At 64.3% G+C, this 115,343-nt stretch carries 94 protein-coding genes and 16 pseudogenes (2 of these 110 cut by a window edge); 50 read left to right on the top strand and 60 right to left on the bottom strand.

The window, feature by feature from the left end:
* From istA (ACQPYM_RS09310) to ACQPYM_RS09295, 4 genes and pseudogenes are all read right to left on the bottom strand, one after another.
* A pseudogene (gene istA, locus ACQPYM_RS09310) lies at positions 1 to 1,393 on the bottom strand (IS21 family transposase); it reaches 136 nt to the left of the window's first position.
* A 165-nt stretch (positions 1,394 to 1,558) separates the two neighbouring features.
* Entirely contained in the window at positions 1,559 to 1,768 is a 210-nt protein-coding gene (locus ACQPYM_RS09305) for a hypothetical protein (protein WP_433017890.1), read from the bottom strand.
* A 487-nt stretch (positions 1,769 to 2,255) separates the two neighbouring features.
* Positions 2,256 to 2,642, bottom strand: coding sequence for a hypothetical protein (locus ACQPYM_RS09300; protein ID WP_433017887.1), 387 nt, complete (start codon positions 2,640 to 2,642; stop codon positions 2,256 to 2,258).
* Positions 2,643 to 3,662: 1,020 nt separating this feature from the next.
* Positions 3,663 to 3,863, bottom strand: a complete 201-nt coding sequence (locus tag ACQPYM_RS09295) for a hypothetical protein (RefSeq protein WP_433017884.1) — start codon at positions 3,861 to 3,863, stop codon at positions 3,663 to 3,665.
* A gap of 217 nt (positions 3,864 to 4,080) precedes the next feature.
* Here ACQPYM_RS09295 and ACQPYM_RS09290 point away from each other — a divergent pair, with 217 nt between their 5' ends.
* The 8 genes and pseudogenes from ACQPYM_RS09290 to ACQPYM_RS09255 all read left to right on the top strand — a co-directional run bounded on the left by ACQPYM_RS09290 (position 4,081) and on the right by ACQPYM_RS09255 (position 13,835).
* Positions 4,081 to 5,010 (top strand): GNAT family N-acetyltransferase, encoded by a 930-nt coding sequence (locus ACQPYM_RS09290; RefSeq protein ID WP_433017881.1) that lies wholly within the window; start codon positions 4,081 to 4,083, stop codon positions 5,008 to 5,010.
* 349 nt (positions 5,011 to 5,359) lie between these two features.
* Positions 5,360 to 5,710: a hypothetical protein gene (locus ACQPYM_RS09285; RefSeq protein ID WP_433017878.1), complete on the top strand. Its 351-nt coding sequence runs from the start codon at positions 5,360 to 5,362 to the stop codon at positions 5,708 to 5,710.
* A 75-nt stretch (positions 5,711 to 5,785) separates the two neighbouring features.
* A pseudogene (gene istB / locus ACQPYM_RS09280) lies at positions 5,786 to 6,486 on the top strand (IS21-like element helper ATPase IstB).
* Positions 6,487 to 6,758: 272 nt separating this feature from the next.
* On the top strand, positions 6,759 to 9,422 hold the full coding sequence (locus tag ACQPYM_RS09275; RefSeq protein WP_433017875.1) for a LuxR C-terminal-related transcriptional regulator: 2,664 nt from the start codon (positions 6,759 to 6,761) through the stop codon (positions 9,420 to 9,422).
* 106 nt (positions 9,423 to 9,528) lie between these two features.
* Positions 9,529 to 10,583: pseudogene (locus ACQPYM_RS09270) on the top strand (IS630 family transposase).
* A 103-nt stretch (positions 10,584 to 10,686) separates the two neighbouring features.
* Positions 10,687 to 11,553 (top strand): hypothetical protein, encoded by an 867-nt coding sequence (locus ACQPYM_RS09265; protein WP_433017872.1) that lies wholly within the window; start codon positions 10,687 to 10,689, stop codon positions 11,551 to 11,553.
* Between the two features lie 4 nt (positions 11,554 to 11,557).
* Complete coding sequence (locus ACQPYM_RS09260) at positions 11,558 to 13,168, top strand: GH3 family domain-containing protein (protein WP_433017869.1); 1,611 nt, start codon at positions 11,558 to 11,560, stop codon at positions 13,166 to 13,168.
* Positions 13,169 to 13,274: 106 nt separating this feature from the next.
* On the top strand, positions 13,275 to 13,835 hold the full coding sequence (locus ACQPYM_RS09255; RefSeq protein WP_433017866.1) for an RNA polymerase sigma factor: 561 nt from the start codon (positions 13,275 to 13,277) through the stop codon (positions 13,833 to 13,835).
* A 240-nt stretch (positions 13,836 to 14,075) separates the two neighbouring features.
* On the opposite strand, the gene istB (ACQPYM_RS09250) is transcribed toward ACQPYM_RS09255, so the two are convergent.
* The 6 genes from istB (ACQPYM_RS09250) to ACQPYM_RS09225 form a co-directional block, all read right to left on the bottom strand.
* Complete coding sequence (istB, locus tag ACQPYM_RS09250; protein WP_433017863.1) at positions 14,076 to 14,876, bottom strand: IS21-like element helper ATPase IstB; 801 nt, start codon at positions 14,874 to 14,876, stop codon at positions 14,076 to 14,078.
* The gene (gene istA, locus ACQPYM_RS09245) at positions 14,876 to 16,111 is read right to left on the bottom strand and encodes an IS21 family transposase (RefSeq protein ID WP_433017860.1); all 1,236 of its coding nucleotides are present in this window, start codon (positions 16,109 to 16,111) and stop codon (positions 14,876 to 14,878) included. The genes istB (ACQPYM_RS09250) and istA (ACQPYM_RS09245) overlap by 1 nt, the downstream gene beginning before the upstream one ends.
* A 220-nt stretch (positions 16,112 to 16,331) precedes the next feature.
* The gene (locus ACQPYM_RS09240) at positions 16,332 to 16,478 is read right to left on the bottom strand and encodes a type II toxin-antitoxin system RelE/ParE family toxin (RefSeq protein WP_433023223.1); all 147 of its coding nucleotides are present in this window, start codon (positions 16,476 to 16,478) and stop codon (positions 16,332 to 16,334) included.
* A 121-nt stretch (positions 16,479 to 16,599) separates the two neighbouring features.
* Positions 16,600 to 16,881 carry a hypothetical protein gene (locus tag ACQPYM_RS09235; RefSeq protein ID WP_433017857.1) on the bottom strand — a complete coding sequence of 94 codons (282 nt, stop codon included), beginning with the start codon at positions 16,879 to 16,881 and terminating at the stop codon, positions 16,600 to 16,602.
* A gap of 263 nt (positions 16,882 to 17,144) precedes the next feature.
* Positions 17,145 to 17,783 carry an FMN-binding negative transcriptional regulator gene (locus tag ACQPYM_RS09230; RefSeq protein ID WP_433017854.1) on the bottom strand — a complete coding sequence of 213 codons (639 nt, stop codon included), beginning with the start codon at positions 17,781 to 17,783 and terminating at the stop codon, positions 17,145 to 17,147.
* Positions 17,784 to 17,793: 10 nt separating this feature from the next.
* Complete coding sequence (locus ACQPYM_RS09225) at positions 17,794 to 18,324, bottom strand: hypothetical protein (RefSeq protein WP_433017851.1); 531 nt, start codon at positions 18,322 to 18,324, stop codon at positions 17,794 to 17,796.
* 165 nt (positions 18,325 to 18,489) lie between these two features.
* Here ACQPYM_RS09225 and ACQPYM_RS09220 point away from each other — a divergent pair, with 165 nt between their 5' ends.
* Positions 18,490 to 19,041, top strand: coding sequence for an RICIN domain-containing protein (locus ACQPYM_RS09220; RefSeq protein ID WP_433017848.1), 552 nt, complete (start codon positions 18,490 to 18,492; stop codon positions 19,039 to 19,041).
* 2,270 nt (positions 19,042 to 21,311) lie between these two features.
* On the opposite strand, the gene ACQPYM_RS09215 is transcribed toward ACQPYM_RS09220, so the two are convergent.
* The gene (locus ACQPYM_RS09215) at positions 21,312 to 21,977 is read right to left on the bottom strand and encodes a helix-turn-helix domain-containing protein (protein WP_433017845.1); all 666 of its coding nucleotides are present in this window, start codon (positions 21,975 to 21,977) and stop codon (positions 21,312 to 21,314) included.
* 60 nt (positions 21,978 to 22,037) lie between these two features.
* Here ACQPYM_RS09215 and ACQPYM_RS09210 point away from each other — a divergent pair, with 60 nt between their 5' ends.
* On the top strand, positions 22,038 to 22,457 hold the full coding sequence (locus ACQPYM_RS09210; protein ID WP_433017842.1) for an aminotransferase class I/II-fold pyridoxal phosphate-dependent enzyme: 420 nt from the start codon (positions 22,038 to 22,040) through the stop codon (positions 22,455 to 22,457).
* Entirely contained in the window at positions 22,457 to 23,710 is a 1,254-nt protein-coding gene (locus tag ACQPYM_RS09205; protein ID WP_433023221.1) for an aminotransferase class I/II-fold pyridoxal phosphate-dependent enzyme, read from the top strand. The genes ACQPYM_RS09210 and ACQPYM_RS09205 overlap by 1 nt, the downstream gene beginning before the upstream one ends.
* A 224-nt stretch (positions 23,711 to 23,934) precedes the next feature.
* On the opposite strand, the gene ACQPYM_RS09200 is transcribed toward ACQPYM_RS09205, so the two are convergent.
* Both ACQPYM_RS09200 and ACQPYM_RS09195 read right to left on the bottom strand, forming a co-directional pair.
* Positions 23,935 to 24,573, bottom strand: a complete 639-nt coding sequence (locus tag ACQPYM_RS09200; protein WP_433017839.1) for a response regulator — start codon at positions 24,571 to 24,573, stop codon at positions 23,935 to 23,937.
* Positions 24,570 to 26,651, bottom strand: coding sequence for a histidine kinase (locus ACQPYM_RS09195; protein WP_433017836.1), 2,082 nt, complete (start codon positions 26,649 to 26,651; stop codon positions 24,570 to 24,572). Before ACQPYM_RS09195 ends, ACQPYM_RS09200 begins: the two co-directional genes overlap by 4 nt.
* A 157-nt stretch (positions 26,652 to 26,808) precedes the next feature.
* Between ACQPYM_RS09195 and ACQPYM_RS09190 the strand changes: the two genes are divergently transcribed.
* Positions 26,809 to 27,513 (top strand): hypothetical protein, encoded by a 705-nt coding sequence (locus ACQPYM_RS09190; RefSeq protein ID WP_433017833.1) that lies wholly within the window; start codon positions 26,809 to 26,811, stop codon positions 27,511 to 27,513.
* A 329-nt stretch (positions 27,514 to 27,842) separates the two neighbouring features.
* Here ACQPYM_RS09190 and ACQPYM_RS09185 read toward each other — a convergent pair.
* The 3 genes and pseudogenes from ACQPYM_RS09185 to ACQPYM_RS09175 form a co-directional block, all read right to left on the bottom strand.
* Positions 27,843 to 28,583, bottom strand: a pseudogene (locus ACQPYM_RS09185) (IS3 family transposase); the annotation flags it as partial.
* Positions 28,584 to 28,606: 23 nt separating this feature from the next.
* Positions 28,607 to 28,917, bottom strand: a pseudogene (locus ACQPYM_RS09180) (transposase); the annotation flags it as partial.
* A gap of 529 nt (positions 28,918 to 29,446) precedes the next feature.
* Entirely contained in the window at positions 29,447 to 29,968 is a 522-nt protein-coding gene (locus tag ACQPYM_RS09175; RefSeq protein ID WP_433017830.1) for a hypothetical protein, read from the bottom strand.
* A 1,617-nt stretch (positions 29,969 to 31,585) separates the two neighbouring features.
* Between ACQPYM_RS09175 and ACQPYM_RS09170 the strand changes: the two genes are divergently transcribed.
* Genes ACQPYM_RS09170 through ACQPYM_RS09145 form a run of 6 tightly spaced genes read left to right on the top strand, consistent with a single transcriptional unit; the run spans position 31,586 to position 37,390 of the window.
* Entirely contained in the window at positions 31,586 to 32,461 is an 876-nt protein-coding gene (locus ACQPYM_RS09170) for an SDR family oxidoreductase (protein ID WP_433017827.1), read from the top strand.
* Between the two features lies 1 nt (position 32,462).
* Entirely contained in the window at positions 32,463 to 33,395 is a 933-nt protein-coding gene (locus ACQPYM_RS09165) for an NAD(P)-dependent oxidoreductase (RefSeq protein ID WP_433017824.1), read from the top strand.
* A 12-nt stretch (positions 33,396 to 33,407) separates the two neighbouring features.
* Entirely contained in the window at positions 33,408 to 34,427 is a 1,020-nt protein-coding gene (locus ACQPYM_RS09160) for a Rieske 2Fe-2S domain-containing protein (RefSeq protein WP_433017821.1), read from the top strand.
* A complete protein-coding gene (locus tag ACQPYM_RS09155) occupies positions 34,424 to 35,566 on the top strand; it encodes an LLM class flavin-dependent oxidoreductase (protein WP_433017818.1) in 1,143 nt (380 codons plus the stop codon). The genes ACQPYM_RS09160 and ACQPYM_RS09155 overlap by 4 nt, the downstream gene beginning before the upstream one ends.
* A gap of 1 nt (position 35,567) precedes the next feature.
* Positions 35,568 to 36,353 carry a VOC family protein gene (locus ACQPYM_RS09150; protein ID WP_433017815.1) on the top strand — a complete coding sequence of 262 codons (786 nt, stop codon included), beginning with the start codon at positions 35,568 to 35,570 and terminating at the stop codon, positions 36,351 to 36,353.
* Positions 36,354 to 36,373: 20 nt separating this feature from the next.
* Complete coding sequence (locus tag ACQPYM_RS09145; protein WP_433017812.1) at positions 36,374 to 37,390, top strand: methyltransferase; 1,017 nt, start codon at positions 36,374 to 36,376, stop codon at positions 37,388 to 37,390.
* 583 nt (positions 37,391 to 37,973) lie between these two features.
* Here ACQPYM_RS09145 and ACQPYM_RS09140 read toward each other — a convergent pair.
* The 5 genes and pseudogenes from ACQPYM_RS09140 to ACQPYM_RS09120 all read right to left on the bottom strand — a co-directional run bounded on the left by ACQPYM_RS09140 (position 37,974) and on the right by ACQPYM_RS09120 (position 48,553).
* Positions 37,974 to 38,654: an AMP-binding protein gene (locus ACQPYM_RS09140; RefSeq protein WP_433023219.1), complete on the bottom strand. Its 681-nt coding sequence runs from the start codon at positions 38,652 to 38,654 to the stop codon at positions 37,974 to 37,976.
* Positions 38,578 to 38,796 (bottom strand): MbtH family NRPS accessory protein, encoded by a 219-nt coding sequence (locus ACQPYM_RS09135; RefSeq protein WP_433017809.1) that lies wholly within the window; start codon positions 38,794 to 38,796, stop codon positions 38,578 to 38,580. Before ACQPYM_RS09135 ends, ACQPYM_RS09140 begins: the two co-directional genes overlap by 77 nt.
* A gap of 1,602 nt (positions 38,797 to 40,398) precedes the next feature.
* Complete coding sequence (locus ACQPYM_RS09130; RefSeq protein ID WP_433023217.1) at positions 40,399 to 46,386, bottom strand: FG-GAP-like repeat-containing protein; 5,988 nt, start codon at positions 46,384 to 46,386, stop codon at positions 40,399 to 40,401.
* A 405-nt stretch (positions 46,387 to 46,791) separates the two neighbouring features.
* Positions 46,792 to 47,139: pseudogene (locus ACQPYM_RS09125) on the bottom strand (hypothetical protein); the annotation flags it as partial.
* Positions 47,140 to 47,274: 135 nt separating this feature from the next.
* A pseudogene (locus ACQPYM_RS09120) lies at positions 47,275 to 48,553 on the bottom strand (IS256 family transposase).
* 1,215 nt (positions 48,554 to 49,768) lie between these two features.
* Between ACQPYM_RS09120 and ACQPYM_RS09115 the strand changes: the two are divergent.
* Positions 49,769 to 49,991, top strand: a pseudogene (locus tag ACQPYM_RS09115) (IS1380 family transposase); the annotation flags it as partial.
* 515 nt (positions 49,992 to 50,506) lie between these two features.
* A complete protein-coding gene (locus tag ACQPYM_RS09110; protein WP_433017806.1) occupies positions 50,507 to 51,694 on the top strand; it encodes a macrolide family glycosyltransferase in 1,188 nt (395 codons plus the stop codon).
* An 812-nt stretch (positions 51,695 to 52,506) separates the two neighbouring features.
* On the opposite strand, the gene ACQPYM_RS09105 is transcribed toward ACQPYM_RS09110, so the two are convergent.
* The 9 genes and pseudogenes from ACQPYM_RS09105 to ACQPYM_RS09065 form a co-directional block, all read right to left on the bottom strand.
* Positions 52,507 to 52,860: a phosphotransferase gene (locus ACQPYM_RS09105; RefSeq protein ID WP_433017803.1), complete on the bottom strand. Its 354-nt coding sequence runs from the start codon at positions 52,858 to 52,860 to the stop codon at positions 52,507 to 52,509.
* Positions 52,835 to 53,242 (bottom strand): IS3 family transposase, encoded by a 408-nt coding sequence (locus ACQPYM_RS09100; protein ID WP_433017800.1) that lies wholly within the window; start codon positions 53,240 to 53,242, stop codon positions 52,835 to 52,837. The genes ACQPYM_RS09105 and ACQPYM_RS09100 overlap by 26 nt, the downstream gene beginning before the upstream one ends.
* Before the next feature lie 2 nt (positions 53,243 to 53,244).
* Entirely contained in the window at positions 53,245 to 53,463 is a 219-nt protein-coding gene (locus ACQPYM_RS09095) for a hypothetical protein (protein ID WP_433017797.1), read from the bottom strand.
* A 200-nt stretch (positions 53,464 to 53,663) separates the two neighbouring features.
* Positions 53,664 to 54,437, bottom strand: coding sequence for a hypothetical protein (locus tag ACQPYM_RS09090; protein WP_433017794.1), 774 nt, complete (start codon positions 54,435 to 54,437; stop codon positions 53,664 to 53,666).
* 522 nt (positions 54,438 to 54,959) lie between these two features.
* On the bottom strand, positions 54,960 to 55,109 hold the full coding sequence (locus ACQPYM_RS09085; RefSeq protein ID WP_433023215.1) for a helix-turn-helix domain-containing protein: 150 nt from the start codon (positions 55,107 to 55,109) through the stop codon (positions 54,960 to 54,962).
* A 377-nt stretch (positions 55,110 to 55,486) separates the two neighbouring features.
* The gene (locus tag ACQPYM_RS09080; RefSeq protein WP_433017792.1) at positions 55,487 to 56,233 is read right to left on the bottom strand and encodes a hypothetical protein; all 747 of its coding nucleotides are present in this window, start codon (positions 56,231 to 56,233) and stop codon (positions 55,487 to 55,489) included.
* Between the two features lie 434 nt (positions 56,234 to 56,667).
* Positions 56,668 to 57,468 (bottom strand): tetratricopeptide repeat protein, encoded by an 801-nt coding sequence (locus ACQPYM_RS09075; protein ID WP_433017789.1) that lies wholly within the window; start codon positions 57,466 to 57,468, stop codon positions 56,668 to 56,670.
* Between the two features lie 5 nt (positions 57,469 to 57,473).
* Positions 57,474 to 57,686, bottom strand: coding sequence for a hypothetical protein (locus ACQPYM_RS09070; protein WP_433017786.1), 213 nt, complete (start codon positions 57,684 to 57,686; stop codon positions 57,474 to 57,476).
* 671 nt (positions 57,687 to 58,357) lie between these two features.
* Positions 58,358 to 59,678: pseudogene (locus ACQPYM_RS09065) on the bottom strand (transposase).
* Between the two features lie 677 nt (positions 59,679 to 60,355).
* Between ACQPYM_RS09065 and ACQPYM_RS09060 the strand changes: the two are divergent.
* The 3 genes and pseudogenes from ACQPYM_RS09060 (at position 60,356) to ACQPYM_RS09050 (ending at position 63,525) form a co-directional block, all read left to right on the top strand.
* On the top strand, positions 60,356 to 60,769 hold the full coding sequence (locus tag ACQPYM_RS09060) for a phosphotransferase (protein ID WP_433017783.1): 414 nt from the start codon (positions 60,356 to 60,358) through the stop codon (positions 60,767 to 60,769).
* 1,975 nt (positions 60,770 to 62,744) lie between these two features.
* Positions 62,745 to 63,362: pseudogene (locus tag ACQPYM_RS09055) on the top strand (ISL3 family transposase); the annotation flags it as partial.
* 34 nt (positions 63,363 to 63,396) lie between these two features.
* Positions 63,397 to 63,525 (top strand): DUF6529 family protein, encoded by a 129-nt coding sequence (locus tag ACQPYM_RS09050; RefSeq protein ID WP_433017780.1) that lies wholly within the window; start codon positions 63,397 to 63,399, stop codon positions 63,523 to 63,525.
* Between the two features lie 289 nt (positions 63,526 to 63,814).
* On the opposite strand, the pseudogene ACQPYM_RS09045 reads toward ACQPYM_RS09050, so the two are convergent.
* A pseudogene (locus ACQPYM_RS09045) lies at positions 63,815 to 64,066 on the bottom strand (transposase); the annotation flags it as partial.
* A gap of 346 nt (positions 64,067 to 64,412) precedes the next feature.
* Here ACQPYM_RS09045 and ACQPYM_RS09040 point away from each other — a divergent pair.
* The 4 genes from ACQPYM_RS09040 to ACQPYM_RS09025 all read left to right on the top strand — a co-directional run bounded on the left by ACQPYM_RS09040 (position 64,413) and on the right by ACQPYM_RS09025 (position 66,645).
* Positions 64,413 to 64,703 (top strand): transposase, encoded by a 291-nt coding sequence (locus tag ACQPYM_RS09040; protein WP_433017777.1) that lies wholly within the window; start codon positions 64,413 to 64,415, stop codon positions 64,701 to 64,703.
* A gap of 498 nt (positions 64,704 to 65,201) precedes the next feature.
* Positions 65,202 to 65,384, top strand: coding sequence for a hypothetical protein (locus tag ACQPYM_RS09035; RefSeq protein WP_433017774.1), 183 nt, complete (start codon positions 65,202 to 65,204; stop codon positions 65,382 to 65,384).
* A gap of 302 nt (positions 65,385 to 65,686) precedes the next feature.
* Positions 65,687 to 66,154 carry a hypothetical protein gene (locus tag ACQPYM_RS09030; protein ID WP_433017771.1) on the top strand — a complete coding sequence of 156 codons (468 nt, stop codon included), beginning with the start codon at positions 65,687 to 65,689 and terminating at the stop codon, positions 66,152 to 66,154.
* Positions 66,112 to 66,645 (top strand): phosphotransferase family protein, encoded by a 534-nt coding sequence (locus tag ACQPYM_RS09025; RefSeq protein ID WP_433017768.1) that lies wholly within the window; start codon positions 66,112 to 66,114, stop codon positions 66,643 to 66,645. Before ACQPYM_RS09030 ends, ACQPYM_RS09025 begins: the two co-directional genes overlap by 43 nt.
* Positions 66,646 to 67,280: 635 nt before the next feature.
* Here the strand turns inward: ACQPYM_RS09025 and ACQPYM_RS09020 are convergent.
* From ACQPYM_RS09020 to ACQPYM_RS09000, 5 genes are all read right to left on the bottom strand, one after another.
* Positions 67,281 to 67,901, bottom strand: coding sequence for an ATP-binding protein (locus ACQPYM_RS09020; RefSeq protein ID WP_433023213.1), 621 nt, complete (start codon positions 67,899 to 67,901; stop codon positions 67,281 to 67,283).
* Positions 67,902 to 68,233: 332 nt separating this feature from the next.
* Entirely contained in the window at positions 68,234 to 68,446 is a 213-nt protein-coding gene (locus ACQPYM_RS09015; RefSeq protein WP_433017765.1) for a hypothetical protein, read from the bottom strand.
* Positions 68,443 to 68,919 carry a hypothetical protein gene (locus tag ACQPYM_RS09010; protein WP_433017762.1) on the bottom strand — a complete coding sequence of 159 codons (477 nt, stop codon included), beginning with the start codon at positions 68,917 to 68,919 and terminating at the stop codon, positions 68,443 to 68,445. The genes ACQPYM_RS09015 and ACQPYM_RS09010 overlap by 4 nt, the downstream gene beginning before the upstream one ends.
* 1,353 nt (positions 68,920 to 70,272) lie before the next feature.
* A complete protein-coding gene (locus ACQPYM_RS09005; RefSeq protein WP_433017759.1) occupies positions 70,273 to 70,494 on the bottom strand; it encodes a hypothetical protein in 222 nt (73 codons plus the stop codon).
* A 181-nt stretch (positions 70,495 to 70,675) separates the two neighbouring features.
* Positions 70,676 to 71,638: an ABC transporter substrate-binding protein gene (locus ACQPYM_RS09000; protein ID WP_433017756.1), complete on the bottom strand. Its 963-nt coding sequence runs from the start codon at positions 71,636 to 71,638 to the stop codon at positions 70,676 to 70,678.
* Between the two features lie 300 nt (positions 71,639 to 71,938).
* Between ACQPYM_RS09000 and ACQPYM_RS08995 the strand changes: the two genes are divergently transcribed.
* Positions 71,939 to 72,793, top strand: a complete 855-nt coding sequence (locus ACQPYM_RS08995) for an IucA/IucC family C-terminal-domain containing protein (protein WP_433017753.1) — start codon at positions 71,939 to 71,941, stop codon at positions 72,791 to 72,793.
* A gap of 464 nt (positions 72,794 to 73,257) precedes the next feature.
* The gene (locus ACQPYM_RS08990; RefSeq protein WP_433017750.1) at positions 73,258 to 73,410 is read left to right on the top strand and encodes a hypothetical protein; all 153 of its coding nucleotides are present in this window, start codon (positions 73,258 to 73,260) and stop codon (positions 73,408 to 73,410) included.
* On the opposite strand, the pseudogene ACQPYM_RS08985 reads toward ACQPYM_RS08990, so the two are convergent.
* Positions 73,407 to 74,043, bottom strand: a pseudogene (locus ACQPYM_RS08985) (IS1634 family transposase); the annotation flags it as partial. The gene ACQPYM_RS08990 and the pseudogene ACQPYM_RS08985 sit on opposite strands and share 4 nt — an antisense overlap.
* Positions 74,044 to 74,243: 200 nt before the next feature.
* Here ACQPYM_RS08985 and ACQPYM_RS08980 point away from each other — a divergent pair.
* Positions 74,244 to 74,639 carry a Mu transposase domain-containing protein gene (locus ACQPYM_RS08980; protein ID WP_433017747.1) on the top strand — a complete coding sequence of 132 codons (396 nt, stop codon included), beginning with the start codon at positions 74,244 to 74,246 and terminating at the stop codon, positions 74,637 to 74,639.
* Positions 74,640 to 74,994: 355 nt separating this feature from the next.
* The gene (locus ACQPYM_RS08975) at positions 74,995 to 75,240 is read left to right on the top strand and encodes an ATP-binding protein (protein ID WP_433023211.1); all 246 of its coding nucleotides are present in this window, start codon (positions 74,995 to 74,997) and stop codon (positions 75,238 to 75,240) included.
* A 423-nt stretch (positions 75,241 to 75,663) separates the two neighbouring features.
* Here the strand turns inward: ACQPYM_RS08975 and ACQPYM_RS08970 are convergent, their stop codons facing one another.
* From ACQPYM_RS08970 to ACQPYM_RS08945, 6 genes are all read right to left on the bottom strand, one after another.
* A complete protein-coding gene (locus tag ACQPYM_RS08970) occupies positions 75,664 to 77,022 on the bottom strand; it encodes a cytochrome P450 (RefSeq protein WP_433017744.1) in 1,359 nt (452 codons plus the stop codon).
* A gap of 377 nt (positions 77,023 to 77,399) precedes the next feature.
* The gene (locus tag ACQPYM_RS08965; protein WP_433017741.1) at positions 77,400 to 77,696 is read right to left on the bottom strand and encodes a hypothetical protein; all 297 of its coding nucleotides are present in this window, start codon (positions 77,694 to 77,696) and stop codon (positions 77,400 to 77,402) included.
* 271 nt (positions 77,697 to 77,967) lie between these two features.
* Positions 77,968 to 78,264, bottom strand: a complete 297-nt coding sequence (locus ACQPYM_RS08960) for a hypothetical protein (RefSeq protein ID WP_433017739.1) — start codon at positions 78,262 to 78,264, stop codon at positions 77,968 to 77,970.
* A 6-nt stretch (positions 78,265 to 78,270) separates the two neighbouring features.
* Positions 78,271 to 78,516, bottom strand: coding sequence for a hypothetical protein (locus tag ACQPYM_RS08955; RefSeq protein WP_433017736.1), 246 nt, complete (start codon positions 78,514 to 78,516; stop codon positions 78,271 to 78,273).
* Positions 78,517 to 79,008: 492 nt separating this feature from the next.
* On the bottom strand, positions 79,009 to 79,218 hold the full coding sequence (locus ACQPYM_RS08950) for a hypothetical protein (protein ID WP_433017733.1): 210 nt from the start codon (positions 79,216 to 79,218) through the stop codon (positions 79,009 to 79,011).
* Between the two features lie 238 nt (positions 79,219 to 79,456).
* Positions 79,457 to 80,023: an RNA polymerase sigma factor gene (locus ACQPYM_RS08945; RefSeq protein WP_433017730.1), complete on the bottom strand. Its 567-nt coding sequence runs from the start codon at positions 80,021 to 80,023 to the stop codon at positions 79,457 to 79,459.
* A 993-nt stretch (positions 80,024 to 81,016) separates the two neighbouring features.
* On the opposite strand from ACQPYM_RS08945, the gene ACQPYM_RS08940 reads away from it, so the two are divergent.
* On the top strand, positions 81,017 to 81,661 hold the full coding sequence (locus ACQPYM_RS08940; RefSeq protein WP_433017727.1) for an anti-sigma factor: 645 nt from the start codon (positions 81,017 to 81,019) through the stop codon (positions 81,659 to 81,661).
* A 264-nt stretch (positions 81,662 to 81,925) separates the two neighbouring features.
* Positions 81,926 to 82,540, top strand: coding sequence for an aspartyl/asparaginyl beta-hydroxylase domain-containing protein (locus tag ACQPYM_RS08935; protein WP_433017724.1), 615 nt, complete (start codon positions 81,926 to 81,928; stop codon positions 82,538 to 82,540).
* 76 nt (positions 82,541 to 82,616) lie between these two features.
* Here ACQPYM_RS08935 and ACQPYM_RS08930 read toward each other — a convergent pair whose 3' ends face one another.
* The 5 genes from ACQPYM_RS08930 to ACQPYM_RS08910 form a co-directional block, all read right to left on the bottom strand.
* Positions 82,617 to 82,787, bottom strand: a complete 171-nt coding sequence (locus ACQPYM_RS08930; RefSeq protein ID WP_433017722.1) for a hypothetical protein — start codon at positions 82,785 to 82,787, stop codon at positions 82,617 to 82,619.
* Positions 82,788 to 82,864: 77 nt separating this feature from the next.
* Positions 82,865 to 83,197, bottom strand: a complete 333-nt coding sequence (locus ACQPYM_RS08925; protein ID WP_433017719.1) for a hypothetical protein — start codon at positions 83,195 to 83,197, stop codon at positions 82,865 to 82,867.
* 1,037 nt (positions 83,198 to 84,234) lie between these two features.
* On the bottom strand, positions 84,235 to 84,726 hold the full coding sequence (locus ACQPYM_RS08920; protein WP_433017716.1) for an RNA polymerase sigma factor: 492 nt from the start codon (positions 84,724 to 84,726) through the stop codon (positions 84,235 to 84,237).
* 608 nt (positions 84,727 to 85,334) lie between these two features.
* Complete coding sequence (locus ACQPYM_RS08915; protein WP_433023209.1) at positions 85,335 to 85,991, bottom strand: IS630 family transposase; 657 nt, start codon at positions 85,989 to 85,991, stop codon at positions 85,335 to 85,337.
* Entirely contained in the window at positions 85,918 to 86,475 is a 558-nt protein-coding gene (locus ACQPYM_RS08910; protein ID WP_433017713.1) for a helix-turn-helix domain-containing protein, read from the bottom strand. The genes ACQPYM_RS08915 and ACQPYM_RS08910 overlap by 74 nt, the downstream gene beginning before the upstream one ends.
* 448 nt (positions 86,476 to 86,923) lie before the next feature.
* Between ACQPYM_RS08910 and ACQPYM_RS08905 the strand changes: the two genes are divergently transcribed.
* From ACQPYM_RS08905 to ACQPYM_RS08895, 3 genes are read left to right on the top strand one after another with little or no spacing between them, the layout of a single operon-like run.
* Entirely contained in the window at positions 86,924 to 88,123 is a 1,200-nt protein-coding gene (locus ACQPYM_RS08905) for a JmjC domain-containing protein (protein WP_433017711.1), read from the top strand.
* 17 nt (positions 88,124 to 88,140) lie between these two features.
* Positions 88,141 to 89,373, top strand: a complete 1,233-nt coding sequence (locus tag ACQPYM_RS08900; protein ID WP_433017708.1) for a YcaO-like family protein — start codon at positions 88,141 to 88,143, stop codon at positions 89,371 to 89,373.
* Complete coding sequence (locus ACQPYM_RS08895; RefSeq protein WP_433017705.1) at positions 89,370 to 90,683, top strand: TfuA-like protein; 1,314 nt, start codon at positions 89,370 to 89,372, stop codon at positions 90,681 to 90,683. The genes ACQPYM_RS08900 and ACQPYM_RS08895 overlap by 4 nt, the downstream gene beginning before the upstream one ends.
* Positions 90,684 to 90,852: 169 nt before the next feature.
* Here the strand turns inward: ACQPYM_RS08895 and ACQPYM_RS08890 are convergent.
* Positions 90,853 to 92,150 (bottom strand): annotated as a pseudogene (locus tag ACQPYM_RS08890) (IS701 family transposase).
* A 281-nt stretch (positions 92,151 to 92,431) separates the two neighbouring features.
* Positions 92,432 to 93,037: a TetR/AcrR family transcriptional regulator gene (locus ACQPYM_RS08885; protein ID WP_433017702.1), complete on the bottom strand. Its 606-nt coding sequence runs from the start codon at positions 93,035 to 93,037 to the stop codon at positions 92,432 to 92,434.
* 75 nt (positions 93,038 to 93,112) lie between these two features.
* On the opposite strand from ACQPYM_RS08885, the gene ACQPYM_RS08880 reads away from it, so the two are divergent.
* A complete protein-coding gene (locus ACQPYM_RS08880) occupies positions 93,113 to 93,634 on the top strand; it encodes a cupin domain-containing protein (protein ID WP_433017699.1) in 522 nt (173 codons plus the stop codon).
* Positions 93,635 to 94,722: 1,088 nt separating this feature from the next.
* Here the strand turns inward: ACQPYM_RS08880 and ACQPYM_RS08875 are convergent.
* Both ACQPYM_RS08875 and ACQPYM_RS08870 read right to left on the bottom strand, forming a co-directional pair.
* Entirely contained in the window at positions 94,723 to 95,376 is a 654-nt protein-coding gene (locus tag ACQPYM_RS08875) for a GNAT family N-acetyltransferase (protein ID WP_433017696.1), read from the bottom strand.
* 65 nt (positions 95,377 to 95,441) lie between these two features.
* A complete protein-coding gene (locus ACQPYM_RS08870; RefSeq protein WP_433017693.1) occupies positions 95,442 to 97,016 on the bottom strand; it encodes a pyridoxal phosphate-dependent decarboxylase family protein in 1,575 nt (524 codons plus the stop codon).
* A 580-nt stretch (positions 97,017 to 97,596) separates the two neighbouring features.
* On the opposite strand from ACQPYM_RS08870, the pseudogene ACQPYM_RS08865 reads away from it, so the two are divergent.
* Positions 97,597 to 98,666: pseudogene (locus ACQPYM_RS08865) on the top strand (IS630 family transposase).
* Positions 98,667 to 98,767: 101 nt separating this feature from the next.
* Here ACQPYM_RS08865 and ACQPYM_RS08860 read toward each other — a convergent pair.
* Both ACQPYM_RS08860 and ACQPYM_RS08855 read right to left on the bottom strand, forming a co-directional pair.
* Entirely contained in the window at positions 98,768 to 99,271 is a 504-nt protein-coding gene (locus ACQPYM_RS08860; protein ID WP_433017690.1) for a hypothetical protein, read from the bottom strand.
* 969 nt (positions 99,272 to 100,240) lie between these two features.
* Positions 100,241 to 100,786 carry an RICIN domain-containing protein gene (locus ACQPYM_RS08855; protein WP_433017683.1) on the bottom strand — a complete coding sequence of 182 codons (546 nt, stop codon included), beginning with the start codon at positions 100,784 to 100,786 and terminating at the stop codon, positions 100,241 to 100,243.
* Positions 100,787 to 101,386: 600 nt separating this feature from the next.
* On the opposite strand from ACQPYM_RS08855, the pseudogene ACQPYM_RS08850 reads away from it, so the two are divergent.
* From ACQPYM_RS08850 to ACQPYM_RS08805, 10 genes and pseudogenes are all read left to right on the top strand, one after another.
* Positions 101,387 to 101,524, top strand: a pseudogene (locus ACQPYM_RS08850) (hypothetical protein); the annotation flags it as partial.
* A gap of 157 nt (positions 101,525 to 101,681) precedes the next feature.
* Positions 101,682 to 102,650 (top strand): integrase core domain-containing protein, encoded by a 969-nt coding sequence (locus tag ACQPYM_RS08845; protein ID WP_433017680.1) that lies wholly within the window; start codon positions 101,682 to 101,684, stop codon positions 102,648 to 102,650.
* A gap of 982 nt (positions 102,651 to 103,632) precedes the next feature.
* A complete protein-coding gene (locus ACQPYM_RS08840) occupies positions 103,633 to 103,779 on the top strand; it encodes a hypothetical protein (protein ID WP_433017677.1) in 147 nt (48 codons plus the stop codon).
* Positions 103,758 to 103,871 (top strand): annotated as a pseudogene (locus ACQPYM_RS08835) (IS3 family transposase); the annotation flags it as partial. The gene ACQPYM_RS08840 and the pseudogene ACQPYM_RS08835, both read left to right, overlap by 22 nt.
* Before the next feature lie 343 nt (positions 103,872 to 104,214).
* Positions 104,215 to 104,580 carry an IS3 family transposase gene (locus tag ACQPYM_RS08830; RefSeq protein ID WP_433017674.1) on the top strand — a complete coding sequence of 122 codons (366 nt, stop codon included), beginning with the start codon at positions 104,215 to 104,217 and terminating at the stop codon, positions 104,578 to 104,580.
* Positions 104,581 to 104,673: 93 nt separating this feature from the next.
* Complete coding sequence (locus tag ACQPYM_RS08825; RefSeq protein ID WP_433017671.1) at positions 104,674 to 106,005, top strand: tyrosine-type recombinase/integrase; 1,332 nt, start codon at positions 104,674 to 104,676, stop codon at positions 106,003 to 106,005.
* Positions 106,006 to 106,078: 73 nt separating this feature from the next.
* Positions 106,079 to 106,222 (top strand): hypothetical protein, encoded by a 144-nt coding sequence (locus ACQPYM_RS08820; RefSeq protein ID WP_433017668.1) that lies wholly within the window; start codon positions 106,079 to 106,081, stop codon positions 106,220 to 106,222.
* A 168-nt stretch (positions 106,223 to 106,390) separates the two neighbouring features.
* Complete coding sequence (locus tag ACQPYM_RS08815; RefSeq protein WP_433017665.1) at positions 106,391 to 106,543, top strand: hypothetical protein; 153 nt, start codon at positions 106,391 to 106,393, stop codon at positions 106,541 to 106,543.
* 153 nt (positions 106,544 to 106,696) lie between these two features.
* Entirely contained in the window at positions 106,697 to 107,161 is a 465-nt protein-coding gene (locus ACQPYM_RS08810; protein WP_433017662.1) for a hypothetical protein, read from the top strand.
* A gap of 206 nt (positions 107,162 to 107,367) precedes the next feature.
* A complete protein-coding gene (locus ACQPYM_RS08805; protein ID WP_433017659.1) occupies positions 107,368 to 108,078 on the top strand; it encodes a GAF and ANTAR domain-containing protein in 711 nt (236 codons plus the stop codon).
* Between the two features lie 31 nt (positions 108,079 to 108,109).
* Here ACQPYM_RS08805 and ACQPYM_RS08800 read toward each other — a convergent pair whose 3' ends face one another.
* The 3 genes from ACQPYM_RS08800 to ACQPYM_RS08790 all read right to left on the bottom strand — a co-directional run bounded on the left by ACQPYM_RS08800 (position 108,110) and on the right by ACQPYM_RS08790 (position 110,875).
* Positions 108,110 to 108,826 carry a TSUP family transporter gene (locus tag ACQPYM_RS08800; protein WP_433017656.1) on the bottom strand — a complete coding sequence of 239 codons (717 nt, stop codon included), beginning with the start codon at positions 108,824 to 108,826 and terminating at the stop codon, positions 108,110 to 108,112.
* The gene (locus ACQPYM_RS08795; protein WP_433017653.1) at positions 108,826 to 109,548 is read right to left on the bottom strand and encodes a class I SAM-dependent methyltransferase; all 723 of its coding nucleotides are present in this window, start codon (positions 109,546 to 109,548) and stop codon (positions 108,826 to 108,828) included. The genes ACQPYM_RS08800 and ACQPYM_RS08795 overlap by 1 nt, the downstream gene beginning before the upstream one ends.
* 181 nt (positions 109,549 to 109,729) lie before the next feature.
* Positions 109,730 to 110,875, bottom strand: coding sequence for an alpha-amylase family glycosyl hydrolase (locus tag ACQPYM_RS08790; protein WP_433017650.1), 1,146 nt, complete (start codon positions 110,873 to 110,875; stop codon positions 109,730 to 109,732).
* 248 nt (positions 110,876 to 111,123) lie between these two features.
* Here ACQPYM_RS08790 and ACQPYM_RS08785 point away from each other — a divergent pair, with 248 nt between their 5' ends.
* Positions 111,124 to 111,750, top strand: coding sequence for an FMN-binding negative transcriptional regulator (locus tag ACQPYM_RS08785; RefSeq protein ID WP_433017647.1), 627 nt, complete (start codon positions 111,124 to 111,126; stop codon positions 111,748 to 111,750).
* Between the two features lie 177 nt (positions 111,751 to 111,927).
* Positions 111,928 to 112,575: a LuxR C-terminal-related transcriptional regulator gene (locus ACQPYM_RS08780; protein ID WP_433017644.1), complete on the top strand. Its 648-nt coding sequence runs from the start codon at positions 111,928 to 111,930 to the stop codon at positions 112,573 to 112,575.
* 17 nt (positions 112,576 to 112,592) lie between these two features.
* Here ACQPYM_RS08780 and ACQPYM_RS08775 read toward each other — a convergent pair whose 3' ends face one another.
* From ACQPYM_RS08775 to ACQPYM_RS08765, 3 genes are all read right to left on the bottom strand, one after another.
* A complete protein-coding gene (locus ACQPYM_RS08775; RefSeq protein WP_433017640.1) occupies positions 112,593 to 113,294 on the bottom strand; it encodes an FHA domain-containing protein in 702 nt (233 codons plus the stop codon).
* Positions 113,295 to 113,410: 116 nt separating this feature from the next.
* Positions 113,411 to 115,210 (bottom strand): serine/threonine-protein kinase, encoded by a 1,800-nt coding sequence (locus tag ACQPYM_RS08770; RefSeq protein ID WP_433017638.1) that lies wholly within the window; start codon positions 115,208 to 115,210, stop codon positions 113,411 to 113,413.
* Positions 115,211 to 115,297: 87 nt separating this feature from the next.
* Positions 115,298 to 115,343: the final stretch of a transglutaminase-like domain-containing protein gene (locus tag ACQPYM_RS08765; RefSeq protein ID WP_433017635.1), read on the bottom strand. Its footprint extends 755 nt past the window's final position; 46 of the gene's 801 nt are visible here — the last part of the coding sequence; its start codon lies beyond the right edge, outside the window — the gene reads right to left on this strand; the stop codon is at positions 115,298 to 115,300.

The raw sequence follows: 115,343 nt of genomic DNA, 5'->3' as shown, positions 1-115,343 counted from the left end.
CCGAGCCGTCGGCGTCGGCGATCAGCCGGGCTTCCAGCGCGACAGCATCGGCGGTTAACACGCCGACTTCCAGGGCGGCTGCTAAGCCGGCGACGACGTGGTCGTGGTGCATGTGGCGGTGCAGCAGCAAGACCTCGATCAGATCCCGGGTGCCGGCGGCGCCACCGTGAGCCTTGCGGGCCTTGACCCACCAAGCGTCGTGGATCGGGGTGAACTTGCCCGCGGCGCGGGCTTGCTCGAGCGTGGTCGCACCGGGTAGGGCGCCGGGTTTGCGGATCAGTGCCTCGAGCTCGAGGCGGGTTCCGGACTTGGCGATCAGCCGTTCGTGCCAGGCGATCTCGGTGCGGCCGTCGAATACGACCAGTCGGAGGCGTTCAGCAGCACCCGGACCTGGCGGCCGATGAACCTGGTCGGGACCGAGTAGTGGTTGGTGCGGACGGTGATCTGGGAGTAGCGGTCGACCCGCTGGGTGAACCAGCGGCCGGTCTCGAAGCGCTCGAACGGCAGCGGCGCCAGCGGCGGCTGCTCGACCGCGAAGTACTCACCGATCGTGCGCGGCCGCGACCGGATCCGCCGCGCGTCATCGTCGACGTCCCAGACATCGATGCGCCGGTTCAGTTCCGCCAGCGAGTTCACCTGCGGGACAGGGACAAGATGGTTGCGGCGGAACCAGCCGATCTGTCCTTCGACACCGCCCTTGTCGTGGGCGCCGGTCAGACCGGGCTGGCAGTAGAACGCGTCCAGTCCGTAGTGGGAACGGAACGCGATCCACCGGTAGGTCTCGACCCTGGCGCGGCTGAAACCGATCACTCGCGCCACCGCGGCCTTCAAATTGTCATACCGAACCTTGCCCGTCGGGACACCACCCAACACGCTGAGCGTGCAGGTGACCTTCAAGAAACGCCTCAAACTACACGAAGCGAACACCCGATGCACGGCCTTGCCCGAGTACGACAGCCGCAACGAAAACAGGTAACAGATGACCTGCTCACCGGCCAGGTCGATCGTCACGTAACCGAAATCAACCTCAGCCTCCGCGCCCGGCTGATGGCTCTGCGATGAAGGCACCGAGGACACCACGGCCGGCATCGAGGCGGATCTCATCACGGCGAGCACCGACATAGGTCTGCTCCATCTGATACGAGACCCCGGCCGCTGCCGCGTCTTGTTCGTCCAGCAACCGGTCGAAGATCCGCTTCGCGGTGTGACGCTGCTTGCGCGGCGCGCTCAGATCATCGCGCAACCACCCATCGATGATCAGCTTGAACTCGGGGTCCAGCCGACTCCCGCGTGGAGCTGGCCTCTTACGCGGCTCGGGCCAGGCAGACTCCAGCACCGCGACCACCGTCCGGAACCCCACCCGGTACTTACGCTGCAACGCCCGCTTAGCCATCCCGGCCCGGGCATCACGACGGATCGCGGCATACAGCTCAACATCCGACACCGGCGACACACTGGCCTCCACCAACACAGGCCACGCAGCCTGCCACCAAACCAGCGCTCTCGGGACTCATCATCATCGCTTTCGTCAAACCAGCGCCGCTGCCGACTCTAACCATCAGACGCTGTCGCATCCGACCATCAGAGCCACGCCGGCGTCACCGAGGGATCGTTGATAGAACTTGACGTGGGTGTAGACATAGAAGAGCCGGTAGAGTGAGGCAGAGTGGCGACTCTGGAACTGCTGGCCGGTCAGTACGTCGTGGTGACGTTCGCCGACGCCCATGAGGCCTTCACCGATGACGAACCCGCCATGTTCGAAGCCCATCCTGTGGACACCGCTGGTGGAACGGCGGGATCAGCTCGATCACGTCGACTGACCGATTCTCGATCTCGACGGGTCGTGCCAGCACGATCTTGGACATCGGACAGCCATTCCAGAAGTTCTCGACGTTGGCGACCGCGAACGACTCGATCCGGTTCCCGGACCCGAGCCCGTATATGCTCGCGCCACGTCGGCACGCGGATCGCGACATGGCTCAAGGCAAGGCCGGCGACGTCGATACCGAGTGTCGAACAGCGCTCGGACTGCCGGCGGGACGAATTCGACCGCTCCATCACGCACGCATGCCGCTCCCAGGTTCGGATCGCAGCTCATGATTCCCCTCGTCGTCAGAGGTTACCGGCAGCGCGATGAGTCCGTATGTCATCTAATTGTCCTTGAAATCAAGATGCTCAGGCGACCGGGCCAACGTCAGGTGGGCACCCGGAGGAAGACGCGCGAAGACCTCCTGCAGGAGTATCCGTGCAAGATGTTATCCAAGGCACCGATGGCGACCGGCTCCGGACCCGAGATGGGTCGCAATCTGCCGGGTCACGTCGATCCGATCGGGATCGGGGGAACACCCGCCTGTCCCGGTTCGCGGCCGGCATCGCCGCGACCACATACTCTCCTGTCCCGTTACCTGACGCCTGTCGGCGACGTCGCCGACGACATGGCGGAAGAGACCGAACTGCAGGATCGCCACCGAGCCTGCTCCATGCTCCAGGTCCACGTTCGGGATCACGTGCGCCGACGGCGCGGACCGCGAACTCAGCCGCGGATCGCTCAGGCTGCGGCGTAGTTCGTCGTACCGGCTGAACACCCACAAGTGGATCCTGGCCGGGGTCTTCATCCGCACCGGTGCGACCACGACGTACATCGGACGGACGGTCCACGGTCGGTAGCTCTTGCGCCGAGCCGATCGCAGCTGCTGGCCCAGCGTTTGACGTCGTCGAGACTGGCAACGCCGCGGCCATGAGGGCGTGCCGAACTGCCCACTTTGGTCCACGATCCGGGCCGGTAGCCGGAACGGTGGCGCCACTGCCCGGAAAATCTTGACATCCAGCCCCCGCAGAGTGGAGCAGGCCGCCGAGCCTTCCCGCGGTCCGCAGGTCGTTGCCGCGAGCCACTTGATAACCACGGTAGAGCTCGCCGAGCTCGGCAAGATCCGGTTCGGGCTCGGAACTGCACGTCACTGGCACGTCTGCATCGCCGCCGCCATCATCCGACAGCGCTCACGCTCCGCAACACCGACCTTCAACGCGTAAGTCATGATCGACACCGCCCCATCACGTCCGACTGCCGTTCACTCCGCAGCGCCGCCCCGGATCGGATCTCACCAAGGTCACTTCGTACAGGCGGGACCTTGTCGTATCCGGCGGACGGCGTGAATCCGAGCAGCTGGTAACAATGACCGCGGCGGCGTTGCCGGCGGCGATGTCGAGAGAGATGTGAGCAGTGCTTGGGAGCTCGTCGCAGAGGGCGAGCAGGTAGCCACCACACGCCGTGTTGCCGAAGGATCGCCTCGATCTCCGCCCGCTCGCCCATCTTGACGGCGCATCACAGTTCCCCAAGCTGTACCGCCGGCAGGCGCGTCGCGGCCCTGTCGCCCCTGTACGCCGAGCTCGAAACCCAATACACCGTCAAGAACCGATCGCTTGGCGCCCGACGTACTGGTGAATGACGCGGCGCTCCCCAAGCCGCTTCCGAGCGCGCTGCCCCGGATCCGGGACCTCCCATCTCCCGACCGGGGCAGCGCCACGTTCATCCCAGATCTGACCTCCGACAGGGGTTTGAGGGCCTGACTGGGGGATCCCCACCCTTACGGCGCGGCCGTAAGCCCGGCGACGATCCCCTCGCAGTCCGGCTGGCCTGCCCAGAGCCCCTGCGGCCTGGTGATTCAGGAGGAATTCCAATGGATACCGACAACGTTCCGCTGCGGGCGGGAGTAGAAGAACTCGGTCGCGATCGCCTCGAACGAGTCGTTCACCGGCTGGGGCAAGACCTTCACCGACCCAAGGCTCTGCACCGCGATCGTCGACCGGCTCACGTTCGGCGGCAACGTGATCGAACCGGCACCGACTCCTACCACCTGACCCACACTCCAATCTGACGCTGTGAGAAGTCACGACGGTGAGGCCGAGGGCGGCTGGCGGCGGGATACCGAGAGCTCCATGTGATTGGGATCCTGCAACGGTCCAATCGGATCAGATGTGGCGTAATGATGAAGGGCCGGGACGCGCTCTGAAGCGCTACACGGCCATCAGGCAGTTCGCTCTGGCCGGTCTAATCCGAGGAGTGCTGAGATGGTGACCAGGGTGTCGACTCGTCAAGTGGTAACGGACGCGGACTACGAGGCTTGGCGTCAAGTGCGGATTGCCGCGCTGCCGCATGAGCGGTGCCCGAGCGTTGCGGAGCTGCGAGAGCAGGATCGGCCGGGCCGCTTGCTGCTGCTCGCCGAGTTGGGCGGCAAGATCGTCGGCAGCGGCCTGTCGGACCGCTCGGACGAGGCCGGACGAGCGTTCCTTGCTCCACGGGTCCGACCCGAGCACCGGCGTCAGGGCGTCGGCATGGAGTTACTGTTCGCTTTGGCACGTCACGCGGTCGACCAAGGCTACGAGCGGGCAGGGTCCGGGGTGGAAGACGACGGGTCACTGGCCTTCGCGCAACGGTTCGGGTTCGTCGAGACAGATCGCCAGGTAGAACAGGTTCGCCGGATCGGGGCCGAGCCCTGGCCTGCTGCGACGACGGAGTACGACGTCGTCACCGTGGCGCAGCGCCCCGAACTGTGGGCGCGAGCCTACGAACAGGTCGCGTTGCCGACCTTTCCGGACATGGATGTGCCCAGCCTGCTCAACGTCACCGCAGACGACTGGGCCATCGAGTGGATCAACGACCCCGCCGCGATGTTCCTGGCCGTCGCCGACGATGAGGTCATCGGCGTCGCCGGGCTGATGCTAGACCCAGACAAGCCCGAACGTGCCGAAGTGGCCTACACCGCGGTCCGACGGGAGTGGCGCGGCAAATCGGTCGCCGCCACGTTGAAACGGATGAGCATGGCCTGGGCAGCCGAGCACGGCATCACCGAGATCTACACCTGGACTCAGCGCGGCAACGACAACATGCGTCGCCTCAACGAGCACCTCGGATTCACCTACGGCCAAATCAGCATCAGCGTCCGCGCCCCCCTACCCCTCTCAGCACACAGATCCACCGAGCCACTCCCAGGTCAGACGCGAAACCGATGAGGGATGGGCCGGGGACTGACATCACTATTCGCGGAGATTGCGACCCACGCTACAACCTCAACTGATACCCATCCTCACGGTGAAACGACACCGGAATTCGCCGTCAGGATCAGGATGCGGGAGTTGTTCGAGCAGACCCCGGACATGCCGGCCACGGTGCTGGCCGAGCGGGTGGGCTGGGAGCGGTCGATCCGGTGGTTCCGTGACAATGTGAGTCGGTTGCCTCCAGAGCACCGGCGGATCGATCCGGCAGATCGGATCGTGTGGGCGCCAGGTGATGCTGCCCAATGCGATTTGCGGTCCCCGCCGCGAAAGATCACGTCGAGGATGGCGTCGCCAAGCTGTTCCGGTGCTGGTGGTGACGGCTGCGCATTCGCGGTTCGTGACCGGGCGGATGATCCCGACTCGCCAGACCGAGGACTTGCTGTTGGGGACCTTGGAGTTGATCAAGGTGTTCGGGCGGGTTCCGCGGAGGTTGATCTGGGACAACGAGCCCGGCATCGGCCGTGGCCATCGCCGGGCCGAGGGTGTCGCGTCGTTCATGGGCACCTTGGCGACCACGCCGGTGCTGTTTCCACCGAACGACCCTGAGTCCAAGGGTGTGGTAGTGGAGCGCCGCGACGGCTGGTTCGAGACGTCGTTCATGCCTGGTCGCAGGTTCGACTCGCCGACCGACTTCAATGACCAGTTCACCGACTGACTGTCGCGGGCGAACGCGCGGGTCCGCACAATCAAGGCCGCACCTGTCGACCTGGTTGATGCTGATCGGGCGGCGATGCTGGCGTTGCCGCCGGTTCCGTTGCACTCGGGCTGGCGCAACAAGATCCGGTTGGGCCGTGACTGCTACGTCCGACTCAACACCAACGACTACTCCGTCGACCGTGCCGCTGGGTTCAGCGCCGTCAAAAACGCTGGAGAACCTCGACGTCGACGCCCACGCGCAGCACGCCACCAGATCTCCGCACTCGCATCCGGCGGGTTCCTCACCGAGGCCCGCAACGTCGTACTCCTCGGACCACCCAGCACCGGCAAAACCCACCTGGCCACCGCCTTGGGAGTCGCGGCCGCACGACACGGACACCGCGTCCTGTTCGCCACCGCGACCGACTGGGTCACCCGCCTCACCGACGCCCACCGCGCCGCCAGACTCCCCAACCAACTGGCCCGGCTACGCCGCTACGGACTGATCATCGTCGACGAGGTCGGCTACCTCCTGTTCGAACAAGACGCCGCGAACCTGTTCTTCCAGCTCGTGTCATCCCGCTACGAACACGCCTCACTCATCCTCACCAACAACCTGCCCTTCTCCGGCTGGGTGGCGTGTTCGGAGACCGAACCGTCGCCGCCGCGATGATCGACCGCATCGTCCACCACGCCGACGTCCTCACCCTCGAAGGCGCAAGCTACCGACTCCGCGGACGCGGCATCGACAGCCTCCCCAGCATCCGCAGCACCACAGACCAACCCCAGCCCTAGACTGCCACCAACCGCCCACTTTTCAACCGCCGAAACCGACCAGCTTTGGAGCGCAGTCGACAGGCAGAGCGTTCGATGTGATCTTGCAGCGAGCCGGCGCGCGGCAGCATCGGTGGCCGCTACCTATTCATTCCGGACGGACCGGTGAGCCGACCACCCAGTTGCGCATGACCACCGCTCTGGAGAAACGTGATCCACATGGTCCTGTACGTCGCGCCGTCGCGGATTGGTTCGCCGCGATCCGGCCGACGTGAGTGGGCCGTATTTCTGGCATGGCCTTAGTCGACCAAGCACTCACCCTTCCGGCCGATTGCCTCGACTCGGCTGTGTCGGGACTGCGAGCGTTATCGGTGACCGGTGCCCCCGGTTCCGGCAAGACCCATCTGTTACAGAACTTGCAGAGCGAGGCCGTGCGCAGGGGCTGGCGGACGGTGTTCGTCACCGCCGGCGCCCCTGATTTGGTGGAACGCGTCCAGCGAGCGCTGAACGCATCTGTGCCCACCGGCGATCCGGATCGCGGCCTATTGCTTCTGGTCGACGATCTGCAAACGATGGAGCAGCCCGTTCTTGCGCTGATACGACGCCTCTTGTCCGAACCCATGGACCGTCGAGTGCTGATAGCTGTGGCATATCGCCCTCTGCAGATGCTCGGCCCTGACCTGTGCGCTGTCGTCGATGCTCTGAGTCCCAGTTCGCATATCGCCATGGAAGGGTTGACGCTCGAAGAGGCGAGAACCTTGCTGGCCGGTCTGGCGCCCGAGACGGAGATCGAGGAGCTGCACGGCCTCAGTGCGGGAAGTCCCCGGTATCTCATCCCTCTCGGGCGCAGGGCGATCTCGTTCCGCCGGACCGGCATGCTTCCGGACGAGGTGCTGGCCCTTGCCCGGGCCGAGTTTGACCAACTGTCGGCCAAGACCCGAGACGTGCTGTCCGTCTGCGCAGTACTCGGTGTGAGCTTCGATGCAGAGCTCGTGGACACGCTCCACAGGGATCGATCAGATTACACTGACGCCGCGCTGGAGGAACTCTGCAATTCCTACATCCTGGGCCGTAGTCCCGAAGGTCGACTACGGCTGGTCTTTCGCCGACCAATACTGCGCGCTGCCGCCTACCAGCTGACTCCGGCGCGGACCCGCAAATATATCCATCGTGAGCTCGTGCGGGAGCTCGTGGGCCGGGGAGCCCCGCCCGAGTTGATCGCTCCGCATTGCCTCGATGCCTCAGGCGTGGACTCCCGAACGGCCGTCGAGCACCTAGTCACGGGGGCTGCCGCGGTTCGCGGACAGACACCCCTCCTGGCTGCGGACTGGTACGGAGGAGCCGCTCGCCTGGTACTGGCCGGAGCGGACGACGGTGGATCGAGAAGCCGCCTTCATCTGCTTCAAGCCGAGTGCCTGACCGACGGCGGCCGCTTCGACGAGGCGTGGGCAGCGGTTCTTTCAGCTCAACGCGCCGAGCCAGCGGACAATTCGCTCCGAGGCGCAGCGATGATTCACACCGCACGCATCGAGCGGATGACCGGCCATCACGACGAGTCGAGAGCACTGTTGCGCCGTGTGCGCCGTGAGACGGCAGGCGATCAGCGCTTCAGCTCCTTGATCGAGCTCACCGCCACGGAACTGTTCCGCTGCGACTACGCGGAGGCACTCGCGACGATCCATGAAGCGGGGAAGATGTCTGTCGTGTCGGCAGTGGGTGGCTCGCTGGCCACAACCGCCCTGGAATCCTTCGCATGTTGCGGTTCGGGTGATGTCGTGGGCGCGGGCGCCGCTGTCGACTCTTTCCAGCGGCACGCAGCAGAGATGTCGGACGGCGAGCTCGCGCCGTACGCGTGCCACTTATTCTGGGCCGCAGCCACCTACTCACAGTTGGGCGAGAGCAGCCGGTCCCTAGCGGTCGCGAACCGCACGATCCGGATCCTTCGTTCATCAGGGCTGCGGGCTTTTATGCCACAGATCCTGCACACCAAGGCGACGCAGTTGCTCTCGCTGGGCAGACTCGACGAGGCGCTGGCGACCGCTGCCGAAGGATTGTCGGTCGCCCAGGCGATCGGCGATGCCCACAGCATCGCCGGCAGCAATGAGTCGCTAGCTCGCATTCTGATAGACGTTGGCCGGTCCGACGACGGCTTGGACGCAGCGCGCGACGCCTACAAGGTGCTCTCAGAGGTCCACTCCTGGAGTGGCTCGATGGCGTCGCTGACGCTGGCCGACGCCTACCTCCACGTAGGGCGGGCCGACGAGTCGCTCGAGTTGCTGATCAGCGCGACAACGGGATCAATGCAGCTCGATCCAGACGGCGCGGGCCGGCGACTACGCGTGCTGGCCGCGGCTCACCTTGCCGCCGGCAACTGCGATGCAGCGTTCGCTGCCATCGCGGAGATGCGGGAGCACGCCCAGCATCGGTTATCGGTCGTCCGTGCCCATGCAGACCTGGCGGCGGCGGAGTCGCACCTGACTACTGGTGCCTACGTCGCTGCGATCGAGCACGCGCTCGTCGCAGAGAAGACCTTTCAGCGGCTCGGCCGAGTCCTGGACGCGGTGACATCGCAGCGCGTGGTGGGACTCGGCCTAGCTGGCACCGGGAAGAAGGCGGATGCATTGAAACGCCTTTCTACCGCCGCCACGCGTGCTCGTGACCTGGGCGCAGGCCGCCTCGTGACCAGTTTCGACGCCGACATCTCGGAGGTCTACGGCGAGCAGTTGGCGTCGAATCGTCCACAAAACAGACTGGGTCTGATGACCGCGCGTGAGTGGGAGGTCGCCGAGCAGGTCGTCCAAGGCCTGACGAACAAACAGATCGCGGCTCAGTTGTATCTCAGCGAGCGAACCGTCGAGCGACACCTCAGCCGTATCTTCACCAAGCTGAATATCAGCTCACGCGCCACACTGGCCGCTCTCGTCGGCGTCCACAGCAGCCAGGCTTCCGCCTCCTAGTGCGGCGCGTCTAAAGTTGTTTGACGGTGTGGGTGGGTGAGAATTTGGCACGCGTGCACAGCCGTTGGGTCTGCGGGCCGGTGATCGGGAAGTGCTGAGTTCGTGGATGCGGTCGTCGACGGTGAGGGCTGGTTTGGCGCAGCGGGCGCGGATTGTGTTGCTGGCTGCTGATGGGGTGTCGAATACTGAGATCGCGGACCGGGTGGGCGTGTCGCGGCCGACGGTGATCGCTTGGCGGACGCGGTATGACCTGTCCGGTGTTGAGGGTCTGGTTGATGAGCAGCGTTCGGGCCGGCCTCGGACGTTGGACCGGCCGAAGATCTTGGCGGCGACGCTGGCTCCGCCGCCGAAGAAGCTGGGGGTCACGCATTGGTCGAGCCGGCTGCTGGCTATCCATCTGAGGCTCGATGCCTCGACGGTGTTGCGGACATGGCGCCACTACCGGGTCCAGCCGTGGCGGGCTGAGACGTTCAAGTTCTCACCGATCCCGAGCTGGTCGCGAAGGTGACCGACGTGGTCGGTCTGTATCTGGCGCCGCCGGACAACGCGATCGTGTTGTGCGTGGATGAGAAGTCGCAGATCCAGGCCCTGGACCGGACCCAGCTGATGCTGCCGATGCAGCCCGGGTTGCCCGAGCGACGTATTCATGACTACGTCCGCCACGGCACCAGCACCCTGTTCGCGGCTCTGGAGATCGCCACCGGCAGGGTCACCGGCGCCTGCAAGCCACGCCACCGCCACCGCCACCGCCACCGCCACCGCCACCGCCACCGCCACCAAGAGTTCCTCGCCTTCCTCAAACAGATCGCCCGCGCCTACCCCGACGACGGCTCCGGTAACGAACTGCATCTGGTGATGGACAACTACGCCACCCACAAACGCGTCGAGGTCCGCGACTGGCTTGCCGCGAACCCGCGGATCAAAGTCCACTTCACTCCCACCTCCGGGTCGTGGCTGAACATGATCGAGGTCTGGTTCGGCATCATCGAACGCCAGGCCATCCACCGCGGAAGCTTCAAATCCGTCCGCGACCTCAACACCAAGATCCGCACCTTCATCACCGGCTGGAACGACCGCTGTCAACCCTTCGTCTGGACCAAAACCGCCGACCAGATCCTCACGAAAGCCAACCGTCAAACAACTTCAGACTCGGTCCACTAGCGATGCTGGCGGATGGCCGAGCAACCTGCGCGGAATAGTCCCGACCCGCAGATTGAGTGTTCTCCACCTAGCACGCCGTGCGTAAGGACGAAACCATCTCCTGGTGTCATCCTTTCTGCTTGCGCCGGTCACCGTCACTCCGACGATGCCATTGCTGCCCACTCATGTGAAAGAACTCCTGTGGGTTGATGTGCTTCATCGGTCCAGAAGGCTGGTGTGTGACGTCACGTTTCATTGGAACGCGCGCCTGCCCAACCGGACAGGGCGGACCGTCCACTTCTGGGAGTACCTGGATCGGCACTTCAGCCAATTCGACTACGCGGCGCTGTCCGATGCCGACATCGGAGACTTGGACGTCCAGTTCCACGCCGATCCTGCGCCCCAGTCGTACGCCGCCGTTCGGCCATACATGGAACGGGTGGAGAACGACGGCTGGATCCATCCGGCCAGTCGGCGGATGCTGGATGGTCGTGAAGTACTGCTCGTGCACGACGACGGTCTCACCGCGGACTACGCCCTGCTCGACCGGGTGCTGACCGCGCTGGGTGCGACTGTGTCCCGGCTGTCTCTCTGCCGGGTACCAATCAACGGCGCTACTCAGTCAAGCCGGCGAGGAGGCTGGGACGGCGTGACATTGCGGATACTGACCGACGAATGCCTCGCGGCGTTCGATCTGGAGACCTTCCGGCTCGGTATGCGCATCTATTGCATAGCCATACTCAAACGGGCAGCCAGCGACAGCTTCCGGTGGGATCTAGTGATGAGGGCGATGAGGCGGGCCCGGCGCCTCATCGAGGTCGGCGCGAGATCAGATGACCTCGAACAGGTTCTGCTGCGGAAGCGGCATCTGCAGAAATGGGTCGACCCATACCGGCTCCAGAAATGGGTCGACCCATACCGGCTCACCGACGGTCTGCTGATGAGGCGGGTGCGGCCGAGCGGCGAACTCCTACGCGGAATCTATCTGTGAGGCGGTGGCAGTGCAGCAATTCGCGAACTGGGCGGCGGGCTATCGAAGTCGCAGCAGTGACGAGTGGACCAAGCTGGCTGGCTCGGTCTCGGAACCGATCGAGCATCAGTCAGCCGTGTTGGAGAGCATAGTTTCGGCCAATGGGCGCACCGCCTTCGGAGCGGAGCATGACCTAACATCCGTGCGGGACATCAATGCTTTTCGAAAAGCGGTGCCGATTCGGGACCACGTGGAGTTCCGTCCGTGGCTCGACCGCCTGGATGCCGGAGAGCGTCGTGTACTCAGTGCCGACGAACCGCTCCTGTACCTGTCCAGTAGCGGCACCACCGGCGACGAGAAGCGCATCCCGGTCACCCGGTCTTATCTGCGGGACTGCTTCCTACCGTTTTACTTCGCGGCCGGCTCGCGGGTGCTGCAGGAGGTACCGGAGGTCCTTCGCCGGCCTGACGCCGCGCTGAACCTGTCGCAGGATCCACGCATCGACGGTGATGACGGGAGACCACACATCGGACTCGGCCAACTCGACTACGCCGGCCTCGGCGAGGAAGCGGCGACGGGAGTGGGAAATCTCGCTGGCTGGTCCAGCTTGCCGTCGGCGTTCGCCGGTGCGGATCCCCTGGAGCGGGCCTACCTGCGACTGCGATGGGCGGCCCAGCACGATGTTCGCTGCGTGATCGCCGTCAACCCTGCGATTGCCGCGGCGTTGCCACATCTCCTGACGCACTGGTGGCCACGGCTGGTGGCCGAGCTGGCTGCAGGCACTCTCGGCGGACTTCCGCACTGGGACCCGGATTTCGGCAGGGCTCGGGCTTTGGACCGTCTCGCCGACCGGCGCGGCGTCCTTCGGCCGGCTGATCTGTGGCCCCGCCTCGACCTGCTGGTGTCCTGGTCCTCCTACGTCGCTGGCCTCTACATGGAATCTCTGGTCGCCGACTTCGGGCCGAACGTCCGGGTGCTTTCGGCACCAATCGGCTCGGCCGAGGGACCCCTGGCCGTCCCAACAGTGCCGGGCCGGGGGGATGGCACGTTGATGATCGGGTCGGTTCTGTACGAGTTCGTCCCCGCCGATGAATCGCTGGTCGCGGACAGTGCGACCTTGCAGCCCCATGAGCTGGCCATCGGGCATCGGTACCACGTGGTGCTGTCACACATCGGGGGTCTGTACCGCTGCGCGACCAGAGACATCGTCGAAGTTACCGGATTCGACGGCCGAACCCCACAGGTCCAGTTCGTGGGCCGCCACCCGCGCCACTCGATCGATCACGAACTCAGTGAACCTGAAATCCTTCAGGCCGTGGCGGCGGCCTGTGCCGCCACCGGTACGCCGGTGCGGAACCTCACTTGGCGATCCTCGCCGGCGGGGCACGAGGCGATCGTCGCGTTCGACGGCCTCCGATCGGCCGATGACGTTGCGACTTTCGCTATGGCGCTCGAGATGGCTCTGGTCGAAAGTCGCTCGGCGTACCGGCTCGCACGCTCCGTTGGGTCGACTGATCCAGTCCGGGTGCGGGCGGTCCTGCCCGAGGTATTTATCGACGAGTGGCGCCGCCGGGTCGAAGCCGGTGAGCGCATGCCGCGGGTCAAAGATCGCCTACTCCTGCCTCATCTCGGCTGAGTAGGCAGTTTGTGTGTCCGGGCCGCCGGGACATAGGTAGAAGTTACCGATGTTGGCGAGTCGCTGCTGTTCGAGTCTTGTCTTGAGACTAGGAGGAGGTCGCGGGATGAGCGAGTCGGACTCGAATTCACTGGCGGTCCGGTTCCAGCAGGGGGATGAGGACGCGCTGCTGGAGGCGTACAGGAGGTATGCAGGACCTATGTTCGTCACGGCGCTGAACGTCCTCGGTAACCGTGAGCAGGCAGCGGACACCGTCCAGCGGGCACTGATCCAGGCCTGGCGGGCGCGATCCCGCTTCGACCCGAGCCGGGAGCTGAAGCCATGGCTGTACGCCATCACCCGGCGCGCCGCCGTGGATACCTACAGGCGGGAGCGACGCGCTGTGCAGGAGATTTCGCTGGAGCGGGTCGGCGAGGTGTCTGCCGAGGGTCCGTCAATGGAGCAGATCTGGCGTGCTTGGCAGGTGCGTGAGGGGCTCGACCAACTGACGCCCGACGAGCGTGAGGTGCTGCGACTGGCCTACTACGAGGGCCAGTCGCAAACGGAGATCGCGGACCGCCTACAGTTGCCTCTTGGCACGGTCAAGAGCCGGACGGCCCGGGCCCAGCGGCGCCTCGCAAAGCTCCTACCGCACCTGAGAGAAGCCGCCCAACCCGTCGCCTGCTGAACAACCTGTGGAGGTTGAACCCGCGGCGAAGGTGCCTTGGGCCTGAAAGGCCGAGTAGCCAGACCGAACCTCCCGTGTAACCGAAAGGTGCGAGCCGGCCGGGGACGACTCGGAAGGGAGATCGTTTGCCTTGAGTGTGGCGCGGTCTTCTGCCCCCTCCGACCCCATAGCCGCCCGTAGTTGTCAACGGCAGCTGAAAACTGACCCCCTGGCTGCGGTTGAAAGTTGACCCCTTGGTGGTCATGGTTCGTCTGTGTTGGCGGCTGGGACGCGGCCGAGGTCTCGGTTCTTGAGTCGGTAGGAATCGCCTTTGAGTGCGACGACGTCGGCGTGGTGGACGAGTCTGTCGATCATGGCGGCGGCGACAACGTCATCGCCGAAGACTTCGCCCCAGCGGCCGAAGGGTTTGTTGCTGGTGACGATCAGCGAGGCGCGTTCGTAGCGGGACGAGACGAGTTGGAAGAACAGGTTCGCTGCTTCGGGCTCGAAGGGGATGTAGCCGACCTCATCGATGATGAGTAGTGGGTAGCGGGCGAGCCGGACGAGTTCGTCTTGCAGGCGGCCGGCGTGGTGGGCATCGGCGAGCCGGGCGACCCAGCCGGAGGCGGTGGCGAACAGGACCCGGTGTCCTGCTTGGCAGGCGCGGATGCCGAGGCCGATGGCCAGGTGGGTTTTGCCGGTGCCGGGCGGGCCGAGGAAGACGACGTTCTCTTTCGCGGTGACGAAGTCGAGGGTGCCCAGGTGGGCGATCAGGTCGCGGGCCAGGCCGCGGGCGTGGTCGAAGTCGAACTCCTCCAGGCTTTTGCGGGCTGGGAACCTCGCCGACCTGATCCGGCCTTCGCCGCCGTGGGCGTCGCGGGCGGCGACCTCTCGTTGGAGGCAGGCGACCAGGTATTCCTCGTGGGTCCAGGATTCAGCGCGGGCTCGTTCGGCCAGCCGGTCCACCGAATCGCGCAGGGTAGGTGCCTTTAACGCCCTGGTCAGGTAGGCGATCTCGGCGGTCAGGTTCTTGATCGGTGTGGCTTTGGTGCGGGGTGGCATCACATCACCTGCTGGTCCAGCCCGAAGGCGTTGTCGTAGTCGGTCAGCGGCCGCTGCTCCACCTCGGTCGCCGCTGCCGGGGTGATGACGGTGAACCGGTCGTGCCGCAACGCGGTCGCGGCCTGGGCATGGGCGGTGTCGGTGATCGACTGGTGGTAGGCCCAGCAGCGTTGATGGTCGGCCACGATGCTGCCTTGGCAGAACACCCGCACCCGGTCCAGGTCGGCAACGATCTCGATCCTCCGGCCGACCACCTTCGGGTGCACCGAGTAGTCGTTGGAGTCCACCCGGACGTAGTAGTCCCGCGGCAGCCGCTGCGACCTGCGCCACCCGGTCACCGGTGCGACCGGTGGCAGGCTGAGCATCGCGGCCCGGTCCGCCTCGACCCGATCGCCTGGTGAGCAGCCCAGCACCCGCATCCGGCGGGCATTCGCCTTCGGCAGCCAGCCGACCAGTTGGGCGTTGAAGTCGTCCGGACCGGCGAAAGTCCGGCCCGGCAGGAACGAGGTCTCCAGGTAGCCGTTGGCGCGCTCGATCAGCCCTTTGGCCTCAGGGTCGGCGGGCTTGCAAACGATCACTTTGGCGCCCAGCGTGCCGCGGAACGCCTGGCAATCACCGGTCAGCTCCGCAGCGCCACGGCGCCACCTGCCGATCGCCCCCTCGCCGTCCCAGACCAGCACCTTGGGAACACCACCGAGCCGCTCGAGCAGCGCCCACCAGCCGGCGAACAGATCCTCGGCCGCCCGCGACGGCAGCAGTTGCGCCGACAGCCAGCGCGAGTAGCCCGACGCCATCACCAGCACCGGCAGCTGCATCGGCGACCTGGTCTGGCCGAACCCCACCGGCAAGTTCACCTCCGGGAACCAGAAATCACACTGCACCAACTCGCCCGGGAGATACGTCGTTCGCGACGCAGGATCGGGCGGCAGATACGCCGGCCGCAGGTCGCTGACCCGGTCCCGCAGAATCCGGATCGAGTGCTGCCACCCGATCCGCTCCGCGACGACCGTCGCCGGCATCGTCGGCCACGCCCGCAACAACTCCCGAATCCGCGGTTCCACCTCGTCGACCACCGAGCCCCGCGCCGCACGCACGTACCGAGGCGCACCATCGCTGCGCAGCGCCTGCCTCACCGTATTCTTCGAACACCCCATCGCCCGAGCGATCACCTTGATCGGCATCCCCTCGGACCGATGAAGCCGCCGAATCTCAGCCCAATCCTCCACAGTCAGCACCGGCTTCCTCCTGACCTCGTCTGAGGCCAGCGTCTCGGACGGGGTCAGTTTTCAGTTGCCGCCTGGGGGTCAGTTTCCACGTGCCGTCGACAGTAGTTGCGCCAGTCGGTTCAACCGCCGCGCAGTCGCAGCTATGCACTCGCCCAGACAGGTGGCTTCCTGAGCGGCGACCGCACTGCCGCGGGCTGGATGAGCTGACCCGATGCTGGCCTCCCGACGATCAGTCGATGCGGCCTGCGTGGATTACGACCACGGTCACGGTGTTGTCGTTCACGTCGTACAGCACGCGGTAGCGCCCGCTGCGCAGCCTCCGACGGTCAGGGGTGCCGTACTCGGCGGTCCCTTCGGGACGGGGGTCGTCGGCCAGCAGGTCGACCGACTGAAAGAGGTGCTCCAGGCCTTCGGGATCGTCTTTGAGGAAGCCGGCGGCCTGGTCGAGGCCCCAGCTGTTCGATGTCGCACGCAGCGACCCTCACGGGCCGTCGGGGTCACTCAGGCGGCAGCTTCAGCTGCAGCCCCATCGGCTCGCTCCGGAAACTGCGAACCAATCGGTCGTGATCCCGGTTGCGAACTGGCCGACGAACTACACCACTGTGCGGCCGCCATAAACCAGCGTTACCCAGCGTCGTGAATGGTCCGAATACCAGATCGTGTTCGGACCAGTAGAAGTCGTCGAGATCACCGAGCTCGTAGGCGTGCAGAGCGGCGTCGCGCCGCAGGATCTTCTCGATCTCCGCTCGGTCGTGCAGTCTGATCGCTGGTATCACCATCTCCTGTCCCGGTTGCTGCGGCCGATCGCAGCACGCCGATTGGGGCCTCGGTCAGATCACCGAAACCTGTGAGGCGCGCTCGTGGTGTCCTGTTGGTCATCCGCCAGCCGCAATCTCGACCAAGACTCACCGGTGACGTGACGAGACATCTTCAGCATGATGGGAGCGTGCATGGGCTGCCTGCACTCTGCCGAAGTCCGACCGCCTGGCGCCGGACCGACGTCCAAGTGGACGTGCCACCAGCCTTCCACCACATACACCGCTCAACCGGTACGGGGCTGGCCACGGAACTCTCGCATCGCCCGCACGACCTCATGCCTGCTCGCCCGCTCCAGCCCCGCGATCACGCCGCTGACGTCGGCGTCGGAGCGGTTCTGACTGAGTTTCGCCTTTGCCTCGATCCTGCTGACCACCAACTCGACACCGACGATCGCCTTCAGCAGCCCGGCGACGTAGCCGGCCGGCGCGTCGTCGACCGACCACGGCACCATCGCATCGCTCTCGAACCTGCCGGTCAGCTCGCGGACATGCCTCTCGAGCCACCCGACATCGCCGTGAATCACCAACTTGCCGTAGAGATAGACGGTCACGTAATTCCAAGTCGGCACGACACGACCGTGCTCTGCCTTGGCGGCATACCAGGAGGGTGAAACATACGCATCGGGACCGCTTACGATGAAGAGGGCGTCACCGACCACGGGCAACTGCCACTGCGCGTTGTTCCGGGCGACGTGCGCCGCCAACCGCCGCGGCCGGCCCGCCACGCCGCGATGGTGCACGAACGGTAGAAAGGTTGCCTGAACACCACTGGCGGTCGCCGTCACGAGTTCCCCCGCGCCGCGATGGTCCAGCAAGTGGTCCACAGTGGCAGAGTCAGCGGCGAACTGCCGAGTGACCGCCATTACTTCTTGATCACCGGCTTGCCGTCCGCCAGCACGGCCGACCAGTTGCCTCGGCCCCTTCGCCCTCGGTGTCCTCCTGGGTGTCGTCCTCGGCGAAGCGGTAGAGCGGCCAGCCGCCGAGAGTCACATGGACCAGGCCGTCAGCGCGCCGGACGGTAGCGACGTGCTTGCGGTCGATGCCATCCGCCAGTTCTACCTGCGATCCGTCAGTGAGTGCGGCCGGCCAGGTGATCAGACAATCCCCCAGGCAGTTCACCTTCGGCGGCAGGTTGTCGTCGCCCTCGAATCGATATGCCGTCCACCCGTTCAGCGTCACGATCTGCGCAGTCTTGCCCTTGACAACCGCAGCGCGCAGACCGAGGCGGATCGGCCCCGGCCGCACCGTTGCCGTCGGCAAAGGCGGCTCGCTGGGCGTGACACCAACCTCCTCGGGCGTGCTCGGCGGTGCGGTCACCTCCGCACCTGTCGTCGACGCGCTGCCCCCGCACCCCGCGACCGTCACAGCCAGCAGCGCCGTCGCGAACATCGTGGTTACCTTCATGCCGTACTCCTTCACGAACTGGTGGCCGCGCGAATCGAGCGGCAGAACGCCTGTAGGTACGGCGTAAGAACCCACCTCGGATCACCAATCCGCCACCGAACCGATGCTCGTTCGCCCGCCGTACTGCTCATCACAGGCACCATTGACATGACATGGAGTTACAGCATGAAGCGCAACATCATCGCCGGCGGTCTGGCCTCGCTAGCGGCGGCTGTCGCCGTCGGCTCGGCCATGATGGTCGGCCCGGCACACGCCGCACCGGCAGGCACGACCGCGACCCCGGTCAAGCTGGCCGACGCGACCACCTGCACGGTCACCGCGACCAGCACCTGCCAGGTGCTCACCCCGGACGTCTCGACGAACAAGATCCTCCGGCAGAAGATCTCGGCTCCGAACATCCTCCAGAAATGGGACTTCATTCAGCTGACCTCGGACCCAAACACCAACCTGGTGCTGAAGTCGAACCAGACCATCAGCGGCAAGCCGGCCTGTCTGGACCTCAGTTCGGACGCCGTCCGCAGCCAGCAGGTCTCGGGCAGCGCGCTGATTCTCCGGAAGTGTGACGCAACGAACAGTCAGCGCTGGACCCGGATCAGCTTCTCGAACGGCAAGTTCGAGCTGCAGAACAAGCTGTCCCTGATGCGACTGGCCTTCAACGGACAGCACATGGTCCAGATCGGCCCGGGCGTCAGCGGGCTGAGGATGATCAAGGTCTGACACCGAAGCACCCACCAGCTGGAAGACGGGTCCCGGACATGAGCTGATACCCGACGTTGGACTGGCTGGGTGAAAACAAGGCCGCAAGGGCCCGAGCCGGTATGCACCGGGCTCGGGCCCTCAGGTGTGTTGAGCTTTGGTCGTTGTTCTAAGAGTTGAGATGGTCGTTCAGTACCGAAACCGGTCCCGATCACCTGCTTGCCGGTCAGGCATATCACGGTGACTTCCCTCTCGGAGGCAGCGCTGTGGACAATCTTCGCCTGTGGCGTCACGGCATAACCCGCAGGACGATCCGCGCATAGGCGATCGCCAAAGGCGACGCGCGCGTCGCGCTGCTCCGCGGTCTTCTCGGTGAGGTCCAGATCAGTGACCATGGCGTCGTGAATCACCGACAGAAAACCGGTGCCGACAGCAACCTTTTCTCATGGGCCAGGTCGCGGTCCGGATGTTGGGGGTTCTGACACTCGCGGCTTGCTGCCCACTAGTCACCTCAACCAGGCCGGTGATCTTGCTCGCCGTGATCGCGGCCTCGGCGGGCGTCGACAGCGGAGAGCCACTGAGAAGGCCACTGAAGGCCGTTCCGAAGCGGCCGGCACCGCTAATACGGGGGTGGATTGTGTGGCCGGCGCTGCGGAGGATGTTGCAGTGATGATCACGGAATGGTGTGCAGGCGAGCGCATCGAGGGACTGTGAACCTCCGCCGGAGACTTGATAACACCTGATCGTTTGGGAAGGTGGCGCTCCTGGTGAGTGGCGCGGTTCGCGATCCTTGTCAAGCAGATCTCTGCACCGCTGCATAGCCTAGCTATCGTTTCCAATACTGACGCGATCCGCAGAAGTCTGGATAGTGTGCTCCGACCCCGACTCGTCGACATACTGAACGACTGCCTGCAAGCCGGCAGCAGTGTGGCGGCGGCCGATCAACCACGCCGGGTGCCATCCGTTGTTGACCCACGCGCGGACATGGGTGGGCAATGGAGCCTCGAGGATCGGCCGGGTGTTGAACGCAGACCTAGTCAGCGAATCCACCCTGCACCTCCGTCCGTGTTCACGGCAAGTCGATCCCGGCCAGCGGCTCACACCCATTACGCGTCAAGGTCTGTGAACGGATTACGAATCCCCACACCGAGATTTCGCGTTCTACCGCTGCTCCCCCTCATCGATCTGCCAGGCTGGAGGAGCGAAGCCGGACCCACACGAGACCTGGCAATCGATGCTTGAAGTGGCTGATGGGGCGGGGTTTCCTGATCTGGCCCCAGGCGATCTCACAGAGTTTGAGTGGCCAAGGCGCGGTAGGCCTCCTTGTCGATACGGACCCCATCGACGTGCACGTCTACGGTGCGGGTGGCAGGTCCCAACAGGTACAAGATTCTCGCATTCGTTGCTGCTCGACAACAAGCACTGGCCGGGTTAGCGCATGCGTTCGCCGGCATCTGCTTCGTTAACCGGGATCGCATGTGGGGTTGGAACGGATCGGCATGTTGACGGGTTTGACGGCGCCGTGTCGGACAGCTGGATCGATGGCGTGGCGAGGCACTTCCGGCGGCTTCGCGGCCGAGCGGATAGTGATCTCGCTGATGTAGGAGGCTGGCGGGTTCACCGGACCGCGTGTCGATGTCAATGGGGGTGACGGGCGCAGCTTTGACACGTACCAGGATCTGCTGTGCTCGAGGAACAGGTACGTCTACCTCAAGAATCTCGACCGCGTCGGGGCCACCGAACTCGCGGACCGCAACAGCTCTCATCAGCTTCCTCTCCAGCCGTACCCGACGAAAACGAACCCGATCTGCTGCCTGATGGTCAGCTGACCCGATATGCAGCGCGCCAAGAACCTGCTGGACGTCCTTGTGTCGTGGATGCTTGTGCGGTCCTCGTACGCTCTCTACGAATCAAGTCGTGCGATCGGTACTCGCACACCAGAGCGTCAGCGCGACTGGTTAGCACTCTTGCCCCACAAACATCACGAAGGTCGGTTTGTTCGGGTCGACACCGACACCGGTTCGCCATCCTGAGGCAAGGAGAGGCGGAATCCTTGCGGCGGGGTGCGATCTACCGCCTCCCCTGCGCCGTCACGGACGCGCACGGAAACTTACCGAGCGGGCGATCGACGGTCGGCTCACCTGTCGTTCGACTACCGGATGATGGACGGTCAACGAGGCCTAAAGCTTCTCGTCAGTCCCTTGCGGAGGGAGGTTGGCGCTGTTCGGCATGAGGGGCCGGCACCCACCAGGGCGGCGATCAGAGGTCTTCAGCCCAGACCTCGGCCGCGCTCACCAGGCCGAGCCGCCCTGGGGACGGCCGGGGTAGTACATGGTGAGCACGGCGGTCGCCACCCCGCCGATGCCTCGGTACAAATGTGGAGCATCGCCGGGGAACGTGTGAATCTCGGGCGCGGTCAGCCGCACCGGTTCCGCCTCGGTTCCGACCTCCGCAGTGCCGCCGATCACCGTCAGCGTCTCCACTACGCCTTCCATGTGCGGCTTCGATTGCTGAACCTTGGCCTCGATGGTGATCCGGTAAACCTCGGTAAAACCCTTCTCGTCGCTCCAGCGATCGAGCAGCTGCGCGACGACACTACGCCCGCGGGCCGGAGAGACCAGAGGACCGTCGACGACGCCAGTCTCCGAGGCTCTTCCGAAGAGGACATCGCTGAGCGGGACCGAGAGTGCGGTGGCAACCGAGAAGAGCGTGTCCAGCGTGGGATTCCGTTGTCCCCGTTCCAGTTCGGAGAGGGTGCCCTTGCCCAGGCCGCTCGATGCGGCAAGGGCGGCCAACGAGATGCCTGCCGAGGTACGGAGCTCGTGAATTCGCAGGCCAACCAGGCTGGACAGCCGGTCCGATCCGGGCGAAGGAGTTTGACTGGCGGCCACCCGCTCAGTATACAGTTCTATATATAGAACAAAGGAATCAAGGTGCCCGTCAGCCGCCTTACTCATATACCCGCGATCGGTGTCGACGCTATCGGGGACCGGGCCGACTCCTTGGCCGACCCCTCCATGCTCCGACTGGAGAATCTCGACACCGACTTGCGCCCACCACGCATCGCCATCGACCGAACGCTCGCGGCCGTGCAGCAAGACACCGCCAATAGCTATCTGCCCGTTCCGGGAACTCGCTCGCTACGTCAGGCGGCCGCCGTCCACGTCGGACGACTTGCCGGACGCGGGTACGACCCGGATCGTGAATGCGTCATCACCGCTGGTGGGCTGAACGGTGTCCTTAATGCCCTCCTGGCGACAGTCGAGCCGGGATCAGAGGTGGTTGTCTGTGATCCGATTTACGCGGGCCTGGTCAACAGGATCCGGTTGGCCGGTGGAATCCCACGGTTCGTGCACTGCCGTCCCACCTCTGAAGGCTGGTACCTCGACCTGCTGAGCTCGCCGCCGCAGTCACCCCGCGAACGGCTGCCGTGCTGATGATGTCACCGGCAATGCCGACCGGCGGGGTTCTCCACTTCGCACACTGGCAGGCACTTGCAGCCGCGCTGGAGCGGACCAACGCCTGGCTCATTTACGACGCAGCCATGGAGCGGATCAGGTTCGATGACGCGCCGCAGATCCATCCGGCTGCGTTGCCGGGCCTGCGAGAGCGAACCATCACAGTCGGCTCCGCCTCCAAAGAGCTACGTATGATCGGTTGGCGGGTGGGTTGGGTCGTCGGCCCGCAACGGATCATGCACGACGTTCACCTGGTCGGGCTCAGCAACGTGGTCTGCCAGGTCGGCCTGGCACAGGAGGCAGTGACCGCGGCCCTCCGTGCGGCCGACGGGGACGCCGACGTCGCCGCCGCGACAAAGGTGTGGAAGGAGCGGGCTGAACTGATCAGCCGGGAACTGTCCGGCTACCCCCTGATTCCTCCGCACGGCGGATGGTCGCTGCTGATCCGACTGCGCAGCGATGCGCATGACACCCACCGAGGCATCGGAGCGACTCTTCATTCACGGCGCGGTGGCCGCCACCGGCATGGACGGCTGGGGTCCATCGGGCGGGAAATACATCCGTCTGGTCTTCGCCAACGAGCCAGTCGAGCGCCTCGACGACATCCGCGCCCGTTTCGATGCCCGCTTGGGCCAACCCCAAGGGGTGAGTCCCGGGGCAGCCGATTGCCATCGAGACATATCAACGATCAAGGGACGTTCCAAGACGAGTGTCTTGCGAGGCGACTGCCGCAACAACAACGAAAGGAGGACGAGATGACATCACCACTGCCCCGTGCGGCAGTTCACGTCCAGCAAAGGCTCGCCTCACTGGGCATCCCGACGGAAGTACGGGAGTTGACAGATTCGACCAGGACAGCGGCAGAGGCCGCCGCGGCGCTGGAGTGCGAGATCGGCGCGATCGCCAACAGCCTGATTTTCATGGCCGATGGAGAGCCCCTCCTGGTAATGACCAGCGGCGCGCATCGCGTCCGCGAGCGCGCGCTCGCGGATCGCTTGAGGGTCGGGGCGATCAACCGGGCCAGCGCCGACCTGCTGCGGGAAGTGACAGGGCAGGCGATCGGAGGCGTCGCTCCCGTCGGTCACCCTGAGCCGCTGACGACGGTCATCGACGAAAGCTTGGAACTGTACGACCCCATTTGGGCAGCGGCGGGGACACCTCGAACGGTCTTCTCCACCTCATTCGAGGAACTCGTCCGGGTGACCGGCGGCCGCATTCTTCCAGTGACCTGACCCCGTTCGAATTGCGAGCGTTTGCTCTCCCAGGTCTTTCGCCGGACTACAGCAGGCCAGGTGTTCCACAAGCCAGCGCGTCACGGCTCGACGCCCGAGTCGGAAGGATTGCGAGCTGCCATCGCTGCTGCTCCCACCACTGTGGCGGCCGGCGTCAGAGGTGTGCCGCGTGCGCCGCCGCGGTCGGCGCCGGAGGGCGCCCGCGTTAGCTCGGCCGGTGGGCATTAGCTGCCCAGGCCTGTGGTGCGGGCTCGCACTATTGCTTCTGCTCGGGTGGTGACTTGGAGCTTGGCGAAGATGCTGGTGATGTGGTTGCCGATTGTGGCGGGAGCAAGGCTGAGACGGGATGCGATGGCGGCGTTGCCCAGGCCGTCCGCGATCAGCGCGAGAACTTCACGTTCGCGCGGGGTCAACTCGGGGAAGCGCACCTCGTCGGTGCGTGGGCGGGACAGGTAGGCCAGGGTCCGGCGAGCTACTCCCGGACCGAAGATCGCCTCGCCCTCGGCGACGGCCGTGATTGCCCGTAGGACGTTGTCTCCCGCAGCGCCCTTCAGCAGATAGCCACGAGCACCGGCTCGCATCGCTGCAAAAACCGACTCGTCGTCATCGAACATCGTCAGCATCAGCACAGCGACGTCTGGCGCCACCTTCGTGATCTCGCGCGTCGCGTCGATTCCGCTGAGATCGGGCATCTGTATGTCCATCACGAGCACGTCTGGCTTGAGTGTGACCGCCGCGCGGACCGCCTCCGAGCCTGTTGTCGCTGTACCGACGAGTTCGTAACCGTCGCGCGCGGACAGCAGCGCACCGAGGCCTTCACGGACGATGCCGTGATCGTCAGCGACGACAATGCGAACCGTCATGTGTCTGCTCCTGTCTCTGAACTTGGCATCTGGCTTCGGTCTGCCGCATTGGACCGCATGGGCAGAGGGAGGGATACCCGAACCAGACCACCGGTTCGGTCATAGCGGATCTCACTCTCGCCGCCGAGCTCGCCAGTGCGTTCCCGGATGGAGGTCAGCCCGATGCCCGGCTTCCAACTGCCCTCCGCGTTCACCCCATTGTCGCGGATCTCCACCCGCAACACGGTCTCCTCCTCGCTAAGTTGCACAACCGCCCGCGTGGCCGTGGAATGCCTGATCACATTCGTGAGCGCCTCGGTGACGATCCGATAGGTGGCTACCTCAACCGCAGCCGGGAGGTCTGTCAGCGTCGCCGGGGCGACGACAGTGATCGTGAAGGCTGCGTCGGCATCGCGTCTGGACATGACCGCCGCGTGCTCACGCAACGCACCAACGAGCCCCATTCCATCCAGTGCCGGCGGGCGAAGATCGTAGGCAAGCCGGCGAATCTCCTCGATGGCGCTGATCGTCTGGTCACGCAAGTTGGCGAGCAGCTCCGCGCTCCGGCCGGGGTCAGCGTTGAGAAGCCTCAAGGCAGCGTCTGCATTGAGAACGACGCCGGTCAGGACGGGACCGAGTCCATCGTGCAGATCCCGCCTGATCCTGCGTCGCTCCTCCTCCTGCCCACTGATGACGCGTTGCCGAGAGAATTGGAGCTCCTCGGCGAGCCGCCCGGCCTGCACCGCCACCGTGAGCGGCGCCGCTAACAGCGCCAGTACGCGCTCGTCCGCGGCATCCAACCGATGCTCACCGGAACGCAACCCGACGACCAACTCGCCCACGCGCTGATCCCCAGACAGCAGGGTGATCGCCTGGCGATCTCCCGGAAGCTCCCCGTGCTCAGCGACTTTGCGTTCGTCGACCACGATCTGCGCCGCCGGGTAGCGCATCACGCGACATAGTGCCTCCAGTACTCCGGCCAGTCCCGCGGACGCCGCAGTTGTTCCGACTTCGCCGAGCCGTTCACCTATGGCCGCGATTGCACGTACAGGATCGCGCCGTGCGCCGTAGAAGGCCCGGTGGATCAAGCGTTGCAACCAAAGCCTGACAGGGTTGAAGGCCAGCGCGATCAGCAGCGTGGCCAACACGGACGAGCCGAGGGATACCTGTCGACGGACCGCTTGATCCAGCAACGCCACGAGACCCAAGTACGCCGCGGCCACTCCACCGGTGAGCAAGAGGTAGAGCAAGGACCGGGAGACCACCAAACGAATATCGAGCAACTGGTGACGCAAGACGGCGATGCTGATCGAGAGGGGAATCAGGGTGATCGGCAGGATTCCCAGCAGAAGGCTCTCGGTACGCAGTACGGCCTCGAGGGTGAACGCGGAAACCACGACGATCGTTGCCAGCAACAGCCACAGCATGCGGCGACGAATCAGCTCGCTGCCGCGGCGATAGGTCGCCACCACTGCAACCAATGCGCCGAGGTAGGCAGCGGTCAGACCTAACTCCCAAATCAGGTGCAGCCATGCGGGCTGGTCAGTCCAGGGTTGCGCTGGGTATGCGCTGATCCCCACCTTGGCAGGCAAACCGCCCAAGGGGTCGAGAACACCCGCCACAGTCAGGGCACCGCCATTGAGGATCAGCAGCCCGATGAACGCACGCCAGCGCCGTCCCGGGAGATGTCCTTCCGGGAAGAGGACGAGAGCAAGCGGGATGAACACTCCAACAGCCCAGTTCCATCCGACCGCGTTGACGATGGTCGCGAGCAACCGCCAGGGCTCGGAATCAGTGCCGATCCACGCCAGCACAGCGATGCCCGTGCCGGTAAACGCATAGAAGCACCCGCCGAGGAGCAGGGCCCAGCCGATCAGGTTACGCGGACGGTATCGGGCGATCGGCCAACCAGCCGCCGCTAGTGCCACACCGCTCACTACGTTGCTGACCACGAGCAGCTCTACTAGGCGTGACCAAGGCAGCCCGGACAACGCGCCAGCCGTCACAGCAGTGACGGCCTCGCCGACAACCAGCCCGAGAAGAGCCGAAGCGAGTTTGCCGCGGCGGCGGATGCCGATTTCGTCGAGTTCGGTGGTCACGTTCTCATCATGACCAGATCGGACCGCGCCAAGTAGGGGCACGCCCCTAGAGAGCCCAGGAAATCTTCATAGACCAATTGGGGGACCGCACCCTACGGACAAGGGACCCACAGAACGGATGCTGAGTTTGCAACGTTCATCGATACAAGGAGTTCTCATGTCCACCACTCGTTCCGATGCAGCCGCGGATACCCACAAACCAACGCGCGACGTGCGCGGGTTCTGGCGGATCCTGCTCGCGGTCATCGCTCCGCTCCCGATGCTCGCCAACGGCATCTATTACCTATTCAGCCCGACCAACGGCGGCGTCCCCTTCGAGGAAGACCTCGCTGCCGCAACTACGCACGGCGACCGGATCGCGCTGCTGGAATGGATTCAGGTGCCATTCGTCAGCCTGATGATCCCAGCCACATTCGCCGTCGTATGGGTGGCTCGCCGCGGCGCGCCGCGATTGACCACTGCCGGAGCGCTGATCGCACTGACCGGCTTCTGCGCCGGCTTCGGCAACCTCCCAGGAACCGTCTCCTCGGCGCGTATCACTGTCGAGGAAGGCCTCGACCCAGCCACCGTCTCCAAGCTGACCACAGCACTGAATGAGCACTTGATCACTCAGCTGTCCGGACTGCTGTTCATCCTCGGCGTTACGTTCGGCTTGCTCCTGCTGGGCCTCGCCCTGTGGCGCAGCCGGGTAGCGCCGGCCTGGATGGGGATCGCGCTGGCCGTTGGCGGCTTCACCCACCCATTCCTGCGAGATCATGTCATCGCCGGCATCGGCTTGCTCATCGCGGCCGTCGGCTTCGCCGGAGCCAGCTACGCGCTCCTGCGAACCCGCAACGAGGACTTTGACCTCCCTGCACGGTGAATCGCCGGCTACGAGATTGTGCGCAATCCCTGGGCACCAACCCATACGCATGCCGCCTGCCGCCACGATGGTGGCGGGCGTGCATGCTATTGGCGCTGACCGCTGTCGCCCTACCCGTTAACGGCTGACAGACGCCAGGCGGGCCCTTGAAGCCCGCGCTGGCGCATGCTGATGTCGCGGTCAGTTCTGAAGCGCAGGGAGGCGGACAACTTTCTGCATAGACTTCATGAGCACATCAAGCCTGGAGAAAGCGATCCTGACACAATCGAAAATCGTCGCTAGCGCTTGGGTGCCAGCGGGTCTGCTGCACGAGTACGTGACAGCTTGGGTCACGCAACCTGACTGGCTGGTGTGGTCATGTTTTGCTTCGTACTCGATGGGGTCAATCGGCCGAGGGCGCTTTGGCGTCTGCGGCGGTGGTAGGTGGGCTCGATCCACCCGACGATTGCGACCCGGAGTTCGTCGCAGGTCGACCAGGTTCGTCGATCGAGAACGTTGTTCTGTAGCAGCGCGAGGAAGCTTTCCATGGCGGCGTAGTCCCCCGCCGCGCCGACCCGGCCGATCGAGCCAACCAGGCCGTGGCGACCGAGTGCGTGCACGAACTTCCTGGACCGAAACTGCGATCCGCGATCGGTGTGCAGGACGCGGCCGGCCACATCGGTGCGCCGTGCGATTGCACGGTTCAGCGCGGAGACAGCGAGCCGCGACTCATTCGCGCGTCGATGGAAGGGTCCACGATCCGGTTGGAGTAGACGTCCTTGACCGCGCAGAGGTAGAGCATGCCCTCGCCCGTGCGGTGCTCGGTGATGTCGGCCAGCCAGAGCTGGTTCGGCGTCGTCGCGGTGAAAATCGCGGCGGACCAGGTCGTCGTGGACCGGTGGACCGGGCTTCTTGCCTTTCTTGCCACGCGCCTTGCCGAACGCGCTCCACCGGCCCGTGGCCGAACAGATCCGCCACGCGGTCCGGTCCGCCATCAGCTCACCGGCATCGCAGGCCTCGTCGACCAGGAACCGGTAACCGAACTCCGGGTCATCGCGGTGAGCGTCGAACAACGAATTCGCGCGGTAGGCCTGCTTGAGCTCGGTGCCAAGATCCAGTCGAGGAACTCGTGGGTGCAGCCGTCCGAATCGGTCCGGATCAGCACCCGGCGTCCGGGCCTGGTCCCGGCCTGATGGGACGAGACTTGTTGAGGGCGTCGCGGACCACGCCGATGTGGTCGGCGGCGGTGTTCGATCCGGCGTTCCCGAGCCGCAACATGACCGCCAGATTCACCCCAACCCGTCGAGCCCGTGGTCGATGAACGCGCACAACGGGTGGAATCCGTAACCCGCTTGGAGGTTGGCGCCACACCCTGCTTGTCCGAATGCGCCCGACCAGCGTCGCGTCGAGGTCGACGATCAGCGGCACCAACCACCCGCCACCCGACTCCACCAACACGTCACCAACGTCATGCCCCGCAGCATCTAGCTGATCACACCGAGTCTGCCCCGATCGTCAATTGCACGCCAGGCTTCTGCGGCACCAGTTCGCTACTGCCGGCCAGGGCGCTGGTACATCCCAGGCTGCACTTACAACCGCGACATCCGAGTAGTCCTGTACCTGTGGCGCGGATCGCTCGCTGGACCGACCAATGAGCCACCCACCAACTGGACGCTCAGTTGCGTACGCCCCAGCGTCAACCCATCGGATTCTGGCCCAAACGCCGACTGAGGCTTCCCTAGGTCGCAGCGTAAGAAGTCCCCTTCGACATGTCTCGGCGTTGTCGTCCAAGACGGGGTGACGGCGCATCGATGAAGTTGGCGGCGTGAAATTGTCATGCTCGGCACGACAGGGGTGGCGGACCGTGGCCACTCGATCCTCCACCCATGAATGGCGGCGAGTACGCAATACCCGGCCGGAGGATTCTCCGGCCGGGCTTACCGGGAATTGTTGATCAGGCGGTCTGACCATAGAGAAGGCGGAACTTCACCTGCTGGTTCGCAGACCCGTTATCGGGCTGCAGTTGAACCTTGTTGAACTTCGTCACCACCAGGTTGGTGCCGGACAGGTAGAGGGGCTTCGGGCCCGGCTTGCTGTCCCCGCCGATGTACCAGCGGGTATTCGACAGGTTGCAGTTCTTCGTCTGGAGCTGGATGCCGGCCTTGGCGGAGGTGGCGCCGAGGCACTGGTTGTTCTGCTTGCTGCGGAGCTTGAACTCGGGGCGTCCGTTGACCTTGACGCCGGTGTACTCGACGCGCCACTTCTCGACGTTGGTGTTGTTGTTGAACCCGAACTGCACGGGCTGGTTGAGGCCCACGCCGACCTCGAGAACGTCCGGGTTACCGATCGACAGCTGGACCGGGGTCCGGAGGTTTGCGGCCGAAGCGGCAGGCCCCGTCGCGACGACGCCCGCGGTAGCTGCAGCAGCGGCCAGGGAGCCGATGACCAGAGCGCGAATCTTACGGGTGACCTGCATTATGAACTCGCTTTCAGGGTGAGTTGATCCATTGCCGCGGGCTTTCCTCGACACTGATCATTACGTGGCTATGCCTTGGACGGTTCGCGCAAATGCACCCGGCAACCCTCTGTTCAAGGCGCACTGGTGATGGCGACATTCTGGGTGGTGCCACGGCCAGGCGCAGGGACTCCGTTGCACCTTCCGAGGGCTTGGCTTGCAGATCCCGTGGCGACACGAGCCTTCGGCCGGACGCCGGCCAGACCTCCGCGGGAACGACGAAGTCCCCCGGTAGAAGCTATTCCCTTCGGGTCGTGCCGGGACTCGGAGGTCTCAGCCACAACTGGCTCCGAGCCAGGGCCAGCACTGTCGGCCGGAGCCAACTCGGAATAGCCTCGACCTCCCCCTTGCTTTCCTTCGCAGCAGAGGCCACCTAGACGGGCCGATCAATCGCTCGCGCTCGGGCCCTATCAACCGTCACCAACGTCATGCCCCGCAACATCAAGCACGCGGCCGTCTCCAATGCTCCCGCTGCACACCCGCCTGGTACGTCAGCGGAACGCCTGATCCCGCTGGAACAAAGACGCACTGTGCGCTCTCGGCTCACATCGTGGCAAGAAATTCGAGGCGGTCGAGACCTCGCCTCTGATGGTCAGCCCGGACAGCGGCCAGGTTCGCTGATCGGCCGCGAATACCTCGAGAACCAATCGGCACGACGACTCCGTGCTGAATAGCCCCGCCCCGGACCGCGGACCGCCGACGAGATCCGTCGGGAAGGCGCCCGCCGCGCCCTCGGGCTCTTGACCCCGGCAGTCCATCGCGCCGATCTTCGATCGCGATGACGATGAGCTCGTCACCCTCACCACCCAAGATCCTACTGCGATACACGCGGCGCGCTGGACCCACTCATTGTTGGCCCATGATTCGCTGCTGGAACGGGGTCCTGGAGGCATCGCTGTGCAGGCCGCTCAATAGCAGGTCGGCGGTGCTGATCATCGCGGCGCTCCCAAGGTCCGGGTCACGGTCATCTTCGTCATTTCGTTCCTCTCGTTGCTGTTCGCCGTTTGACGTGGCGGGAACCGAGACACCGCGTCGGGGCCGGAAGGTTGAGCATTGCGGTGTGCAGAATCTCTCGCCCAGGCTCGAGATCCGATCGTCTTGCTCGGTGCGTATGGGTGAGTGACCAGATCAGTGCTGCCGGGCAAGGGCTGACGTCAGTACGAGCCTGTGTGTCTCGCAGCCGATAGGAGAATCATGAACAACGTCGGTGACATTCTCGGCTTCGAATGGCCAGTTGACCCCGAGATCACTACACCGGCGTCGCCGCCGACCACAACGTTGATCGCGCATTGATCTCGTCGCTCAGGAATGTCTTCCCGGACAAGTCCCATCCACCGCGGTGCGGATTGACACCATGAGGCGTCAGCACACAACGGCGCAAAGCGTCGGCAGAACTGAGCGCATAACTTCGGGTTCTCATCCTTCCGAAGCAGGCCCGACACCACTCGGCGGGCTGCGCTTCAGGTGAGACTCGCGCGCCTATGGATTGACCGTGCAGCGTGTGGGCGTCGCTTCTTGAAGGCCGTGGACCGCCTTCAACCCGGGAAGATTGGTCTGATCGGACCAAGAAAGGTACTCATGACCAACAGGAAGAAGCTCGTAGTCATCACGGGTGTCGGTATGCGAAAGGCTGTGAGGGAGTTCCAGAACACTGACGCCGAGGACCACGTCGACTACCACGGTGAACTGTTCAAGTTGAACGCCGCGGCGGGGTCTGCGATCGAGCTGAGCAAAGCTGGCCATACTGTGTTCATGCTCGGCGTCAATGAGACATATTTGATGCATCTGCATAAGAGCTTGATCGAAGGACCGTCCCGGTACGCGGTGATAAACCTGCTGGATAGGAAGGCGACCGACAACCTGGCCGAAGTGCTGACGGAACTGGCCCAACAGCATACGGCGGACATTCACATCGTCCATTACGGCGGAGTGTCCGAGGTCAACATCGAACTCCCTAACAACACAGTGTTTCTCGATCCATGGATGACGCCACCGGAAGCTGTCCCGGACATCGTTGCCAGCAACACCACGACCCTGCTGAACCTGCTGCAGGCACTGCGGGGCACATTGCGCAGTCAGTTCCGCACGAAGGTCGTCATCATCACCGCGGTCGCCGCCAAGCGCACGGCACGGTTCCACGGCTTGGACGCCATCCAGAAGGCCGCGTGTCACGCGATGGCCCGCAGCCTCGCCCTGGACCTGACGCGGGAGAACATCTTCGTCACAGAGATCATGCCGGGCATGACCGATACCGGCTTCTACGACAGCGAGTCGACGTTCACGGCGATGTCTCAGGCTGGCCGCGAATACGGGTACGAGTGGACAGAGGAGACGTTCCCCCTGTTCTCGTCACGCAAGGTCGGCCAGGCGGTGCGATTCGCCCTGGACACTGAAGCGCACGTGCGGGAACTCTCCCTCATTCCCTACGGCCAGTTCCCCCATTTGGGGGCCTGAGATGAGGATCTCGTTCATCGGCGTCGGCAACATGGGCGCCTCTATGGCTGTTCACCTGGCCCGTGCCGGGCACCGTCTAACACTGTGCGATCCCGGTGCGGATCGCACCGACGACCGATTCGCCGGCCTAGACCTGGTCTGGGCAGATCGCGCCTCCGACGCAGCACGGACCGCCGAAGTCGTCTTCACCTCGTTGCCCAGTCAGGTGGAAGTCGAGGAGGTGGCGCTCGGTAAGGGCGGCCTGATCGAAGGTGTCCAGCCGGGTACCGTTTACGTTGATCTTTCGACCAGCGCACACGAGCTGATCCGCCGTATTGATGCCGAGTTCCGTGACCTGGGTGTCCGCGTGCTGGACGCCCCGGTCAGCGGAGGCCTCGTCGGCGCCGAGCACGGAACCCTCGGCCTGATGGTCGGCGGAGATCCGCAGACGATCGACGACGTACGCCCCTTGCTGGAGACCTTCGCAACCATCGTCGTCCACACGGGTCCGATCGGCTCCGGATGCATCGCCAAACTCCTCCACAACATGGTCGGCATCTGCACCCGTGCGCTGCTGTCCGAAGCCTTCACCCTGGGCGTCAAGGCCGGCCTCGGCCCCGAAGCGTTGCTGGAGGCCCTCAAAGCAGGTGCCGTCGGGCAGGGCCTACTCCTACGGCATCTCATCCCGGAGATCGTCTTCACCGGCGACTTCGACAACGCCCGCTTCGCCCTCAAACACTCCCGCAAAGACATCGGTCTGGCAACGGCCCTGGCCCGCGAGCACAACGTGCCGACCTTGATCGCGAGCCTGGTCGAGCAGGAGATGATCCAGGGAATGGTCCGCGGCTGGGCAGATAAGGACTCGGTATCGGCGTTCATGCTCCAGGAGGAGCGAGCCGGAGTACGGGTACGCACCACTTCCGCCCCCGACCGCCAATCCTTCCCAGAGCTGTGAAAGAGGACCCCCATGCTGGTGACTGCCCAGCCGGTACTTCGCCGATTCTGGTATCCAACACTGCGCATCGATGAGCTTCGGGCCGGGCCGCAGCCCTTTACTTTGCTAGGACAGGAGATCGTCGTCTGGATGGACCCAGACGACCACCCTGCCGCGGCCATCGACCGCTGCTGCCACCGCTTTGCGCGGCTGTCCCGCGGCGCGAGCATCAACGGCAACCTCCAGTGTCCGTATCACGGCTGGGAGTACAACCGTCAAGGACAATGCGTCGCCGTACCACAGTCCCCCGCACACACGATCCCGCGCAGCTACCGTATCGCTGCGTTCCATTGCAAGGAACGCTACGGCTATGCCTGGGTTTGCCTGGACGAGCCGCTCGACGACATTCCTGACATCCCGCAAGCCGAGGACTCCAGGTTCCGAGCCATGCATCTTGAACGAGATGTCTTCGGCTGCAGCAGCCTCGCGGGGATCGACAACTTCTTCGACAATTCCCATCACCACTTCGTCCACGGCTCCACCTTCGGAGACCCCGGCAATGCCGAGCCCATGGCCGTCGATGCTCTCGAGGAGACGGCGAACGGTCTGCTGTTCCGTTTCACGATCCGAAACTTCGGCAACGTTCTGCGCGACGCAGCCGCCGGCCAGAGCCGAGAACCCACACTGCTGACCCGGGAGCTGACCTGGTACATCCCCTTCACCGTACGGGTGCGCATCCGCTTTCCCTCAGGCACTGAATCGATCAGCCTGGTCTCCTACACCCCCATCTCCGACGCAGCCTGCCAATTCTCCTGCGTGCTGATGCGAAACGACGCCGAAGAGAACGTCGCCGCGGCCGCGGCTGTTGCTGAGATCACCGCCATCGCCCACGAGGACCGGCTGATCCTCGAGTCCGTCGACCCTGACGTACCTCTCGACCTGTCCGCCCAGCAACATATGCCCAGCGACCGGGCCGGCATGCTGATGCGACGCAAGCTGCTCCAACTCCTGACTGCTCACGGCGAACAAGAGGTTCGGCGGGTGGACCGATGAGGTTCGGCTGGTTCGCCTACTTCCAGGAACGCGACATGCCGACAGCGCAGATGTACGAGCAGTACCTTCAGGAGGTCGAGCTCGCCGACCGCCTGGGGTACGACGAGGTCTGGCTTGCCGAGCACCACTTCTCGAACTACGCCACGCTGCCCTCCCCCAATACTCTGCTTGCCGCCATCGCGGCGAGAACAGATCGCATTCGCCTCGGCAATATGGTCACTGTTCTGCCGCTCTACGATCCGCTTCGCCTCGCGGAGGAGATCGGCATGATCGACCAGATCTCTTGCGGCCGGTTGAACCTCGGCATCGGCAGCGGGGTCGCCCCGGACGAGTTCGCCAAGTACGGCATGTCGATGACGGAGGCCAAGCCACGCTTCGAGGAAGCCGTCCAGATTCTCCTGACTGCCTTCACCAGCGACGCGTTCGACTTCAGCGGTGAGTTCCACCGGTACACCGATGTGACTCTGGTCCCCAAACCGGTGCAGCAGCCTTACCCGCCGCTGTGCCAGGCCGTGTTCTCAGCCGAGTCGACCCGCTGGTGCGCCGAGCGCAACATCCCCATCGCCCGCATCTACGAGACCTTCGAGGATGCGAAGACGATGGCCACGCTCTACCACCGGTCAACACCCGGGCCCACCAGTCGGGTTGAACCCCCCGACCACGACGGCAGTACGCCGCTCGTTGATGCCTACCCCGGCCGGCCGAGCGTCAGATTCTTCCGTCCTGTCTACGTTGCGGACACCACTGCTAAGGCCATGGACGAAGCAGTGCCGGAACTCTTCCGCCACTTCATCCGCTTCGCCGACGCGCGTGAAGACCCTCCGCAAGAAGCATCGCCGGATCGCTGGCGTTACCTGGTCGGGAAGGCGCTCAAACGCCTTGGGCCGCTCGACTTCGAGCGGCTCGACGCTGAGGACATCGTCATCATCGGTGACCCGCGACGAGTCCGCGACAAGATCGAGCGACTCCGCGACGAGGCCAGCATGGACGACTTCGTCGGCATCTTCGCCTTCGGCAACCTCCATCACGATCGCGTCTGCCGCTCACTGGAACTCTTCGCCGAGCACGTGATCCCACCGCTGGCCGCAGGACGCGACGTTCGCAAGTCGACAGAGCTTGGCCACACCACGAGGAGTTGAAGTGGCATCCGGAGCACTGACAGTGGACCGGCTATGCGTCGTGGTGCACGACCTTGACGCCGCCGCGGCACATTTCGAGCACCTGGGCTTCACGCTGACGCCTGAGGGCCATCACATGGTCGGCTCCCGGAACAGATGCGTCATGCTACAAGACGGCCAATACCTGGAGCTTCTCGATCCTCGGACGTCTGAACCGAACCCGGTGAGCGACAGGTACCAGAGTTACCTGTCCCAGCATGGTGAAGGGCTCGCAGTGATGTCGCTGAGATGCCAGGATGCCGCCTCGCTCGCTGCGACATGGCAGGAAGCCGGGCTGTCCCCGTCGCCAGTGAGGCATTTCTCTCGGCGGGTAGATCTGGAGGGCGCGCTCGTCGAGGCGGAGTTCCAGCTTGTTCAGCTTCCCCCTGAGGTTCTGCCCGGGATGCCGCACCTGACAATACTGGCCTGTCATCAGATGACACCGGACCTGGTCTGGCTGCCGGGCACCACGGATCACCAGAACGGAACTCCCGGGATTTCAATGATCGAGCTTCTGAGCGAGGATCCCCGGCACGATGCGCAGGTCATCGCCCAACTGGCGTCAACGTACCCGTCACGCCGAACCACCGACGGCCGTGCGGTTCACGCAGTCCTGCTGGGCGGAGTACAGATCGGCTTTGTCGACGTTCGGGCGGAACCAATTGCTGGCTCCTCCCTCCTCACGAGAATCGTCATGCGCGGAACAGGGCCGGTGGTTCCACCCCTGCACGGAGTGTCGATCTCCTTCGAGACGGTCGTGGGCGACTGAGGATCGGACGGTGTGAAGAGATGAATGATCAAAGTGCACAGCATCCCACTGGCGGCCGGCCCGATGACAAGAAACTGTGGGACGTGGTCTTCGGAGCCTTCGGATACCCTGCGGTGCTGATAGCCCACAAACTGCGGATCTTCGCGATGTTGGCGGACGGTCCCGCGAGCCTGGCCGAGCTGTGCCGGGCCACGCAGCTTGAGCGCCGCCCGGCACAGGCGATCTTGAGCGTGGCCTGCTCGCTGGGCTTCCTGGAGAACAGAGCTGGCAACTACCACTTGACGCCGGTGGCGACGAGGTATCTGACCCCGGGTGGCCCCGACTACTTCGGCGCCTATTGGGACTTCATGATCGAGAACCACAAGCTCTTCACCTTCGAGACGCTGGAGAAGGCGGTTCTGGATGATGCACCCCAAGGCCACACCCCAGAATGGCGAATGAGGCAGCCTGACAGCTTCGTCGCCGCCATGCGCAGCATCGGCGCTTCGGCATCCACCTGGCCCGAACTGTTGGATCTCACTGAGAACCGCATGCTTCTCGACATCGGAGGTGGTCCAGCGACACACGCCATGGCAGCTGTCCGGAAATGGCCCAATCTGCGCGCAACCGTCTTCGACCTGGAATACGTCACTGCGATAGCGCAAGAAGATGTGGAGCGTCAAGGCCTCAGCGACAGGGTGCAGATGCGGGCCGGGGACATGTGGACGGACCCCTTCCCGGCCGCAGACCTTCATCTCTATTCGTACGTATTCCACACCCAACCGATTGAGAAATGCGGCTTCCTTGCCAGAAAGAGCTTCGCCTCCCTGCCACCCGGCGGCCGGGCCATCGTCCACCAGGTCTTCTACGACGCCGACAAGACCGGCCCCTTCGCCGCCGCGGCCTTCGCCGTCGAGATGCTCAGCTGGAACTCAGGCGAGCAGTACTCAACGTCTGAGATATCAAAGGTCCTCGCCGAAGCGGGGTTCGCAGACCTGCAACTGAAGGCAACATTCGGATACTGCAGCATGATCATTGGGACCAAACCGAACCGCTAGCCTTCGTGAGCCCACAGCCGCGTTCCGAGGCCTGCCGCGGATCTGCGCATCACTTCTGCAACGGATGGACGCCGCCGGTGGCGACAAGATCTGTCTTCAACAGCCAGAAGAGACGAGTGCAGCACTTCGTGTTCATCTCACCTGGCTGCCTACCAGTTCTCCAGCGCTTGCGACTTGGCGGTCGGCCGCTGTTCCAATCCCTCAGGAGTAATGATCGTGCTTGCTCAATCCCCGTGCATGGTGCAAGCCGACCACACCGGTCCTCGCTTCGGATACCGACACCGGCCAGGCCAGCGACGGCGGCACGATCTGGGCCCCTAGCTGCCCCCCAGTCTGGTACCAAAGTTGACCTCGATGCGGCCATGGTCGACATCACCAATGCCAAGCCCGGCACCGGACGCCGCGGAATCGACCTGGCCCGGGCAACCCGCACGGGACGCCGAGGCCCGAACATCTCCGCAGCACTCAACCCAACCCGCCTCACGAGCGGGAACGCGGAGTCTTGGCCCTGGTTGGTCGTCATCGCCTACCAGAGCTCTTGATGCGCTCGGCGAGAGCCGGTACTCCGAGACCTTGCTGTTGGTCACGATGACCGCGGCGCTGCTGCCTTCCGGTGCCGTCGGTGAAACGTTCGAGCGGTACCCGAAATGCCACCGGTACGCCCAGAGACCGGGCCGCACAGGGTACGGATCTGCGCGAGGACGATGCCGTGGCTGACCGCCGCGGAATCCACTGGATCAGCAGGGATCGTGGTCCGCACTGCGTGGGCGCAAGCAGACGACCCGACATCAATGCGGTCCGGAACGTGCCTATTTTGGCCGTGGACACCGTGCCTTCCGCCGCGCCGGCCCCAGCACGGATCGGTCGTGCTGACCTCGACGTGGCTGTCGCGTTTGGTTCCCACAAAGTGGATGCCGGGCGGCTGACGTGGCACTGCGGCGCCGAGTGCGGGCCGGCCCGCAGAGGTAGCGATGATGCACGCCGGGTCCGCATCGGAGAGAAAGAACTGCAGCCTGTCGGCAGGGCTTGACACATCGAGCGGCAGGAAGGTCGCAGCGGCCTTGGCAACAGGCAACTCCGCGACGATCAGTAGATCGCTCCGTGCAAGTAGAACCGCGACCACGTGTTCACGACCGACACCAAGGTCCGACAGCAAGCCGGAGAGCCGATTGGCGTGGTTGTCTACCTCACGGTACGAGAGGCGGGTATCGCCGAATTCGAGCGCGACTGCATCGGGGAAGAGGTTGACCTGGCGCTCGAAGATGTCCGCGAGCGTTGAAGACTGCTCGCTGGACGAGGCGGTTCGGTGAGCGGCGGAGAAACTGAGCCGACCACAACGAGTATCGCCCGAGATCGTTGGCGAGCACGAGGTAGTCGCCGTCCTCCTTCTCGAACGGATTGGCCATGAGGTCGTCCTCGCTAAGTCGAAGTTTGCCGAGCCCGTAACAGCGATCCGCCCGGGTCCTTGGGTGTGTCAGCGGAGTTCGCCCAGATGATGCCATTGGAGGTTGAAGACCGATTGCAGAGCTGGATGTCGGATTCCGGGGTGATCACATCAACCGCATCGCGAGACCGGCTTCTGCGTCGGACAGAAGGTGCGCAGACCTGGCACACCGCGTGTCTGAGGAGCCCTTGTTCCAGCTACCGGCAGTCTCGTGACGTGGTTTGGCGGCGAGTGAGACTTGCTTTCCCGGTGCGCCGTACCAAGTGGCGCGGGATCGGGCTGGCCGGAATCAGCGCCTCGATCGGCGGATCGAGGCTGAGGGGATGGTTCGACGCTACGAGGGGAAACCCAGCGGTCCATGTGGGGTGGCGTCCACTGAGCGAGAAAAGAGTGGCAGGACGACGCAGGGGTGATGTCGTCCGGCCACCTACCGCCATCAGGGATTCGGGGTATTTCCCGAGGCGGCAGATCTGAGGGCACTACCAGTTGAAATCAAGTCTTATGACGCAGTTGTAGGCGATACGATGCCGTGAGCAAATTAGGACACGTTGGATGACGTCCAAGAGCGTCTGCATAGCAGGCCCGATAGCAGCCATGCCACAAGGCCAAACGTGCCGATTCGCCGCTTTGAAGAGCGTCGACTGGACATGTACCGACCGTTGCATATCGGCTCTAACTACGCGGATAAATCCTCGAGCGTAGACCACCCCGCCGGCGGCCCCAGCCTGCTGAGCGTAGCTATCTGTTGCCGGCACCAAGGTGTAAGGACGGCATGCTGCGACAGCACAGCCGCTACGAGATCGGACCAGTTTGCCCAACGATAGTCCTTAACAACCGTGGAATCTAACCGTGGATACCCGTCAGATCTGGCATAAAGGACACAATACGCCGACGGCCAATTGTTGTCACCCACCTGATACTGACAAGCCAGTCGCGGCAAGATCACATCGATGGACCTTGCCGCCAAGCCGATGGTCGCCTCCATTCTTTCTGTAATACTGGCAAGCGAGCCATCCTCTGCACGGCCAGTATAACTGTTGGTCCACATCGCGCGACCCAACGTCGAGCACGTGGACTTGGTCAGCAGGACCCGTCCTGCCGAGTCGAATACATATACTGCAAAATCTGGCGCGGGGCGCTCAGTGTACATGTGAATCGCTGTCACTGCGTAACCTCTCCGGACCAAAATATTGTCAGCATATTCGCCACCCAATATAGATCGCGGTCCTTGTCGAGATCTTGATTTCAGCGCGGAAGCAGTCGAGCTTTTCCACTTGCTCGGGCCATTGCGATGAGGTCAGATCGGGCCGTTTAGGACGCCACTAGTAGCTCGAAGGCCACTTCGCTACATATGACAGTACGCACCTACGATCGCCATCGGTTCACGTGCGGTCACGACCAGATCGAAGATGGTCAGCTCGCATGCACTAAATATCCCAACCGAGGAGGATTTCGGGGACGGGGGCACCACTAGACATCAGCCAGACGCACATGACGAAGCGTCCGCTCCAAGAAGTACTCGGTGCGGACGCTTCGGCAATGACAATTCGCGATCTATGGGCAGTTAATTTAGGGGAACCGTGACCCCCACTCGATAATTGACGCCTCCCGGATATGGTCCTCGCGATAGGTATGGACTAACGACCGAACCGCTGCCGCCTCCGACCCACACGGACCTTCCATCGGTCATCGCTCCGTTGTTCCCTATCGACCCGCCGATATTTCCTCCGGAGGACGCAGTGAATCCATGCTGTGTCAGAGCCACGGTGCCGAGCAGGAGATCAATCGAGTATGGCTTCAGCGCGGGCCACCTATCCGTCCAATCCGTGCCGAGAGCGGATACGGCAGCTGTCGCTGAAATTGACATCTGAGTAATCCCGTTTTTGTCGATTCCGCCTCCGGCTCGGAACGCCACCGCGAAGGGCCCCACCCATACGTTCACGCCCATGGACGCGGACGATCCCGGCATGTAGTCACCTTGACCATTGGCTCCTGCCGCGCCAGCCGCGCCATCCGTGTTACCAATCGTCTCGAGGCCGCCTGCGCCGCCGGCTCCGCCTGCGCCGCCGTTGTCGCCGTCGCTTCCTGAGCCCTTCCCGCTGTTTGCCGCGGCCTGGTCTCCCTGCGGGCATCCCACAGCCGGGGCGCACCAAGCGCCTCCGGCGACAGTGGGCTGCTGGTTGGGGATCTCCAACTTCGGGCCGACGACGGTAACCTCGTCGAGGACGTACCCGATACAGGTTCCTACGAGTTCGCAGCCGGCCGGACCGACGAAGTGCCCGTTCTTGGTCGTGTAACTCGTGCCGGGGTGGATGGTGATGCCTGATGCTGTTGTGGGGGCCGATCCGGCGTTGATCTCCTTAATGACTGCTTGGGTTCGGTTGAGGTCGGGTTTGGTTTCGTAGTGGCTGTGGGGGTTGGGTGATCCTGGGCTGCCGGCTGTTCCGGGGTTGCCGCCGTCGAAGATGGTGCCGCTGCCTCCGGGGCCGCCTTCGCTGCCGGCGCCGCCGTCGTGGCAGGCTGTTTCCAGCAAGCCGCCGTTGCCGCCGACGCAGATTTGGTAGCCGGTGGGGTCGGTGTATTTGTGGGGGTTGTTGCCGACGTAGGTGTAGCGGTTCCAGGCTTGGGAGGGGTTGGCTCCGTCGACGTTGGGGTCGGGGGTGGTGAAGCGGGCCAGGGTGGGGTCGTAGATGCGTCCCTTCATGTTGACGAGGCCGAGTTCGCGGTCGTCTTCGTGTCCGGTGAAGCCTTGTTCGAGGGTTTCGGGCTGGATCCCGGTGGTGTAGCCGGCGTCGCTGGTGCGCCAGTCGGGGTTGCGGGCCAGTCCGTAGGTGTCGTAGGAGCGGTTCTCCTCGACTTTGGCTTTGTAGCCGGTGGTGGCGTTGTGGCTGGTGACCAGGCTGGTCGAGCCGAGCCGGTCGGTGTGGTTGTAGAGCGTCGGATTCTTGAGCACGACCGACGCGCCGGCCGGTTGGGTGTAGCGCAGGGTCGCGCTGCCGGTCCCGCCACCAGCGACGAGCAACCGGTGCTCGGTCTTGGTGGCGGTTGTGTGCCGCTCGTAGAGACCGGGCAGGTAGGTCGTGGTGATGTTCCTGGTGGTCTTGCGGGCGCGTTGCCCGTCGCCGTAGTAGAGGAACTCCGCGGTCGTGCCACCGGTGGTGTTGGTCATCTTCGACGGCAGGTCGAGGTCGTTGTAGGCGATGGTGCCGCCCGGACGGGTGGTCTGACGCCCGATGGCGTCGTAACCATAGGTCCGGTTGCCGAAGATGCCGCCGGTGATCGAGGTGACCTGGGTCGGTTTGTTCTGGTCGTAGGTGTAGGTTCCCCGGCGCTTGCTGGACGTCACGTTGCCCAGGAAGTCGTAGCCCCAGGAATCGCCCAGGAACGACACTTCCGGCCCGCCGGGGGTGGGCGAGTGCTTGACCGTGGCTTTCATGACCCGGTTCAGTGCGTCGTAACCGAACAACTCGGTCACCGGGGCCTGGCCCTGGTCTTGGCGCTTCCGGGTTTCCAGGTTCCCGGCATCGTCGTAGGTGTAGTTCTCGGCCTGCAACAGCGCCGACGGTTCAGCGTCCGTCACGTTGGTGCGGTTGGTGATCGACGTTGCCCGGTTCATCTGGTCGAACACCGTGGTGGTGGTGACCCCGTCACCGGTTTCCTCCGTGGTGAGCCGGTCACGGTCATCGGTGGTCTTCGCGGTCCACAACACGCCCGCGTCACCGGCCGGCTCGAGGGTGCGGACCGTCTGCAGCCGCCCGTTGCTCGTCGCAGCGGAGGCGTAGTCGTAGCCGACCTTGACCCCGGACGCATGACCGGGCAAGGTCGGGTAGCGCACCGCGGTCGTCCGCCCGAACTTGTCGTAGTCGAACGACGCCGACAACGACTCCGGCAACGCCGGATCCGACACTGCCGGGACCTGGTGCGCGACGCTGCTGAGCCGGGACAGTTCGTCGTAGCTGTAGTCGATCTTGGTGGTCCTCGCAGCGCCACTGCTCAGATCGGACCACTCGGTCCGCAACAACTTGCCCTTGGCCGCCCCGCGGCTGCCGTCACCGTCATAAACATTCGACAACACACTGGTGACGGCCTCGCCCTTCTTGACCGTGACAGTCTGCGGGCGGCCGAGCACGTCATAACCCGTGGTCGTTTCCCGGCCCAACGCATCCACCGACCCGATGACCTCACCGAACGCGTTATAGACCGCGGTCGTCGTGCCCCGCTCGGCGTCGGTGCTGACCCGTAGGTTGCCACGTTCGTCATAGACGAACGTGTTCCGGCTGGCCGGAACATTCATCGTCTGAGAACTCAGCAGCGTCCCGAACGGCCCGTTGACGAACTCCCGCACGTGAGCACTGGAGTAGCCGTCAGCAGAACGGATCACCGATCCACGCGGATCGACAACCGTGACCTTCACATTGTTGCGGGCGTCGGTCGCATACGTGGTCCGCTCCGCGTAAGTCCACTTCTGAACCGTGCCGTCAGCGGCCGTCAGTTGCCGGATGCGGCCGGCATCGTCGTAGGAATAACGGGTCTGGGTGACCGGGGCAGTGCCCCCGACAGTGCGATAGTCGCGGCGGGCGATCAGATTGCCCGCGGCCTCATAGGTGCTCTCCCGCTGCCGCATCTTGGCATCGAAGCCCTTGAACCGCTCCAGCTTCACCCGGCCGGCCCGATCCAGCACCGACTCGGCCAACGCCCCCGACGCGTCCGAAACCCTGACACGGACCAGGTTCTGCCCACCGACCTGCTCCAGCCCATACTCACTGACCTGCTCGGCACCACTGGGTGTGCGGGTCTTCCGCACCCGGCCCAGCGTGTCATAGGTGACGTCAGTGCGCAGCCCGTTGACGTCAACGATCACCTTCGGAACACCCAGCACCGGGTCATAACCGGTGCGGGCCACCTGGCCCAGAGCGTTCATCGTCGCATGCGGGAACCCGAACATGTCGGCCACCGCGGTGGCTTCGCGCACCTCACCGGACTTCGCATCCCGCGCCTTGGCGCGGTTCATGGTGCCCGACGCGTCGTAACCGAACTCCGTGACCAGCACCTTGCCCTGGACGGCATCGGTCCCGAACGTCTTCTGCTGCTTGACCCGGACGTGGCCCGGATCGTAGCTGTAATCGGTGGTGCGGGTCTCCTGAGCGGCCGGCTGCCCGGCCGGAACGACCCGATCGGTGACCTGAACCCGGTGCGGCCGCGCCACCAGCCAATTCGCCACATCCAGATCCGGTGTCATCGTCACCGTCACTTCGGCGAAATGCCCACCCCCAGCCGACGACGCTCTTTCCTTGCGGACATTGCCGTAGTCATCGACCTCGTCGACCGCACGAACCGCTTCCTTGAAGAACGGCTTGTTCTGGGCATCGAACTGACTCGGCGACCACGTCGCAAGGCAACACGCCACCGACGCGAACTCATAACTTTGCCGCCTCTCGACCGCCACGTAGTTGAAGAAACTCCCCCCCGGCGTCACCTTCTTCCCCCACGACAACACACTGCGCTCCAGCGACTGCTTGCCGCCCGGGATCGCCCGGACACTCCACTGCTCCACCAGACGCGGATCCTGATACGGCGTCGTGTTCGAGAAGAACGAACGCTCCACCAACTTGTCGTCACGGCCAGGCACCGTCGTGGTCACCCGCCGCTCAGCAAACCCCAGGAACTGCTGCGACCGCTTGTCGACTCGGCCATCGCGATACACATAAACCGAACGGATCACCTGGTCCACATCGTCGACCCCCGCGTCACGCTCAACCCGCTTCACGACGTGACGGTTCGCCTCGCCCCGCAGACAGCTCACATGCCCGGTCTGACCACACGAACCAGGCTTGTAGACACCCGTATCGGTCGTCGGCGCATACGTCACGCTGACCGTCGGCTTCGGCTGCGTCGAGCCAGTCGGAGACTGGTTGCCCTCACGGATCTCGGTCAACAAATCCGGCTTCGCGTTACTGCCCGAACCCGCATGGGTGTAAAGCATCAACCTGGTCGGGTCATCGTTGGTGTCCGGGTTGTCAACCAGCACTACATCATCCAGACCATCACCATTCGCGTCCACCGTCCGGACACCCTGCACCGCCAACACCGCGGCCGAACGCTGCGCAAAACCGATCGGCGTCGCCGACTTCACAAACACCAACCCACCACCAGCCGAAAAGGCGGGACGAACCAGCTCCATCCCGTCATAGTTCGGAGAATTCAGGGCCTGCTTCGGAATCAGCAGGTCGTGACGGCCGTCACCATCGGCATCCACAACCTCCGAGACCGGCAAACCATCAACCGGCAACGAAACCCCCATCGGCTGAGGATCAGCAAAACCACGACCAGTATTCAGCCAGTAATACAACTTCGTGTCCGGTCCTCCACTCCCGCCATTGGTGACGACGTCAGCCAGACCATCGCCATTCAGATCCAAAACCTTCATATCCAACTTAAAAGCGTCCGAGTGAAAGGCTCCAGCGACCGGATGCGGCAGCGACGGCCTCGCCACATCCAGCACCCCAGCCTTCTGGAGTGACCGCCGATAAACCACCTCGTCGCGACCGTCGCCATCCACATCAAGGACGATGACGTCCCGCGGGCTCAGCCCGCTAAGCACACCACCGGGGCCCAGGTGGATCGGCGCACTGAACGCCAACTTCTCCGGATTCTGCGGATCAGTACCCAACACACCAACCAGCCCAGAACGGTGCCGCCACGACCAGATGAACCCACCGGCCTGAGCCTGGTTGTACTCAAGCACATCCTGGTACCCGTCACCGTCGAAATCACCGAACATCCCACCATGAGCACGACCGTCAACCGTGCTGCCGTTAGTCAAACCACCGAAATAGCTCGTCCGGGCCCGCAACGGCGCACTCAGATCATCCCGAGACAGCCACGGCCGCCAATCAATGTTCTGCGGCTCCCGCGGCAACAAATCAACCCTGCCATCAAGGTCGAAATCGAACGGATACCCCGTCACCTTCGTATTCGCACCGGTCGACCCAGCAGTCACATGTCTCAAGTAGCGGCCCGGACCATTCGTAACCGACTCCGCCCTCAAATAACGCCAGCCATCCTCCTCCGGCCACGCCAGATCCGTCCGCCCATCACCATTCAGATCCGCCGACACCAACTGACTGTCCTCCGTCGACGGCACCAACGACTGCGTCGGCGACAACTGCTCCACCCCGGCATCGAACCCGACACCACCCAGCGACCACTTAAACAACGTCGGACGCCGACACTCCGTATCGACCGCGCCACACTCGGTGATTCGCTCCAGCTTGCTGACCTTTGTCGACCCCAGGTTCTGATACACCAACTTGTATTGCCGGGCCTGCTTCCAGCCACCCGCATCGATACTCATCGTCACCGACCGCAACCGCTGCAAACCCTCAAGACGCACCCCGTACTGAAACCCGAACACCGGATCCGGCCGAGTCTCATAACCAAACTCGACCCTCCGATCCAACTTCCCCGCACCGCCATAGACAATCGACGACACCCACCGCTCGATCTCACTGCCATCCCCAGCCGACCGCGTCCCGTACTTGTACTGGATCACATTCCCCGAACGATCCTGCGCACGCCCCAACGGCCACCCAACGTTCACCCGCCCCCCACCAACCACCACCGACGACACCGACGCCGACACCCCATCCGACCCAAACGTCCGCATCACACCATCCGGCGACTCCACCGTAAACACCGCCGGCCCACCCCCCACCGACCCCGCAGGCCGCAACGACCGCACCCGCACCAGAGAATCCGGAACCGTCCGATACTCAGTACCATCCGCCCCATACACCCCAGAAACAGCCTTCAACCGCTTCCCATCCAAACAAAAACGATCCCCACCATTCAAACGCGGCCCCTCCACCACACCATCATGACCCACCGTCCTCCCACACCGCGAAACCTGCGACAAACCACCCAACCCAAACCCCACACCAACCTGACCATTCCCCCCACCACTGCTATAGCTCAACGACAACCCCGGCTCAAAACCACCCCGCCCCGCAACAACACGCAACGGCACCGAATAACCCGCCACCCCCTCATCCGACACCGAAAAACCACCACCACCCCCACCCACCGCACCACCCGCACCCACCGTCACCGACGCACCCCCCACCGCGGAAGCGTCATACGACGGCAAGGGCAACCCCCCCACCACACCCGCCGTTTCGAGATTGCGCAATGGATTGGTCGCTGCTTCAGCAGACCTGATAGAGACGGAGACTGCTCCCAGCGCAGCGACGAGGACGGTTAGGCCAGCGATTAGTCGGCGCACAGTTGCTCCATTCGGCGATGACATAGACGTTCCCGTTGCTATACGCGTCATCTGACCTCATCGGTTCGCCGTAACCAGGGCGTCGTCATCGGCGTCATGCCTGCCATGACTTTGCCGGCCGGGACTGTCAAACGAACGGTGTAACTCGGGTTGAGAAGGTTAGTTGCGGTCGGTGGTGAGGCGGCCGTCGAAGGCGATCTCGAAGGCGTTGAGTGCGGGTTTCCAGCACATCGTCCAGCGTTTGCGGCCGGTGCCGATCGGGTCCAGGCTCATCGCCGCGAGGTACACGCATTTTCAGTGCTGCTTGCTCGTTGGGGAAATGCCCGCGGGCCTTGACCGCGCGGCGGATCCGGGCGTTGACGGACTCGATGGCGTTGGTCGAACAGATCACCCGGCGGATCTCGGGATCGAAAGCCAGGAACGGAACGAACTCGGCCCAGGCGTTGTCCCACAACCTCACGATCGCCGGGTAACGCCCGCCCCAGACCTCGGCGAACTCCGTGAAGCGTTCCTTGGCCGCGGCTTCGGTCGGGGCGGTGTAGACCGGCTTGAGTGCCTTCGCGATCGCGGTCCAGTGCTGGCGGCCGGCGTACCGGAAGCTGTTCCTGAGCAGGTGCACGATGCAGGTCTGAGTGATCGCCCGCGGCCAGACGGTGCCGATCGCATCCGGCAGCCCTGCCAGGCCGTCACACACCACCATCAACACATCCGCGACACCGCGGTTCTTGAGCTCGGTCAGCACATGCAGCCAGTACTTCGCGCCCTCACCGCCATCACCGGCCGAACCCCAAGATGTCGCGGTGTCCTTCGCAGGTCACCGCCAACGCGACATAGATCGGCCGGTTCGACACCTGCCCATCGCGGACCTTGACGTGGATCGCGTCGATGAACACCACCGGATACACCGCATCCAAGGGCCGGTTCTGCCACTCGACCATGCCCTCCACGACCTTGCCGGTGATCGTGGAGATCGCTGCCGCGACACCTCCGCGCCATACACCTCGGCCAGGTGCGCCGAGATCTCTCCGGTGGTCAGGCCTTTGGCCGACGACGAGATCACCATCTCGTCCACACCCGACAGCCGCTTCTGGCGCTTCGCCACGATCCGCGGCTCGAAACTCGCCTCCCGGTCCCGCGGCACGTCGATGTTCACCTCGCCGACATCGGTCAGCACGGTCTTGGACCGCACACCGTTGCGGGAGTTGCCCGTCCCACGACCGGCCGGAACGTGTTTGTCATAGCCCAGGTGATCGGTGATCTCGCCCTCGAGCGCGGATTCCAGCACTCGCCTGGTCAACTGCTGCAACAATCCACCCTCGCCGGTCAACTGCAGCCCGCCGGCCGGGGCCCGACCCACCAACTGCTCGACAAGTTGCTCATCCAAACCATCCAGACCAGCCCCAGCCCTCGGCTCCTCAACGCGCTCCACGCCAGACATCATCTCGGTCATCAGATCTACTCCCACGATCGGGAGTCACACCGAACTTCTTACAGTCCCTGCCGGCCTCGCTGACGCCTGATCGGTCGCCAATGCCGAGGACCATAGCCAGGTTCGATGTCTGCTCCCGCCGTGAGTCACGTCGTTCCGTGCCGAACGGCTCTGCAGCCGTCCGCTTCCCTGGCCAGCCATCGCCAAGGGCTGCACTACGGACGCAACTCTCGCAGACAAGGCGCTGACTGCCGTTGACACTGACCAGCGAAACTGCAAGACGCCTCAACGCAGACCTGTGAACTGTCCCGTCATGGAGCAGCCAGGGGACGACTGCCTGCACATCGTGTCGGCAGTGCGTGACCGCTCGTCCTACATGCCGGCTTCCTCGGTCCGCAGAACTGCGTTGAACAGGCAAACTCGGGTCGGGAAAACTGGGCAAGTCCGTGGTGGTCGGAGCCCTCGTCACGGGTGTGGCTCGAACTCGATGCGAATCGGCACCGGCTCTCCGGCCTGTGAGGTCGGTGACGCTGTGCCCGTGGCCTCGGCAAGCCGGGGATTTGGCCTCCACGCCAGCGGTATGCTTCCAGCGGAAGTGAGGTGGGCCGAGGTGGAAGGCAAGCAGCCGAACGGGAGCCGACTGGATCCGCCACCGGCGGCGCTCTGAGGACGGAGCGAAGGCAGGAGCATCTGCCAGGCCCGCGCCCCCGACCTGCACCTGGAACCGCGCTCGAGCACGCTCCAGGGTGTCACCTCACCGGTGGTCGAGCGTCCCGCTCCCGGACGCTATGGCCCCTGCAATAGATCACCCTCATCATCGCCAGCCATGACGCCCGCGAAATCATCACCGCGACCAGGATCCAGCGACCGACATACCAAACCGGCACGACTCGGGTCTGACAACCGCCGGAGCCGACGCCGTCAGTAACCACCCATCGCCCAATCCGCCAACTACGGAACAACCGTAGCCATCAACCCCGCCTCCGTAGCCAACCTCCTCCGCTTGTGCATGATCACCGCCCGCTCAGTCGGCTCACCCGTCGGACTAACCGGCTGACTGCCGCAGAGACCTGTACACACCCCCAGTTGGCGGTTTGCCCGAGCAATCCCGTGAGCGGCCCTGCGCATGAATGCCCGGATCGCGACCAATAGAGTCCGTCCGATCCAATCAGATCGGTTCAAATACACGCCGGTGTGGTGAAGCCTTCACCTCCACCACACCGGGCGTCGAAAGCCCTGCTCGACACCGTCGCCGCGGGTTGACCCACCCCGCCCACGCGATCATCGAACAGTTCCACGCCAACCTCAAACAGTCCGCCCTGGCCCACTCCTCTCCGGCAAGCTCACCGCCAATGCCGCCTGGCTGGTGCTGGCGGTAATCGCGTTCAACCTCGCCCGCGCTGCCTGCACCCTCAGCGGCGGCGACTTCGCCAAGGCCGCCACCGCCCACGCCCTGACCACCCCGCCGCGCAGACAGCCCACCCAACACCCACCGTGGAAACCCTGACGTCCGCACCCCACCCGTATCCACCACTCACACACATCAACTGCCCGCCCCCAGTCCATCGGTGGATCCGGCTTAGCGAGCATGCGTTGGCCGGAGGAGCACGGGTCAGGGTTCGATATGCCGTCCTACAGCAGCGAGCCATCGCACTTCGGAGCGCTCACGGAGCGCGCTCGCACAACCGCATGGTAAGGACCCACGCTGGAACATGAGCCGTCATCCTCGCCGCATGGGGCGTCCGGGTGCCCGCCTACCCGCAGCTCATAGTGCCGGCATTGAGGCTGTGCCGGATCGACCATGGCTGCGAGCGAAGGTCGCCTCGCTCGGCTCGAGGCCGGTCGCACTGACTCGACTTGACGGAGATTGGTGAGCGAATCCAATTGTGCTCTTGCGAACGTATTGCCACCCGAACGGGTGGGCCTCGGCCTTGAGTCAATCTGAAGGCGAGCACAGATGTGATGGCGATGCATGTAGCGTTCTTGACTATCCCTGCCGCAGGGCACATCAACCCGACTCTACCGTTAGTAACTGAGTTGGCCCGGCGCGGTCACCGCGTAAGTTACGCCAGTGGGCCGGCCTTCCGCGAGGCGATCGAGAACGCGGGCGCACAGTTCGTCGAGATCGACTGGGCGCCGCCGACAGTCAAAGCATCACGCACCGGACAGACCACCGAAGAGCTGGCCGATATGCTGCTCGATTCAATTGTCGCGGCGCGTCGTGCCATGCCGGTAGCCGAGCACTGGTTGCGTGTCGATCGTCCAGATGTCTTTTGCTACGACATGATGACGCTGTTGGGGCCTGTCTTAGCCGAACGACTCGACCTCCTTCACGCTTCGACGATCGCCAACTTCGCGGGGAACGAGTACTTCGACCTGACGTCGGCGGTGACGCCCGAGACCTTTGATCCGACCATACCAAGATTCCAACAGTTCCTTGCCGAAAGAGCGGCTTTTGCAGCGGACGCTGGCCTACCGGTAGAACTGATAGCGGCACCGGGCGTGATCGCACCACTGAATTTTGTCTTCATTCCGCGCGAGTTCCAGATCGCCGGCGACACGTTCGACGAGAGGTTCCATTTCGTCGGACCGGCAATTGGGTCCAGAATCCAAACATCGCCTTGGAATCCGCCGGCCGATGGGTCGCCGCTGTTGTATATCTCCCTCGGTACGCTCTACAACCAACGGTCCGACATTTTTGCGCTGTGCATCAAGGCGTTCGGAGGAAGCGGTTGGCGGGTAGCGATGGCGGTGGGTGACAAGGTCGATCGGACGCCCCTCGGCGAAATCCCGTTCAACTTCGACGTCCGGTCGTCCTTTCCACAGCCAGAGGTACTTCGACACGCAGCCGCATTCTTGTCGCATGCCGGCATGAATTCAGTGATGGAATCCCTGCTCAATCAAGTCCCTCTAGCCATGCTTCCACAGACCCCCGAGCAGTTCATGAACGCTAGGCGAGTGGCCGAGTTGGGTCTGGGCAGACTGGCCGAATCTAGCCCGTCACCCGAATCACTCCGACAGACAGTCGACGAACTAGCGGCCGACCCTGGAATTCAACAGAATTTAGCGACGATGGCGTCTCTCCTGGTTGCCGGAGGTGGAGCCGAGGCTGCGGCGGACGCTCTGGAAGCACACGCAGATCCGACGTGACTGAGCCCACATCCACAACGGCGAAGTCGCCCAGGCGACGTGTCGCGACGTGCAGGAAATCGCGCTCCACGAACTGCCACCGGAGAATCAGCATGCTCAGTTGCGTCGGTTTGATGTCCAACGAGAACGGACGAGCTCGCTGTCGCGCGAGACGGTAGTCAACATCTGTCGGACGCGGCCCGCGGCGGAACAAGCCGTAGCCCCGGCCTTTGTATAGTCGGTTGATCGCCGCGGCCGGGGGTGCGTGCCCGGGGGGTGAGGTTGGGGCGTGCCGGCTTGCCGTTTGCTTCATGGTGGTACCGGAATGCGCGGTTCGTGAGGTCGACCGGCGTGAAGGCGGGCGAACGCGGTGACCAACTCGGAACGGCGGGGGCCTAGTGATCGCCCGTGGCTGCGCGTCTCCTGGTCCAGACGACAGGCGGTGCGGCCAGCGCCGCGACCGTCGTAAGCACTTCCCAAGGCGAGCGGCATGAGCGTGCCCTTGATGTCCTTTTGCCCCGGGGAGGCGAAATCCGACTGCTCCCAGTACCAATGCGACCAAGTCGAGCAGCCGCGACGAGACCGTTACAACAAGGGCTCCATGAAGCCGGTCAGCAAGGCGGCCGCCGCGGTGAGCTCGAAAGGGAGATTAGCGGCGAGTCCACCACCGAGACCGACCTTGGTCATGACGTCTGCGCAACGAGTCGAGCAGTACGCCGGCGCTGGGCCGCACCGAACACCAGAGCCATAGCGACAAACAGGAATTCGTACCTGCCATCGGACCATGGTATTGCATCAGGTCTCTGATGCAATACCCGGGTAGAGCGATAACTTCAGGTCGTTGCGGCTTGGATGGCTGCTCGAACCTCACTTGCCGGATCACCCTCGTGGTAGACCCGCTCGCTGTTCTCGATGTTATCAAGGAAGCGCTGATACAACAGCGCGCCCTGAAGGCGGGCGATCACCTTCATTGGCGCCAGAGCGCGTAGGGGCCTGCTCCGCGGGATGTGTTTGAGCCATGCATTCACCCAGACAGACTTTGCTTGCTCCTGATCCCCAGCCGGCAGCCAACCAACCAGGCGATGGATATCCGTCGCCGGATGGCCTACGAAGCTGTCGGCCCAATCCACAATCATCCGATTCGATCCATCGGATCGCCAGTTACCAGGGTGAAAGTCGCCGTGCACGAGCGTGTGCTGGCAGCGAAATCGCCCCGATCAGGTCCGGTGCCCGCCACGGGCCCTTCCCCGGCCGGGTGGTGGCCCTGCGGCGCTTCTTTCTCCGCGCGACCAGGTGCTGCTCACGCATGATCTCGGCGACGGTCTTCTCACTCACCCGCCAGCCGGCCTCGCGCAGGTCGTCGGTGATCCGCGGCGACCCATACTTACCCTGGTGCGCGGCGAACAGCTGTCCAATCGCGATCGCCAGCTGCTCACGCCGAGCCCGCCGCGGCGAGGCGTCCCCGTAGCGCCACTTGTAAAGCCACGCCGGTGACACCCCCAGCGCCCGGCACGCCACCGCGTGCGGGACGCCGTAGTCAACCCTCTGGGCTGCGATGAAGCCGGCCACGGCTACCGCCTGGTCGCATCCTCGACCCAGAGGGCCACGCTGCACTTGAGCACATCACACCGCATCCGCAGCTCGGCATTCTCCTTCCGCAAGCGGTGCAGCTCCTCGCGCTCGTCCTCGCTCAGCACCTCGTCGCCACCGTGCCTCGACGAGCTGCCTGGCTCGAAGCCGAGACCGGCGAGGACGCAGCATTGCGGGGTAGGCAGAAGGTGACGGATCAAGCACCGGGAGAGTCCGCAGCCGCGATAGCCGATGCTGGGTCAGATGAACAGAGCTACGGCGTGCCCGAACTCGAGGAGGGCCGAACTTCCAGCCCGCACGCTCCACGACATCCGTGTCAATGCCTGAATACCCGACGATCGACCAGAGCGGCGGCACGAAGTGACCGCGCGCGCTGATTAGTGAAATCTTGCCGATTCGGTCACACTGAAAACACCATTGAGAATCCAACATCGATAGGTTTGTTTGTTGAATCGTAACAGGCGACGTCTATGGAAGTGGTCACGCTGGCCACAGCACAGCCAATCCCCGGCAGCGTCGTGTTCGGACTTACGACTGCAGATCCGAAGTATCCACCCGGAAACGTAACTCTGTATCTTCCCACGTTGGTCTTTACTGAGGTAGCAGGACCCTCGGTGCTCTGACTGATCTCCATGCTTCCGTTTGGAAGCACTTTGATATAGCCATCAGTGAATCTGCCGACGCTGCCTTGGCGGTAGAATCCCTGAAGATCGACATTGACGTCTAGGCTGCCGGCGGAGTTGAAAATGGCGAGCTTGTTGCCGATTCCGAGCTTGATGGTCGCGTGGTTGGCAATGATCTGACCAACTGAGTAGCTGACGGTGCTGCTCACTGGTTGCGCCTCCCCGGCGGGGAAGACTTTCAAATAGCCAGAGGCGCTTCCTTTGATGGCCGTTACACTGATCGAGACTGCGGTCGCGTTGAACGGGACCTGTGGTATGGAGATCACGCGAGTCTCGCCTGCCTTGATCTTGCCTGACGACTGCTGCGTAGTCAGCACCCGAACAGGAGTAACAGGCTGGAAAGCTCCGGGGCCTGGTGATGGCACAGCAGCCGGACCAACTGCCGATGTGCTCGACAAGGGAAGCGCATCGGCGATACCCAATCCCCCGAGTGCGGCAGCGGCACCTATCACGCCAGCCACAATCGCCGGAAACCACGCCCTGCTTCGCATGATTGGAACCTCTCGTTCTTGGTTTGTGCGGCGCTCTCCCAGCCAGTACGTAAGCGTCCTGACGCCCGGTTCACATGCGAGGCGGAGCTCATCGTTATGCGCAGCCGGACAGACGCGCTGAATAGTTCATTGCCAGACGAAGTCGGATCCCCGCCAGCGATCAGCGGCTTCCGCGTCGATCCAGCGTGACCAAGTGGTGAAGCGGCGATCGCGGTGAGCGGACCTCAGCTGACGAATCGTTCGTTGCTACAAGCAGCCGGCAGGACTGTCTCGCCGATGGCGTCAAGGCCTACCGGCCACACACCAATCGAAACGACTCCATGCACTATGGCCCGACGACTAGGCCAACTACGAGCTCTACGCCTCAGAAGGTGCTCGCTGCACTGACAGGATGGCTCCACCGGTACAACCACCACCGATCCCACCCAGCCCATTTCGGCGGCGGTCCCCCATCACCCTCTTGACCAACCTGCCTCAAGATCACAAGCAGCCGCACCTGGAGCTCTCCGGGACCTTGTCAGATCAAGCCTGCCCGCACCCCGTAGGCGCCGCATGGCAACGGTTGCGGAGGTGCAGCCGACTGGTGATGTCGTGCAGCATATTCTTGACGGTTCGCTCGGAGTACCCCATCTTGTCGGCGATCTCGCGTGTGCCCAATCCTTCAGAGATCATACGCCGTACGTCGGTCTCGCGGGGCGTCAGGCGTGTGTGCGTCGGGCCGTTCGATAGCTGAACATTGCGCTGCAACTCCGACACCCTGACCGAGCAGTCTTCCAAGCATCTGGGGTGGCATACTCCCACCTCCTCCCTGGGCAGCTTGGATCGCCTGACCTAGCGTCTCCGGACTTGCTTGCGCGCGCGGTACGACGCCGTATACGCCGGCCTCGATCGCTGTCAGCAATCGGCCGTCCTCGAGCTTCGAGATCACCAGCACGACAGGGTATCGCCCGAACTGGTGACCCGATCGGACAAGCCGCAAGGTGTCGTCATCGAACTCCTCAGTGACGACGAGCGCAACGGTCGGAGTGTGGTCGTCGAGTGGCGAATCCTCAGAACTGTGCAGAGCGAGTTCGTGCCGGTAGCGCAGCATCTGCAAGATGCCGGTTCGCAGCACCGGGTTTCGCGCGAAGACGAATACGGTCGGTCATGGTTGCTTCCGGAGCGAGGGGCGCTGGTCGCCTTGTCGACAAGTCTGGTCGGGCGACTTCGCCTGCAGTCAACACCGACTCAACGTGCCTCTTCAGGCGGCTTCTGTGCCCCTTCGGCCGTCCCACCGTGGTTGGTGGCGCCGTGCGGGCTAGCACCGACACGAGATGCTGCTGTCCAGACCCCTGGGCCTTGGCAAGGCCCTGGACCAGGGCGCTGACGGACTCGGCCGCGCCGTCTTCCGCTGCGAATCGGAGAAGTTTCCAATCGTGTGCGCCAGATTTGCCGTGCCGCTGAGGAGACTCGAGCCGTGGTCGGAGCGGCCGTCGGTGCCGACGATCTTCGCCGGGGAGGCCGCCCATCAGATCGATCACCGCGATCGACCCAACGGTGTCGCCGACATCCAAACTGGCCTCGGCGAGGTCAACCTGCTCCTGGAACGGCGGCGTCGAATTGGCGAGGCCGTATTGAGCGGCCAATATCGCTCGATCGGCGACGCCGGCCTCGTCCCTAAGCAATCCGCAGATCCTCGAGGCGTGACGATACGCTCGGGCAGCCTCGAGCGGCGTGATCACCGCCATCCTCGGCGTCACCCGATCCAGCAAGTCACGAGCCTCGACGAGCTCCGCCTCGCCCAGCAATCGAGCCACCTGCTAACACACTGCGTCAAGGCCAGGCACAGCTGGATCACCTGTCATGCGGTCAGCATCCGGCCATGCGAGACGCGGTACTGCTCGCCAGAGCAGCAGCCCGTCGTCACCTACGGGGTCCTCTCGAGTTTGAGCCACATAGGGGAATCCAGCGTCCAGTGCTGTCCACGAGGTAGTTTTGCCGAACAGCCCTCGATCGGCAGTGCATGCATAGACAGCCGCCCGTGCACCAGCGATACCCAGTTGGACAGAAATGCATTTGCCTCAAAGGCCAAAAGGACTCACGCGGCATACCGGGTTGTACGGGCGTACCCCGGTGAACCGTCAGGGCATGGGTATTCGTACTGCGGGCCGACTGTGCTCTGCCCTGCGCTGGCTGGTTCCCGAAGCCATCCGGCAACCCCTGACCATGCCAACCGCTACGAACGAACAAGTCAGCACGCGCTCAGGTGATGGAATCGCTTGAGACAGGCGACCAGTGTGGGGTGGTCCCCCCGAACCCGCTGGCCGAGGATCTGCACAGCGTCCCGGTAGGCGGTACGCGCGGATGCGACGTTCCCGAGTCGCTCCTCGATGTATCCAAGATTCGCCAACGAGACCGCGATGTCGGGGTGTTCTCCGCCGAGGGCGGCTCGCTTCATTTGTAGGGATTCGAGGGCCAGTGACCGTGCTGCGTGGTTGTCACCCTTCGCTGAGGCACAGGCTGCAAGATTGTGGAGAGCAACTGCCACTTCGTAGTGGTTCGCGCCGAGTCTTCGCCGGTACTCGAAGAGAATGTGGCGAAGTACTTCATCGGCCTGCTCCAAGCGACCGAGGCCTTGAATGACTGTCGCGAGAACGGCCTTATCCGCAAGAACTGACAGGTGCTCTCGACCGTGGACTTTGGTCCGAATGTGGACAGCAAGGCGAGCCCATAACTCCCCTGGTCCTAAGTTTCCGCACATGTGTTCGAGGCTGGCAAGATTATGGCAAATAGTCGCGAACAAGTCTTTTGCCTCGAGTGTCCAACCGGCAACCGGATGCACGAGATCGAGGGCGCGACGATAGAGATGCCGTGCCTCTGGCATGTCGCCACGATACCGTTGCGCGACACCGAGCTCGTTGAGTAGCCGTGCATTATCCAGAGCCCTGACATGCGGGCCCGAAAGTGAGAGCGCCTCCTCAAAGGTGGCCACGGCTGCCCTGAAATCGCCATAATTTCTCTGCCTCACGCCCGATACGAGCAGATCACTCACCCTGGTCACTCCATCAGAAGTGTCTGAGCGTGATTCGTTCCACCGCTGCCGTGGACGACTTCTGCGAGACTGCGGTAGTTGCTCGCGGATTGATCCAGAAGAACGCTGGTCAGTTGCCCGACGCTCTCCGCCGACGCGTCGAAACCGAGAATGCCCATCGAGCAGGCAGCAGTGACGGCCAGCGCGCGAACCGTCGCCCTGCACGAAGTCTCGTTCATACTTTGCAGCCTCCCTGATGTCGCACTCAAGTCCTAAGTCGATGTCCGGACAGAGCTCCCAATTGGTCTCTAGAGAGGTACGTGCGAAGCCCCTGATCGGTTCTCATCTCTTCGGTGCATGTGAGCCGGCAGCCCGGCTAGATCAGAACCCTGACGGCGCGCACGAGTCCGTCCACAGCCCGGCTCCGGGCAAACCGCTTCCCTTGCTCGACCACCATGTAGATGCTGGCTCATTCAGAACACATCCAACACGTTCGTTTTGAAGAATGGTGTAACCGGCGTTCCAACGCAGCAACGGATGTAATGAGCGATATCATTACCGCCCGGATCGCAACTGTGATCGAGTCTCGAAGGAGCCACCTCGGGCGGCCGCCGACGGAAATCTCCCATCAGATGGAACGCATCTAGCTTAACGTTCTTCTGGGTACCTACTCGGCACCGATATCAATGGAAGAAAGATTTCTCGCCTGACCAACAGCGTCAAACGGGTGCTGACTCGCCGATCTAGCCCGGATCTTTGGTGACTGCGATGTTCGTGGTGGTGGTGGCTTGATGGCCGGTGGTCGGGGTTGATTCTTGCTGTCGGGTTGGACATGGACCCGGGTGTCGTCTTGGGTGGCGCGGGTTCCAGGGCCGGGCCGTTGCGGGTGGCAGTGATGGGTGGGTCTTGGTTAGCCGGGTGCAGTGAGTGCTCGCAGCCGGGTGAGGCTGGTGTGCCGGAGGGTGGTCGACGCGGCGTTGTGGGTGAGGTGGACGACGGTGCGGCGGCCGGTGCGAGCGATCCTGGCTGCGGTGGAGAACAGCCGCGGGCGTAGGTGTTTGGGTTGCCGCCGGTGTGCCTGGTGGTGGTTTCGCCGTTATCGGTGAAGGCGAGTAGTTGCATCCAGGCGGTGAGTTCGCAGGCCAGCGCCGATGGCGCACCAGATCTGGTTCTGGGTGAAGTCGTGCAGTGGCAGGTTTCTGAGTCCGGTTGCCGCGAACGCGGTGACCCGCATGCCGTCGATGTCGGTGGGGCGCGGTTGGGTGCCGGGATGAGGGCGTTCCTTGCGGATGATCACCGGCATCCCGGCCGGGCATGTCGACAGGTTGTTCAGGGCGGTGATGTCGGCGACCCCGGCGCCGTCACGGACCCGGCTATCGCTGTCGATCGCCGATGTCCAGGTGTGTTTCGGGATCCGCGGCAGGGCTTGGGGTGAAGTCGTCGGGCAGGGTGAGCCCGACCGAGTACGACAGCCGGTGGGCGAGGATCCAGTCGAGGAACTCGTGGTTGCAGCCGGCCGAGTCGGTACGGATCAGCGCCCGGCGGCGGGCCTGCTCCCGGCCCGACAGCACGGGAGTTGTTTGAGGGCGTCACGGACCACGGTGATGTGGTCGGCGGCGGTGTTTGATCCGGCGTTCCCGAGCCGCAACAGGACCGCCAGTGGTTCACCGGACCCGTCGGGTCCGTGGTCGACGAACGCGCACAACGGGTGGAATCCGTAACCCCGCATGAAGGTTCGCGCCGCACCCTGCTTGTCCGAATGTGCACCCACATCAGGGGCGCGTCGAGATCGACGACCAGCGGATCGTCACCATCGCGGCCGGCGTCCGGGGCGTGCTCACCGGCCAGCGACCACACAGCCGCCCGAGCAGCAGCACGCGAAGCGTCGATCGCCTTCAACACCCGATCGACGTCGCTGGCCAGCGCGTCGACCATGCGTGACACCGTCGGATCCGAGGCCACCGGGCCGAACAGGCCCGACTCGCCACGCAGTACTGTGATATCGGCCGGGCAGTCCCCACCCAGCTCGAGCGTGATCGCGAGATCGGTGACAATCTTGGCCGAGTCATGCCTGGCCAGCGGTTGCGCCACGTCGCCAACCCCCGCGACAAACTCCACGCCCAGACCACCACCCGGACTGCGTCGGTCAGCAACAGGCCATCGGCGTGCGACACCACACCCGATCCGGCGGCATCACCCCGGACACGCGGATACAACCCGGTAGTCTTCACCTCGAAGGTGCTCCTCGATTCGCAACGACATGGTCCTAGACAAACCACACCGTCGCTGGTCAGGCCCAACCACCGTGAAAGCGCCGGGTTAAGCGGCCGCCGGAGAACGGCGGTGCCGCACTGCGCCTGGCCTCTCGTCGCAACTACTGCGGTGCAGTGGCCTGTACTCGTCGTTGACGAGGTCGTCCGCCGGGATCGGAAAGCCACAGAGTGCACACGTGCGATAGGGGAAGTCGTGGGTGAGCGGTACCCCTTGGCCGACGCCGGACGTCTGTGTCGACGAAATCAGCATCACATCACCTAACTCTGGTCTGCCTCGAGGACGAGGAGTGTGTTGTCTATCACGAACCAATACGCCTGCCGCCGTTGGTCGGATCACCGTCTTAATGACGAGTCCAGGTTGCGCCCCGCCGGGTGGTGACGACCACTTCCCACCACCCGGCGGGACGCAACCCCTAACTCTCAAGGATGAACGCCATTGTCTGCACACTGCGCGGCGACAGGCTCGGCCTTAGAGTGAGGCACCAAGTGCTACGAACCGTGCGCCGCGGCCCTTGCGTACTGCCTAAGACCTAAGGCGTGAGCGTCCAGCGCTAGGCACCTCACAGCCGCATCCCATCTTGTGCGGAGTAAGCCTCAATGGAGATAAGTCAGGTGGACTGGCGGAACCAGGGCGCATGCCTCGATCGAAGCCCGGACCTGTTCCTCCCGACAGACTCCTGGGAGGCCTCTCCGGCGGGCAGCTGTCCAGTGAGGAGCGCTTCGAGGCTGAACGCCTCCGGAAGAGACTTCCGTACGTGCTTGACGAGCCGGCCTCTGCAGGCAGGCCTCCGACCACGTTGGTGCACGGTGACTTCCATCCTGGCAACTGGCGATCCGACGGCCGGCGCCGCCTGATCGTCGACTGGGCAGACAGCTATCGCGGCCATCCGGCCGCGGATCTCGAGCGACTCCTTGGGTGGTTACCGTCGAACCGGCATGCAGCTGCGATCGGCGTCTGGGCGGCTCGCCAGCACATTCAGTACCCGTCATGCTCAGGGCGGTCCAGCTCGCCGCGCCTCACGAGGATCGGCTCATCGTCCTTCGCGTAGGTCGCTCGCGCTACCAGACGGGTTGGTGCGCTGAGGTGACCAGCCTGCGGCACATAGTGGCCGACGGGGCGTATTACTCACTGTAGTTGCGCTTTAGTTCGTGAATCTTATCCACAGGTCATTTGAAGTAGCCTCCACCGTGGGGGCAGAGTCGACTCTATGACCAAAGCTGCGCACCATCTAACGCACCACTTTCACTGGTCGGCTACAACCAGCTTCGAACAACCTCACCAAGTCTCAGGTCGCGAATGCGCAGGTCACGACCCTTGTCGGCAAATGTCGACCGACAACAACAGGCTCAGCCCGCAAATCAGCGGGTTCTGGCCTGTGGTGCGTTTGAACGCGGCGGAGAATGCAACCTCTGAGCGGTACCCGACCTGCGACGCGACCCGCGCGACGGTGAAGCTTCGGGTGATCAACAGGGCGCCCTGTGCATTCGAATGGCGGTGACGTAGCGCATCGCGGGCTTGCCGACGCACGCGGCGAACCGGGCGGAGAAGCCTACCCGAGGCAGTCCGGCGATCCCGGCCAGCTCCTCGATGGTCCAGGAGCGGCCGGCGGGGTCATCATGAACCGCACCCAGTACCGGGGCAATCTGTGGATCTTGCACACCACCCAACCATCCTGCATCCGTAGCAGTGCGTGCATGGTGGCGCAACGCCTGAACGACAAGCGCGTCGGACAGACATGCCATCACAACGCGAGATCGGCGACGCCGACGCAGTCAGCGGTTACCGCGGACGTTATGGGCGGTCATTGCGGACAGGGGGTCCAAGAATACGGGTACCCACACTGTGCGAAGGCCCATCGCTGCGACACCGCACTCGTAAAGCTCCGCTGAACGACCTGAGTGAAGATCTTCGGATCTCCGACCTGCCCTAGACCCATGCGGCTGTACCGATTTTCCAGCATGTGAGTAGCGCCCGACCCTGGCGCCGCAATCCTCAACCACTGTTGCGATTTCGACCAATCGCACTTCCGCACTGCCACGGCGGCCTTGTCGTTGAGATTTGCCTCAGACGCCACATCGAGGCAGCCAAGCACGGACTGCCCATTCGCAGTGATGTTCGAGCGCAGTACGATATAGATATATCCGTCAGACGCCGGCATCATGCGCCACTGTTGAGTCGCTGCATTATTCGACGTCATATAGATAATCTTCGCACCATCGGTGGGACTCAGAGGCATAATAGCCAATTTGCCGTACTGATTGATCAACTTGTAATAGAAGGCTGCGTGCGCCATCTGAGGGGCCAACAGCCCAATGAATGCAGCGAGTGCGCCAATTAGCGCGACCCTGCGACCCATGTGTTTCACTTTGATCTCCACCCTAGCCCTTCGGTCGTTCGAAATCGTCTCTCTCGCGATGTAGTACGCTCAGACCCGGCAAGCTGGATCACCGAGGCGCCGACTTGGATCACGCGCGCCTGACCAAAACTGCCTGGCGGGTGCTCACTCCGCCTTGGGAGCCGGATGCGTGCAGGGTCCGGTATCTGTGTGGCGCCGCCCGTCAGTCACTGAAGCGCTTTCCGCAGCTGATCAAAAGCCTCCGTCCCGAAATCCGCTTCCCAGACCTCGACAACATTGGTGGTCGAGTGGCTGGTATGCCGCTTGCGTCTGCGGCACGCGAGAGTCAGGCGGACCAGTCGTACTCTGGTGCTGGCGGCATCCGGCTCGGCCGTGCGCGAGCCATCGATTCCACCGAACCTGAAGGGGTTGGATGTGAGCGCGGCGCCGGGCCGGTTGCAGCGGTCGGACCTCGGCTGCCACCGGTGCTCGCCTGAGTTGGGCCAAATGCTTTAGTGCCTCGCGGTCGGGGCTTGCATCGCGTTGAGGATTGCAGTCTCGGCGGGGCTGAGCGCGGGTGGGAGGGTGGTCGTGACGTGTAGAGCTGGTCGGCGCGTCGGTGGCGGGATAGGGGTCGAGGTCTTCCGAAGATGAAGGTTCCAACACGCCTCATCTGGAAGACCTCGACGTGCCTGGCGCTACCTTCGCCTGCCCTGACCTGACCACGTTCACACGCTTGGACGAGCTTGGTCTTGAATCACCGGGCAGCGGCTCGAGCCAGATCGTGCGGTGCTGGCCTGTCGTGTCGTCAAGCCCGACGGGTCCGTGGATGGATGGTGCCGCCGCTGCAGATGCGAGGGCCCACCCCGGGACGCGCTGGTTCGGCGACTGGCGCACGAGCCGCTCAGGTGGCGACCGACAATGCTCTAGCTGGTCGTGCGGCGCTACCGGTGCGCCGGGTGCGGGCACGTGTGGCGCCAAGACACCAGCCGCGCGGCCGAGCCACGAGCCAAACTGTCGCGCCGCGGTCTGCGGTGGGCGCTGGAAGCCCTGGTGGTCCACCTGACCGTTGCCCGTGTCGCCGAGGGACTCGGGGTGTCGTGGAACACCGCCAACGAGCGGTCCTGGGCGAAGGCAAGCGGGTCCTGATCGACGATCCAGATCGGTTCGAGGCGCGAAGGTGATCGGCGTCGACGAACACATGTGGCGGCACACCCGCCGCGGCGCCAAGTACGTCACGGTGATCATCGACCTGACCGGCATCCGCGACAGCACCGGGCCGGCGCGGCTGCTGGACATGGTCCAGCAGCCGCGCTGGCCCTTATCACTGCCTCTGGAGCTTGGGCTTCAGCAATTTCGACTCCCGGTCTGCCCTGCATTCGCTGCTCGGCTGCGCGTTCTACGGCGCGTTCGCCACCAAGATGTTGTCCTTCGTTCGAAGAAGCTGCCAGGCTGGGTCCTGCCGGTGAGCGGCGGTCTACTGTTCGCCCTGCTGATCGGGGCCCAGGAGTCTGCTGAACAAGGGCGGTTTGGGATGAGAACGACGCTGACAAGGCTGTTGGCGCCTGTGTGGATCGGAGCCCTCGGGGGTGGGCGAGGTGGACGTTGTTCGCCGTTGGGGGTCTGGCGATCCGCGCGGGGGGATGCAGGCAGGGTGTGGGGGACGCGGCGCGGGCGGTCAGGCCAGGACCCAGGTTCCGGTGTGGTGGGCGAGTCCGAGGTTGAGCAGGCGGCGCAGGTCAGCTCGGCCATCCGCAGGTGCAGCCACAGGTCGTTGCTGATGAGGCGGCGGTAGCGCAGTTTGCGGCAGCGGGCCTTGGGGCCGATCAGCCAGGCGATCGAGCGTTCGACCATTGGGCGGTGCTGGCGGTAGGTGTCACGCAGGTGCTCGTCGTCGCGCCACTGACGGCGGGCTTGGCGAAGCAGGGCGTCGTGGGGGTGCAGGTGCAGGATGCGGCCGGCCTTGCTGGTGGTACATCTGGCCCGTAGCGGGCAACTGGTGCAGGCGATGCCGAAGACGACCGCGCGGCCAGGGTGACGCGCCTAGTGACACCGTTCGGGCAGGTCGCGGTGCCGGCGGTCTCGTCGACGGTGAAGTCGTCGGTGGTGAATCCGCCGTCGACGGCCGGTCGCAGCGGGCCGGGTCTGATAACCCGACCGGCACCGGCCGAAAACGCTGGACCACGCGCTGGAAACCAGCCTTGAACGCCTTCGACATCGCCTTCGAGGGCCACGTCACCACTGACCGCAATTAACCTTCTTCAACCCCCGAGTTACACCGCTCTTTTGACAGACCCTTCGATGCACCTGGGCTTCCCCCGTAGCGTGCAGACATCGCCTTTGAGGAGGTCGGGCGATGGCAGAGGCACGTCAGAAGTTCGATGAGGACTTCAAGCAGGGAGCGGTTCGGCTGGTTCGGGAGACCGGCAAGCCGATCGCGCAGGTGGCCCGGGAGCTGGGGATCAACGGGAGCACGCTGGGTTACTGGTGCGCTCAAGAGCGGCGCAGGCTGGCCGCAGCAAAGGGGACGACACAACGACGACTTGCTATAGGCGAAATGTTCCCGCACGGCGCCGCGACCGCTCGCTCCAGCGCGTCGCGCGCCGAGGCCGGGCTCCACAGGTCTACAGCTTCGACGGCCAGGTGAGATACGGTTCGATCACCGATGCGGGGCTCTCGACCGCGAGGACGCCGGGCAGGCGGCCACTGCTCCACGGTTGATCAGCATGTGCCAACCTTTGCGACCGCGACACCCCGCGCCATGGGCAAGCGGTCGGCCGTGCCGAGCGCGATCCCGACCTGCTCGAACGAACCGAGCATTCCGCTCGCGGAACTGGCCGACTAAACCGAATGGGCCACCCGCATCGTATAGATGATGCGTCGAGGTGGCGGTGGATCAAGCCGCGTTGGCACCGCCCTTGACCGACCTCAACCGGCTCCTCGATGCGGACCAGTTCCTGCGCGCCGCTCTGACGACTTACCAGGCCGCGTACGGCGATCGTCACCTCGATGTGGCGGTCATGCTGCGTACCCTCGGCGTCCTGGCCTACAGGCGCGATGACGATGTCGAGCGCGACGCCTTCTCAAGCGGGCGATCTGCATCAAGACGGAGGTCCTCGGTCCCGATCACCCGGAGCTGGCGGCGATGCAGGCCAACCTGGCAGTGCTCGACGAGAACCTCGGTTCGCGCCTCAGCGCGGCGGACGGATATAGCAGCGCGATCGCGATCCTCACTAGTAGAGTCAGCTCCTCCCACCCGGCCCTGGTGTCCTACCGCAGCCACCTCGAGCGGTTGGTCGGCGAGGGACGACTGATGGTTACTGTGTAGTGGTGCGCGTGTCCGACGAGGCTGTACTGCTGCTGCCGTCGGGGCTGCCACGGGTCGAGCTGCCCGAGAAGTGTTGGTTCCCCGATGTCGAGGCGGTGGTGCGGGGCACTGCGGGAGCAGTTGGGGTTCGAGGCCTATGTGCTCAAGTGCCTCGACGACCAGCCGGTATCGACGACGTACTTGATGCTCTCGGCTGGCGCGGCGCCGGCGAGCGCCCGATGGGTCCACGATCTCGATGAACCGGCCGTCATCGCCGCACGCAACAACCTCGCGCTGCCGGCGGACTCTCCTGTGAGGCCAGCTTGGACGATGCCACGCTGGTACGACGAGGGCTGCTGTGGATCGACGCACAGCTCGCAGCTGCAGGTGTCGAGCGGACCGGCCCCGCAGCTCAGGTGCGCTCGTGGGGATTGTCGAACATACTGCGCATCCCGACCGCCGACGGGAACGTGTACTTCAAGGCGCTCGCCCGCTCCAGCACGATCCGCCCGGCCCGGGTCGATGCCCTGCCGCTGTTGTTCGCGCATGAGCCCTTGTTGCTGCAGAAGCTCTCGGACGAGCACCCCGACGCGGTGCCGGCACCGCTTGCCGTCGACGAGCAGCGGGTCTGGATGCTATTGCCCGACCTCGGCCCCCGTTGGCCAACCAGCCGGACATCTCGGTCTGGATGGACGCTGTCCGGAGTCATGCACGGCTCCTGCGCAGCTATGCGGATCAGCCGGATCGGTTGCTGGGGTTCAGCTGTGTCGACCGTCGACTCGGCGTACTGAACGCCGAGCTGGACCGGCTGTTCGGGTGGAACCCCGCCACCGATCGGCTCGACCCCGCCGAACGCGCACGGCTAGCCCGCCGAACCGAACAGTTGCGTGAGGCAATCATCGAGTTGGCGGCGATCGGTGTACCGGACACCCTGCTGCACGGTGACCTGCGCCCGCGGAACCTCGCTGTACGCGACGGCCGGGCACTGGTGTTCGACTGGACCGACTCGGCGGTCTCCCACCCGTTCCTGGATCTAGTGACCTTTCTCGAGGAGCGATCACAGCTGTCGATGGACCTACTACTTGTGGACGTCTATCTGGCCGAATGGGAGGAGTACGCCTCCCCAGCGGACCTGCGCCGGGCACTCGAGCTCGCGATGGAGCTGGGTGCGCTCCACCACATGATGACCTCGCTGCATCTTCCGGACAACGTGTCCGGGCCAAGCAGCGAGTCTATGATCCGCGGAGCCGTGTGGTGGCTGCGGCAATTCCTCGAGCAGTAGTCGTCTCTCGTGCAGGATCGCCATCTGGTTCCGCATGGCCCCGGCGTGCCGGTGGATCCAGGTGTCGCAGTCCGGCCGACGCTCACCGCAGAGCAGCGCGTAGTGCGCGAGTGCCTCGGACAAGGGCCGCCTCGCGAAGGTGCCCAGGCCAGTGGCCTGTGCTCCAGCTTGCCTTCCCTCAGTAATACCCATCACTTTCGGCTCGGCCGGCCGCCTTCAGGAGCGCCCTCAGGTTTCAGCCCTCGATCATGATCGACATCTCCATCGGGTATGCGCATCGTGAGCCGCCAACCGCGGCGCGAGTTGATCACCATGGTCGGGCCACGTTGGACGACGCCGTGACCGCGCCGCCAGCAGCGCCGCTCCGGCCGACGATGTCCAACGAAGTTGAAGGCAGCCGCTGCTCGCGCAGATGCTGCAAGTTCAGGTGGCCGCCGCCACCGGCCTCACGGATGTACCACTGCTGGCTCACACAGCTTGGTCGCGAGACGTCGACAGCTGCCGAAGTCGGATCTGGCGACGTGAGGCAGTCAACTCCATCCGCGTGGTCCAGAATGCCCGGTCAAGGCAATCCCCAGCTCTCCCAGGACGCCTTCATTGCTTTGCTGGGCCAGCGCGGCCGCTCACCTCGTCGTTCACAAGCCTCTAGCAGCAGCCGCCACGCCTCGTCGCGATACAGATCGATCCGAACGGAGGAGTTCTGCCGCCTCCTGCGCGGCGACCGGATCGTTGTCTCGGAGCTCCAAGCCTGCCAAGGCCGTCGATGCGCGCGCCGCATCCGCACGGAACTGTTCGCGTTCGCCGACTACCCACTCGGACGGCCCGTCCTCGGTCAGCAGCTCGCCACCATAGCTGATGAGCAGGCTGCTCAGTATCTCGCGCTGTACGTGGTCCGAGGCGTTGCCGTTCGTCCGCCACCGGGGCGATCGCGGCCCGAAACTCGGCGACATCCGCTCGGCTCCCGGTCGGCAGAGCGAGGAGGTAGCTAAAGCCAGTACGACGGAGGAGCTGCGATCGCCCCCGCAAAGCCGTGGTCTCCATGACGCGCCGGAGCGAGGACACGGTGACCTGCAAGCTCCCGCGTCCAGCTTCCAACGGCATTCCGTGCCGGAGTCCCCGATCAGACACAATGGGAGTCCCTTCTTGACCCAGTCGCAGGTGGCGAGGTGGTGGATGACGGCCGGGTCGATGTTGGGGTTGGCGTCGAAGTCGAAGGCGCGTAACGATTTCTCTCGCGGGAACTGGGCGGCCTTGATGCGGCGTTTCGGTCCGGCGTCGGGCGCGGTCGTCGCACTCGGCCAGCAGCAGTTCGGCCAGAAACACCCGATAGGACATCTGGTCGGCCGCGGGCCGGTCGACCAAGTCGGGAAGCCTGGTGCGGATAGTCGGCAGTCGCAGTGCCCGGCAGGCCTCGGCGACGGCGGTTTCGGCGGCTTGGTCGATCATCGTGCGGCGGCGTGGGCTCATGATGTCTTCTTCAGGGGTTTCCGCGCCGGAGCGCGGCGGTCGGACTCAGCCGACCCGGCTGCCTCCTCAGCTGTTTCTCCGCTGCCTCGGCGGCAGCCCGGCGGCTGGGCAGCAGCGGGTCCTAGGGCTCCAGCGAGGGCAGCGGCCTGGTGTCCGCTGGCAGCTGGGCCAGGCGGCGTTGGGTCAGCGACATGACCCGGGACAGCGGCCAGGGTGGCCGGCCGAGCTCGTCAAGGCTGACCTTGGGTGCGATCTGGGTGGTGGCGTTGTCGTTGTCGGCGATCAGCCGAGCCTCCAGCCCGCCCGCAGCCGCTGTCCTGGCTCCGACCTTCAATGCCGCGGCCAGGCCGGCGACGAGGTGGTCGCGGTTATGTGGCGGTGCAGTCGCAGGATCTCGATCAGGTCCCTAGTGCCGGCGGTGTCGCCGTGGGCGGCGCAGGCAGTCTGCCACCAGGCCTCGTGGATCGGGTTGAACTTGCCACTCGCTCGGGCCTGCTCGAGGGCGGTCGCGCCGGGCAGCGCGCCCGGTTTGCGGATCAGCGCCTCGAAGTAGTGGTCGAACTCGACCCGGCTGCCGCCCGTGGCCAGTAGCCGTTCGTCCTCGGTGCGGCCGTCGAACACGACCAGGTCCGAGGCGTTCAGCAAGACCGGGACCAGGCGCCCGATCAGCAGGGACGGAACCGAGTAGTGGTTCGTGCGGAAGGTGATCAGCGAGAACCGGGCCTCGAAGAACGCCTCCTGACCGCCGGAGGCGAACACCCGGTACACCGCCTTGCCCGAGAACGACGACCGCAAGCAAAACAACATGCATTTCTCCAATCCCCCCGCAGCTGGATCACCACCTCGCCGAAGTCGACCTCGGCTTCCGCACCAGGCAGATGCGACTGCGGGTCGAACACCTGCGCCGGGCCGCGGCCGGCCTCGATCCGGACCTCCGGACGCCGCTTCGCGACGTACCCACGGACTACCTGATATGACACGTCACCCATGCCTTGCTCTTCGATCAGCCGGTGAAGATCCGGGTATCGGTATGCCGCTGCTTCTTAGGCGCGTCCAAGTCGAGCAGCAGGATCTCATCGATCACCGCCATGAACGGATCCAGCTTCGACACCCGCGGCGCACACGGAGCCCGCGGCTGCGGCCACACCGAACCCAACGCCTTATTGACCGTGCTCCAGCTGACCCCGTAAACCTGGCCACCGCAACCCCCACAGTGACACCGGAATTCGCTGGCAACTCTCAGCCGATGCCACAGGTGACGACAACTTTCACGGAGATCTGACACCCTCAAACACGGTCAGAACCAATACCGCGCAGCACCTGAGGGGGTCGAGAATGAGGTCAACCACCGGCCTCGACACGTTCTCCAAGATCGCTCGCCCACCGAGCTGTTCACCGCGCTGCTAACCTCGCCCGAGCACCATGTGTTGCGACGTTAACTAGAACCCACCGCGTCGGATCGGCCTCAAATTCGAGCGTTGTCGACACGCATCTCACAAAGTTAGGTAGTGATCACCGATCCGTGGGTCCCCGGACCGGCGGCACGCTGTACCCATAGATCCCGAGATCGGAGGGCCGATGGCAGACAGTCGTACCGAGGGTGCTGCTCGTGAGCCAACGTTTTGTACAGCGCCACCGGGCGGCCGGTACCGCACCTCTGCACGGTGTGCGACGCTTCGTATCATTTCGAAGCCCGAGACGTTGAACAGTCGTTGGAGGATTTAGACGATTCCCCGGGATGAGGCAGCGGCAGCCGCTTTTCTCGTTGAGTGCGTACCCCGAGTTTGATCAGGATCGCCGACACGTGATGATCCACGGTCTGTGGGGACAACACCAGCTCGCGGCGATCTCGTTGCTCGTCCGGCCCGCGTCAAGTAGTCGCAGTGTTTCATGGGCAGCGCAGTAGCAGGACCTGCATCAGGTCGCATGTGCCGATCGTGTCGCCGTGGGCCTTGCAGGCCGCAGCCCACCAGGCCTCATGCACATGGGTGAGCTTGCCAGCCACCCGGGCCTGTACGAGCACGGTCGCGCCGGGTTTACGGACCAATGCTTCCAGGTAATGGTCGAACTCGAGCCTAGTGCCGCCCTTGGCTTGGAGCCGGTGTGGCGGGCGACCTCGATACGGCCGTAATAGACCTCGAGGTGGTTGGCGTGCAAGCATCACTCGTAGCTCACCGCCGACGAGCCGGGTTGGGACCGAGTAGCGGTTAGTGCGGATGGTGATTTGAGAGAATCGGTCGACCCGCGGGGTAACAGCCTGCCGGTCTCGAACCGCTCGTCGGGCAGCGACATACCCAGCGAGTAGGCACCCGCGCGCTTGTTCGCGACCGACGTCAGGCCGACCATCTCCAGCACCTTGTCGACACTCTGCTCCGAAGACAAGCGCGTCGCCTCGCCGCGCACTAGTGATGTCAGGTCAACAAGTAATACCTGCGCAAAGGCAGAGAGCGTTTACGGACAGCAGCATGTGCCAACCACCCGCCTGGCGGCCAGGACGTGTCCACTCGCCTCGACTACGATGACAACTACTTTAAACGCCCAACTCAGGGAACTTGACCCCGCCCTACGTCAGCGCCGCGATGGCGTCATCAAGTACATGCTGAGCGGATCCAGCTGCTCCCGATTGCCAATAGTTCTTGACGAAATAGACCCGACCGGTCTTGACCGCTTTTAACCGGCCCCACAGCGGATTTCTGGTTAGGAACGTGGCCTCTGCCTGTCGTTGCTCAAGGAAGATGACGTCGGCATCCAAGAGGTCAAGTCGCTCCAGACTAACGTCGAAGGATTGATATGCGTCGACCTTATGTGCCCGCTGCAACGCAGGTCTGAGCAGGCCAAGTTCGTCAACCACATTCGTGCCGAGATTCCGCTTGTACATCGATACGGTGACTTTGTCAGCAGCGATCTTGCCAACAGTCGCCTGCAGGTCCACGAGCTCAGGATGCTGGCCTTTGAAGTCGGCTACCCGGCGGTCATAGCTCGAGATGTATTTCTCAGCCGCCTCAGCCATGTCAACAACACCGGCTGTCGCACGCAGCGAAGATCGCCAGTCGTCGAACGACTTACGACCATCGGGGACGTCGTAGACCACGACTGGCGCGAACTCTTCGAGCTTCTTGATCACCTCGTCGGTGGTCTGATCCTTCGCCAGAATGATGACATCTGGCTTGACCGCACCCAGCGCTTCGTAGCGCGGTTCGAACGCCTCGCCCATCGCCTTAGCACCTGCCTCACGAGCCTTGGCCGTCATGAATGGCGACAATTCCGGATCCTTTTCGAAGAAGTCGAGTCCGAAGATGCCAGCCACTGTCGCGAGGTTCAGATCCAGCCCGATCAGGTTGTCAAAGGTGATCCAGTCCACCACCATGCGCTGCGGGTGAGCGGGAATCGTGACCGTCTTGCCACTCGCCGATGCCACCTCTCGCTGCCCGGAGATGTGAGTCTCCGATGCATTGACCCCACTGCAACCCGACAGACCCAAGCAGATCCCGGCAACAACCGCCAACATCCGATCCGCGAAACGCATCGATGCCTCCCAATAGTCGCAATGAACACCCACTGTCCAGCACTCGCGCTAGCGCTATCCAACTTCAGTACGCACTCAGTCGCGAGCCGGATCGCGAGCTGCTGAACGGGCCTCGCCCGCAGGAACCGATCCGAGCGTTCAGTGCGTATACATCTGAGAGGCAACGTCGGCTCCCGCCTCGACGTTCTGCGCTGCGATTCACAGGACCGGATACTGAAACGAGGTGCGCAAGCGGTGCACCGTGATCCCTTGGAGACACAGTCGCCCAGTCAATCAGGGACCGCGCTGCAACGTGGTCGCATGGCGACATCCACGTCCTCGACATCTGCCATCGCCACCACAGCACACCGCCTGCGTAAGCTCCTCCCGTACGCGAGCTTTGAAGTCGCTCCGTCTGCATCGGTCGGGTGGGTTGCGCTCGATCAGGTCCCGCTAGGCACCCAGTTGGACGACTGGCTGGACGCATTCCAGAGCACGCATGGTCACCGTTCGGTCGCCGGAAGCCTGCTGGGGCTGGATCTCGCCCGTGCGGTCATTCAGCCGACGGTGTCGGCCATGGTCCTCGACAACCGATGCCCCGACCCCCGGATCCAGAATCTCGCGGTCTCCCCACAGCCCAGCGGTGCGTTGGAGCAGATTGCCGTGCGTACCCACCGACTCGCTGTTCTCGCAAACGACGTCGACAAGAACGCACCCGAGGTCATCACGATCCAGCCTGATCAAGTTGCGCTGGCATCGTGGTGGGCTAGAACAGCCGTCAATACCCTGACCCCGCTCCTGGCGGGGATACGTTCACGAGCGCCTTTCGGTCTTCGAGGGCTGTGGACCAACGCGGCGGATGAAGTGACCGGCGTAGCTCTCTCGACAGCAGGACAGTCCGGCCCGGACTCGGATCAGGCCTGGCAGCAAGCGATGCTCCTGTTCGACGCGTTCGCCGAGTACGCTCCCGTCAGATTGTCTGCTCCGCAGCCGTTTCCGATTCGCCACAATCGACGCATCCACCAATTTCACGTCCGGGCGTCCTGCTGCCTGTACTACCGAAGCTCAGCAGCGTCCGCGGCTCTAGATGATCGGTACTGCGCTAGCTGTCCTCTGCGCGACGACGTTTCCAGGCGACAGCGCCTGGCGAAGTTCGTCGAGGCCGAACTGTCGTGACTGACGCCTCTCGCCTCTACGGCATGGCCGGTTCGGCAAGTAAGAGTGCGGTCCAGTAGTTATCCCAGCTCAGTTGCTATCAAGTACCATTGCCAGCCTTCGGTGTCCTCGAGAGGGACAGTGCAACCTGGCCAATTCGCCAATCAGCGTGGGACCAAACAGCAAATGCCTCGCGACTATGTACGGAGAGATAGCTTAGGAGGAACATTGTGGCGTGGGATGCGCGCCTGGGAGAGGAATTGAACCTCCGGCGGTCTACACAACGTTTCGTTGAACGTCAGGGCGACGGGTGCACGCACCTCCCGATCAACACCTCCTGGTTCGCCCTCTCGCACGTGGCCATTCGGGTGCCGACATGGTGAGGCTACATCGGCCTGCAGGCGTCCATCGCGAGTTTCGTCCGGGCGAATCTCGAGAACGTATGGAATGGCCGGCCGATCTCCAAGATCGTTCTCTCCGAACCGTTGGCCCGTGGAGGCATGGCCGTCGAGGTCATCGAACTCATTCGGCCGTTTCAACAGCGCGTGTACGCGATGGGCCTGGAGCACGTCGGGTTCGTGGTCGGTGCTCACGCGTTCCAAGAGTTCGTCGCTCCTGAGTTGGGCCAAATGCCTTAGTGCCCTGCGGTCGGGGCATGGATCGCGTTGAGGATTGCGGTCTCGGCAGGGCTGAGCCCGGGTGGGATGGTGGTCGTGACGCCGTTGAGCTCGACGGTCGCCGAGCGCAGTGGTCTGAGGGTGCGCAGGACGCGTCGTAGCGAGAGCCCGGTCCGGTTCTGCACGGCGCGGCTGACGGCGAGGGCGGTGAACACGATGGTGAGGTGGGCCTCGATCGCGTCGCGGGTGCGGGCGAAGACCGGCCGGGCACGTAGGTCGGTCTTGGACATCCGGAAGGACTGCTCGACCTGCCAGAGATCGTGGTAGCTGGCGATGACCTCGCCTGCGGGCATGACGCCGGCCGGGATGTTGGTGACGTAGCCCTTCAACCCGGCCAACCGCCGTGCCCGTGCGAGCGCCTTCTCATCGAGTGTCTGTGCGCCGTTGGTGGTCTTGACGAACCGCGGGGTGCGTGCGGCCTTCTCCCCGGCAACGACGGCCTTGGCGCGGTTCTCCTGCAGGGTCAGGGTCTTGGTGTCGCGAACCGAGCGCTTGGTCGAGTAGGCCCACCGCACGCCAGGACCCGAGATGCCGGCCTGGATCCCAGACGGGCTCGGCCTTGACCTTCGGGTTGCCTCCGCGGGGTAGCCGGGTGGACGAGTTCAAACCGGTGATCGATGACTGGCTGACATCGATGCACCGCGCAAGCAGCGTCATACCACCAAGCGGATCTATCACCGGTTGCTCGAGGAGCATGGCGCCGCGCAGGCGCGGATCTAGTACCAGATGGTGCAAAGCTAATTGGCCGAGCGGCGCGAGCAGATCCGGATCGAAGCGGGCCGCGGTATCGCAACGTGTTCGTCCCACAGACCCGCATCCCGGCGCGGAGGCCGAGGTCGACTTCGGCCCTCACCCAGCGGGTCGATCGCTACGCCCAGATCACCGTCCGCACCAACCACTACTCCGTGCCCAGTCGCCTGATCGGCCGACAGGTCCGCGTGCTGTTGAACGCCTCCTACCTGGTTCGACGGACGCACCGAGATCGCCGGCATGAACGCCTGATCGCCAAGGCCGGGTCCCGGGCTGGACCTGGACCACTACCTCTAGGCCCTGATCCGCAAACCGGCGCCATGCCCGGATCGACCGCACTCGAACAGGCTCGCGCTACTGGGAAGTTCACCCGATCCATGGACCCCTGGTGGGCCGCCGCCTGCAATGCACACGGCTACGCCCTAGCACTCGGGCACTGATCGAGGTCCTCTTGCTGCACCGGCATATGGCCACGCCCACGTGGTCGCTGCCCTGGCCGCGGCGCTCAAGGTCGGGGTCTTCACCGCAGATGTTGTCGCGCTGGAAGCCCGACTGATCGCCGACGCTGACACCACTATCCCCGGACCGAACGAGCCGACGAACCATCCGCGCGAGTTGGTGAAAACCGCACCGAGGGCGCCGCCAGAACCGTGACGTCAGTGACGCAGCGCCGGCTGGCGCAGCTGCCGTCCGACCGCCGGTCGCTCCCCGACATGTCGGTCTACGACCAACTGCTCCCCAGCCGCCGAGACATAAATCAGCCCAACGGCGATGCGGCGAAGCTAGCCAACGTAGCTGGTTGAGGCCTCCGACGACAAGATCCTCACCAAGACGATCGCCCGCTACGGCCGCTTCGACCTGCTATGTATTGACGAACTCGGATATATGCAGCTCGACCGGTGCGGCGCGGAACTGCTGTTCCAGGTGCCGACCGAGTGGGAGGAGAAGAACTCGGTCGCGATCGCTCGAATGAGTCGTTCGCTGGTCGGGGAAAGACCTTCACCGACCCCCGGCCCTGCCCCGCGATCGTCGACCGGCTGACCTTTGGAGGGAACATCATCGAGACCGGCACCGAGTCCTACCGGCTCACCCACAGCCTCAGCCAGCAATCCACACCCGCTCACCAACCGCCGGCAAGCACCCATTGGCGATATCGACGACGACTACCCCTGAACTCTGGGATGTTTGCGGGACACTACGCCGTCCGGTCATTCATCGACGAGGAACTACAAACCGCAGCAAGGTTGCCCGGGAGCAGGACCAGTCGTCGACCAAGCGGCCTCAGCCGGACGAGCTGGCCAAGGCGACCAGCCTGACGGTGAGCAGATCGAGCGAGCAGTCGCCTGGCACAAGAGCCACACCGGCCGACCCACCCCGATCACACCCCGCGGAACCACCGCCCACCGGCACACCGAGTTGCGGACATCGCGCAAGCCGAGTGGACCTGGTGTGGGCTTTGATTCCTCAGACTGGTGTTGCGCGGGGTCGGGTGTGCATGAAGATGCCGTCCTTGGGATGAACGGTCATGGCCGTGCGGGGCTGGGGGGTGTGTCCGGGCACGAGGCGGAGCTGATACTGCTGGAGGATCATGGTGATGGCGAGTTGGAGGGTGAGCTGTGCTGGCCCCATGCCGACGCAGACGCGGGGTCCGGCACCGAACGGGAAGTATGCGAATCGGTGGCGCGAGGCGGTCTGCTGGGGAGTGAATCGACCCGGGTCGAACCGCTCAGGGTCGGGCCAGAAGTCCGGGTGGTGGTGGGTGACCCAGGGGCTGATCACGATGAGGGAGTTCGGTGGGATCCGGTGGCCGTTGAAGGTCTCCTCCTCACCGAGAAGTACACGCGTGTATGCCCAGAACGGTGGAATGAGCCGCATGGATTCATTGATAACCTGACTGAGGTAAGACATAGCGGTAACGTCGCTGACGGTGGGTCGGCGGTTGCCGAGGGCTGTCTGTATCTCAGTGACGAGGCGTTCTTCAACGTCGGGGTGGGTGGCAACGAGGTTCAGACACCAGTCGAGGGCGCAGGCGGTGGTTTCGTAACCGGCAACGAGGTTCGCGGTGATTTCATCCCGCAGTTCGGTCTCCCTCAGCACCTCGCCACTGGCCTCGTCGCGCGCCTCGAGCAGCAGCGAGAGCAGATCCTGCTCGGCGCGGGGCCCACTGGCCCGCCGTTGCCTGATGATCTCCTGGATGACCTGGTTGATCTCCTGCTGGGCGTGCTTGATCCGCCGGTTCTCCGGGGTCGGCCATGAGGGCGGTATCTCCAGGAACATGCCCCTACCTGCCGCGGTCAGCACCCGTTGCACGCTACTGGTCAGCCGAACGACCTGCCTGTCGTCGAGGCTGGTGCCAAGCAGGGTGTCTAGCAACACGCCGAGGGAGATGCGTTCCATCTGGTGCGATATCTCGACCTTGCTGTCTGGGCGGCGGTCCCAGCCGTCGATCACGGCCGCGATGCGGGCGGTGATGATCTCGCCCATGACGTCGGCCTTACGTCTTTGGAAGGCCGGCTGCAGTATCCGGCGTTGTCGGCGCCAGTAGTCGCCGTTGCTGACGGTCAGGCCGTTGCCCATCAGTGTGTTGTAGTGCGCACTTGGCCGCACCACGATGTACTTCGCATTGTTCTTGACCAGCACCTTCTGAACATGATCAGGGTGGGCAAGCAGGTACATCGTGGTCGGACGCTTTAGCGGCAGTGCAACCACATCACCATACGTGTGGAACGCCTCCAGCAGGAAGTCCGCCCCCCTCTTGATCATCATCGGGGTAACGCCTAGCACCGGATAACCCTTCGGCCCCGGAGCCGCCATCGCTGTCATCGGTTCTCCTTGCAGTCCGGATCGCGAGGCTCCTCGTCGATGGAACAGGCCCACGCGCTGGCTTCGGTCTACCATCGGGGTGTGTGCCGCTCCGCGCCTGTCGACTCCAGGCATTCCTCCGAATTCTCCCACTCACCAGTACGCACACACCCGCCCACGCGGTTCATCAACCGCCAACCGACGAGCACGATGCCCCTCGACTCCGAACGTTCCGGCTGACCCACCCCGGTCAGACCCCGCGGAACCACGCTGACAGGCATGCCGACTGCCCGCATTCCGACTTTCGACACCGCCCCGTGCGGTGTCGAAACTCGTGTGAAGACGGTGTTAGCACTCGCCTGCACGGCCGGCGAGCAACCTGCAAGGACCGGGGTGCTTTACACGGCGAACATCCCAGGGGCGTCCGTGGAGTCGTGCAGGTTCTTCATCCGCTGTGCGGCGAGCGCCCAATTGCCGCGGTGCAGATCCAGTTGCGCCTGGTGGACCTCCAGGTCGCAGCTATGGGACCAGATCGCGTGCTCACGAGTGAACCTGAAGCCAGCATCGAGCCAGTCCGCGAGCTCGTCCAGCAGCCCTTCACGGGCGAGAGCACTGCGGCAAAAACTCGTAGACGCCCGCGCAGCCGATTCGTAATCGTCCGACTCGTGCGCCGCCGCAAGACTCCCTTGGATCAACGGAAATCCACGCGGGTCGCCGCCGTACGCGCGGGTGACTCCGGCGGTAGTTCAGGGCCAGCGACGCCAGATCGGTCCGGCCGACCTCGAGTGCCAACTCCCTGGCTCGGAGCAAGTTCCCGGGCGCGCTTCCCCGACGGGTGAGGGTCACCATCATTCCCCGGTACGCAGCGATCGACGCGAGTGCACTCTTCGGCCCACAGTTCGCCGCTAGAAGTTCGGCCCTCAGATCGCTGCCATAGCGCCCGCCGTGTCGCCTGCTAGGTACTGACTACGGGATCCTCGCAGCAAGGTCCGGCCAGTTCGCCAGCTCTCCCACCTCTTCCCGCAGCTTGATCGGCTCTTCTCCGACCTGAATTGCCTCGAAAGAGCGATAGGCGATGTGCAGCTCCCAGGCATCGTCGTCGAGAAGGTCCGCGCGCTCGAGCACCGGCATCCGCTCCGCATGCGGCATCACGGTCTCGAACGCGTCGACCGCCTGCTGATGCGCTCCGGCCTTCGATGCCGCCCGAGCCGCAGCAGGTGCATCGTCGATGACGGGTGGCGATATCGCGGGCCTCGGCAGCATCGTGGATCAACCTCGGCAGGTCGGGAGTCTCGTCAGCCAGCAAGACAGCGCGTTGAGGGCTCGGCGCCCGATCAACGGCAGGCTCTGCTCGATAGCGCGCCGAGCGATCTTGTGCCGGAAGCCGATCCCGCGGCCATATAGCACGAGCACGCCATACCGCACGGCCTCGGCGAGGGTAACCACGGAGTCGCCGAGCAACCGCTTGGCCTGATCGAGACTCACATGCGACGGCACCATGAGCTGCTCGGCCATTCGCAGGCACTCCCTCGCTCAGATTCGCGACACAGGCGAGGACGGCATTGACGACTGTCATCGGGACGTTTGCACTCTGCTCCGCGAGGGTCTCCGTCGGATACAACGGATTGCCCTTGGTCAGGCTGTGAAGCTCGACGGCATCGTGATCAGAGTCGGCGGCGAGCTGCTGGATGGCCCCCTGACACAAAGGGTCCAGAGCAATCCGGTGTGTCCGCTGATTCCGCAACTCGCCAAGTAGCGCTCGGAAACTGGCTCGCGAGTCGACGTCCTCAGGCCGGTAAGTGAGGACAGCACCAAGCGGGAACGATCGAGCCGGCGAGCAATGAACCGAAGGACGTCGATGGACACATCGTCAGCCCAGTGGACATCCTCGATGACCAAGACATGCCGACCCGGCCTGACGAAATGACTGGCAAGAGACTCCTATAGCCCTTCGCTTGACTCATCGGCGAGCGCCTGCTCGACTGACCCGCCCGTCCCCGGAAGGCTTCACGAATCGGGCCTAGCGGGGCGCAACAGGTTGTCGCATGCCCCGACTAGCAAAGGCACGCCGTTCCCGATCTCGGCCAGAAACGCACGGACAACACTTGTCTTGCCGATTCCGGCCTCGCTCGTGAGCAGCACCACCGAACTCTCGGGCACGTCGGCATCTAGCTTCGGCACCGAGAGCGGCTGGTCGCGATCCAGCAGTTGCTGCACCTGACTTGCACCCCCCAGGCGATCGGTGACCAGACAAACCCGCATCTGCACCCGGGCCTACCCAAGCGCATAGAGCCACCAGAAAGTCCGAGAACGCTACAGCGTAGCAACCAGACACTGACTGTCGCCGGTTCACCCCGTTCATGGACGGTCGGACAACTCTCCGTACGCGGGGATCGGCAGGTTGGTTCACCCGATCTGCCGCTGTTGTCGACGGCGCCTGACCGAATCGCGCGGCCTAGGCGAACGAGGGGACGGACTGAGAGCTCTCGCGCAGATGCGGAAGTAACCTCGCAAGCCGGCGCTGAGCGCGAAGAGTCCGGCTTTTTACGGTGCCGAGTGCAAGCCCCAGCTGTGTGGCGATCTCGCTCTGTGACAGGTTCTCGTAGTAAGCCAGCCGCAATACGTCGCGCTCCTCCGGTGAAAGCTGTTCAAGCGCCTCACGAACCTGCCACGACCGCCAGATCCGATCCATCGACGGGCCATCCGTCGACAGGTCCTCGATACGGTCGAGAGAGACCTCAGATGCCGTACGCCGTTCACGGCGGTAGGTATCCACAGCGGCGCGCCGGATGATCGCGTAGAGCCAGGGTTTGAGCGCGCGCTCGGTGTCGAATGTGTCGCGAGCCCGCCAAGCCTGGATGAAAGCCCGCTGCACCGTGTCGGCCGCCTGCTCCCGATCACCCAGCTGGTTCAAGGCCGTTACGTACATAGGGCCTGCGAATCGTTGGTACATCTCCAGCAGTGCGTTGTCATCGCCCTGCCGGAATCGCTCCTCCAGCGACAATCCGTCCGCCCAGCTCATGCTCGCCCCTCCTCTGGTCCCTTCTCAGAGTCGATCAGCGCGGGATGATGCGGCATCGGTAATAGCTACCTATCAATCCGCTTGCCCCCACCCAGAGCACGGCCGCTGCCTACCGTCTGGTGGACCAGCCGGAAGGCAATAGTTGGCGTTCGCTACCGGAAGCGCCCGGGAACTTCGCCGGCCAGTACAACGGTGCCGGACGATACCGGTGCGGCGCACTCGCTCTGCACCGTGACCCTGATCGTCGGTTAGTCGATAGGTCCACGCCCGACCACAGCACGACCTTGTCCGAACCCCGACGAAGGTGGAAGGTGCCGATCGGGACGGTACCGCGCGCACCTGTCACCCAGGCCTCGTACAACTGGCCAGCGGCCGCCGGCGCAGTCCTGTGACATCCATAGTGGATCTCGGCCCCAGATTTCCCGGCCGTTCAGCGAGATCTGGGCACGCGCAGCTGGCGCCAACACCGTACCGGCAAGAGCGAAGCTGTGCGGTTCACCGCGGGTCACCTCGTGGACCACCACCCCAGACGTCGCCACGACAACGATGCCGGCTGCGGCGAGCAGGATCGGACGACGGCGCCACAGGGATACCAACCGAACGTCGGCCGAAGTCGATTCAGAAACCGGCACTGGCGCCCTCTCGCCAAACAACGCGGCGACGATGCGGCCCTCGAGATCAGCAGGCGGATCTTCCCGGATCACCCTCTGCCGGAGCGCAGCTTCAACCGTGGTGAACTCGTCTTCCTCCGCCATGGCTTCCCACTTCCATGTTCGGAAATGTTACAAGGCATCACGAAGGTAGTTCGAGGCGCTCGGCGCGCCATACAGGTGGCTTTCTCGGCATGCCTCAAGAGAGCGTTCAAATCCCCACCGGGCACATTGCGCACCTCACACTTCCGCAACCGATCGCGCGTCCGGGCGCGTAGTGCAGACGACAGCGACAAAGTGCCGGGCCGCAGGCCCGGCTGATCTGAAGGTAGGCCTGGAGTCAATGGATGACGAGATCGGGTTCGGGAACGCGGACGGGTCAGCGCCTGGGGGTCCGCCGGAGCTTGGTGACCTCCTGACTACGGTCCTCCGTAGCGATGAGCTCTGGCAGGATCCCCCTGCATGGCTTGAGGACAATCTCTTCGCCGAAATCTCACCGACATCCACCGACCATTCCGGAACCGTTGTCCCACTGCATCGACGGATGACCGCCAAGGCCCACCGCGGGAGGCGATTCCAACTGATCGCGGCCGCGGCCGGACTCGTCGCGACAGCAGGCGCCGTTTCAGCCATGATGGCTCGTGCGGACGGCCTTGAAGTTGCCATGGCGGGCACCAGTTTGGCGAGCGAGGCCAGCGCGAAGGCCCGCGTCAAGGAAACCCCGTCAGGGGTCGAGTTCCAGCTCGATGTAAAGGGCTTGCCGCCGGCACCCAACGGCAGCTATTACCAGGGCTGGGTCAGAGGTGACGAGGGACAGGTCACGATCGGGACCTTCCATCTGCGGGGCGGATCAGACGACGTCGTCCTCTGGTCGGGCGTCTCGTCCCAGAGCTACCGCAAGCTGACCGTGACACTACAGAACGCGGCCGGTGGAGCAGCGTCCTCGGGACAGGTTGTTCTCGTCGGCGAGATTCCGGGCTCCAAGTAGCGGCTCGGAATCCCACCACCATCAACCAACAGGTGCAACCGCGCCGTACTGACTAGTGCGTCTGCAAACGTCGGGACAAGAAGTTGAGCCACAACGGCGGCGGTCGGGTGGCCCGGTAGCTGGGGTGTCTCGACGACGTTGATCAGTAGCTCGTCTGAAAGGATCCGGTTCAGTGACCAATCCCCCGACCCCACCCGTGCGCAAGACGAACTTGCTGCTCGACGCGCACCGCAGGCTCATCGACAGGTTCGCCGAAGATTCGACGTGCGGTTCTCCGAACCAGCCGACTTTCCGTGGATACACGATCTCGAAACCGAATGGAAAGTCATCCGTGACGATCTCGACGTCGCCCTCGCAGATCGCGAGCGGGTCCCCGGGTTCGCGACCATCTCACCGCGCCAGCGTTCCATCGCCGACGAGCGGTCGAAGACCTTGGTCTTCCATTTCTTCGGCCGGCGCGTCGATGAGAACTGCGCCCGGTTTCCGGCGACGGCAGCGGTTCTCGAGCGCATTCCGGACCTGACGACGGCGATGTTCTCGATCCTGGGCGAAGGTGCCCACATCCCGCCACACTTCGGTCCGTACAAGGGAATCCTGCGGTATCACCTCGGACTTCGAGTGCCGGAAGGCGCTGGGATCCGGGTCGACAATGAGACCCGCTCCTGGGAGGAAGTGCGGAGCATGATCTTCGACGATACGTTCGAGCATGAGGCCTGGAATCCCGGCCCTGGCGACCGTGTCGTCCTGTTCATCGACATTCTCCGGCCACTCCCGCGAGCACTCGACCAGTTCAACCGCGGGTTCTTCCAGATAGTGAAGAACACCGCAACCGTCCGAGAGGTTCAGTCGAAGGCGTCGGCCAAAAGCCGGACGGCTTGAGCCACGATTCCGTTGGCAGGCCAGGACCAGCGTTGTCCGGCCTGCAACGAATTTCTGGGGTCGAAGTCCTGGCGCGTCAGTCCGCTCGCTGCGCGAGGGCGGCCCGCACGCTGATGCTGACTCGGCCGTACCTGAAGCCAAGGTCTTCGTTGAGCCGGCGCATGTCTTCGTTGCGGCGTTGGGTCCAGGTGTAGAGCTCGGTGATTCCATTGTCGGCAGCCCATGCCACGCTTGTCCGCTTGAGCATCGACGACACTGACTTTCCGCGCCGTGTGCGACGGCAGCCTGAGCCAGCAGTGGCGGGAGTGGTCGTCGATGACGGTGTCAGCGTGCGGCGGTACCGATGTTGGGGTGGCCTTTGGCCGTGCGGTCGGTCCGTAGCGCGGTCTCGGCACGGTTTTGTCGCCTTGTTGTTTGCCCAGATAGTGCCAGCCACCGCCGTTGGGGATGTCGGCGAACAAGGTGGGCATCGACATGGAACAGCGAGCCGAGGTGGCCGTGTTCGTAACGGCGCAGCGGTTCGCCGGTGGCGCGGTCGATGCGTGACAGGCGGTTGATCCGGCAGCGCACCAGCACTGCGTGGACGGTGGAGGCGGGCAGGCCGACGCGGCCGGCGATCTGGACCGGGCCGAGCCGGTGACGCCACCGCAACCGCACGATCCGGCGTACCAGGTGCGGCGGGATCTTGGTGGGGCTGCGGCGTGGGCGGGAGCTGCGGTCATTCCCTCAGCTCCTTCGGCGCGGTACCGCGGGGCCCATTTGCGGGCTGTCTTGGAGGCGGCCATGAACACTTTCGCTGCCGCGGAAGCGCACGATCGAGATCCTGAAGGCGGCGACGAGTTTCTTCGTGCGGGAGAGCGACCCGCGACAGCGCTGATCTGCCGGTTCATCGCCGAGCACAAGGCTCGGTTCGGGGTCGCTCCGATCTGCACGTCGGAGACGCCCACGACAACGCACTGGCCGAGACGACCATCGGGCTCTACAAGCTCGAATGCATCCGCAAGGACTCACCGTTTCGCCGCGGACCGCTGACCGGTCTCTGCGGTGTCGAGGCCATCCGGGTCTGTGAATAAAAGTTGGCTTCGGCTTCTGCAGGTGGGCGTCGGCCGAGGCGGTGCATGAGCCGGCTGACGACCGACAGGTAGTTCACACATAACCGAGGGTGCATCAAACCCGGGAGGGTTCAATACTCGGACGTGTTCACACGGTGTCCAATAGTCCGGGCGCCGTGGGTAGACCGTTCAGGGGTATTCGCGCAGATCGACGGCGACTGTTTGCTAGCAGCCGATGGGATGCGGCGAGATCGCTGTCACGGAGGACGCTGGCTCTGGAGGAGCGCGGCACCGTCCCGGATCAAGACCGGACTGGGGCCTGCTACTGCGCAGCTACGAGTCGCGACTTCGGCCACGGCGGCACTCCCGATCGAGGTACTGACCGAAGGAGTTGCGTGCCCCGTGGCCACGGTGGTGAGCGGCGAGGCTGCACCAGACCACGACCACACCAAAGTTGGGCGATCCTCGTAGCCGCCGATCCCGACAGCCGTCGATCGCTGGCCTGTCGAGTGCCTCCGGCTGCGAGATAGTCAGGCCCGACAAGGAGCCTGTACAACTGGAAAGCGATCAGGGGTGTCGCGGAGAACGCGAGCCTCGCCGGCACCATGGGTCCTGTGCGGTGTCGCGGAACTCCTGTGCGGATCAGCTGACGCCGTCGCGCAGATGACCGAGAAGTTCGGCGAGGCGGCGCTGGCCACGCGAAGTGCGGCTCTTGACCGTGCCGAGCGCAATGCCAAGGATCGAGGCGATCTCACTCTGGGTGCAGCCGCCGTGGTAGGCCAGACGAAGCACCTCACGCTCGTCGGGATGCAGCTGATCGAGCGCCTGCCTGACCTGCCAAGCTCGCCAGGTCTCATCCATCGTGGCATCTTCGAACGCGAGATCTCCCTCGTTGACCGCAGGGCTGTCCAGCGACAGTTGCTCGGACGCACGACGTTCGCGGCGATAAACATCAATCGCGGCACGTCGGGTAATGGCGTACAACCACGGCTGCAGCTCCCGCGCCGGATCGAAACGCTCAGCCGCCTGCCATGCTTGGACGAATGCGCGCTGTACCGTGTCAGCCGCGAGATCGTGCCGGCCGAGCATCTTGAGTGCGGTCACGTACATCGGCGCCGAGAAGGTCTGGTACATCTCGCGGAGAGCTGACTCGTCCCCGCGACGGAACCTTTCGCCCAGGGTCGGCCCTGGATCGGTGGCGGTCGACATCACGCTGTTCCGGACAGGCAGGCCGAGGGTTCGGTGCCGACGAGCCCTGGTTCAGAGCAGGGGCTCGCCGTCACCATCGAGGAGATCCGTCGTGCGCAACGCTCGACAGCAGGAAGCGGTCCCATCTTCGTCAGCCCGAACAGCCCTGGCGCGACCACACCAGTCTGACTCCGACAGTGAGCCGTCCCCATCTCGTACCTCCTAGCCATCGCACGACCATCCGATCCCGACTCTCTCGTGTCACCCCATTGGTCGACATCGGTGGTTCTTACCTAGATACCTGTCGCTCAGGTACCTAGATGACGTCGGCTCGAGGTTGCGGACTCCGCCCCGCATCGCGCCGTCCGGCGTTCCGCGAACCGACAGTTGGAAGCCAGGCAGCAGTCCCGACCACCGCCGAACAGTTGGCACCGGGGCGCTGCGGCCAACCACGGACGATCGGGCAGTCGAAGAGGACATCCGAGTGCCCGATGGTGCGGATGAACATGCAGTACCTCGGGCGTCGGAGGCTCGCAGCTAGTAGACCGTCGCATCTAATTGTTGGGGTGTAGGTGGCGGAGTTTGATGCGTGCGTCTTGGGTGGTGAATTGCCAGTTGACCTGACGTTGGGCGGTGTTGGTGGTGTGTTGCCAGGCGGCGAGTTCGGTGTTGAGTTCGGCGAGGTCGTCGAGTCGGCGGTCCAGGCATTGTCGGGTGAGTGCGGACAGTTCGATCTCGGCGATATAGAGCCAGGAGCCGTGTTTGGGGGTGTGGTGGATATCGAGGCGCTGTGCCAGTGCGAACGCCTTGGCCGGATCGAACGCCTGATAGAGGGATCCGATGGTGTGGGTGTTGAGGTTGTCCATCACCAGCACGACCTTTTCGGCGTCGGGGTAGTCGACGGTGAGGAGCCGTTCGGCCTGGTAGGCCCAGTCGGTCCTGGTTCGCTGTGGCTGGGCGTCCACGCGCCGCCACCCTTGCAGGGGTTCGACCCAGCAGAAGATCGAGCAGGTGCCGCGGCGGACGTACTCGCTGTCTTCCTTCAGGTCTTGTCCCGGTGTGGCGGGGATCGGGTCGCGGGCGTGGCCGAGGAGCTGGTAGGGCTTTTCGTCCATGCACACCACCGGCCTGGCCGCGTCATAAGGGCGGGCGTAGACCGCGAGGACGTCTTCCATCGCGGCGGCGAAGGCCGCGTTCGCCGTGGGCGGGATGGTCCAGCACTTCTTCAGATGAGGACGCAGCCTCGTTTCTTAACACTCGCCCGATGCTGGAGTGATCCAGGTCCGGAATGTCCTCGACCAGCGCGACCTGTCTTTCCAACAGCCGCAGCGACCACCGTGTATAGCCTTTGGGTGGCTGGGAGCACGCCAGCGCGATCAGCCGGGCCTCGACCTCGCCGGTCACCGCCGAGGGCACGGGCGGATGCTCCCGCTGCTTGCGCGAGATCGTGGCCTCCACATCGCCGCCGGTCTCGGCGAACCGCTGAGCGACCAGCCGCAGCATCTCGGTCGAGACACCGACCCGGGCCGCGATCGCCTCCTGTGAATCGACCTCACCTACCGAGGTATCCAGCGCGAGCAGCACCCGCGCCCGCCTGATCACCGCGGCCGGACGCACCCCCGTCGTGGTCACCCGAACCAGCCACTCACGATCCGCCTCGGCCAACCTCACCGGACGCTTCACCTGCGAACCCACGACAACAATCCTGTCCGGCAGAGGGGAAGGAAGACCTGCCGTCCCAAACCTCCCAACCAGCCCTTCCAGAACTAAGCAGCGACACGCTACTAGCGCCAACTGTATCGACTCGTAGATCGACCATCACGTCGATGCGACCCTCCGAAAACGACGAATCAGCAACCGACGCCAGACTTCAGCAGCGGCTCGGCATCTGAATCGATCCGATCAAGCCCCGCCGTTCGTACTGGGCTCGTAGTCGTCACTGCTGAGAGAGGACCTGCCATGATCGAGGACGAGCAAGGCTCAGAGGAGAACTTCCAGATCGAGATCGAGGACATCCGCGAACCCGACTCGTACGCGGCTGAGGTCCTGATCATCCATCTCTTCTGATGCGTCTGCGCAGCGGTAGGGCCATGCCGCGCTGCCGCTGCCATCAGATGCCTTGCCACCACCAGGAGCGTCAGACATGGATTCCAATCTCCTTGCCCTGCTCGTTGACGATACTGAGCGGTTCGTCGCGGACCATTGGCTCGAGTCGCCGTACCTCGGTCGTTCCAGACTTCCCGATCCAGCTTCCCTGCTCTCGATCGCAGAGATGACCAAGATCTTCACCAGCACCGCACTGCGCGGCCCGCACATCCGCATCACGAAACGGGGCAAGCCGGTCTCCCGGCAAGATTATCTCCGGATGTTCCAGACAACGGCCGACTACATCCCGGACAGGGCAGAGCCAAGCCTGCTCCTAGGCGAGTTCGCCGCTGGCGCAACGATCGTGATCGATCGGCTTGAGGATTTCGCCTTGCCGGTCCGAGAGGCGTGCGACTCGCTCGCTCGCTCGCTCGCGACCTCGATGCGCGCCCACGCTTTCATCACACCGGCAGGTGAAACCGGCTTCCAGCCCCATCACGACCCGCTCGGAGCGTTCATTGTCCAGGTCCATGGCGCGAAGCGCTGGCGAGTTTACGAGCGCAGGGAAACAGGCGCCAGCGGCCAGATCTACAGCACCGACGAGCAAGGGCAACCACAGGACTTGCTTGAGCCGATCATCGACACCATCCTGCGCCCGGGTGACGTCTTGTATCTACCGCAAGGATATCCACATCTAGCGACCGCACCCGAAGTGATGTCGGTGCACATCACTTTCGTCTGCCAGACGTCAAGTTGGGCCATGCACATCCGCCCGCTCATCGACGAAGTCCTCCGCTCGCCGGAGTTCCTCCAGATCCCGAATCTGCTCTCGCCGCATCCGGATGACTTCCACGCTCAGGGACGGCAGCTCATCGAGGCGTTGGCGCGCCAGATTGTCGAGAGGGCACACCAGATCCAACCCGAAAGCCCCATCGAGATCCACCGTATCTCGGCAGTTCTAGAAGGTCTGGAGATGATCTCGCGTGGCGGCCCGCACCAAGTACTGGTTCATCCAATGCCAACCTTGCGTCACGTTGCCGTTTCGGAGACTGTCGACACCCTTGAGGTTCAAGGTGCAATCATCAGACTCCCGCACAGGTTCAGGCCTGCCCTGCAGCTCCTTTTCCGCGACGAAACGTGCCTGTTGTCGGACCTGGTGGCCGCGGTCGGGCTGAAGCCCGCTCTGGCTCTGGTGAGTCGACTTGCAGCCCACGATGCGATTTCAGTTGCCGGCGTGAGATCCGAATGCGACGTGTGACGCCCACGAGCACGACCTTGCCGAGCGATCCCATCCCGTTCGACCTGTTTACTGAAATAGCCTCTGTTCCCGAAGCGCCAGTAGTCGCAGGACAATCAGACCTCGGGCAATCAACTTCAAAGGCAATCACTATTGGCACCCACCGGCTAGCCGATGCAGAGACGACCTGGCAGCTCGCCAAGCAAGCCTTCTCTACCGTCGGCATCAGCCGGGTTGCGGATCTGACCATGCTCGACGAGATCGGAATCCCTGTCTGGCAGGCCGTTCGGCCGAACGCGGCGACTCTCGCTGTCTCGCAGGGAAAAGGGATCAGCCACGACCTCGCCCGGGTGTCCGCGGCGATGGAGGCGATCGAGTTGTGGCACGCCGAACAAGTCCTGGATCCGGTTGTTGTCGATTGCGTCGCCGATCTAGGCCGCGGCCTGCCGTACGACATACGACGGTTGCATCTCGTCAACGGAAGCTTGCTGACCGACCGTCTGCGGATTCCATGGATCGAGGGAACAGACCTCCTGGCGGATGAGCGGATTCTGGTACCACGCGACTACGTCTTCCTCAACGACGTACAAACCTCCGAACTACGCGCGCCGCTCTTCGTCCAGTCCAGCAATGGTCTGGCGAGCGGGAACTCTCTCAACGAGGCAATCCTGCACGGTCTACTCGAGGCACTCGAGCGAGATATGACGTCCAGCGTCAACAAACCTTCGGATCGGCAGAGCTACCGACTCGCCTTGGACAGCATCGGAGGTGCTTGCAGCGGACCACTCGTAGACAGGCTTCGGTCGGCGGACATCCACCTTCGGGTCATCGAGTGCGGTTCCAGCGAAGTTGCCTGCTTCGCGGTATCGATCTGGTCCGCAGCTTTCCCTTTCGTTTTTGACGGATTCGGATGCCACTTCGACAGCGACGTGGCGATGACCAGGGCGCTTACCGAAGCCGCGCAGTCACGCCTCACTGCGATTGCCGGCGCGCGCGACGACCTGCCCCGGACGATGTACCGAGAGGCAGCGCGAGGCCAAAGCCATGGTCCACCTTGGCCTTCCGCGGCCCCATCGGCTCGCAGGTTCGCTGACATCCCGACGACGCTTCGTCCCTCGATCGAGGAGGACCTAGAGGCGGCAGTCCTACACGTCGCCGAACGAACCGGACAACACCCGGTAGCTGTCGACCTCAGCCACCCAGATGTCGGACTCCCAGTGGTCCGACTAGTGACTGCGGGCTTGACCATGGGAGGGCATCGATCAACTTGACCAAGACCTATGTCTTCATCGGTCCGTCCGCAGGCCCGTTACTCAGCTCAGCCGCCCCGATGGACGGCGTTTCGCTCCTGCCACCAGCGCAGGCCGGCGATCTACTCAACCTGGATGTATCGACGGGAGACCTCGTAGTGCTCGTCGATGGCTACTTCTACAACAGGCCCGCAGTTCGGCACAAGGAGATCCTGTACCTGCTAGATCGCGGCGTTCATGTGCACGGTGCGGCCTCGATGGGGGCTCTGCGGGCTGCCGAACTGCACCCCTACGGGATGGTGGGGCACGGCACGGTCTTCGCGGCGTACCGCGATGGACATCTGGTCGGTGATGACGAGGTGGCAGTCCTGCACGCCGACGCCGAGAATTGCTATCGCCCTCTCACTGAGGCTCTCGTGACAATCAGGCACAAGCTGCGATGCGCTGTCACCGCCGGAGTCTGTGATCCTGAGCTGGCACACTCCGTCATCCGGACTGCGAAGGCGGTGCACTTCTCCCGCAGAACCTGGAGGACAATTCTGACCCGCGCATCAACGGGAACGGCGTCCGCACCTGCTATCGCGAAGTTAGAGGACTTCCTTCTGACCTGCTCAGCCGACATCAAGCAGGCCGACGCCGCGTCAGTCCTGTCAAGCGTCGAAGCCGGCAACCTCGCGGCCAGGCCTGGATCATCGACAGAGTGGATATTCCAGGAGACGTCGATGTTTCTGCAATGGAAGTCTCCTGAACCGGAGTGGTTGCGCTTGTGTCGGCTCTTCGCGACGGACTACCCAGCGTTCCATGAGGCGGCAGCACTTGCGGACCTAGAACAACGGGGCCCACGGACGGCAACTGTCGGCACGGCGGGGAAACTCACGGTAGCTCTCCAGTTCGCTGCAGACGTCCCCCTGATCGACCTCACCGCACCGCCTTCTTACTACTCGGCTTGGCTGCTGAGCGCCGAGCGTACTCTGCCGACCGAAATCCAGATGGCGAAAGTGGCGGCCCGCTCGCTCTACGGCGAGCGCACCCGTCTCAAGATCGACCCAATGCTCCAAGCGGCAACAACGAGCCCCGCACACCTCGAAGCCAACAAGCACCTACTCATGATCAACAAGTACAGATCGCAGGCTTCCACATTCGACCAAGAACTGGATCCTCAGCGCATCATCAATTGGTTCCGGGAACGCTGGGGAGTCGAGGCTGCGGACGTTCTTCCAATGGTGCGTGCTAGGGGATTCGACAACATCCGTTCCTTCCTGCACGCAGCCCGGCCGTACTATTTGGTTGACCGCTACCACCAGATGATTCATCTCAAGATGACGTCATGAGTGCCATCGTAGCCAAGTAGGCAGGCCGCTACAGTATCGAACGGATGGCGACGGCCGCGAGACATACCTTTGCCATGGCATCGCGACGTTCGATATTGGCGCCGCCGATCAACTTCGGTGGACCTTTGATTCACAGCAACGCGAGCTCGCCCAAATGCCCACCCTAGTACTACAGCCGTAGATCGTGATTGCGTTCCTGTCGCGCTTGGTAGTGGCAGCGTCTGGCTCGGTGTTGGTGGCGTCGGCGGAATCGGCTCCATCGGGCGATGTGCAGCTGGTCGTGGATGGGGCGGGTGAGTGCTGCGCGGAGGTGCCGGATCTCATTGCAGGTAAGGGGAATCATCGTGTTTGGTGTTCGGTGTCACTGGGTGTGGTGCCGGCGGTGTGAGTGGTGGTTGGCTGTCGGGCTCGTGCGGCGGTGACGGCGAGGAAGGCGTGGGCGAGCATGGCCAGGGTGGTCCAGCGGTGCCATGAGGTCCAGGTGCGGACCTGGTGTTCGTCCAGGCCGGCGCAGCCCTTGCCGGCTTGGAAGTTCTCCTCCACCCGCCAGCGGGTCCCGGCCACCCGCACCAGTGTTGCGAGCGGAACGGCGGTGGTGGCGTGGCAGAGGAAGTAGGCCAGCTCACCGGTGTGCAGGTTGCGCCGCAACAGCAACCAGCGGTGCTGGGTCGGCTCACTGTCGCTGATGCTGGTGAAGGCCCAGGCGTAGAGCCGTTCGCCTTTACTGCCGCGGCCCGCGGACAGGATCTGCCAGCCGTTGCGTGGGATCTGTTCGACGAACCTGTCGGCGCGTAGCTTGCCTGGCGGCGTGGGGATCTGGGTGTCGCAGGAGACGGCCATAACGTAGTTCAGGCCACGTACTTCCAGTGCGTGCCGAAGCTCGGGGTTGTCGCCGTATGCCTCGTCGGCGGCGATCCAGCCCACGCCGGCGCCAGCGGCCAGTACCCGGTCGGTCATTCGCAGCGCCAGTTGAGGCTTGGTCGCAAACTCCGCATCAGCCGGAACTCCGGCCGCCGCACGCCGAGCCATATCCGATGTCCAGCACTGCGGCAGGTACAACTCGACATCGACGAACGCATGCCCGGCCGGAGTGGCCAGCGTGGCAAACACCGCGATCTGGCAGTTCTCGATCCGCCCGCAGGTGCCGGAGTACTGCCGCTGCACGCCCACGGTGCGCCGGCCCTTCTTGGCGTCACCGGTCTCGTCGAACACTAGCGTCACCAGCTCCGGCTCCACCCCATCAGCCAGATTCTCCACCGCGTAGGCGGCAGCCTCGGCCCGGACCGTCTCGTGGTCCCAGCTCGCCCGACCCAGCAGGTGCTGTATCCGGTCCGGGGAGCCATGGCCGGCATGCTCGGCCAGGCTCCAGCAGTTCTTGCGCGGCAGGTCTGCCAGCAGACCGTCGACAACGTCCCTGGCCGTCCGGCGAGTCTCGACCCGCGCGAAGCACCCTCCAACCCGTTGCATCAGCGCGCCCAGTTCCCGTTCCCAGATCGCAGCCTCTAAGCTAAGCGCAGCGGCCACCGCCGAATCTTCGGTTGTTCTCACAAGCACTGCATGATCAAGCGGTGGCCGCCTCGCGTCACACAGCCACGCCGATCCCAGATCCCTTACCAGGAAAGCGAATCAGCCGAGGCAACGATCCACCGGCTGTAGTACTAGGCGGCCCAGGCGCATTGCATGGGCCAGGGCAGTTCTCAGAAGCCGTGCTTGTGCCCATCGTCACGACGCTCGCTCACACGAAGCCGTCATCCCGCCGCCGCGCCGACCATTGCCTCCATGAGATCGGCAGCCTCTTCGCTCGTGAGCGATCCCTCCCGGACGAGCGAGTGCCATGTCACGAACGAGATCGCGTGGCCGACGGCTGCCGCCGTGCGCACGCGCACACGACCTCGCTCGCGGCGTCCCGTCATCAGTGAACGAGCGACGTGGCGGAAGTAGCCGAAGAACGCCTCGCGGGCCGCCGGCGGGACAGCATCGATATCGCGGATGCCTGCCGAGAGCATCGCCTCCGTTTCCTCGTACCACCGATACAGTTCGCGCACCGCGACGCGAAAGCGCTCGTTGGGTGAGGCGATGCCGACCCACGACGTTGGGTCGGGCATGGGATGCCGCTCGTAGTAGTGGGCGTTGCACGCCTCGAAGAGCACATGGAGATCGGGGAAGTGGTTGTACACCGTGGCGCGCTGCACGCCCGCGCGCTCGGCGATGGCCTTGATGGTCGTCTTCGCGGGGCCGAGCGTTTCGTGGAGCTCGACCGTCGCTTCAACGATTCGTTGCCGGGTCTCGGCTTCGGTGAGCGCACGCTTCGTTTTCCGGTATGGGCGTGGCGACACTATGTTCGCTGAACACATATGTTAGCCAATCTTGACAGGGCGCTTCAGCTGCTGCTTCATTGTACGCAGGTGTCAGCCAAATGGAGGTGCGGCATGAGTGCAGAGACTACAGCGGCCACGACCGTCAAGATTGTCCAGCCCAGTGAAGGTCGGCGCGGCGGATTGATGCCCGGCGTCGGGGTGATCTTCAAGATCGACGGTGCCGACTCCGGTGGGGCCCTCGCCGTCGTCGAACACCCCTTCGAGGTCGGCGGACTCGTCCCACCCCACGTCCACCACCGCGAGGACGAGATCTCCATCGTGCTCGAGGGCGAGATCGGCTTCCGGTCCGAGGACAAGGAGATCGTGCTCGGTCCGGGCGGATACATCGTAAAGCCGCGCGGCGAGGTCCACGCGATGTGGAACGCCGGACCGACGCCGGCGCGCATGATCGAGATCATCTCGCCGGCCGGACTCGAAGAGCTCTTCCGGACGGTCGTCGACCTGACCGAGCGCGGCGAAGCAGAGATGACGAAGATCGTCGAGCTCGCGAACCGCTACGAGGTCCCAATCGCGGACCCCGAATGGTTTGCGGACGTCATCGAGCGCTACCAGCTCTCCATGCCGACGCCTTAGTCTGGGGCCGCCTGGATGTATCCAGGCGGCCTACACCCGTTCGCGATGTACTACCTGCTCGACAGGAACACGATCACGATCTACGGCTGTAGTACTAGGGGGCATCTCTCACTGTCTGGACCAAGGCGATTGGCTCTCCATGACTGCCGCTTGGTACCGCGCAGCCTCGTGGTACCAAGCGGGAACTCGCGCAGCTCCTGCCAGCATCAGTCCGTTCGTAGCTGAAGCAGGACCTCGTTGTGATTCATCCCGGGTGGTACCTATGGGGTCTGTCGCGTCCAGCCCGGTGGAGTTTTCGTGGACGGCGAACCCGGGTGAGCACCCGTACCAACCACTCGCATAGTGGAGCAGGGTGTCGTTCTGGCGATCGTAGGTCGCGTGCTGCTACGAGTCGTACTCGACCGTGACCGGCACCGCGGATTCGCCTGCCAGCTTCGGCGCACCCCGGACGTCGCACCGGCGACGCAAAGGTCGCGCCGCTGCCGTCCGCCTTGGGAGCGGCCAGGGTGAGGTCATCGCCCGAGGTGATCCAGCGATCCGCCTCGGCCAGCAATTCCCTCTGCGAGGATGCCGCCAGCACGACCCTGACTGGTGCGTCTCCGCGTGCTGCCACCACCGTTTCATGGGCGCGGCGCCGCGGACGTAGGTTCGGCCCCCGGCTCGTGAGACGGTCTGTCGGGGTCACCAAGACCCCGCCGCAGCAGCTGGGCCGGCCATTCACGGCGCGGAGCCTGTCGATGCTGGCCAAGCACAAGCACATTGCGATCAGAGTCGAGTCGGTGCGCCAGATCCTCTACGTGGCTGGTGCCAGGTGGTAAGGACCGGACTTCACCCAGAAGATGGCTCGCGTCCTCGACCTGTACGACCATCCACCCTGTCGATGCGCGGGTGGCTACGTCGACAAGCTGGCCGCAGTGTCAACCTGCGGTCCGGGCCGCGGATGGTTCCCCGCCAGGCGCCCCAGCCAGGCTGGGCGCGATTCAACTGATTCGGCGGCGTGCGGCATATGTTTCGCCACACTCGACCTGGCCACCGGCCAGATGTTCTGGCGGTTCCGAGGCCGTTCGCAGGCCGGTCAGGCAAGGTCATCAGTCGGGAGATGAGGGATCAGGAAGAGGCGAAGCCTCCTCGGCCGTTGCAGCTGGAAGACGCCACATCGGCAGCATTGATGGACCGCTCGGGAGAGTGATCGGATGGCCACAATCGCGGTAGCCGTGCCGCAAGTACAGGCGTCTAGAGGCGACCGAGGCGGCGACCAAGTAGGCGGGAGTCATGGCTGGGTCGAGTTCGGCGTGCCGACGGTTCAGCAGTGAGGCACCGTAGCCACGACCTTGGCACGCGGGCATGACGGCGATGAAAGCCAGGTAGAGGTGCCCTTGTTCGGGGTGTACGTCGGCCATCGCCGCATCGAAGGCTCTGAACTTCGGCAGGTGTTTCTGTCCAACGGCGTTGGCTAGGCGCTGCTCGTAGCTGAATGGTTCAGGGCCAGGCTCGGCCAACCAGATTGCCATTCCAACCAGTCCGCCAGCCGCTCCGGTAGCCACCTCGACTGTGCCATTAGCGAGGCCATGTTCTACCCAGATATCGACATAACCGGGCAGGAGCCGATGTCGTGCATTCGTGTCTGGGATAAGCCACCGGGTGGGGGGAAGTTCTGAAAATGCAGTAGTCAGCAACTGTACGAGTCTGTCGTGATCGCTGTCGTCTGCCGAACGCATCGTTGTCAATTCGTCAATGGACATGCTGGCGCTCCTGCTGCTCTTCGGCAATACGGGTCTTCCTTGCAAGCATGGGGGACGAACCTGCTTCAGATTGGACGCAAATCGCCGGCGTGCTGTCGAATGGCCGCGACTGCTTCTGAGACCCTTGCCAGATCCGTACGGTGGTGCAACACACACATCCGGACGATCATTCGTCCAGAAAGGCGGGTGCTCGAAAAGAGGATCTTGCCCTCGGCGTTGACGCGCCGCAACAGCTCCGCCGTTCCCTTGTTCTCGTCATCAAGGTTGGCGTCGATGGTGTCCGAGCGCAGGTGGAAGCCGAAGATCGAAAGGTCTGGTGGGCCAACCATGACGAGCTGTGGGACGACCGCCAGTTCTTCGTAGGCCATGCGGGCAAGGTCGAGCTTTTCGTCCAAGGCGTCCCTAAAAGCGGCGACTCCGTGAAGATGCAGCGGCAGCCAGACTCTGAGGCCTCGGAAATCCCGGCTGAGCTCAGGACCGTAGTCGCCGAAGTCCGGCAATGTACTGCCGCGAAGGTCTTGTAGGTAATCTGGGCTGCGGGTGCTGTGCGCCTCGCGGAGCAACCTGCCGTTGCGAACCAGCAGACAGCCTGTTCCGAAGGGCAAGAAGAGTCCTTTGTGCGGGTCGAGTGCCATCGAGTCAGCGCGCTCGATCCCACGCAGTTGCCGTCTGCCTCGCTTAGTGAGCTGAAAGAAGCCGCCATATGCTGCGTCAACGTGCATCCAGAGTCCCTCGGCAGCGGCGACATCAGCGATGGCTGGAATCGGATCCACTGTGCCGGTGTTCGTCGTGCCTGCGCTGGCTACGACGAAGAACGGCAGGAAACCGGCTGCTCTATCGGCGACGATAGTTTCATGCAGAGCCGCGGGGTCCATCCGAAGTCGTCGGTCAACACCGACGATGCGGACCGCTTGTGGAGCGAATCCCAGCAGCTGTGCGGCTTTTGCAACATGATCGTGAGTCTGCTCTGTCACATAGATCGCGCCACTGAGGAAGTCTCCAGGCAACAGGCTGGATCGGGCCGTGATCATGGCCGACAACGTTGCCATTGATGTACCGGTTGTCAGAATGCCAGCTGCGCCAGCCGGCAGGTGGAACAGGTCAGCCAGCCATCTCAACACGTCGGTCTCAAGGGCGACCAGACCGGGCGCAGGCGTAGCCTGGCCGGTATAGCGATTGAGCACGTCCGCGATCAGGTCCGCGATCCCAGCACTCACGAGCCCGCCGCCCGGCACGAACCCGAAAAGGCCGCCGTGCGCGGTATTGATACCCTTGCCTGCAGCCCGGTCAATCACCGCTAGCAACTCATGAAGTGGTCGCCCACGCTCCGGGGGCATGCGGCGTATCACTGGATCTGCCAACAGATCCTCTACCCCTTCGCAATCGCCCACAGACTGCGTCGGCAAGCCATCAACAACGTCGGAGACGTAGTTGGCGACGACCACCAGCATCTCACGCAAGTCCTCGCCGATGGGCTCCAGCGGACGGCGCCGCAGTGCGAGTCCTACCGGTGCGACAGCGTCCAACGGAGTCGAGAGCTCAGGACGACCCTGCTCGTACGCCATCGAGTCCTTTGCTGGGTGGTACTCGGGTTCTCTCGCCAGGTGGCGGCTGGCCGGCCGGGACAGTGCGTCCGTCACAAGCCTCTCCCTATTTTCACGCCGTTCGGAATGCCGCCCGACATCAAGGACGCCCGAATTGATGGTCGTCGTCTACACCGCGCCGGCCAGCAGCGTGGCTCGCTCGCCCGGCTTCTGCGATGCCAGAATCGAACGTGTACTGGTGCTCGCTATCCGCCAGTACGCACCGGATGCAACCTTCGGTTCTCAGAGCCTGTCAGTCTGCACGTCGGATGCTGAATCAAGACCACGCAAGTCGTGGGGCCGTCTCCCGGTCCTAGGTGATCCTTGTTCGTGGGCGGCGGACGCACTTTGGGACTCCGGAGCGCGATCGTCGCGAGCGTAGAACCAACACGCGCTCTCTCGCCGTACCTCCAGTGACTGGTCAGCCTGAAGGGACTCCTATGAGTGACACCGTCCACCTAGCCCGAATCTCTCGTGACTGCGACGTTCGTGGTGGACAGCGGTGGCTTGATGGCCGGCGGTCGGGGTTGATTCTTGCTGTCGGGTAGGACAAGGACCCGGGTGTCGTCTCGGGTGGACGCCGGTTCCAGGGCCGGGAACGCCGGTTCCAGGGCCGGGTCTGTTGCGGGTCGCAGTGATGGTTGGGTCGTCGTTAGCCCGGTGCAGTGAGAATCGGGGTCATCTATGTGGCCCGGGCGTCGCGGCTTCGAGAGGTGATCGTGCGCGGTTGGAGGCGGTTACGCGTGCGTCGACGGCGCCGGCCGGTGTGGTGCAGCGGGCCAGGATCGTGCTGGCGGCTGACGGAGTGCCCAACACCGAGATCGTAGCGGACGTCGTCGTCGCGGCCGACGGTGGTGAAGTGGCGCAATCGCTACGCCGAGGCCGGGATCGATGGTCTGGGAGATCTGCCGCGGCCGGGACGTGCTCGCGAGATCGATGAGGTCGAGGTGCTGGCCGAAACCCTGGCGCACAAAGGGAAACCGCCGGCCGAGCTGGGCGTGACGCACTCGTCGTCGCGGTCACTGGCCGCCCGGTCGGGTATCTCGTTCGCCGCCGTGGTCAGGATCTGGCGGAAGTGGAACATTCAGCCGCACCGGATCGAGACGTTCAAGTTCTCCGCCCGACCCCGAACAGGAACCCAAGATCCGTGACGTCGTCGGCCTCTACCTGAACCCGCCGGCCAACGCCGTCGTGGTCTCGATCGACGAAGAATCCCAAATCCAGGCCCTGGACCGCACCCGCTCGGGCTGCCGCTACGCCCCGACCTGCCGGCCCGGCAGACCCACGACTACAGCCGCCACGGCACCACCACACTGTTCGCAGCCTTCGAGGTCGCCACCGGCAAGATAAGCGCCGACGCCTGCTACCACGGCACAGCAACCCACCCCCGCGTGAGACTGCACGTCATCTGCGACAACTAGCCACGCACCCCCACGTGAAGGTCTGGCTGGCCAAGAACCCACGGATCATCCTGCAGTTCACCCTCAGCAACTGCTCCTGGCTGAACATGGTCCAGATCTTCTTCGGCATCATCACCCGCCAAGCCGTCCGCCGCGGCACCTTCACCTCCGTCGCCGACTTCCCCGACGCCATCCGAGACTTCATCGACTCCTACAACGACCGAGCCAAACCCTTCACCTGGACCAAACCGCCAACACCATCCTGACAAAGATCAGCCGTAATCCAACTTCAAACCCGCGACACTAGGGCGTATCCCCTAATTGGCGTAGCCAGATGACGATTGCGCAGCGAACGGCTCCTCCGCGGTAGGTGCGGGTGTACCTCTCGTGGCGGGTGGCGGTACCGCGTCAGTATTTGAGGCGGTTGAAGCCGCACTCGAGGGTGTTGCGGCCTTTGTAGGTGTCGGTGTCGAAGCTGACTGGTCTACCGCCGCGGCGGTCGCGCCGTTTTGCGGGGATTGTTAGTCCGCGGGTTCGGAGACGGCCACGATGCTCCCCACCAGCCCGCAGCAGGGCGCGATTCGCGCGTACTGAGTACGCCTTGTCGCCCAGGACGCGGTCGGGCCGGGTGCGCCCTGCCCGACCCGAGGCCTGGCCTGGCACGGCGAACAGGTAGGCAAGTATCGCCGAGTCGCGGCCTTGGTCGGGGCAGACGAGGATGGCCGGCGGCCAGCCCTTGCCGTCGCTGGCGGGGTGGATCTTTGGTGCCCAGGTCGCCGCGCGACCGCCGCTCGCATGAACAGGCGGTTCACCCCGCGGATTCTTGTAGTTCGATCTCCCCGTGCCACCGAGTCCCAAGGCCACATTGGTTGCGTGCTGATGCGCACGGTTGATCGTGGAGTCCACCGACACGTCCCGGTCCACCTCGACCAGGGGCGTCGGCCTCGGCTAAGCAACCGCGCAGATCCCGGTCCCGGGTGCCATCAGCATTGAACCGGGCAGGACCGCCTCCAGATGCTACGGGCCGAACGCCGCCGGCAGATCCCGCCAGTATGCGCAGCAGATCCGGTCACGTCACGTATTGGGTAAGGAGCGAGCGCCGTCCGCCTAGCGGTCCGCGCCGGATCAGAGGAGGTTGTGGTCGCTCAGGCAACCGCCCGCCCGCCCAGTTCCTCGGCAGAGCTACCGAGCTCGCCGTGTGGGATAGTGCGTTACGTCAGCCGGGTGCCCGTCTTCGAGCGGTCGTGATTCACCAAGAGCCAGGTCTCGGAAAGGACGCGACCCTGATCGCGAAGTCTGACGTCGTTTGCCGTAGTAACTGGCGTCGATTGAGGCCGCACGATCGAGCGGTGGCCCCGAATGCCATTGCCTCACAGTTCGGCACTCGGTGGCGCTCCGTCCTGTCGACAGTCCGCATGGCTCGGTAGCCGCCGGATCTCGCAATACTTTCTCTGGACGTCCACGCGTCTAGCTCGCACTGCGATGGTCCGACGGCACCAGCATGCATCGGCGACCAATCACGAATATCGACACCAACATGGCCTACCAGTGAACTCGAACATTAACGCACCGCACCGGGGGTCGGCAGCTATCGGGCGATGCGGAGGGTTGCGTGTGCAACTGGTACACAACCGCCGACTTCCTTACTGCAATTGCTGAGGTTGAACAGCGGCGAAGGTCCATTGAGACTTCGGACAGAACTGACCATTCGAGCCGAGAGCATGGGTGAGCCGCGCTCCCGACCAGACATACCAATGTGCATCAATTCAACCACCAGGCGCGGCAATTGCTACCCAGTCGAGCTGAAACTGGAGCTCCGCCAAGCTCAGACAGGACCTCCGAGCCGACCCGGCTCGGAGGTCTGCGCTGCGGCTCGGCGAATCAGAGCTGTGTCTTGCTGAACTGCTGGATGGTGTACCCATTCTTCACCCGCTGGACGAATTTGGTCCCGTTGCTCACGGAACCGGTCACCAGGGTCACGTACAGGCCGCTGTTGACGTTGCGAAGGTAGACGTAGTTCAGATTGTCCGGGTTGGGAGTGTAGTCCCACTTCTGGCTCGGCGTCCCATCGCACGCCTTCGAGATGATTCTCGCGCCGTCCGAGCCGGAGTCGTTTTCCACGTCCAGACAGCCCTGCCACCAACTGGTGTCAACCAAACTGAAATGACCATCGGCGAAGTAGCGGTGCTTGAACTTCTGGGTACCCCATCCCTGATAGGTCTGCTGTTCGACGTTCACCGGGTTCGACTTCCACCAGTCGCTGACCGTTATCGCCTTGCCACTGTGACGAAGGACGAGCATGCTGGTCGTGGTCGAATCCACCGCGGTTCCGGCCGCGGACGCAGGCACCGTAGTCGCCGTGCCGACGGCGGCGACTGCGAACATTCCGCCGATAGCGATCGCTCTGCGCAGCTTCTTCTTGAACACTGGTCATGCCTCCTGATGATTGCCTCGCGGCGTCTTTGGTTCACCCGTTCAAAGGGCTGTACGAACCGCTGACCCGCGATGGTTCTTCAAGGCGCTCAGCAGGCGCGTGAGATCCTCTGCAAGCTCGGCTGGGTAGGTTGGCGGGATGGCGCGTCGGTTGGGGTTGCGGCAGATTGCTGAGGTCTTCGTGTTCGGGGTGGGGACTTCGGAGTGTCGGTTGGACACCGGTCCCAGAAGATATTCGTCGAGGCACCCAAACTGGAGTGTCGCCGACGGTCGCTGATCCTCAGCGGGGACGAGCGGTAGTTGCGGCGCCATAGACGGTGGGAGTCGGTGGCCACACTCTCGCCGGGGGGTCAACTGGTATAGGTGTCGGCCGACGGTCACGTGTACGCCTTACCGTCCACCGGCCTAAGCAGCCACGCCGTGAGACACGCTTCGCCGCCCCCGAGGTTGCGCAGATAGATTTCACGTGCGATCCAGTCCTCCGAATTGTTATGTCGCAGGACATGGGTGACGGTTCTGCATCAGGACATCGGTAACACTCCAAGGGTTCTTGGTGGTGACACTTCCGCCCCGAGGCTCGGGCGGTGGCTGCCAATGAACCCATCGATCCTCGTGTCCGTCTCGCGATCACGCAGTGGCCGGTTGATGCGCCTCGTGGGGGCGGTGACGACCTTTTGTGCCGAGCACGGCATCTCGCGCAAGACGTTCTACGAGATCCGGCGGCGCCGCCTCACCGACGGGCCCGCGGCGGCGTTGGAACCCAGGTCGCGGCGACCGAAGTCGAGCCCGTCGAAGCTGACCGACGAGGTCAAGCGCCAAAGCGATCGGGGTCCGGGCTGCACTCGAGCAGTCCGGGCTGGACTGCGGCCCGATCAGCGTGCACGACAAGATGCACGCAATCGGCCTGGAGGTGGTGCCATCGATCGCGTCGCTGGCCCGGATCTTCCGCGACGCCGGCGTGGCACGGCGGGAACCGAAGAAGAAACCGAGAGCGGCGTGGCGCCGGTTCGTCTATCCGGCCCCGAACGCCTGCTGGCAACTCGACGCCACCGAATACGTACTCACCCGCGGCCGCAGATGCGTGATCTTCCAGCTCATCGACGACCACTCCCGCTACGCGGTCGCCTCCCACGTCGCGTGGAGCGAAACCGCCGAAGCCGCGATCGTTGTGTTCGACAAGGCCGTGACCGCCCACGGCGTGCCCCAGCGGCTGCTGTCCGACAACGGGACCGCGCTCAACCCGTCACGGCGTGGACTCCTGGGCCAACTCGTCGTCCACCTGATGGCCCTGGGCGTCGAGCCGATCACCGGCAAACCCTACAAACCCACCACCCAGGGCAAGAACGAACGCTTCCACCAAACCCTGTTCCGCTACCTCGACAAACAGCCCCTGGCCACCGACCTGGCCCAGCTGCAGACCCAGGTCGACACCTTCGACCACATCTACAACACCCAACGCCCCCACCAAGGACTGCCCGGCCGCGTCACACCCCTGACCGCCTGGCAGGCCACCGCCAAGACCGAGGCACCTCACCCCACCCGCGACCTATTCCGCCGCCCCGCCAGCCCACCCCGACCCACCCGGACACGAGTGCCCACAGACCTGCCCGACGGCACGTTCGTCAAGAAACTCGCCGCCAACGGCGTCTTCATGCTGAACAAGGTCCAGTACATGGTCGACGGCCGACGAGGCTTCCAGCAGGTCCTCGTCATCACCGCCGGCGACAAGATCACCGTCGCCGACCTCGACGGCGAGATCCTCATCGAACACACCAGACCCGCAGCCGGAGTCACCTACGTCGGCAACGGCCGCCCCCGCGGCCCACGCCAAGACCCTGAACCGTCACCGATGTCCTGACACATCCACTGTCACCGATGTCCTGACACAGAACCGTCACCCATGTCCTGCGACATCACATCCAGTCCTCCGAATTGATCTGCGGCCACCCAGGCTGAGGCCCACTTACAGGCCACGCTGGCCGTCGTCGGGTCTGTCAAGAGAACGGTGTATCTCGGGCGATCCGATCCAAGAAGCCGTTACGGAATGTAGTTATCGCGGGACTCGCCTTATCCACAGCCCGCATGGAAGAGTCGCAGCGACAGGGGAGAGTGAGTCCATTGAGCCAGACAGCGCACCACTTAACGCACCATTTTCAGCGATCAATGACGACCAACGGCGCTGTCACTCCTCGCCTCGCAAGCACGCAGGTCACAACCAGTTTTGCCAAGCGTCAATCAGCGGTAGTAGATGTGGGACGCAAATCAGCGGTCTCGAAGTTCCAGTTTGCGCGTTGCGATCCTTGGATCAGGGGATGTCGCCGTGACCAGCAGGCCCGCATGAGACTCCGAAGCGGATGTCAGCACCATGTCAGCGCCCGCACCCAACGAGTCGACTACCTCGTATCGAGTCTAGGTCGGCATGATCCGATAGCGCGTCGCCACAAATGGGCGGTAGCGCATACAAGTCGCCTGCACATTTGGGCCCGACCCGTTTGACGGATATCCGAGATCAGGGGGCTTGTGCTCCGGAAGGATGTTCATCATGGAGTCTATGGGCACGAAGGAGCCGCGGTCTGGTCGTTGGTTCACGCCTGAGTTCATGGCCGAGATCGTCGAGCTGTGCCAGCGCGGTGATCGGTCGGGGGTCAGGTCGCGAGGGACTTTGATCTGACCGAGACCGCGGTGCGGGAGTGGCTGAAGCAGGCTGAGCGCGATGCCGGTACCGGTGACGGCGGGTTGACCACGAGGAAGAGCTTAGCCAGTTGCGGCGGGAGGCTCGCAGGCTGCGTGAGGATGTCGAGATCCTCAAGCGGGCCACGGCCTTTTGCGAAGTAGACTCGGTGAACTGTTACCCGTTCATCGAGGCGGAAGAGCAAGGCGACCACAGTGTGAAGTGTGCGTGTGAGTTGCTGCAGGTCTCCCGTGCGGCCACTACGCCGACCGCGCCGGGCGACCGTCTGGCCGTGTGCAGCGCGACGCCGTCCTGACCGGAAAGATCATCGAGCTCCCCGACGAGTCCCGCCCGACCTACGGCTCTTTGCGGGTTCACCGCGAGCTCCGGGCCCAAGGTGAGCGGTGTTCCCGCAAACGGGTGGCCCGGCCGTCGCGGGACGCCGACCGCCACGGCCGGGTCCCGCGACGATGGAAGACGACCACTATCGCCGACCCGGGCACGAACACCAGACCTGGTCTGATCGGCCGCGACTTCGCTATCCGCCCCGGCCGGCCCGCGGCGCTGGACCGCCGCTGGAGCGGCGACATCACCTACACCCACACCTGGCAAGGCTGGCCCTACCGGCCACGGTGTATCGACCTGGCCTCGCGCCGGGTGGTGGGCTGGGCCACCGCTGACCACCTGCAACACCGACCTGATCGCCGACGTCACGGACGCGCTCACCGCCGCAGTCAACCGGCGCCGGCCCGTGCCCCGGAGTGGTGTTCCACTCCGACAGAGGCTGCCAATACACGTCGGCCCAATACGCCAACCTGGCAAGGGATCTGGGCGTCACCTTGTCGGTCGGACGCAAGGGGCAGTGCTGGGACAACCCGGTCGCCGAGCCACCGTCAAGACCGAACTCATCCACCGCCGGGCCAGGCTCACCCGCAAGGCCGCCACCAGCGCGCTCTTCGACTACATCGAAAGCTGGCACAACACCCGCCGACGCCACTCCACCCTCGGAGACCTCAGCCCCGCCACCTACGAATCAACCCACGCCACCCCTCGAACAAATAACGCCAACCAACCTCACACCAACCCCGTCCGTCGAACCGAGTCAACCCCAATGTAGCTGTCATCGAGGCCAGCTCCCCGACCGTCCAAAGTCGCCACACCTCAGCCGTTGAACCCGAGTTGATGTTGTCAACCGGATCCGGAGGCCGGTGTGGCGTATGTGAGGGACCAGTGGACCAAGGCCGTCAGACGGCCGGACGGCACCGTCGAGCGGGTGAGGAATGAGAAGCGGTGGGGGCGCGGGAAACGGTGGCTCGCGATGTGGCTCGACCCCTCCGGCAAAGAGAAGTCGAGGGCGTTCAGCAGCAAGGCTCGGGCGGACAAGTATGCGTCCGAGATGGAAACGGACGTCGCCCGCGGTGAATATGCCGACCCGCAGGCTGGGCGTGTTCGATTTGGCGAGGTCCTCGAGAGTTGGCTGAAGTCCCGCAATGTGGACCCGTCAACGGCGATCCTGTACGAAGCTGCGCTACGGCTACACGTTCGGCCGGTGTTTGGGCCGCGGCAACTCAGCAGTATCAAACCGTCCGAGATTGCCGCCTGGCTCGTGGACTTGGAGAAACGTATCGGCGCGCCGACGGCTCGCACTGCGTTCATCGTCCTTCACGGGAGCCTGGATCTTGCTGTAGAAGACGGCAGGATCAAGCGGAACCCTGCCAAGGCGAAGACGGTCAAGGTGCCCGTGATCAAGAGCGGACGAATCGTCGCCTGGGGCGACGACACGGTGCTACGGGTTGTGGAAGCTCACCCGCCGGAGTATCGGGCTATTCCCGTTGTCGGCGCGGCCGCCGGCCTACGACAGGGCGAACTCTTCGGCCTTGCCGAGGAGGACATCGACTTCGACGCGATGGAGATCCATGTCAGGCGCCAGGTCAAGAGGCTGGGCAGCAAGTACATCTTCGCCCTTCCGAAGAACGACCGAGAGCGAACAGTCCCGATGTCCGATGGAGCGGCTGAGGTACTACGGCAGCACATCGAGGCCACCAAACCCCAACCACTTGCTCTGCCGTGGGAGAAGGCTGGCGGAGACCTGATCGCTGCACGACTGCTGTTCAGGTGGCGCGACGGTCTCCATATCCGGGCTCGCGGCTACAACGAAAGAGTCTGGAAACCTGCACTCGTGGTGGCGGAAGTCATCCCGCCGCCCATCCGCAGTGCACGAGGGGCGCTCGAGTTTCTTGCCAGTCGCGAGGACGGCATGCATGCGCTGCGGCACTACTACGCCAGCGTAACGCTCGCGGACGGCGTGAACATTCGAGAACTCGCCACCTACCTCGGGCACGGGGACCCTGGCTACACCCTCCGCCTCTACACTCATATGCTGCCCTCCTCGCATCAACGCGCACGGAAGGCCATTGATTCGCGACTTCGTTCAGTATTCGCGGTCGCGTCCGACGAAGCAGTGACGAAGCAGACGCTCCCAACGCGCCTCGGAGCGCCTGTCGAGCCGATCCCTGCGCCGACACCGGAACTTGGCCTCTGACCTGCGAAGACGCCAGTTTCTCTCCAGTCCCTCGCCAGGATCCCTCGGCGCTCGGAGTGCCGGGCCAGCCAACATGTTCCAGTACTACGCCGAAGACTCCACGCGCTTCACCGGCGACCGCGACCTCGGCCTCGTCCGCTCCCTCAACCCCGACCTCCAGTCCTTCGAGGCCTGGCTGGCTCTGCACGGGGACAAGGTCAAGGCGACCGTCAACTGACGTTCCACCCCCGCTGAGATCGGCGGCGGCGTACAACAGTTGTCGTACGCCGCCGGGCCGGTTGGTTCAGTTGGCGTCGGGCGCTACCAGGTTGGGGAGTTCGACTTCGAACTTGGTGGTGAGGGGGTGACGTGGAGTTTGTGGCCCTGATCTGCCGCGGAGTTGGCGATGCCGATGGCCCAGGCTGCCGTGTACCGGCTCACCGATGCCGAGCGCGGTCTGGCCACGCTGCTTCGCGATCGGCGCATCCGCCGCGAGCCCGGGACACCGAGGATCCCCGAGAGCCAGCGGCACGCGGTCAACTCCACCCGCTTCAAGTGAGCTGACTGGGCCGCTGGGCGCTTTTTCGTGCCAGCAGATTGAAAGTCGATTGAAAGCGGTCGCGAGCACGCTGGATTCATCGAGCATCGCGATACCGAGTCGGTACGAAGCCGATGCGGCCGTGAGCTTTCATTCCGGACAAGGGGAAATCACATGAAATTGAAGGTACGATTTGCGGCGGTCCTGGCACTTGGCCTGCTGGCAGCAGGATTGGTGAGCGCCGCACCGGCATCCGGTGCGCCCGCACCAGCGGCGGCGCCCGCTACCATCTCCCGGGAGATCTACCTCACCGGCAGCACGCCTGTCACCGGCACGGTAATGGTTCCCGCGAGCGGACCTCGCCGAATCTATCTGGCTGCGGCAACCTACGCCTGGCACGTCACGATTGACGGTGTGGGGCGTGCCAGAAACGTGTCCCTGCGCGCCGGCTGGTACAACTGGCGCTGCTATCTCACCGGCAACGGAACTGTTTACCCGAATTACAACTACAGGGGAAACTGCTTGCTCGATCCTGATGCGGCAGGACAGGCCAACGCCTGGCTACCCGCGAGCGGTGCAATCAACTGGGCCGTGCCGACCGGATGGCACACCTGGAAGAGCGATCTGTACATGTTGTGATCAAACCGCTCGCCCGCGCTACGAAGAAGGCCCGGACCGACAGGTCCGGGCCTTCGCTGTGGTGTCGGGGAGTACGGAACTGGAACTGGTGCATAGGTTTCGGTAACGGTGGGGCTCGTATGTTGGATACTCTCGGTGGGTGGGGGAGTTTTGCCTGCCCGGACACCTGAGGGTGAGCCGTGATTGCCGTTGTGAGGAGTGGGTGGATGACGCTGGATACGTCCGATGATCTGGCTGCGGTGATGACCGAGGTCGCTGCCACGCTGGCGGGTCCGCTGGGTTTGGACAAGACGCTCGACCATGTCCTGGCCTGTGTGCTGGACACCGTCCCGGGCATCACCCAGGCGAGTTTGTCGGTCACGACACGCGACGGCCGGATCGAGACGTTGGCGCCGACGGACGAGCGCGTAGTACTGGCGGATCAGCTCCAGTACAAGCTGGGTGAGGGCCCGTGTCTGGAAGCGGCGCTGTCGGAGCCGGTCGTCGAGTCGGCCGATCTGGCCACCGACCCGCGCTGGCCGCAGTACGGGCCGGGAGCTACCGCGCTGGGATTCGGTGCGCAGATCGCGTTCCAGTTCCGGGCCGAGCCGCACGCCCGGGGAGCGTTGAACCTGTACGCCGACGAGCCGCACAGTCTCGACAGCGAAACCCGCGCCCTGGGTGCGATGTTCGCCGGGCTGGTCGCGATCGCGATGGGCTGGGCCAGGCACGAAGAAACCATGAACCAGGCGCTGGCCAGCCGGAACGTGATCGGTCAGGCGGTCGGCATCGTGATGGAGCGCTACACGATCGACCCCGACCGCGCGTTCGCGTTCCTGGTCCGGATCTCCCAGGACAGCAACACCAAACTCAGGACCGTCGCGGACCGGGTCGTCGCCGACGTCATCACCAAAGCCACCGCCCGCTCGACGACCTAGGCCCTCGAGGTCAATTGGTTCGCAACTGCTCCTACAGTGCGAACAACCCTTTCAGTCCGGTGGCTATACCCCCGGCGATGGCGAGCAGCAGTACCAGGGAACGAGCTGTCCGGTCGGGGATCCGGCCGGCCAGCAGCGCTCCGAGGCCCGCGCCGGCCATCAGACCCAGACCGGCCGCCACCCACTCGCGGTCCGCGAGTGGAGGGACGCCGCGGGTGAGGAGTGAGAAGACGTTGACGACCGCGCCGTAGAACAACGCGTTCGGCACGAATTCGCGGATCGTCCAGTTCGCGTTGACGGCGTACAGGGAGACCGGCGGACCGCCCAGCCCGGCCGCCGTGTTCATGAACCCGCCGGTCGCGCCGGCCGTCAGGGCGCCTGCGAGCCCCCTGAGCGCCGGTACCCGCAACCCGCTTATCAGCAGCGCCGCCGTCACCGTCACCAGACCGCCCATCACCACGAGCAACACCGGCCCAGGAAGCGCCCGGGAGAACCACGCACCGACCGGCGCAGTACAGGCAGCGGCGACAAGCAGCGGTGCCATCGCCCGCAACCGCACCCGCCGCCATCCCTGCGACAACCCCAGGAGACACACGGCACCGGCGGCACAGTTCGCAAACGTCACCCCGTCCACCGGCCCCAGCACGATCACCAGCGCCGGCACCGAGACCAGCGCGAACCCCATCCCCGTCAGCCACTGCACCAGTGCGCCCACCAGCACGACACCACCGAGTAGCAGCATCCCCATCAGGCGGACTCGCAGATGCAGAGTTGGAGGGGCGAATTAGTGGTGAAGGGTTGAGCGGACCAGTTGCCGAAGCGGTCGACGAGGCGGAGGCCGGCGAGTGAGAGGAGGAGCGGGAGTTCCTGCGGGAAGATGCTTCTGATTTCGAGCGGTGCGACGACGAAGTCGGGCTCGGAGTCAGTCGAGAGGTACCACGTGCCGCGGGTTACTTGCGCGGGCGCATCGTAGGTCTCGGCGACGTCGACGGTGACGTTGCCGCGGTCTGGATCCAGGAACGACAACGACTCCCGGGTACGGCGCACGCCATCGGCTTCGGCGAGTAGGCGCACGCTCGGGTTGAACACGTCGAACACGAACCGTGCGCCAGGTGCCAGGTGTCTTCGAACCGACTGGAAGCATCTCACCAGATCGTCGGCCTCCTGCAGATGCAGCAGAGAATTGGCGGTGATGAACACGAAGTCGAAGGTGCGGCCCAGATCGAAGGCGCGCATGTCGCCCTGCATCCATTCGACCGCGACACCGCGCTCGTTCGCTTTACGCTGAGCCTCAACCAGCATGTCTGACGACAAGTCCATGCCCACACACGGATGCCCGTCGGACGCGATGGGAATCAGCTTGTGCCCGGTGCCGCACCCGAGCTCCAAGACCCGCCCGCCATGCCGATTGACGTCAGCCCGGTAGAAGTCGACTGCGGGCCCGCCACCCGGGAACATCAGGTCGTACAACCTCGCATCCGAGTAGAACACTTCACTCATCAGTCGCCTCCTTCATTCCGTCCCGATTCAACGGCTTCGGCGGCCCCGCCAAAGGCAGGGCGGTCAGTATCGGGGGCACTCCGGATGGGATGTCCCAGGGTCGTCATCAACACAGTCTGACTGCGGGCTGCGGGCGGGATCTCGCCGCCCGCTATGCCTGCCCGGTCGGCGGCCGCGGTGTGTTGTGGTTGTAGCCGGCGGCGGGTGTCCGTGCATCGCCCGGGTGGAGTTGGACGGCCCCGCTGGTGGGGTTGATGTGTACCCGGATCGAGGCGCCATCGCCGGTCACCAGGTACGAGAGCGCACCCGCCGACCAGCTGATGTCGTCCAGGGTGGCTGAGGTCAGCCAGGTGTTCGCGCGCCGGAATGAAGCCAGCGCCCGAACGGACGTGAGCAGGGATTGTGAGCCGTCGCCGAGCTGGTTCAGGTCACCCGGAGACATCGCGGGGCGAAGCGCACTGTCGGGGCCGCCTTCAGCCCAGGTCGAGGTCGTTGCGAACTCGTCGCCGTAGTAGATGGCAGGGATCCCGGGCAACGTGAGCAGGAGACAGAAGGCCGCCGGAAGCAGCGGAGCGGGAACAGTGTCGGCGAGGCGGGCGAAGTCATGGTTACCGAGGAATGTGTGCGGCGTACTGCGCGAGTAGCAGTTGTGGCGATGCAGCCGCAAGGTCGTCACCATACCGTCGGCGGCCCCACCCGAGAGCCACTCGCGGATGCCGTGCATCAGCGCGTACTCGGTCGTGCTGGACACGGTCGTGCGGTTGACCACCGGTGGAAGGTCGTCGTCGAAGAACTGCCCGAGAAACCAGGCGGTCGGGTGGGTCTTGCGAACCCGGGCGAGCACCCTGCGCCAGAAGTCCGCCGGGACCGACCACGCCGAGTCGAGCCGCCAACCCGCGACGCCGCGATCAAGCCAGTACGACAAGACGTCCGCGACGTAGTCCTGGTAGCCGGACGACTCGTAGTCCGGCGTCACCAGTGAGTCGACCCGCCACGGCACCAGCTCGCCTCGGCGGTCCCGGAGGAACCACGGGTCGCCGACCTCGGCGGGATCGGTCAGTCGCCAGAAAGACCGCGAGGCATAGGCGAAAGCACCGTCCAGCACAACGCTGATGCCACCGGCCGACGCCGCGCCGACCAGCGCATCGAGGTCCGCCACCGTGCCGAGACGATCGTCGATCACCCGATGGCTCACCGTGTCGTAGCCATGCGAGACAGACCCGAACACCGGCCCCAGCAGTAGCCCATCGGCACCGAGGGAGGCAACGTGCGGCAGCCAGTCGATCAACTCCCGCAAGGACCTGCGACACCTCCGGTCGGCACCGCTCTGATCTGCGCCCAGTAAGCCCAGCGGGAACGTGTGCCACAGCAGAGTCGGCTCTCCTCGCCCTGTCACGCCCTCGGTCGACCTCGAAGACTCTGGCAGAAACGACGACACCATGACTTCGAGCCTAATGACCGCCTGGTGGCGAGAGCGACCGCGAACAGCGAACCAATCGGTGAACACCCCCTTGCACGGCGCTGAGCTGAGCGACAATTGGCGATATGTATGTTCCCAAGCATTTCGCCGCAGACGATGCAGTTGTGCAGGAGTTGCTGCTGAATCATGGCGCGGCGAACCTGGTGACCAGTACGCCGAACGGGTTGCTCGCGACCTTTCTGCCGTTCGTGTACGACGCCGAATCGGGAGCGCTGCTGGGACATCTGGCCCGCAACAACGAGCAATGGAAGACGCCTGTGCTCGGCGAAGCGCTCGTGATCGTGAGTGGTCCGGACGCCTACATCTCGCCGTCGGCCTATGCGTCCAAGCGGGAGCACGGCCGGGTGGTGCCGACGTGGAACTACGTGACCGCCCACGTCTACGGGAACCTGGTGATCCACGACGATCCGGCCTGGCTGGACAGTCTGGTGAGGCGCCTGACCACCAAGCACGAGGCCGGCTTCGAGGAGCAGTGGTCGGTGGACGATGCGCCCGCGAAGTTCGTCGAGGGACAGCTCCGCGCGATCGTCGGGATCGAACTGGTGATCAGCCGGATCGAGGCGAAAGCCAAGCTCAGCCAGAACCGATCCAGGGCCGATGTCGACGGGGTCATCGCGGCACTGAACTCCCGGGGCGAGGTCGACTCCGCCGAAGCCGTTGCTACCGCCGTCGGTGATCTGGACCGCTCCTGACCGCAGGCGATCCCCCGGCCGCATTCGCCTAACGCGAGCCGCGGCGTGACGCCGAGGCGAAGCTCGGATCTGCCATCGGCCGCGTACCCACTTGGCCTGTGGCGGAGTTTGGGGACCGGTCCCAGGGGTTTGGCTGTACAAAGTTCGGACCGCTCACCTCTTGGGGGTACGACCATCATGACCGTCACGACGCTGACCCAGCCGACCGGTTCGCACCAGGCACCCGCGCGGGGTGGGGTTGCCGCGTTGCTGGCCGATGCCCGCGAGGAGGTGATCGCGATCAGCACGCTGACACCGACCGGGGCGTCGTTCGGGCCGCGCGATGTCCGTCCCGGCGTTCGGTACCGCGCGCTCTTCCCGGACACCGCACGGACCGCTCCGGCGTCGTCCCGTCGCCTCGGCGCGCTGGCGATGGCCGGTGTTGCGGTCCGGACGACTCCGGTGGTGATGATGAACGCGCTCGTCATCGATGGCAGGACTGCCGTGCTCCCTGCGGACAGTGCCGACAGCAGTGTGGCTGTGCTTCGGCTGAACAGCGTCGTTGCCGCCGCGACAGGCTTCTTCGAGCGGGTTTGGCCTGATGCTGTGCCGTTCGGCGGCACCGACGTCGTCATGGCGGCCGAACTGTCCTGGCGGGAGCAGGAGGTACTGCGGTTGATGACACTGGGGTGCACCGACGAGCAGGCCGCGGCGCAGTTGGGGGTCTCCGTGCGGACCGTCCGTCGGATGGTGGCACAGTTGATGAACCGGCTCGGTGCGCGCAGCCGGTTCCAGGCCGGGGTGAAGGCCGCCGACCGAGGCTGGTTGCTGGAATGGCTGACCTGACGTCCGGGCGGGCCGGCTCAGGCCGGGGGAAGCTCGGCACCGGGATTGTCCGCGGCCAACTCGAGCCACTCCAGGTCCATCGGGACGATGGTGGTGGACTGCACGAGTTCCCAGATGAGATTGACCGTCAGCGTCAGACCGACCGGTTCGCCGACCTCGTCGCGGCGCAAACCGGCGACGCCGGCGTCGGAGAGTCGTTGCCGCAGGCGCGAGACGATGTGTTCGACCCGCTTCGCGGTCCAGGTCTCCTGGGGCCGCAGAGCGGCGAGCTCTGCCGCGGCCTGTTGCCTGGTCAGCGGCAAGGGCTGCAGATCGTAGGCGAGGTAGCGCTGGGCAAGAACTGTCAGCGTGAGGTGTTCTTCAGGGGTCAACCGCCAGCGCTTCGGCGGCACTGTCAACTGGCTCGGCCGAGGTTGTGAAGCCCGGCCGTCGCCGTCCGAGACCAGTACCTCCAGAAGATGCTCACGGTGGCGGTTTCCGCGCAGGAAGAGCGTCGTGTAGCCGACGGCCAGTGGGAGCGGATCGCTGCCGGTATGGAGCAGTACGGCGTTCGACACCCGGATCGGAAGCCGGCCGTGATTGCGCAGCCACCAACGCCCGTGCTGGTAGGTGATGGTGCCGTGCACCCGGCTGATCCGGACGTCGTTCTCGCCGATGCACAAGTCGACGGCCGGCCGATTTCGCCCGAAGCTGATCTCGGCGTCGGGCGCGGGAGGCACGACAAGATTCTCGCTGACCGTGAGAACGCTCAAGGTGCCCGGTGGCGGTTCGTCAGGGGCGTGCCGAAGGCTTCGGAACTGGTTGAACTTCGCTCTGCCGGGGATCTGCTCCATGGTCAGCGGACGTCCGGAAGTCGTCGTACGACGGCCTCGGCAGCTGCCCGTGTTCTAGCACAGACAGTGGCCGGGTCCGGAGCTGTGGTATCGACCACCTCGACGGAGACCACCTCTTCGCGCGTCTCCTCCGTGCCATCCAGGACCGGCAGCCTCGGGGTGTAGAGCCGGTGAACAACCATCGCAGTACAGGAGGCGTCGTTGTCGGAGTCGGGGATCAGGCGCGCGTTCCGGTTGCCGACCTTGATGACCTTGCCACCCCACTCCGGATCACCTTCGATCGGCCACTCGCGAGTGAACTTCGCACTGAGCTCGCTCGCCCCTGCGTCCCAGGTACATCCCCAGTGGCCGAAGTCCGGAGCCGGCGGATCGCTGGGTTTGCCGAGGGCCTGACCGGCCTCGGTGGCGTCGACCAGCGTGCAGGCGTCGACCTTGTCCAGCGAGTTCGCCGGCAGTTCCGCTCGTCGCGCCGGCGGGCCCTTCGACAAGACCGCCAACGCATCCTGCATCAGCGACTCCGCGAACGGGCAGAGTCGCGCCTGCTGCGCGTTCTTGATGCGGAACGTCGTGATGGTGAGACGGTTGGTGTCGGGCAGGGTGACGGCGCGGTCGCACCGTGCTTCCTTCTCGTCAGGCCGTTCGATCTCGCCCATCGTGCCGGGCGCCACCGGACGCGACGGATACTCTTCCGGGCCGGTGAACTCGACGGCGGACTGCACCTGGCCGCTGCCGTCCTTGAGGGTGCTCGAGATCACGCAGCTGGCGAAGTTCCTCACCTCAGGGTCGACGAAGGCCTCCCCGAACTCGCGGAGCGCGTCCGTGGGAATCACCGCGCAGGGGTCGGCTGCCGTTGGATCGGACCCGAGCCCGATGGGATTCGTCGTTGACGCCTGCGGTGTCGTGCCGCGAGGCAGAAGCCAGGCCAGCAGTACGGCGCCCACCACCACGACTGCGGCGACCGCCGTCAGGACCGTCCCCCGTCGTACCGGTCGGAGGCGCCGCTTCCAGGATCGGCGCGGGAGATCGCGTCCCTGGATCAGCCCGGCGGCCTGCGCTGCCGAGGGGCGGTTCGCCCGGTCCGGCTCCATCAGGGCATCGAGGAGCGGCGCGAGCTGCCGTGCGTGCTGGTAGGGGATGGGCGAACCCTTCGCCGCGCGCTGGATCTGGGAGAACGGCCCGTCGGCGCCATCGCCCCAGGGCGAGCGGCCCTCGACGGCCGCGTAGAGAGTGGCGCCGAGCGAGAACACGTCGGAGGCCGCGGTTGCTTCCGCGCCGTTCGCGACCTCAGGTGCGACATAGCCGAGCGTGCCCGTCAGCTGAGCTCCGCCGGTCTGCGTGACCTCTGTCCAGCGGGCGATCCCGAGATCGGTGAGCTTGACGACATCGTCGTCGGTGACCAGGACGTTGGCCGGTTTGATATCGCGATGCACGATGCCACGCTCGTGAATCGCCACCAGAGCCGACACCAGCTGGGCGCCGATGGTGAGCACCCGTGCCTCCGGGAGCGGACCGCCGGCTTCGATGATCCGGTCCAGGCTCATCGCCTGCACGTACTCCGTCACGAGCCACTGCTCGCCACCGTCGACGACGGTGTCGAAGACCGCCACCACGTTGGGGTGCAGCACCCCGGCACCCACTCTGGCCTCACGGCGGATCTGCCCGGCGCTCCCTGCGATCGCTCGCTTCAGCGACACCTCGCGACCCAACTCCAGGTCCGTCGCGCGCCAGACAGTCCCCATCCCACCTTGGCCGAGTTCCTCTTCCAGGCGATACCGATCGGCGACGAGCGAGCCAGGATTCATCGGCTCATCGTAGGAACCCGCGCCACCCGCCGCCACTTCGGCCGGTTGCACCGAATGCCTGGACGGGCCGAGTTCTGGTCAGTGCGGCTAGTTGATCAGGTGGGCCGGGGCGGTCAGGGCGGGGGTTCGGTAG

The organism is Kribbella sp. CA-294648, assembly GCF_050943845.1.
Lineage (GTDB): Bacteria > Actinomycetota > Actinomycetes > Propionibacteriales > Kribbellaceae > Kribbella.
Note: the sequence above shows the minus strand (reverse complement) of the source record. Positions and strands in the feature narration are given on the sequence as shown.

Bases quoted from the DNA above. Each gene is read 5' to 3' on its own strand.
- ACQPYM_RS09275 (WP_433017875.1), top strand. From the start codon at position 6,759: ATGGCCTTAGTCGACCAAGCACTCACCCTTCCGGCCGATTGCCTCGAC.
- ACQPYM_RS08995 (WP_433017753.1), top strand. From the start codon at position 71,939: ATGGCGACATCCACGTCCTCGACATCTGCCATCGCCACCACAGCACAC.
- ACQPYM_RS09225 (WP_433017851.1), bottom strand. From the start codon at position 18,324: ATGAAGGTAACCACGATGTTCGCGACGGCGCTGCTGGCTGTGACGGTC.
- ACQPYM_RS09170 (WP_433017827.1), top strand. From the start codon at position 31,586: ATGACCAACAGGAAGAAGCTCGTAGTCATCACGGGTGTCGGTATGCGA.
- ACQPYM_RS09235 (WP_433017857.1), bottom strand. From the start codon at position 16,881: ATGGTGATACCAGCGATCAGACTGCACGACCGAGCGGAGATCGAGAAG.
- ACQPYM_RS09040 (WP_433017777.1), top strand. From the start codon at position 64,413: ATGGCAGAGGCACGTCAGAAGTTCGATGAGGACTTCAAGCAGGGAGCG.
- istB (WP_433017863.1), bottom strand. From the start codon at position 14,876: ATGCCACCCCGCACCAAAGCCACACCGATCAAGAACCTGACCGCCGAG.
- ACQPYM_RS09220 (WP_433017848.1), top strand. From the start codon at position 18,490: ATGAAGCGCAACATCATCGCCGGCGGTCTGGCCTCGCTAGCGGCGGCT.
- ACQPYM_RS09165 (WP_433017824.1), top strand. From the start codon at position 32,463: ATGAGGATCTCGTTCATCGGCGTCGGCAACATGGGCGCCTCTATGGCT.
- ACQPYM_RS09175 (WP_433017830.1), bottom strand. From the start codon at position 29,968: ATGCAGGTCACCCGTAAGATTCGCGCTCTGGTCATCGGCTCCCTGGCC.
- ACQPYM_RS08770 (WP_433017638.1), bottom strand. From the start codon at position 115,210: ATGAATCCTGGCTCGCTCGTCGCCGATCGGTATCGCCTGGAAGAGGAA.
- ACQPYM_RS09110 (WP_433017806.1), top strand. From the start codon at position 50,507: ATGGCGATGCATGTAGCGTTCTTGACTATCCCTGCCGCAGGGCACATC.
- ACQPYM_RS09060 (WP_433017783.1), top strand. From the start codon at position 60,356: ATGCCTCGATCGAAGCCCGGACCTGTTCCTCCCGACAGACTCCTGGGA.
- ACQPYM_RS09135 (WP_433017809.1), bottom strand. From the start codon at position 38,796: ATGGCCAATCCGTTCGAGAAGGAGGACGGCGACTACCTCGTGCTCGCC.
- ACQPYM_RS08955 (WP_433017736.1), bottom strand. From the start codon at position 78,516: ATGGCCGAGCAGCTCATGGTGCCGTCGCATGTGAGTCTCGATCAGGCC.
- ACQPYM_RS08970 (WP_433017744.1), bottom strand. From the start codon at position 77,022: ATGACAGCGATGGCGGCTCCGGGGCCGAAGGGTTATCCGGTGCTAGGC.
- ACQPYM_RS08875 (WP_433017696.1), bottom strand. From the start codon at position 95,376: ATGTCCATTGACGAATTGACAACGATGCGTTCGGCAGACGACAGCGAT.
- ACQPYM_RS08800 (WP_433017656.1), bottom strand. From the start codon at position 108,826: ATGGGGATGCTGCTACTCGGTGGTGTCGTGCTGGTGGGCGCACTGGTG.
- ACQPYM_RS08885 (WP_433017702.1), bottom strand. From the start codon at position 93,037: ATGTGTTCAGCGAACATAGTGTCGCCACGCCCATACCGGAAAACGAAG.
- ACQPYM_RS09085 (WP_433023215.1), bottom strand. From the start codon at position 55,109: ATGATCTCTGAAGGATTGGGCACACGCGAGATCGCCGACAAGATGGGG.
- ACQPYM_RS08920 (WP_433017716.1), bottom strand. From the start codon at position 84,726: ATGTACCAGACCTTCTCGGCGCCGATGTACGTGACCGCACTCAAGATG.
- ACQPYM_RS09200 (WP_433017839.1), bottom strand. From the start codon at position 24,573: ATGACGGTTCGCATTGTCGTCGCTGACGATCACGGCATCGTCCGTGAA.
- ACQPYM_RS08940 (WP_433017727.1), top strand. From the start codon at position 81,017: ATGGATGACGAGATCGGGTTCGGGAACGCGGACGGGTCAGCGCCTGGG.
- ACQPYM_RS09000 (WP_433017756.1), bottom strand. From the start codon at position 71,638: ATGCGTTTCGCGGATCGGATGTTGGCGGTTGTTGCCGGGATCTGCTTG.
- ACQPYM_RS09145 (WP_433017812.1), top strand. From the start codon at position 36,374: ATGAATGATCAAAGTGCACAGCATCCCACTGGCGGCCGGCCCGATGAC.
- ACQPYM_RS09305 (WP_433017890.1), bottom strand. From the start codon at position 1,768: ATGGGCTTCGAACATGGCGGGTTCGTCATCGGTGAAGGCCTCATGGGC.
- ACQPYM_RS09210 (WP_433017842.1), top strand. From the start codon at position 22,038: ATGCTCCGACTGGAGAATCTCGACACCGACTTGCGCCCACCACGCATC.
- ACQPYM_RS08820 (WP_433017668.1), top strand. From the start codon at position 106,079: ATGTTCCAGTACTACGCCGAAGACTCCACGCGCTTCACCGGCGACCGC.
- ACQPYM_RS08905 (WP_433017711.1), top strand. From the start codon at position 86,924: ATGGATTCCAATCTCCTTGCCCTGCTCGTTGACGATACTGAGCGGTTC.
- ACQPYM_RS09070 (WP_433017786.1), bottom strand. From the start codon at position 57,686: ATGAACGAGACTTCGTGCAGGGCGACGGTTCGCGCGCTGGCCGTCACT.
- ACQPYM_RS09205 (WP_433023221.1), top strand. From the start codon at position 22,457: ATGATGTCACCGGCAATGCCGACCGGCGGGGTTCTCCACTTCGCACAC.
- ACQPYM_RS09255 (WP_433017866.1), top strand. From the start codon at position 13,275: ATGAGCGAGTCGGACTCGAATTCACTGGCGGTCCGGTTCCAGCAGGGG.
- ACQPYM_RS08780 (WP_433017644.1), top strand. From the start codon at position 111,928: ATGACCGTCACGACGCTGACCCAGCCGACCGGTTCGCACCAGGCACCC.
- ACQPYM_RS08945 (WP_433017730.1), bottom strand. From the start codon at position 80,023: ATGAGCTGGGCGGACGGATTGTCGCTGGAGGAGCGATTCCGGCAGGGC.
- ACQPYM_RS09215 (WP_433017845.1), bottom strand. From the start codon at position 21,977: ATGAGTAAGGCGGCTGACGGGCACCTTGATTCCTTTGTTCTATATATA.
- ACQPYM_RS08810 (WP_433017662.1), top strand. From the start codon at position 106,697: ATGAAATTGAAGGTACGATTTGCGGCGGTCCTGGCACTTGGCCTGCTG.
- ACQPYM_RS08845 (WP_433017680.1), top strand. From the start codon at position 101,682: ATGCACGCAATCGGCCTGGAGGTGGTGCCATCGATCGCGTCGCTGGCC.
- ACQPYM_RS09160 (WP_433017821.1), top strand. From the start codon at position 33,408: ATGCTGGTGACTGCCCAGCCGGTACTTCGCCGATTCTGGTATCCAACA.
- ACQPYM_RS08960 (WP_433017739.1), bottom strand. From the start codon at position 78,264: ATGCTGCCGAGGCCCGCGATATCGCCACCCGTCATCGACGATGCACCT.
- ACQPYM_RS08785 (WP_433017647.1), top strand. From the start codon at position 111,124: ATGTATGTTCCCAAGCATTTCGCCGCAGACGATGCAGTTGTGCAGGAG.
- ACQPYM_RS09010 (WP_433017762.1), bottom strand. From the start codon at position 68,919: ATGTTGTTTTGCTTGCGGTCGTCGTTCTCGGGCAAGGCGGTGTACCGG.
- ACQPYM_RS09300 (WP_433017887.1), bottom strand. From the start codon at position 2,642: ATGTACGTCGTGGTCGCACCGGTGCGGATGAAGACCCCGGCCAGGATC.
- ACQPYM_RS08805 (WP_433017659.1), top strand. From the start codon at position 107,368: ATGACGCTGGATACGTCCGATGATCTGGCTGCGGTGATGACCGAGGTC.
- ACQPYM_RS08930 (WP_433017722.1), bottom strand. From the start codon at position 82,787: ATGCTCAAGCGGACAAGCGTGGCATGGGCTGCCGACAATGGAATCACC.
- ACQPYM_RS09035 (WP_433017774.1), top strand. From the start codon at position 65,202: ATGCAGGCCAACCTGGCAGTGCTCGACGAGAACCTCGGTTCGCGCCTC.
- ACQPYM_RS09090 (WP_433017794.1), bottom strand. From the start codon at position 54,437: ATGCGAAGCAGGGCGTGGTTTCCGGCGATTGTGGCTGGCGTGATAGGT.
- ACQPYM_RS08880 (WP_433017699.1), top strand. From the start codon at position 93,113: ATGAGTGCAGAGACTACAGCGGCCACGACCGTCAAGATTGTCCAGCCC.
- ACQPYM_RS09230 (WP_433017854.1), bottom strand. From the start codon at position 17,783: ATGGCGGTCACTCGGCAGTTCGCCGCTGACTCTGCCACTGTGGACCAC.
- ACQPYM_RS09155 (WP_433017818.1), top strand. From the start codon at position 34,424: ATGAGGTTCGGCTGGTTCGCCTACTTCCAGGAACGCGACATGCCGACA.
- ACQPYM_RS09190 (WP_433017833.1), top strand. From the start codon at position 26,809: ATGTCCACCACTCGTTCCGATGCAGCCGCGGATACCCACAAACCAACG.
- ACQPYM_RS08815 (WP_433017665.1), top strand. From the start codon at position 106,391: ATGCCGATGGCCCAGGCTGCCGTGTACCGGCTCACCGATGCCGAGCGC.